The sequence below is a fragment of the Herbihabitans rhizosphaerae genome (assembly GCF_004216555.1).
Lineage (GTDB): Bacteria > Actinomycetota > Actinomycetes > Mycobacteriales > Pseudonocardiaceae > Herbihabitans > Herbihabitans rhizosphaerae.
In genome coordinates, this window is record NZ_SGWQ01000009.1 from 169,309 (window position 1) to 280,007 (window position 110,699).

General features: G+C 69.6%; 111 protein-coding genes, 4 tRNA genes and 2 pseudogenes (1 of these 117 running past the window's edge). 58 read left to right on the forward strand and 59 right to left on the reverse strand.

All coding sequences use genetic code 11. From position 1 onward, the window contains the following. Positions 1-339, reverse strand: the 5' portion of a protein-coding gene (locus tag EV193_RS24340; RefSeq protein WP_130346788.1) for a MarR family winged helix-turn-helix transcriptional regulator. Its footprint begins 150 nt before the window's first position; 339 of the gene's 489 nt are visible here — the first part of the coding sequence; its start codon is at positions 337-339; its stop codon lies off the left edge, out of view. Positions 340-433: 94 nt separating this feature from the next. Here EV193_RS24340 and EV193_RS24345 point away from each other — a divergent pair, with 94 nt between their 5' ends. Beyond that, positions 434-988: a YceI family protein gene (locus EV193_RS24345; protein WP_130346790.1), complete on the forward strand. Its 555-nt coding sequence runs from the start codon at positions 434-436 to the stop codon at positions 986-988. Between the two features lie 47 nt (positions 989-1,035). Here EV193_RS24345 and EV193_RS24350 read toward each other — a convergent pair whose 3' ends face one another. The 3 genes from EV193_RS24350 to EV193_RS24360 all read right to left on the reverse strand — a co-directional run bounded on the left by EV193_RS24350 (position 1,036) and on the right by EV193_RS24360 (position 4,570). After that, entirely contained in the window at positions 1,036-1,590 is a 555-nt protein-coding gene (locus EV193_RS24350) for an HIT family protein (RefSeq protein ID WP_130346792.1), read from the reverse strand. 153 nt (positions 1,591-1,743) lie between these two features. Continuing rightward, a complete protein-coding gene (gene thrS / locus EV193_RS24355) occupies positions 1,744-3,801 on the reverse strand; it encodes a threonine--tRNA ligase (RefSeq protein WP_130346794.1) in 2,058 nt (685 codons plus the stop codon). A gap of 100 nt (positions 3,802-3,901) precedes the next feature. Next, positions 3,902-4,570: a DUF305 domain-containing protein gene (locus EV193_RS24360; protein ID WP_130346796.1), complete on the reverse strand. Its 669-nt coding sequence runs from the start codon at positions 4,568-4,570 to the stop codon at positions 3,902-3,904. A 243-nt stretch (positions 4,571-4,813) separates the two neighbouring features. On the opposite strand from EV193_RS24360, the gene EV193_RS24365 reads away from it, so the two are divergent. Next, positions 4,814-6,151 carry an LVIVD repeat-containing protein gene (locus EV193_RS24365; RefSeq protein WP_242613646.1) on the forward strand — a complete coding sequence of 446 codons (1,338 nt, stop codon included), beginning with the start codon at positions 4,814-4,816 and terminating at the stop codon, positions 6,149-6,151. Between the two features lie 62 nt (positions 6,152-6,213). Here EV193_RS24365 and EV193_RS24370 read toward each other — a convergent pair whose 3' ends face one another. The 3 genes from EV193_RS24370 to EV193_RS24380 all read right to left on the reverse strand — a co-directional run bounded on the left by EV193_RS24370 (position 6,214) and on the right by EV193_RS24380 (position 7,992). Further along, on the reverse strand, positions 6,214-6,819 hold the full coding sequence (locus EV193_RS24370; RefSeq protein ID WP_130346800.1) for a malonic semialdehyde reductase: 606 nt from the start codon (positions 6,817-6,819) through the stop codon (positions 6,214-6,216). A 96-nt stretch (positions 6,820-6,915) separates the two neighbouring features. Continuing rightward, complete coding sequence (locus EV193_RS24375) at positions 6,916-7,662, reverse strand: ion transporter (protein WP_130346802.1); 747 nt, start codon at positions 7,660-7,662, stop codon at positions 6,916-6,918. Positions 7,663-7,920: 258 nt separating this feature from the next. Next, positions 7,921-7,992: transfer RNA gene (locus tag EV193_RS24380), tRNA-Val, on the reverse strand. A 390-nt stretch (positions 7,993-8,382) separates the two neighbouring features. Here EV193_RS24380 and EV193_RS24385 point away from each other — a divergent pair. From EV193_RS24385 to EV193_RS24425, 9 genes are all read left to right on the forward strand, one after another. Beyond that, a complete protein-coding gene (locus EV193_RS24385) occupies positions 8,383-8,808 on the forward strand; it encodes an SsgA family sporulation/cell division regulator (protein ID WP_130346804.1) in 426 nt (141 codons plus the stop codon). An 83-nt stretch (positions 8,809-8,891) separates the two neighbouring features. Beyond that, positions 8,892-8,964 (forward strand) — tRNA-Gly (locus EV193_RS24390). Between the two features lie 140 nt (positions 8,965-9,104). Next, a tRNA-Cys gene (locus EV193_RS24395) sits at positions 9,105-9,176 on the forward strand. Position 9,177: 1 nt separating this feature from the next. Beyond that, positions 9,178-9,249, forward strand: a tRNA-Val gene (locus EV193_RS24400). A gap of 132 nt (positions 9,250-9,381) precedes the next feature. After that, positions 9,382-11,037 (forward strand): serine/threonine-protein kinase, encoded by a 1,656-nt coding sequence (locus EV193_RS24405; RefSeq protein WP_130346806.1) that lies wholly within the window; start codon positions 9,382-9,384, stop codon positions 11,035-11,037. 44 nt (positions 11,038-11,081) lie between these two features. Beyond that, on the forward strand, positions 11,082-13,079 hold the full coding sequence (locus EV193_RS24410) for a fibronectin type III domain-containing protein (RefSeq protein ID WP_130346809.1): 1,998 nt from the start codon (positions 11,082-11,084) through the stop codon (positions 13,077-13,079). Then, positions 13,076-14,044, forward strand: coding sequence for an AAA family ATPase (locus EV193_RS24415; RefSeq protein WP_130346811.1), 969 nt, complete (start codon positions 13,076-13,078; stop codon positions 14,042-14,044). The genes EV193_RS24410 and EV193_RS24415 overlap by 4 nt, the downstream gene beginning before the upstream one ends. Position 14,045: 1 nt before the next feature. Then, complete coding sequence (locus EV193_RS24420) at positions 14,046-15,167, forward strand: DUF58 domain-containing protein (RefSeq protein WP_130346813.1); 1,122 nt, start codon at positions 14,046-14,048, stop codon at positions 15,165-15,167. Further along, positions 15,164-17,308, forward strand: coding sequence for a transglutaminase TgpA family protein (locus EV193_RS24425; RefSeq protein ID WP_130346814.1), 2,145 nt, complete (start codon positions 15,164-15,166; stop codon positions 17,306-17,308). Before EV193_RS24420 ends, EV193_RS24425 begins: the two co-directional genes overlap by 4 nt. Here the strand turns inward: EV193_RS24425 and EV193_RS24430 are convergent. Together EV193_RS24430 and EV193_RS24435 are read right to left on the reverse strand one after the other, a co-directional pair. Beyond that, a complete protein-coding gene (locus EV193_RS24430; RefSeq protein ID WP_165401490.1) occupies positions 17,218-18,978 on the reverse strand; it encodes a PstS family phosphate ABC transporter substrate-binding protein in 1,761 nt (586 codons plus the stop codon). The genes EV193_RS24425 and EV193_RS24430 overlap by 91 nt on opposite strands. Beyond that, on the reverse strand, positions 18,971-19,606 hold the full coding sequence (locus EV193_RS24435; RefSeq protein ID WP_130346817.1) for a DUF6313 family protein: 636 nt from the start codon (positions 19,604-19,606) through the stop codon (positions 18,971-18,973). The genes EV193_RS24430 and EV193_RS24435 overlap by 8 nt, the downstream gene beginning before the upstream one ends. A gap of 202 nt (positions 19,607-19,808) precedes the next feature. Between EV193_RS24435 and EV193_RS24440 the strand changes: the two genes are divergently transcribed. Both EV193_RS24440 and EV193_RS24445 read left to right on the forward strand, forming a co-directional pair. Beyond that, positions 19,809-20,126, forward strand: a complete 318-nt coding sequence (locus tag EV193_RS24440) for a TRADD-N-associated membrane domain-containing protein (protein ID WP_130346819.1) — start codon at positions 19,809-19,811, stop codon at positions 20,124-20,126. A gap of 77 nt (positions 20,127-20,203) precedes the next feature. Further along, a complete protein-coding gene (locus EV193_RS24445) occupies positions 20,204-20,986 on the forward strand; it encodes an NPP1 family protein (protein ID WP_130346821.1) in 783 nt (260 codons plus the stop codon). Between the two features lie 5 nt (positions 20,987-20,991). Here the strand turns inward: EV193_RS24445 and EV193_RS24450 are convergent, their stop codons facing one another. From EV193_RS24450 to EV193_RS24465, 4 genes are all read right to left on the reverse strand, one after another. Next, a complete protein-coding gene (locus tag EV193_RS24450) occupies positions 20,992-23,100 on the reverse strand; it encodes a putative bifunctional diguanylate cyclase/phosphodiesterase (protein ID WP_130346823.1) in 2,109 nt (702 codons plus the stop codon). Positions 23,101-23,264: 164 nt separating this feature from the next. Beyond that, the gene (locus EV193_RS24455) at positions 23,265-24,071 is read right to left on the reverse strand and encodes an SAM-dependent methyltransferase (RefSeq protein WP_130346825.1); all 807 of its coding nucleotides are present in this window, start codon (positions 24,069-24,071) and stop codon (positions 23,265-23,267) included. Positions 24,072-24,185: 114 nt separating this feature from the next. Further along, positions 24,186-26,357: a 3-hydroxyacyl-CoA dehydrogenase NAD-binding domain-containing protein gene (locus EV193_RS24460; protein WP_130346827.1), complete on the reverse strand. Its 2,172-nt coding sequence runs from the start codon at positions 26,355-26,357 to the stop codon at positions 24,186-24,188. Positions 26,358-26,575: 218 nt separating this feature from the next. After that, entirely contained in the window at positions 26,576-27,790 is a 1,215-nt protein-coding gene (locus EV193_RS24465; protein WP_130346829.1) for an acetyl-CoA C-acetyltransferase, read from the reverse strand. Between the two features lie 115 nt (positions 27,791-27,905). Between EV193_RS24465 and EV193_RS24470 the strand changes: the two genes are divergently transcribed. Then, positions 27,906-29,141, forward strand: a complete 1,236-nt coding sequence (locus EV193_RS24470; protein ID WP_130346831.1) for a TetR/AcrR family transcriptional regulator — start codon at positions 27,906-27,908, stop codon at positions 29,139-29,141. 11 nt (positions 29,142-29,152) lie between these two features. Then, positions 29,153-30,565 carry a cytochrome P450 gene (locus EV193_RS24475; protein WP_130346833.1) on the forward strand — a complete coding sequence of 471 codons (1,413 nt, stop codon included), beginning with the start codon at positions 29,153-29,155 and terminating at the stop codon, positions 30,563-30,565. Here EV193_RS24475 and EV193_RS24480 read toward each other — a convergent pair whose 3' ends face one another. Then, entirely contained in the window at positions 30,566-31,012 is a 447-nt protein-coding gene (locus EV193_RS24480) for a class I SAM-dependent methyltransferase (RefSeq protein ID WP_207222785.1), read from the reverse strand. A gap of 24 nt (positions 31,013-31,036) precedes the next feature. Here EV193_RS24480 and EV193_RS24485 point away from each other — a divergent pair, with 24 nt between their 5' ends. After that, entirely contained in the window at positions 31,037-31,345 is a 309-nt protein-coding gene (locus EV193_RS24485) for a hypothetical protein (RefSeq protein ID WP_130346835.1), read from the forward strand. Here EV193_RS24485 and EV193_RS24490 read toward each other — a convergent pair. Together EV193_RS24490 and EV193_RS24495 are read right to left on the reverse strand one after the other, a co-directional pair. Further along, positions 31,299-31,637 carry an ArsR/SmtB family transcription factor gene (locus tag EV193_RS24490; RefSeq protein WP_130346837.1) on the reverse strand — a complete coding sequence of 113 codons (339 nt, stop codon included), beginning with the start codon at positions 31,635-31,637 and terminating at the stop codon, positions 31,299-31,301. The two genes, EV193_RS24485 and EV193_RS24490, sit on opposite strands and share 47 nt — an antisense overlap. Then, positions 31,637-32,071 carry an SRPBCC domain-containing protein gene (locus EV193_RS24495; RefSeq protein ID WP_130346839.1) on the reverse strand — a complete coding sequence of 145 codons (435 nt, stop codon included), beginning with the start codon at positions 32,069-32,071 and terminating at the stop codon, positions 31,637-31,639. Before EV193_RS24495 ends, EV193_RS24490 begins: the two co-directional genes overlap by 1 nt. A gap of 103 nt (positions 32,072-32,174) precedes the next feature. On the opposite strand from EV193_RS24495, the gene EV193_RS24500 reads away from it, so the two are divergent. Beyond that, positions 32,175-32,603 (forward strand): hypothetical protein, encoded by a 429-nt coding sequence (locus EV193_RS24500; RefSeq protein ID WP_242613628.1) that lies wholly within the window; start codon positions 32,175-32,177, stop codon positions 32,601-32,603. Between the two features lie 3 nt (positions 32,604-32,606). Here the strand turns inward: EV193_RS24500 and EV193_RS24505 are convergent, their stop codons facing one another. Beyond that, complete coding sequence (locus EV193_RS24505; protein ID WP_165401491.1) at positions 32,607-33,773, reverse strand: MFS transporter; 1,167 nt, start codon at positions 33,771-33,773, stop codon at positions 32,607-32,609. Then, entirely contained in the window at positions 33,770-34,648 is an 879-nt protein-coding gene (locus EV193_RS24510) for an MBL fold metallo-hydrolase (RefSeq protein WP_242613629.1), read from the reverse strand. Before EV193_RS24510 ends, EV193_RS24505 begins: the two co-directional genes overlap by 4 nt. A 100-nt stretch (positions 34,649-34,748) precedes the next feature. Here EV193_RS24510 and EV193_RS24515 point away from each other — a divergent pair, with 100 nt between their 5' ends. Further along, positions 34,749-35,168, forward strand: coding sequence for a MarR family winged helix-turn-helix transcriptional regulator (locus EV193_RS24515; RefSeq protein ID WP_242613630.1), 420 nt, complete (start codon positions 34,749-34,751; stop codon positions 35,166-35,168). Here the strand turns inward: EV193_RS24515 and EV193_RS24520 are convergent. Both EV193_RS24520 and hemQ read right to left on the reverse strand, forming a co-directional pair. Next, the gene (locus EV193_RS24520; protein ID WP_130346847.1) at positions 35,165-35,752 is read right to left on the reverse strand and encodes a DUF7711 family protein; all 588 of its coding nucleotides are present in this window, start codon (positions 35,750-35,752) and stop codon (positions 35,165-35,167) included. The two genes, EV193_RS24515 and EV193_RS24520, sit on opposite strands and share 4 nt — an antisense overlap. Further along, a complete protein-coding gene (hemQ, locus tag EV193_RS24525) occupies positions 35,749-36,441 on the reverse strand; it encodes a hydrogen peroxide-dependent heme synthase (RefSeq protein WP_130346849.1) in 693 nt (230 codons plus the stop codon). Before hemQ ends, EV193_RS24520 begins: the two co-directional genes overlap by 4 nt. A gap of 62 nt (positions 36,442-36,503) precedes the next feature. On the opposite strand from hemQ, the gene EV193_RS34490 reads away from it, so the two are divergent. Further along, positions 36,504-36,632: a hypothetical protein gene (locus tag EV193_RS34490; protein ID WP_278044212.1), complete on the forward strand. Its 129-nt coding sequence runs from the start codon at positions 36,504-36,506 to the stop codon at positions 36,630-36,632. Here EV193_RS34490 and EV193_RS24530 read toward each other — a convergent pair whose 3' ends face one another. The 3 genes from EV193_RS24530 to hemE all read right to left on the reverse strand — a co-directional run bounded on the left by EV193_RS24530 (position 36,633) and on the right by hemE (position 39,686). Next, positions 36,633-37,025 carry a DnaJ family domain-containing protein gene (locus EV193_RS24530; RefSeq protein ID WP_130346851.1) on the reverse strand — a complete coding sequence of 131 codons (393 nt, stop codon included), beginning with the start codon at positions 37,023-37,025 and terminating at the stop codon, positions 36,633-36,635. A 175-nt stretch (positions 37,026-37,200) separates the two neighbouring features. After that, positions 37,201-38,604: a protoporphyrinogen oxidase gene (gene hemG / locus EV193_RS24535; RefSeq protein ID WP_130346853.1), complete on the reverse strand. Its 1,404-nt coding sequence runs from the start codon at positions 38,602-38,604 to the stop codon at positions 37,201-37,203. Positions 38,605-38,609: 5 nt separating this feature from the next. Continuing rightward, positions 38,610-39,686 carry a uroporphyrinogen decarboxylase gene (gene hemE / locus EV193_RS24540; RefSeq protein ID WP_130346855.1) on the reverse strand — a complete coding sequence of 359 codons (1,077 nt, stop codon included), beginning with the start codon at positions 39,684-39,686 and terminating at the stop codon, positions 38,610-38,612. Between the two features lie 133 nt (positions 39,687-39,819). Here hemE and EV193_RS24545 point away from each other — a divergent pair, with 133 nt between their 5' ends. The 3 genes from EV193_RS24545 to EV193_RS24555 all read left to right on the forward strand — a co-directional run bounded on the left by EV193_RS24545 (position 39,820) and on the right by EV193_RS24555 (position 42,717). Then, the gene (locus EV193_RS24545) at positions 39,820-40,380 is read left to right on the forward strand and encodes a DUF3000 domain-containing protein (RefSeq protein WP_165401492.1); all 561 of its coding nucleotides are present in this window, start codon (positions 39,820-39,822) and stop codon (positions 40,378-40,380) included. Between the two features lie 146 nt (positions 40,381-40,526). Further along, complete coding sequence (locus EV193_RS24550) at positions 40,527-41,819, forward strand: choice-of-anchor B family protein (RefSeq protein ID WP_130346859.1); 1,293 nt, start codon at positions 40,527-40,529, stop codon at positions 41,817-41,819. 10 nt (positions 41,820-41,829) lie between these two features. Further along, complete coding sequence (locus EV193_RS24555) at positions 41,830-42,717, forward strand: hypothetical protein (protein WP_242613631.1); 888 nt, start codon at positions 41,830-41,832, stop codon at positions 42,715-42,717. On the opposite strand, the gene EV193_RS24560 is transcribed toward EV193_RS24555, so the two are convergent. From EV193_RS24560 to EV193_RS34805, 8 genes and pseudogenes are all read right to left on the reverse strand, one after another. Further along, on the reverse strand, positions 42,714-44,162 hold the full coding sequence (locus tag EV193_RS24560; protein ID WP_130346861.1) for a phenylacetate--CoA ligase family protein: 1,449 nt from the start codon (positions 44,160-44,162) through the stop codon (positions 42,714-42,716). The two genes, EV193_RS24555 and EV193_RS24560, sit on opposite strands and share 4 nt — an antisense overlap. A gap of 19 nt (positions 44,163-44,181) precedes the next feature. Further along, complete coding sequence (gene lysA, locus EV193_RS24565) at positions 44,182-45,516, reverse strand: diaminopimelate decarboxylase (protein ID WP_130346863.1); 1,335 nt, start codon at positions 45,514-45,516, stop codon at positions 44,182-44,184. Positions 45,517-45,621: 105 nt separating this feature from the next. Continuing rightward, positions 45,622-45,876 (reverse strand): hypothetical protein, encoded by a 255-nt coding sequence (locus tag EV193_RS34235; protein ID WP_242613632.1) that lies wholly within the window; start codon positions 45,874-45,876, stop codon positions 45,622-45,624. A 28-nt stretch (positions 45,877-45,904) separates the two neighbouring features. Next, a pseudogene (locus tag EV193_RS34495) lies at positions 45,905-46,069 on the reverse strand (inositol monophosphatase family protein); the annotation flags it as partial. Positions 46,070-46,217: 148 nt separating this feature from the next. Next, positions 46,218-48,656, reverse strand: a complete 2,439-nt coding sequence (locus EV193_RS24575) for a M14 family zinc carboxypeptidase (RefSeq protein ID WP_130347037.1) — start codon at positions 48,654-48,656, stop codon at positions 46,218-46,220. A 227-nt stretch (positions 48,657-48,883) separates the two neighbouring features. Then, positions 48,884-49,201, reverse strand: a complete 318-nt coding sequence (locus EV193_RS24580) for a hypothetical protein (protein WP_130346865.1) — start codon at positions 49,199-49,201, stop codon at positions 48,884-48,886. Positions 49,202-49,487: 286 nt separating this feature from the next. Next, positions 49,488-50,138 (reverse strand): response regulator, encoded by a 651-nt coding sequence (locus EV193_RS24585; protein ID WP_130346867.1) that lies wholly within the window; start codon positions 50,136-50,138, stop codon positions 49,488-49,490. A 130-nt stretch (positions 50,139-50,268) separates the two neighbouring features. Next, the gene (locus tag EV193_RS34805) at positions 50,269-50,544 is read right to left on the reverse strand and encodes a DUF397 domain-containing protein (protein ID WP_130347039.1); all 276 of its coding nucleotides are present in this window, start codon (positions 50,542-50,544) and stop codon (positions 50,269-50,271) included. Between the two features lie 210 nt (positions 50,545-50,754). Between EV193_RS34805 and EV193_RS24595 the strand changes: the two genes are divergently transcribed. Further along, the gene (locus EV193_RS24595) at positions 50,755-51,681 is read left to right on the forward strand and encodes an alpha/beta fold hydrolase (protein ID WP_130346870.1); all 927 of its coding nucleotides are present in this window, start codon (positions 50,755-50,757) and stop codon (positions 51,679-51,681) included. Positions 51,682-51,725: 44 nt separating this feature from the next. Here EV193_RS24595 and EV193_RS24600 read toward each other — a convergent pair. Then, positions 51,726-52,678 (reverse strand): annotated as a pseudogene (locus EV193_RS24600) (helix-turn-helix transcriptional regulator). A gap of 61 nt (positions 52,679-52,739) precedes the next feature. Here EV193_RS24600 and EV193_RS24605 point away from each other — a divergent pair. Further along, complete coding sequence (locus EV193_RS24605; RefSeq protein ID WP_130346872.1) at positions 52,740-53,309, forward strand: DinB family protein; 570 nt, start codon at positions 52,740-52,742, stop codon at positions 53,307-53,309. Continuing rightward, on the forward strand, positions 53,306-53,767 hold the full coding sequence (locus EV193_RS24610; protein ID WP_130346874.1) for a VOC family protein: 462 nt from the start codon (positions 53,306-53,308) through the stop codon (positions 53,765-53,767). Before EV193_RS24605 ends, EV193_RS24610 begins: the two co-directional genes overlap by 4 nt. 3 nt (positions 53,768-53,770) lie before the next feature. Here the strand turns inward: EV193_RS24610 and EV193_RS24615 are convergent, their stop codons facing one another. Continuing rightward, the gene (locus EV193_RS24615; protein WP_130346876.1) at positions 53,771-54,928 is read right to left on the reverse strand and encodes a dipeptidase; all 1,158 of its coding nucleotides are present in this window, start codon (positions 54,926-54,928) and stop codon (positions 53,771-53,773) included. A 256-nt stretch (positions 54,929-55,184) separates the two neighbouring features. Between EV193_RS24615 and EV193_RS24620 the strand changes: the two genes are divergently transcribed. The 3 genes from EV193_RS24620 to EV193_RS24630 all read left to right on the forward strand — a co-directional run bounded on the left by EV193_RS24620 (position 55,185) and on the right by EV193_RS24630 (position 59,494). Continuing rightward, positions 55,185-55,901: a response regulator gene (locus EV193_RS24620; protein WP_130346878.1), complete on the forward strand. Its 717-nt coding sequence runs from the start codon at positions 55,185-55,187 to the stop codon at positions 55,899-55,901. Positions 55,902-56,161: 260 nt separating this feature from the next. Next, positions 56,162-57,418: a ribonuclease D gene (locus EV193_RS24625; protein ID WP_242613633.1), complete on the forward strand. Its 1,257-nt coding sequence runs from the start codon at positions 56,162-56,164 to the stop codon at positions 57,416-57,418. Between the two features lie 57 nt (positions 57,419-57,475). Beyond that, positions 57,476-59,494, forward strand: coding sequence for a protein kinase domain-containing protein (locus EV193_RS24630; RefSeq protein ID WP_130346880.1), 2,019 nt, complete (start codon positions 57,476-57,478; stop codon positions 59,492-59,494). Here the strand turns inward: EV193_RS24630 and EV193_RS24635 are convergent. Together EV193_RS24635 and EV193_RS24640 are read right to left on the reverse strand one after the other, a co-directional pair. Then, a complete protein-coding gene (locus EV193_RS24635; RefSeq protein WP_130346882.1) occupies positions 59,484-60,611 on the reverse strand; it encodes a sensor histidine kinase in 1,128 nt (375 codons plus the stop codon). The genes EV193_RS24630 and EV193_RS24635 overlap by 11 nt on opposite strands. 4 nt (positions 60,612-60,615) lie before the next feature. Beyond that, positions 60,616-61,290 carry a response regulator transcription factor gene (locus tag EV193_RS24640; RefSeq protein WP_130346884.1) on the reverse strand — a complete coding sequence of 225 codons (675 nt, stop codon included), beginning with the start codon at positions 61,288-61,290 and terminating at the stop codon, positions 60,616-60,618. Between the two features lie 83 nt (positions 61,291-61,373). Between EV193_RS24640 and EV193_RS24645 the strand changes: the two genes are divergently transcribed. Next, complete coding sequence (locus tag EV193_RS24645) at positions 61,374-62,828, forward strand: serine/threonine-protein kinase (protein WP_165401493.1); 1,455 nt, start codon at positions 61,374-61,376, stop codon at positions 62,826-62,828. A 160-nt stretch (positions 62,829-62,988) separates the two neighbouring features. On the opposite strand, the gene EV193_RS24650 is transcribed toward EV193_RS24645, so the two are convergent. Both EV193_RS24650 and EV193_RS24655 read right to left on the reverse strand, forming a co-directional pair. Next, positions 62,989-63,540, reverse strand: a complete 552-nt coding sequence (locus EV193_RS24650; RefSeq protein ID WP_207222786.1) for a hypothetical protein — start codon at positions 63,538-63,540, stop codon at positions 62,989-62,991. Between the two features lie 9 nt (positions 63,541-63,549). Then, positions 63,550-63,849, reverse strand: a complete 300-nt coding sequence (locus EV193_RS24655) for a hypothetical protein (RefSeq protein WP_130346889.1) — start codon at positions 63,847-63,849, stop codon at positions 63,550-63,552. A gap of 34 nt (positions 63,850-63,883) precedes the next feature. Here EV193_RS24655 and EV193_RS24660 point away from each other — a divergent pair, with 34 nt between their 5' ends. After that, positions 63,884-64,123 carry a hypothetical protein gene (locus EV193_RS24660; protein WP_130346891.1) on the forward strand — a complete coding sequence of 80 codons (240 nt, stop codon included), beginning with the start codon at positions 63,884-63,886 and terminating at the stop codon, positions 64,121-64,123. A 30-nt stretch (positions 64,124-64,153) separates the two neighbouring features. Here the strand turns inward: EV193_RS24660 and dxs are convergent, their stop codons facing one another. Beyond that, positions 64,154-66,088 (reverse strand): 1-deoxy-D-xylulose-5-phosphate synthase, encoded by a 1,935-nt coding sequence (gene dxs, locus EV193_RS24665; RefSeq protein WP_130346893.1) that lies wholly within the window; start codon positions 66,086-66,088, stop codon positions 64,154-64,156. A 91-nt stretch (positions 66,089-66,179) separates the two neighbouring features. Between dxs and EV193_RS33810 the strand changes: the two genes are divergently transcribed. Together EV193_RS33810 and EV193_RS24675 are read left to right on the forward strand one after the other, a co-directional pair. Continuing rightward, on the forward strand, positions 66,180-67,541 hold the full coding sequence (locus tag EV193_RS33810) for a hypothetical protein (protein ID WP_207222787.1): 1,362 nt from the start codon (positions 66,180-66,182) through the stop codon (positions 67,539-67,541). A gap of 41 nt (positions 67,542-67,582) precedes the next feature. Continuing rightward, positions 67,583-68,068: a hypothetical protein gene (locus tag EV193_RS24675; RefSeq protein WP_130346895.1), complete on the forward strand. Its 486-nt coding sequence runs from the start codon at positions 67,583-67,585 to the stop codon at positions 68,066-68,068. Between the two features lie 197 nt (positions 68,069-68,265). Here EV193_RS24675 and EV193_RS24680 read toward each other — a convergent pair whose 3' ends face one another. Beyond that, positions 68,266-69,405 (reverse strand): glycerophosphodiester phosphodiesterase, encoded by a 1,140-nt coding sequence (locus EV193_RS24680; protein ID WP_242613634.1) that lies wholly within the window; start codon positions 69,403-69,405, stop codon positions 68,266-68,268. A gap of 208 nt (positions 69,406-69,613) precedes the next feature. Here EV193_RS24680 and EV193_RS33815 point away from each other — a divergent pair, with 208 nt between their 5' ends. Then, entirely contained in the window at positions 69,614-70,708 is a 1,095-nt protein-coding gene (locus EV193_RS33815; RefSeq protein ID WP_242613635.1) for a trypsin-like serine protease, read from the forward strand. A 10-nt stretch (positions 70,709-70,718) separates the two neighbouring features. Here the strand turns inward: EV193_RS33815 and EV193_RS24690 are convergent, their stop codons facing one another. Continuing rightward, the gene (locus EV193_RS24690) at positions 70,719-71,900 is read right to left on the reverse strand and encodes a class I SAM-dependent RNA methyltransferase (protein WP_130346899.1); all 1,182 of its coding nucleotides are present in this window, start codon (positions 71,898-71,900) and stop codon (positions 70,719-70,721) included. After that, positions 71,897-73,915 carry an APC family permease gene (locus EV193_RS24695; protein WP_130346901.1) on the reverse strand — a complete coding sequence of 673 codons (2,019 nt, stop codon included), beginning with the start codon at positions 73,913-73,915 and terminating at the stop codon, positions 71,897-71,899. Before EV193_RS24695 ends, EV193_RS24690 begins: the two co-directional genes overlap by 4 nt. Before the next feature lie 105 nt (positions 73,916-74,020). On the opposite strand from EV193_RS24695, the gene EV193_RS24700 reads away from it, so the two are divergent. Both EV193_RS24700 and EV193_RS24705 read left to right on the forward strand, forming a co-directional pair. Next, positions 74,021-74,686 (forward strand): potassium channel family protein, encoded by a 666-nt coding sequence (locus EV193_RS24700; protein WP_130346903.1) that lies wholly within the window; start codon positions 74,021-74,023, stop codon positions 74,684-74,686. Next, positions 74,686-75,345, forward strand: a complete 660-nt coding sequence (locus EV193_RS24705; protein ID WP_130346905.1) for a potassium channel family protein — start codon at positions 74,686-74,688, stop codon at positions 75,343-75,345. Before EV193_RS24700 ends, EV193_RS24705 begins: the two co-directional genes overlap by 1 nt. A 55-nt stretch (positions 75,346-75,400) precedes the next feature. Here EV193_RS24705 and EV193_RS24710 read toward each other — a convergent pair whose 3' ends face one another. Continuing rightward, positions 75,401-75,685: a hypothetical protein gene (locus EV193_RS24710; protein ID WP_130346907.1), complete on the reverse strand. Its 285-nt coding sequence runs from the start codon at positions 75,683-75,685 to the stop codon at positions 75,401-75,403. 45 nt (positions 75,686-75,730) lie between these two features. On the opposite strand from EV193_RS24710, the gene EV193_RS24715 reads away from it, so the two are divergent. The 4 genes from EV193_RS24715 to EV193_RS24730 all read left to right on the forward strand — a co-directional run bounded on the left by EV193_RS24715 (position 75,731) and on the right by EV193_RS24730 (position 78,842). Then, positions 75,731-76,810 carry a WXG100 family type VII secretion target gene (locus EV193_RS24715; RefSeq protein ID WP_130346909.1) on the forward strand — a complete coding sequence of 360 codons (1,080 nt, stop codon included), beginning with the start codon at positions 75,731-75,733 and terminating at the stop codon, positions 76,808-76,810. Position 76,811: 1 nt separating this feature from the next. After that, positions 76,812-77,336, forward strand: coding sequence for a hypothetical protein (locus EV193_RS24720; RefSeq protein ID WP_130346911.1), 525 nt, complete (start codon positions 76,812-76,814; stop codon positions 77,334-77,336). Next, positions 77,330-77,923, forward strand: coding sequence for a hypothetical protein (locus EV193_RS24725; protein WP_130346913.1), 594 nt, complete (start codon positions 77,330-77,332; stop codon positions 77,921-77,923). The genes EV193_RS24720 and EV193_RS24725 overlap by 7 nt, the downstream gene beginning before the upstream one ends. A gap of 172 nt (positions 77,924-78,095) precedes the next feature. Then, positions 78,096-78,842, forward strand: coding sequence for a S1 family peptidase (locus tag EV193_RS24730; protein WP_423202219.1), 747 nt, complete (start codon positions 78,096-78,098; stop codon positions 78,840-78,842). A gap of 63 nt (positions 78,843-78,905) precedes the next feature. On the opposite strand, the gene EV193_RS24735 is transcribed toward EV193_RS24730, so the two are convergent. The 4 genes from EV193_RS24735 to EV193_RS24750 form a co-directional block, all read right to left on the reverse strand. Then, on the reverse strand, positions 78,906-79,853 hold the full coding sequence (locus tag EV193_RS24735; RefSeq protein ID WP_130346917.1) for an acyl-CoA desaturase: 948 nt from the start codon (positions 79,851-79,853) through the stop codon (positions 78,906-78,908). 227 nt (positions 79,854-80,080) lie between these two features. Continuing rightward, positions 80,081-80,452, reverse strand: coding sequence for a DoxX family protein (locus tag EV193_RS24740; protein WP_130346919.1), 372 nt, complete (start codon positions 80,450-80,452; stop codon positions 80,081-80,083). A gap of 19 nt (positions 80,453-80,471) precedes the next feature. After that, positions 80,472-81,200, reverse strand: a complete 729-nt coding sequence (locus EV193_RS24745) for a DUF3159 domain-containing protein (protein ID WP_130346921.1) — start codon at positions 81,198-81,200, stop codon at positions 80,472-80,474. Continuing rightward, positions 81,197-81,574, reverse strand: a complete 378-nt coding sequence (locus EV193_RS24750) for an OB-fold nucleic acid binding domain-containing protein (RefSeq protein ID WP_130346923.1) — start codon at positions 81,572-81,574, stop codon at positions 81,197-81,199. Before EV193_RS24750 ends, EV193_RS24745 begins: the two co-directional genes overlap by 4 nt. 108 nt (positions 81,575-81,682) lie before the next feature. On the opposite strand from EV193_RS24750, the gene EV193_RS24755 reads away from it, so the two are divergent. Further along, entirely contained in the window at positions 81,683-82,399 is a 717-nt protein-coding gene (locus tag EV193_RS24755) for an alpha/beta fold hydrolase (RefSeq protein ID WP_242613637.1), read from the forward strand. A gap of 4 nt (positions 82,400-82,403) precedes the next feature. Here the strand turns inward: EV193_RS24755 and EV193_RS24760 are convergent, their stop codons facing one another. Both EV193_RS24760 and dut read right to left on the reverse strand, forming a co-directional pair. Beyond that, positions 82,404-83,054 (reverse strand): DUF3710 domain-containing protein, encoded by a 651-nt coding sequence (locus EV193_RS24760; RefSeq protein WP_130346925.1) that lies wholly within the window; start codon positions 83,052-83,054, stop codon positions 82,404-82,406. Beyond that, on the reverse strand, positions 83,054-83,536 hold the full coding sequence (gene dut, locus EV193_RS24765; protein WP_130346927.1) for a dUTP diphosphatase: 483 nt from the start codon (positions 83,534-83,536) through the stop codon (positions 83,054-83,056). The genes EV193_RS24760 and dut overlap by 1 nt, the downstream gene beginning before the upstream one ends. Positions 83,537-83,561: 25 nt before the next feature. On the opposite strand from dut, the gene EV193_RS24770 reads away from it, so the two are divergent. Further along, positions 83,562-84,041, forward strand: a complete 480-nt coding sequence (locus EV193_RS24770; RefSeq protein ID WP_242613639.1) for a DUF3093 domain-containing protein — start codon at positions 83,562-83,564, stop codon at positions 84,039-84,041. Positions 84,042-84,059: 18 nt separating this feature from the next. Here EV193_RS24770 and EV193_RS24775 read toward each other — a convergent pair whose 3' ends face one another. Then, entirely contained in the window at positions 84,060-84,368 is a 309-nt protein-coding gene (locus tag EV193_RS24775) for a DUF4193 domain-containing protein (protein ID WP_130346931.1), read from the reverse strand. 469 nt (positions 84,369-84,837) lie between these two features. Here EV193_RS24775 and cei point away from each other — a divergent pair, with 469 nt between their 5' ends. Further along, positions 84,838-85,518 carry an envelope integrity protein Cei gene (gene cei / locus EV193_RS24780; RefSeq protein WP_130346933.1) on the forward strand — a complete coding sequence of 227 codons (681 nt, stop codon included), beginning with the start codon at positions 84,838-84,840 and terminating at the stop codon, positions 85,516-85,518. On the opposite strand, the gene EV193_RS24785 is transcribed toward cei, so the two are convergent. Continuing rightward, entirely contained in the window at positions 85,515-85,871 is a 357-nt protein-coding gene (locus EV193_RS24785; RefSeq protein ID WP_130346935.1) for a winged helix-turn-helix transcriptional regulator, read from the reverse strand. The genes cei and EV193_RS24785 overlap by 4 nt on opposite strands. A 121-nt stretch (positions 85,872-85,992) precedes the next feature. On the opposite strand from EV193_RS24785, the gene EV193_RS24790 reads away from it, so the two are divergent. Next, positions 85,993-86,865, forward strand: a complete 873-nt coding sequence (locus tag EV193_RS24790; RefSeq protein ID WP_130346937.1) for an NAD(P)-dependent oxidoreductase — start codon at positions 85,993-85,995, stop codon at positions 86,863-86,865. Between the two features lie 258 nt (positions 86,866-87,123). On the opposite strand, the gene EV193_RS24795 is transcribed toward EV193_RS24790, so the two are convergent. After that, a complete protein-coding gene (locus tag EV193_RS24795) occupies positions 87,124-87,936 on the reverse strand; it encodes an inositol monophosphatase family protein (RefSeq protein ID WP_278044213.1) in 813 nt (270 codons plus the stop codon). A 50-nt stretch (positions 87,937-87,986) separates the two neighbouring features. Between EV193_RS24795 and ppgK the strand changes: the two genes are divergently transcribed. Both ppgK and EV193_RS24805 read left to right on the forward strand, forming a co-directional pair. Further along, the gene (ppgK, locus tag EV193_RS24800) at positions 87,987-88,748 is read left to right on the forward strand and encodes a polyphosphate--glucose phosphotransferase (RefSeq protein WP_130346939.1); all 762 of its coding nucleotides are present in this window, start codon (positions 87,987-87,989) and stop codon (positions 88,746-88,748) included. 186 nt (positions 88,749-88,934) lie between these two features. After that, complete coding sequence (locus tag EV193_RS24805; protein ID WP_130346941.1) at positions 88,935-90,359, forward strand: RNA polymerase sigma factor; 1,425 nt, start codon at positions 88,935-88,937, stop codon at positions 90,357-90,359. 61 nt (positions 90,360-90,420) lie between these two features. Here the strand turns inward: EV193_RS24805 and EV193_RS24810 are convergent, their stop codons facing one another. Next, a complete protein-coding gene (locus EV193_RS24810; protein ID WP_130346943.1) occupies positions 90,421-90,963 on the reverse strand; it encodes a hypothetical protein in 543 nt (180 codons plus the stop codon). A 388-nt stretch (positions 90,964-91,351) separates the two neighbouring features. On the opposite strand from EV193_RS24810, the gene EV193_RS24815 reads away from it, so the two are divergent. Together EV193_RS24815 and EV193_RS24820 are read left to right on the forward strand one after the other, a co-directional pair. Beyond that, entirely contained in the window at positions 91,352-92,839 is a 1,488-nt protein-coding gene (locus EV193_RS24815) for an MFS transporter (RefSeq protein ID WP_130346945.1), read from the forward strand. A gap of 81 nt (positions 92,840-92,920) precedes the next feature. Continuing rightward, complete coding sequence (locus EV193_RS24820) at positions 92,921-93,562, forward strand: TetR/AcrR family transcriptional regulator (RefSeq protein ID WP_130346947.1); 642 nt, start codon at positions 92,921-92,923, stop codon at positions 93,560-93,562. A gap of 115 nt (positions 93,563-93,677) precedes the next feature. Here EV193_RS24820 and EV193_RS24825 read toward each other — a convergent pair whose 3' ends face one another. Beyond that, entirely contained in the window at positions 93,678-94,547 is an 870-nt protein-coding gene (locus tag EV193_RS24825) for an EamA family transporter (protein ID WP_242613640.1), read from the reverse strand. A 233-nt stretch (positions 94,548-94,780) separates the two neighbouring features. Here EV193_RS24825 and EV193_RS24830 point away from each other — a divergent pair, with 233 nt between their 5' ends. Then, a complete protein-coding gene (locus EV193_RS24830; RefSeq protein WP_130346949.1) occupies positions 94,781-94,978 on the forward strand; it encodes a DUF7455 domain-containing protein in 198 nt (65 codons plus the stop codon). Between the two features lie 64 nt (positions 94,979-95,042). Here the strand turns inward: EV193_RS24830 and EV193_RS24835 are convergent, their stop codons facing one another. Continuing rightward, the gene (locus EV193_RS24835; protein WP_130347051.1) at positions 95,043-96,755 is read right to left on the reverse strand and encodes a DEAD/DEAH box helicase; all 1,713 of its coding nucleotides are present in this window, start codon (positions 96,753-96,755) and stop codon (positions 95,043-95,045) included. Positions 96,756-96,987: 232 nt separating this feature from the next. Here EV193_RS24835 and EV193_RS24840 point away from each other — a divergent pair, with 232 nt between their 5' ends. After that, positions 96,988-98,133, forward strand: a complete 1,146-nt coding sequence (locus EV193_RS24840; RefSeq protein WP_242613641.1) for a YihY/virulence factor BrkB family protein — start codon at positions 96,988-96,990, stop codon at positions 98,131-98,133. Between the two features lie 90 nt (positions 98,134-98,223). Beyond that, positions 98,224-98,778, forward strand: coding sequence for a hypothetical protein (locus EV193_RS24845; RefSeq protein ID WP_130346953.1), 555 nt, complete (start codon positions 98,224-98,226; stop codon positions 98,776-98,778). A 145-nt stretch (positions 98,779-98,923) separates the two neighbouring features. Here EV193_RS24845 and EV193_RS24850 read toward each other — a convergent pair whose 3' ends face one another. Next, positions 98,924-99,976, reverse strand: coding sequence for a pentapeptide repeat-containing protein (locus tag EV193_RS24850; protein ID WP_130346955.1), 1,053 nt, complete (start codon positions 99,974-99,976; stop codon positions 98,924-98,926). A gap of 23 nt (positions 99,977-99,999) precedes the next feature. Continuing rightward, on the reverse strand, positions 100,000-100,248 hold the full coding sequence (locus EV193_RS24855; RefSeq protein ID WP_130346957.1) for a DUF3039 domain-containing protein: 249 nt from the start codon (positions 100,246-100,248) through the stop codon (positions 100,000-100,002). A gap of 59 nt (positions 100,249-100,307) precedes the next feature. On the opposite strand from EV193_RS24855, the gene EV193_RS24860 reads away from it, so the two are divergent. From EV193_RS24860 to EV193_RS24880, 5 genes are all read left to right on the forward strand, one after another. After that, positions 100,308-101,117 carry a sporulation protein gene (locus EV193_RS24860; RefSeq protein WP_130346959.1) on the forward strand — a complete coding sequence of 270 codons (810 nt, stop codon included), beginning with the start codon at positions 100,308-100,310 and terminating at the stop codon, positions 101,115-101,117. Between the two features lie 113 nt (positions 101,118-101,230). Further along, on the forward strand, positions 101,231-102,082 hold the full coding sequence (locus tag EV193_RS24865; protein WP_130346961.1) for a helix-turn-helix domain-containing protein: 852 nt from the start codon (positions 101,231-101,233) through the stop codon (positions 102,080-102,082). A gap of 10 nt (positions 102,083-102,092) precedes the next feature. Then, entirely contained in the window at positions 102,093-102,284 is a 192-nt protein-coding gene (locus EV193_RS24870; protein ID WP_130346963.1) for a DUF397 domain-containing protein, read from the forward strand. Then, a complete protein-coding gene (locus tag EV193_RS24875) occupies positions 102,281-102,466 on the forward strand; it encodes a DUF397 domain-containing protein (RefSeq protein ID WP_130346964.1) in 186 nt (61 codons plus the stop codon). The genes EV193_RS24870 and EV193_RS24875 overlap by 4 nt, the downstream gene beginning before the upstream one ends. After that, a complete protein-coding gene (locus EV193_RS24880; protein ID WP_130346966.1) occupies positions 102,463-103,377 on the forward strand; it encodes a pseudouridine-5'-phosphate glycosidase in 915 nt (304 codons plus the stop codon). The genes EV193_RS24875 and EV193_RS24880 overlap by 4 nt, the downstream gene beginning before the upstream one ends. 11 nt (positions 103,378-103,388) lie before the next feature. Here EV193_RS24880 and EV193_RS24885 read toward each other — a convergent pair whose 3' ends face one another. From EV193_RS24885 to EV193_RS24895, 3 genes are all read right to left on the reverse strand, one after another. Continuing rightward, entirely contained in the window at positions 103,389-105,029 is a 1,641-nt protein-coding gene (locus EV193_RS24885; RefSeq protein WP_130346968.1) for a tetratricopeptide repeat protein, read from the reverse strand. A gap of 207 nt (positions 105,030-105,236) precedes the next feature. Further along, on the reverse strand, positions 105,237-105,494 hold the full coding sequence (locus EV193_RS24890; RefSeq protein WP_130346970.1) for a hypothetical protein: 258 nt from the start codon (positions 105,492-105,494) through the stop codon (positions 105,237-105,239). A gap of 374 nt (positions 105,495-105,868) precedes the next feature. Beyond that, on the reverse strand, positions 105,869-106,198 hold the full coding sequence (locus tag EV193_RS24895) for a DUF3099 domain-containing protein (protein WP_242613642.1): 330 nt from the start codon (positions 106,196-106,198) through the stop codon (positions 105,869-105,871). Positions 106,199-106,412: 214 nt separating this feature from the next. Between EV193_RS24895 and EV193_RS24900 the strand changes: the two genes are divergently transcribed. The 3 genes from EV193_RS24900 to EV193_RS24910 all read left to right on the forward strand — a co-directional run bounded on the left by EV193_RS24900 (position 106,413) and on the right by EV193_RS24910 (position 110,220). After that, the gene (locus EV193_RS24900; RefSeq protein WP_207222789.1) at positions 106,413-108,593 is read left to right on the forward strand and encodes an MMPL family transporter; all 2,181 of its coding nucleotides are present in this window, start codon (positions 106,413-106,415) and stop codon (positions 108,591-108,593) included. Between the two features lie 48 nt (positions 108,594-108,641). Further along, entirely contained in the window at positions 108,642-109,067 is a 426-nt protein-coding gene (gene dtd, locus EV193_RS24905; RefSeq protein ID WP_130346976.1) for a D-aminoacyl-tRNA deacylase, read from the forward strand. Positions 109,068-109,230: 163 nt separating this feature from the next. Further along, positions 109,231-110,220: a sigma-70 family RNA polymerase sigma factor gene (locus EV193_RS24910; RefSeq protein WP_130346978.1), complete on the forward strand. Its 990-nt coding sequence runs from the start codon at positions 109,231-109,233 to the stop codon at positions 110,218-110,220. Positions 110,221-110,699 lie beyond the last annotated feature (479 nt).

Consider the following 110,699-nt stretch of genomic DNA (forward strand, 5'->3'; position numbering starts at 1 on the left):
CTGTTCGAGTACCCGGTATCCCTCGTCGGTGAGCTTGGCGAAGGTGCCTCGGCGATCGTCGGGGCACGCCCTTCGGTTCACCCAGCCGGCCTCCTCCAGCCGCGACACCGCGTGCGAGAGCCGGCTGCGGGACGCCGAACTCGAGCAGGCCAGCTCGCTCATCCGCAGTTCGCGGTTGGGCGCCTCGGACAGCGCGACCAGGATTCCGTAGTAGCCGTATGGCATCCCGGAGTCGCGCTGGAGCTGACGGTCGAGCTCCTCCTTGAGGACGCCGGACGCCGTGATGAACGAGCGCCACACGCGCTGCTCGTCATCGTCGAGCCACCGGGTCTGTTCCATACGCCCATTCTAGCGACGTTTGTTGAATGTTCAACTTATCAGGAGTAAGGTGTCCGGTTGAGAGTTCAACAATCAAGCACAGGGAGCGAACCCTATGACCACGACCATCGAGATCCCCGGCTACATCACCGGAACGTGGGACATCGACCCCACCCACTCGGACGTGTCCTTCACCGTGCGGCACCTCGGTGTGTCCAAGGTACGCGGGCACTTCGCCACCTTCTCCGGCACGATCGTGACCGCCGAGAACCCGCTGGACTCCAGCGTGACCGCGACGATCGAACCGGCCTCGGTGGACACGCGCAACGAGCAGCGTGACGGGCACCTGCGCAGCGAGGACTTCCTGGACGTCGAGAACCACAAGGAGCTGACGTTCCACTCCACGGGCGTGCGGGCCGACGGCGAGGCGTTCAAGGTGGACGGCGAACTCAGCCTCCGCGGCGTCACCAAGACCGTCACCCTCGACCTCGAGCTGAACGGCTTCGCCGACCACCCGGCCCTCGAGGGTGCCAAGGTCGCCGGCTTCTCCGCCGCGACCGAGATCAGCCGCAAGGACTTCGGCATCACCGGCGGCCAGGCCGGCGTGATGGTGGGCGACAAGATCACCATCCTGCTGGAGATCGAGGCCTCGCTGCGCACCGACGCGTGACACACCGTCCACTGTGGACGCATCGGGAGTGTCCACAGTGGACTCGATCACCAGGCTTCGGCGAGCAGCGCCCTGGTCTCGCCGAGTAGCTGCGGCAGCACCTTGGTGTGCCCCACCACCGGCATGAAGTTCGAGTCGCCGCCCCAGCGCGGGACCACGTGCTGGTGCAGGTGCGCGGCGATCCCCGCGCCCGCGATCACGCCCTGGTTCATGCCGATGTTGAACCCGTGCGGCGAGGACACCTGGCGCAGCACCCGCATGGCGCGCCTGGTCAGCTCGGCCACCTCGACGGTCTCGGGGACGGTCAGATCGGTGTAGTCGGCCACGTGCCGGTAGGGCACCAGCATCAGGTGGCCCGGGTTGTACGGGTACAGGTTCAGCACCGCGTACGCCAGCTCGCCCCTGGCCACGATCAGCGCGTCGGCGTCGTCCAGCTCGACCAGCCGGCAGAACGGGCACCCCTCCTCGGCGTCCCCCTCCGGCTTGCCCTGTCCCTTGATGTAGGCCATCCGGTGCGGGGTCCACAAGCGCTGCAGCGCATCGGGGACGCCGACGCCGTCCTGCTCGACGATCTCGGACTCCTCGGAGCGGGCGACGGACATGCTCTCGATCCTAGGGCTCGACGCCCCACGCCACTTTCGTCGGATTGGCGCTCGGCAAACGCGCGAGTCCCGCGCTGTGCACCGGTGAGTCCCGCGCCCTGCACGATGCAGGGCGCGGGACTCGGGGTGTCTGAGCGCGGGACTCGCGAAACGTCAGAAGGTGAACGCGTCCGCGGACGGCGAGGCGTTCTCCCGGCGAGTGATCCACTCGTCGATCGCGGCCACCGCGCGGTCCACCGGCACGCCGTTGACCTGAGTGCCGTCGCGGAACCGGAACGACACCGCGCCGGCCTCCACGTCCTTGCCGCCGGCCAGCAGCATGAACGGCACCTTCTGCGTGGTGTGGTTGCGGATCTTCTTCTGCATGCGATCGTCGCCGGTGTCCACCTCGACGCGGATTCCCTTGGCGCGCAACGACTTCGCCACACCCCGCAGGTGCTCCGCGTGCTCGTCGGCGATCGGGATGCCGACCACCTGCACCGGCGCGAGCCACGCCGGGAACGCGCCCGCGTAGTGCTCGGTCAGGATCCCGAAGAACCGCTCGATCGAGCCGAACAGCGCGCGGTGGATGATCCACGGCCGCTTGCGCTCGCCGTCGGAGTCCTGGAATTCGAGGTCGAACCGGTCGCCGAACTGCAGGTCCACCTGCAACGTGGAGAGCTGCCACGCACGGCCGATCGCGTCGGTCACGTGAATGTCGATCTTCGGCGCGTAGAAGGCGCCGGCGCCCGCGTCGATCTTGTACGGCAGCCCGGCGCTCTTCAAAGCCTGCTCCAGTGCCGCCTCCGCGACCGTCCACGACTCCGGCTCGCCGACGAACTTCTCCGGCCTGGTGGACAGGTCGGCGGTGAAGTCGGTCAGGCCGTAGTCGGTCAGCAGGCCGACCACGAACTGCAGCAGGTTGGTCAGCTCGTCGGCGAGCTGGTCCGGCGCGCAGAAGATGTGCGAGTCGTCCTGGGTGAAGCCGCGCGAGCGGGTCAGCCCGTGCACCACGCCGGACTTCTCGTACCGGTAGACCGTGCCGAACTCGAACAGCCGCAGCGGCAGCTCCCGGTAGGACCGCCCGCGCGACTTGAAGATCATCATGTGCATCGGGCAGTTCATCGGCTTGAGGTAGTAGTCCTGCCCCGGCTTGCGGACGTTGCCCTCCGCGTCGTGCTCGGCGTCCATGTGGATGCCCGGGTACATGCCGTCCTTGTACCACTGCAGGTGGCCGGAGGTCTCGAACAGCTGCCCCTTGGTGACGTGCGGGGTGTAGACGAACTCGTAGTCCGCCTCCTCGTGCCGCCGGCGCGAGTAGTCCTCCATGGCGCGGCGGATGATCCCGCCCTTCGGGTGCCACACGGCCAGCCCCGGCCCGATCTCGTCCGGGAAGCTGAACAGGTCCAGCTCCGCGCCGAGCTTGCGGTGATCGCGCCGCTCGGCCTCGGCGAGCAGCTCCAGGTGGCGGTCCAGCGCCTCGTTGGACTCCCACGCGGTGCCGTAGATCCGCTGCAACTGCGGGTTGTGCTCACTGCCGCGCCAGTACGCGGCGGCCACCCGGGTGAGCTTGAACGCCGGGATGTGCTTGGTGGTCGGCACATGCGGGCCGCGGCACAGATCGCCCCACACCTGCTCGCCGGAGCGCGGGTCGAGGTTGTCGTAGATGGTCAGCTCGCCGGCGCCGACCTCCATGACTTCGGAGGTGTCCACAGTGTTGTCGCTGGACTTGATGTCCACCAGTTCGAGCTTGTACGGCTCGGCGGCGAGTTCCTTCTTCGCGTCGTCCACGCTGGGTACCACCCGGCGGGAGAACCGCTGCGCGCCCTTGATGATCTGCTTCATGCGCTTCTCCAGCGCCTGCAGGTCCTCCGGGGTGAACGGCTTGTCGACGTCGAAGTCGTAGTAGAAGCCGTCCTTCACCGGCGGGCCGATGCCCAGCTTGGCGTCCGGGAACTGCTGCTGTACGGCCTGCGCGAGCACGTGCGCGCAGGAGTGCCGGATCACGCCGCGACCGTCGTCGGTGTCCGCGGCGACGGCCTCCACCTCGACGTCGGCCTCCGGCGACCAGGACAGGTCGCGCAGTTGCCCGTTCGGGTCGCGCACGACGACCACTGCGTCCGGGCCCTTGCCGGGGAGTCCGGCCTCGCGAACGGCGGCACCCGCGGTAGTGCCCGCCGTGACCACCACGCGCGGTGCGGGTGCGGCGGATGCGGGGCGCTGCTCGGACACGGTGACTCCTCGGTTGTTGTGTGTGAGCACACCGCAATGTTGTGTGCGCCCACACAACAGGCTATCGAGGCAGTTCCGAGGTTCGCGCGCCGGTTTCCGGTTACCCGGTGAGCATGCCGCGCATCGTGGCGATCTCCTTGGACTGGGTCGCCACGACGTCGTCGGCCATCTCCTGCACGCGCACCACGCTGCCGTTCTTCTGCACGTCGCGCGCCATGGTCAGGGCGCCCTCGTGGTGGGCGATCATCAGCCGCAGGAACAGCTTGTCGAACTCCGGCCCTCGGGTGGCCCGGAGCTGGTTCATCTGCTCGGGCGTGGCCATGCCGGGCATCTGACCGTGGTCGTGCCCGCCGTGGCCACCGTGCCCGCCGCCACCCGGCTCGACGGTCGGCTTGCCGTTCTGCCGCAGCCAGTTGTTCATCATGTTGATCTCGGGCGCCTGGGTGTCCGCTATCCGCGAGGACAGCGCCTTGACCTGCTGGTTCACCCCGTGCAGCTTGACGAGATCGGTCATCTCGATCGCCTGCTGGTGGTGCACGATCATGCCGGTCACGTAGTCGAGATCGGCCTTGTTGGGCTGCGCGTTCGGAGCCGCCTTGCCCGCCTCGGACGGCGAGAGCGTCTTGTTCGGCTCGCCGGGACGGCCCGGCTGGATCACCGGAGCGGCGTCGGCCGGCGGCTCCTGCGGCACCGGATCGTCGGTGCACGCCGATAGCGTGAACACGGCGCACACACCGAGCACTCCCCCGACGACTCCCCGCAACTTCATCTCGCCACCTTCTCCGAAAGACATCCGCCGCCGCGAACCTACTACGACAAGCATTCCCATTTACCACACAAAGCTGGGAAAAACGAGCGCGGAAAGGCGCTTCGCGCGACAGCCCCAGAGCGCAATACTGACGATCTCTGCAACTCTCGGGAGGAACAAACCGTGAGGTCTACCCCATCGGGCCGCTGGCGCCGTCGAGCCTCGCTCGCCGTGCTCGGCGCGGCCGCCCTGACGACGGTCGGCATGCCGGCCGCAGCGCAGTCCGACATCCCGCCGGTGGACGCGATCGTCAGCAGCCCCAACATGAAGCAGCTGTCGAACCTTCCGTTCCGCGCTCCAATGGAGGGCCAGGGCACGGTCGGCACGGACATCGCGTTCACCGACAACCACGCCATCCAGGGCAACTACCTGGGCTTCTCGATCTACGACGTGAAGAACCCGAAGAAGACCAAGCTGGTCAGCCAGGTGCTGTGCCCGGGTTCGCAGAACGACGTGTCGGTGTCCGGCAATCTGCTGTTCCTGTCCACCGACACCCGGCGCAGTGACGACTCCTGCGCGTCGGCCGCCCAGAACGACGGCAGCAAGCCGTACTGGGAGGGCATGAAGATCTTCGACATCAGCGACAAGTCGGCGCCGAAGTACGTCAAGTCGGTCGAGACCAAGTGCGGGTCGCACACCCACACGCTGCTGCCCGGCAAGGACGGCAAGAACGTCTACGTCTACGTGTCGTCCTACGGCCCGTCGGACGCCATCAGCAAGTGCAAGCCGCCGCACGACCTGATCTCGATCATCAAGGTGCCGACGGCCAACCCCGGCGCGGCCACCGTGATCGACACCCCGGTGCTGTTCCCGAACGGCGGCTTCCCCGGCGTCGGCGGCGACATCAACAACCCGGGCGGCGTGCCGACCAGCGGCTGCCACGACATCACCACCTACCCGGCCAAGGACCTCGCGGCCGGCGCGTGCATGGGTGACGGCGTGCTGTTCAACGTCGCCGACCCGGAGAAGCCGAAGGTGATCAACCAGGTCACCGACAGCAAGAACTTCGCGTTCTGGCACTCGGCCACGTTCAACAACGAGGGCACCAAGGTCGTGTTCACCGACGAGCTCGGCGGTGGCGGCGGCGCGACCTGCAACCCGCAGACCGGCCCGGAGCGCGGCGCGGACGGCATCTACGACATCACCGGCACCGGTGACGCGCGCAAGCTGGAGTTCCGCAGCTACTTCAAGATTCCGCGGCAGCAGGCGGACACGGAGAACTGCGTGGCGCACAACGGTTCGCTGATCCCGGTGAAGGGCAAGGACATCATGGTCCAGTCCTGGTACCAGGGCGGCACGTGGGTGTGGGACTTCACCGACTCGGCCAAGCCGCAGATCATCGGCTTCTGGGAGCGCGGCCCGCTGCCCAACGGTGGTGGCGGCGGCACCTGGTCGTCCTACTACTACAACGGCCACATCTACTCGTCCGACATGGTCAAGGGCTTCGACGTGCTCGAGATCAACGACCCGCGCACCAACAGCGCGAAGGGCGTGAAGATGAACGAGCTCAACGTGCAGACCCAGGGTCAGTACCGCGAGTAAACCGTTGCGGGACAACGGAAAGGGGCCGCACCGACTGGTGCGGCCCCTTTCCTGTTTGACGATCAGACGGTGCGGAACACGCGGTCGAAGTCGAGCCGCGGGCTGCGCGGGAACCAGGCGTTCTCGCCCGGCTTGCCGATGTTGACAACGACCAGGGTGCGGTGCCGGTCGTCGCCGAAGAACTCCTTGTCGATCCCCTCGGCGTCGAAGCCGGTCATCGGGCCGGCGGCCAGCCCGGCCGCGCGAACGCCCAGGATGAAGTACGCGACCTGCAGCGAGGCGTTGAGCTTGGCGTGGTGCTCGTGGCTGTCCGGCGGGAGCCAGGTGTTCGCGTCGGGCGCGTGCGGGAAGACCTCGGGAAGGTGCTCGTTGAAGCCGGTGTCCGCGGCCAGGATCGCGGTCAGCGGCGCGGTGGAGGTCTTGGCCTGGTTGCCCTCGCCGAGGTGCTGGACGAGCCGCTCGCGGGCTTCCGGCGAGCGGACCAGGACCGCGCGAAGCGGCTGCATGTTGAGCGAGGTCGGAGCCCATTTGACGAGGTCGTAGATCGCCTTGATCTGCTCGTCGGTGACGGGCTCGGCGGAGAACGTGTTCGCGGTGCGTGCCTCACGGAACAGCAGGTCTTGGCTATCCTCGGCGAGGGCGAGCACCTGCTCCTGGGTCACGGTCATGGTTGTTCGCTCCTGTGCTCGAACGGGTGTCGACGGCGACAACATCGTTGAACTCTCTACTATTTCCCGTACAACATATTGAGACAGTGGCGTGGATCACGTCTTGTGCAGGTTCTCGCCGACTGCCGAGCGGATCTGATCGATGTTCTCCCGGAGCGTGTCGGAGATCATCTCGTCGGTGCGCGGATCGGCGAGCATCTCGAGGATGACGCGGATGGCGGTATCCACGATCGCGCCGACGATCTCGTCGTGGAACGGCAGGATCCTGAGGCGGCCGATCTGCGGGTCGGCCCGCACCTTGTCCAGCACCATCTGACGCAACTCGGAGCGGTTCTCCTCCACCGCGTTGGCGATGTTGCGGGCATAGTGGCCGGTGCGCAGGACCAGCACCACCTCGTCCAGCACGGCCACGGTCACCGGCTTCTTGATCACGTCGACCACGGTGGCCAGGAAGCGGTTCATCAGCCGCTGGGTGATCGCGTCGCCGAGGGTCCGATCCACCGCACGCCCCAGCCGCGCGATCAAGACGATCACCCGCACCAGTCGGAAGGCCCGCAACGCCGGGTGCGACACCGGAATCATGCCCAAGATCTCGAACCAGTTCCTCCCGAGGAACCGCCACCCCCACCCGCCCTTGCGCCACCGCCAGAGAAACTCCACCAGAAAGATCGCGCAGATCCCCACGTCCACCCGGAACAGCAGGATCTCGGTCTCCCGTGGCGGCTGCGCGATCCAGACCCAGATCAGCAGCCCGACGGACACGACCGCCAAGCCGAGCATGATCCAGTCGAGCACGGCGGCCCGGTGGATCCGCCGCGGAATGTCCACGTCGCGGGACGTCATGCGGGCACCTCCGGCGGAACGATCAACGGCGACCATCCTCAACCAAGATCGCACGCCCCGCCGCCCGACAACACCCGCCAACCCGGCGATACCGCCCTGCCCCAACGCGCCATGAGGGCGCCCCGCGCCCGAATAGGCGCACAACGCTGGAAGGCGACCCGGTAGGAACGTGGGGGGTCCGGGGGGGCTCGGCCCCCCCGGGAGTAATGACGACCGACCCGGTCTGCGCATTCCGCAGACACACGTCTGCGGAGAGAGTGGGCGATACTGGGATCGAACCAGTGACCTCTCCGGTGTGAACGGAGTGCTCTCCCGCTGAGCTAATCGCCCCAGTCGCGGTCAGTGCCGCGATGACGGAGCTACCTTACAGCAGAGGATCGATGGCGAACGCGGGGGTCTGCGGGGCGGGCGGTGTCCCAGCGTGGCGATCACCGCACGTGAGGCGACGAGATTCGTCCTTACGGACGCGTCCGTAAGGAGATTCCTCACGTACTGCCAACTTTTTCGCCACATGGTTGCCACCATGGGCGGTTCACCCGCCAATATGGAGTGGCGAGAGTACGAGTGTAACGCACTGCAGCAGTCCGGTAGCGCTACGAATTTTCGCTGGCCCGGATGGGTGAAGTCCGTCCAGGAGGGGAGCCTTTCCGGCCTCAGATGCGTCACAAGGGATGTGCTCAGTCGTTGCACGACTGGGGAAGGGAGAAGAGGGGTAGCTCGATGCGCAACGATCACGTCACGCTCCGCTCGACAGCGGTGTTCGACTTGCTCGCACCGCGGACGCCCGCGGTGCCGGTGAAGGTCGAGCTGCGCTACGACACGCGGGATCCCTACGCGGTCGTTGCCGCCTTCCGTACCGGCCGGGCCGGCTGGGTCGAGTGGGTGTTCGCGCGTGACCTCCTCGCCGACGGCCTGATCGCCGACGCCGGTGACGGCGACGTCCGGATCCGCCCCGCCGTCGACGACCCCGAGGTCGTCGTGATCGAGCTGAGCTCCCCGTCCGGGCACGCCGTGTTCGAGTCCTCCGCTCAGGAGCTCGCCGACTTCCTGGACCGCACCTACGACGTCGTGGTGCCGGGCAACGAGCACCTCTGGGTCAACGTCGACGAGGCACTCACCCACCTCATCTCCACCGACCTGACCTGACCCGACCCCGGTTTGAACCGCGGATGGACGGTCGGATAAAGTTTCGCTCGCACTCAGCGGGCGGGAGACCGAACGCAGGGCATGCGGACGTAGCGCAGTTGGTAGCGCATCACCTTGCCAAGGTGAGGGTCGCGGGTTCGAGTCCCGTCGTCCGCTCGGGGTAGGGGTGGTGTGTCTGCGGAAAGCGCAGACCTAACCCCTCGCCATTATTTCTGGGGGCCCAGCCCCCAGACCCCCAGGAGTAGGCTGTCGGGCCGCTTAGGTCGGGCTCTTCGAGGGTTACCCTCGGGGGACACGGCGGAGTGGCCGAGTGGCTTAGGCAAGGGCCTGCAAAGCCCTGTACGCGGGTTCGATTCCCGCCTCCGCCTCGGACGATTAGCTCAGTGGGAGAGCACTACCTTGACACGGTAGGGGTCACTGGTTCAATCCCAGTATCGTCCACACGGACTCGGGCGACGTGTGCCTGCGGAAAGCGCAGGCCGCGTCGCCCGTCGTCATTTCAGGAGCCCGAGCCCCAGACCCCACGGTGCGGTAGGTCCAGACCCAGCGTGGTCGTGCCGGTACAGTGCGCGCGTGTCCGCGAGTGACGGAGACCTCGTCGCCAAGCGCTATCGGCTGTGTACCGAGCTGGGCAGCGGCGGCATGGGGAAGGTCTGGCACGCCTGGGACGAGTACCTGCGCCGAGACGTGGCGGTCAAGGAGTTCCACCTCCGCGTCGAGGGCAGCGCGGACGCGATCATCCGGCACACGCTGCGCGAGGCGCGCGCGGCCGGAAAGCTGAAGCACCAGGCGATCGTCACCGTCTACGACCTGGTCACCCACGACGAGCGGCCGTGGCTGGTCATGGAGATGCTCCCCGGCCGGTCGCTGACCGAGGTGCTGAGCACCAACGGCCGGGTGTCCGAGTGGGGAGCGGCGTGGATCGGCGTCGAGGTGCTCGGCGCGCTCGGTGCCGCGCACCGCGAGGGCGTTCTGCACCGCGACGTCAAGCCCGGCAACATCATGATCGACGAGAACCGGGTGGTGCTCACCGACTTCGGCATCGCGATGATCGACAAGGCCACGGCGCTGGAGGTCGACCAGCCCCGGGTCGGATCGGCGGACTACCTCGCGCCGGAACGGGTCAAAGATCAGAACGCCACCGCGGCGTCGGACCTGTGGGCGGTCGGCGTCACCCTGTACACCGCGCTGACCGGGCACTCCCCGTTCCTGCGCGAGTCCCTGATGGAGACCTGGGCGGCGATCTGCAACACCGAGCCACCGCCGCTGGAAGACCATCCGCTGGTCTGGCCGGTGATCGAGCGCCTGCTGCGCAAGGACCCGAGCGAGCGGCTCGACGTGGCGGAGGGCACCGAGCTGCTCACCGCCGCGATGGCCGAGCTGCCGCCGAGCCAGGACGAGTTCGTGGTCCCGGCCCAACCGTCACCGCCAGTGCCGGAGATACGACCCGTGCACTCGGAGGAGACGATCGATCCCCCGCCCGTCCGGCCCCCGCGCCCCGAGCCGCCGCCGCGGGTCAGCCCGGCGGCGGTGCCGGAACCGTGGCCGGACCTGCGGGCAGACGAGACCCCGGGCCGATCGCGCCGGGTGCTGGTGTCGATCCTCGTACTCGCCCTGCTCGCGATCGGCGTGACGATCACGGTCAGGAGCCTGACCGGCGAGCAGGCCGCGGCGACCGCACCGGAGACCTCGACGACCGAGCCGGCACCGGCGAACCGGCCGCCACCGCCGGCACCTGTTCCGCCGCCGCGACTCAAGGAGTACCGCGAAGCACTCGGGTTCAGCATCGGCGTGCCGGCCGAGTGGCTCAGGAGCGCCTCCGCCGTCGCGGCGCTCAGCGATGTGGTGTGGCGCGGTCAGGAGCGCGATCCGACCGTCGGCGGGCTGACCGTTCAGGTGCAGCGCGACACCCGGCCGTGGAACAGCGCCTACACCTACCTGGCCGAACGCGATCGCGGGGAGAGCACCGACCGCGACAACGCCGGCTACCGCAGGCTCGCGCTCACCGATCGGCCCGGTGGCGCGGCGGAACTCGAGTACACCCACGGCGCCGCGGTCGGCGGGCGACGGTTCCACGTCCGGTCGCACGCGGCGATCGGCCGATCGGGCAGCGTCTACGTCGTCACGTTCACGCTGCACGCCGTGGACGGATCGGCACTGGAGAAGCGGTGGCAGGAGCTGCACCCGACCATGACGGCGATCATGGACAGCTTCCGGATCACCGCGTGAGCAGGGCGGGACCGCTCCCGGGCCGGAGCGGTAGCTTGTCGCGCGTGAGCGAGCGGAGGAACCGGAAGGTCGTCCCACTCGGGCTGTTCGCGATCGTGTGCGCCGGCGCCCTGGTGGCCGCGCTGACCGGGGCGACCGCACCGCTGTCCGCCGCCCGGTTCGCGTTGAGCGGCCACTGGGTCTTCAACTCCGACCTCGGGCTGGCCTTCCACGTCAACGGCGCGACGACCGACATCGACGCCCAGGTCGCCGTCGCGGGCGAGCGCGGCAGCCAGGTGGTCCAGGGCGAGTCGAACGCGTACGTCGTCGGCCCCCGCTCGATCACCGAGTTCAACACGGCCACGCACGAGGCCGGTGCCGCGATCGCGCCGCCCGCTGACGAGATGCCGGTCGGCGTCGAGGCGGTTGGCGGCCCGTACCTGGTGTACCGCAACGCGGGCAAGGTCGTGCGACTCGGTGCGGCACCGGTGACGGTGTCCACCGGCGGTCCGGTCGGCGACCCGGTGGTGACCTCGAACGGGACCTTGTGGTTGCACCGCACCGGATCCGGCGCCATCTGCGCCCTCGCGCCCGGTGCCACCGAGCTGTCATCCTGCCCGGTGTCCGCGCCCAAGGACCACGCCGGCGCGCTGACCGTGATCGGCGACAAGCCGGTCTTCGTCGACCTGTTCACCGGCCTCGCCCACACGGCCGACGGCGACACGCTCGGCGCGGGTGCGCCGCTCGGCGTGCCGGTCTCCCCCAACTCCCGCGCCGCGCGGCACGACGTGGACGGCCGGGTCGCGATCTTCGATCCCGAGCGGCACAGCGTCGTGCTCGCCGACCTCTCGGCGACACCGGCCAAGCCGGTCACGATCGTGGTGCCCGGCGGGGAGTACGACGGACCGGTCTCGACCGGGTCCGCGGTCGTTCTCGTCGAGCGGCAGCACGGGACGGTGCTGAGCTTCGGCGCCGACGGCAGCCGCAAGGCCACCAGGTCGGTCAAGCGGACCGGCGGCCAGCCCCGGCTGACCCGAGGCGAGGACAAGCGGGTCTACGTCGAGGACGCGGCGGGCACCCAGATCGTGGTGGTCGGCACGGACGGCAGTCTGCGGGACGCGCCGGTGCGGCCGAGGAGCACGCCGCAGCCGACCACGGTCGCCGTGCCCGATCCGCGTGCCGAGACGCCACCCACCCAGACCTCCGAGGAGCCCGCGCGCCCGCCCGGTGCGCCGGCCGCGGTGTCGGCGGTGGCCGGCGACGGCGCGGCGACGGTCAGCTGGGGACCGCCGCCGGCGGACGATCGCGCGCCGATCTCGTCCTACCGCGTGTCCTGGCGGGGTGCGTCGGGCGCGGGCGGGTCGCTGGTGGTCAGCGGCGGCGCCCGGCAGACCGCGATCAACGGTCTGGTCAACGGCGTCCGCTACGTGATCACGGTCGCGGCGGTGAACCGCGCGGGTGCCGGGCCGGGCGTGGCCGCACCGGGCGTGACGCCGGTCAGCGCGGCGGCGGCGCCCGTGCCGAACGTGAAGTACTTCAACGGATCGGCCGTCCTGACCTGGGCCGGGACCGACCTGCGCGGCGGGACGCTGGTGCACTACCTGGTGACCGCGACCGGATTCCCGGACCGGACGGTGACCACCGACGGCACCGTCTACTCCGGACTGGCCTCGGGCCGGACCGTCACCTTCACCGTCCGGGCGGTGACCACCACGGCGGGCCGGACGCTCACCGGCGCGCCGGGCAGCACCTCGTTCACTGTTCCCGGACCGAGCATCGCGATCAGCCGCGGCCGGGCCACGACGAGCGACAGGTGCCACGCACCGGACTGCGCGTTCGTGAACGCCACCTTCACCGGCCTCGCGCCGAACACCCAATACGGCGCCCAGCTCAGCTCGACCAGCACCACCAACGTGGTGACCGAGGACTTCACCACCGACGCCAACGGATCGGCGACCTACAACAAGCTCAACTACGACGTCCCCGGCGAGACCGTGTGGGTGTCCGTGGCGACGCCGTCGGGCCGCGTCTCGTCCAACCGGATCTACTGGGAGCCTCGATGACTCAGGCGCGTTCCGTCCCCGCGGGCGAGGTGTACGAGCGGATCGCGGCGAACGTCACCCGCGTCGTGCACGGGAAACCGGAGGTGGTGCGGCTCGCGGTCGCCGCGATGCTGTCCGAGGGCCACCTGCTGATCGAGGACGTGCCCGGGGTGGGCAAGACGACGCTCGCGCGATGCCTGGCGCGCAGTATCAGCGGCAGTTGGAACCGCATCCAGTTCACCCCGGACCTGCTGCCCGGCGACATCACCGGCGTGCAGATCTACCACCAGAACGACAACGCGTTCGTGTTCCATCCGGGCGCGGTGTTCGCCAACGTCGTGCTCGCCGACGAGATCAACAGGGGCACGCCCAAGACGCAGTCGGCGCTGCTGGAGGTCATGGCCGAGCGCACGGTCACGGTCGACGCGGTGCGGCACGAGGTGCCGCAGCCGTTCCTGGTCGTCGCCACGCAGAACCCGATCGACATGGGCGGCACCTACCGGCTGCCGGAGGCACAGCTCGACCGCTTCCTGATGCGCCTGCCGATCGGGTATCCCGATCTTCGCGCGGAGATGAGCGTGATCATGGCCGACAGCTCGGGCATGGAGCCGGACGATCTCCCCGCGGTGGTGGACATTCCCACGATGATCGGCGCGGTGAGCCAGGTGCGGGCGGTGGAGGTGTCCACCGGCGTGATCGAGTACGCCGCCACGATCGCGGCCGCCACCCGCCAGCACCCGGAACTGCGGTACGGCGCCAGTCCGCGCGGCAGCATCGCGCTCGTCCGGGCGGCCAAGGGGCTGGCCGCGACGCACGGCCGCCCGTTCGTCACCCCGGACGACATCAAGGACGTTGCCCACCCGGTGCTCGAACACCGGCTGATCCTGACCACCGACGCCGAGCTGGCGCGCCGGACGGCCGGGCAGATCGTCGACACGGTCCTCGCCGAGGTCGCGCTGCCGGTGATGAGCGCGGCCAGGGTCTGACATGCGGCTGACCGGGCGTGGCGCGGCCACTCTCGTGCTGGCGGCCGTCCTGCTGGGCACCGGGTACGTCGCGGGCTATCCCGTGCTGGTGGCGTTGGGCGCCGGCGCGACAGGCGCGATCGTCGCCGCCCTGATCGTCGCGATTGCCCGGCCGCGCGTCGCCGTCGTGCGGGAGTTGCGTCCGGAACGGGTGCATCGCGGTGACCCGGCCACCGTCACCCTGTGCGTGCGCAATCCTGGCACCCGGCGGCAACCCGGCTTCACGGCGGTGGACCGAGTCGGGGGCGATTCGGTGGCGATCACCGTGGGCTCGCTCGCCGCCGACACCGACGGGGAGTACTCCTACGCCGTGCCTCCCCTGCGCCGGGGGCGGCACGAGGTCGGCCCGCTGACCCTGAACCGCGCCGACCCGCTCGGGCTCGCGCACAGCGTGCTGACCCTCGGTGCGACCTCGACGCTCTGGGTGTACCCGAAGATCCACCCGGTGCGGGTCACCGCGGGCGGTCACCCCCGCCATCACCACGACGGCGCCGCGTCCACCCTGCGCGGCTCGATCGACCTGCGCGACGTGCGCGAGTACGTGCCCGGGGACGAGGTGCGCCACCTGCACTGGAAGGCCACCGCCCGGACCGGCCGGCTGATGATCCGCGACTACGTCGATCCCGATCAGCCGCGGTTCACCGTGCTGCTGGACGACCGGCCCGGTGTCACCGATTTCGAGGAGCCGGTCGAGTTGGCCGCGTCGCTGGTGGTCTCCGCCGCGATCGCGGGCCACCGGTGCCGCCTGGTCACCCCGAGCGGCGTGGACGTCGTGGTGCCGCCGGGCGCCGCCTCGGTCCATCGCCTGCTCGACGAGCTGTGCCTGGTCCGGCAAGGCACGCGCGCCGAGTCGCCGCTGGTCCCCGAGACACTGGCCGGCGACGGCGGCGGCAGCCTGGTCGCCGTCTCCCCCGCCGTGTCGGCCGTGGACGTCCGGTCCCTCGCCGCCGTCGCACCCGGGCACACCGACCTGACCGTGATCACGCTCGGCGATGTCGCGCCCTCGATCCCCGGGGCGATCGCGCTCACCGCACCGACGGCGGCCGAGGCGGTGCGGGTGTGGCAGTCGGTGATCGACCGATGAGCGCGCGGATCGCGGTCGCCTGCGTGTCGCTCGCCGCCGGGATCGCGGGGACGATGTTCGGGCCGGTGTTCGGCTGGTGGCGGCTGGTGCCGTCGATCGCCGTGGGGGTGCTGGCGGTGATCCTGGTCGCCGAGATTTGCCGCCGGGTCCCGGCGCTGGCCGCGTGGCGGCCGGTGATCGCGACGGTCGCGGGCCTGCTCGGAGTGGTCGAGCTGGAGTTGTGGGACACCACGCTCGCCGGCCTGCCCACGGCGGCGACCGGGCAGGCACTGCTCACGGGTGTCACCGATTCCTGGCAGCTCGCGCTGGAGTCGACCTGGCCGACGCGGGCCGACGCCGGCTTGCTGCTGTTCGTCCCGCTCGTCGTGCTGGTGGCGGCCGTGCTGGGCGTCGAGCTGCTGCGCTGGCCCGTTCTCGCGGTGCTGCCGAGCCTGGCCGTGCTCGGGCTGAGCCAGATGTTCGCCGCGTTGACCGGGATCGCGGCGATCACGGCCGCGCTGGTGTACGCGGCGGTGGTCGCCGTGCTGTTCGCGGTGTCCCGGCCCGGCGCCCGACATTCGCGGACCGTCGCGCTAGCGGTGCCCACGGTGGTGCTCGGCCTGTGTGCGGCGATCGCCGTCCCGCTCCTCGCGCCGAGCGATCCCGCGTATTCGTTGCAGGACAACCGATCCGCGCGCACACCGTTGCCGCGAACGACCAACCCGCTCGCCGAGATCGCGGCGCGGTTGGAGCAGCCGGAGACACCCGTCTTCACCTACACCGGCGGCGCGCCGGTGGACCGGTGGCGGCTGGTCGTGCTGGAGGAGTTCACCGGCACGAGGTGGACCGCGCCCCAGCGATACCGCCACCTCGGCGAGCGAGTCGGTCCGGCGGCCGGCGCACCGGTCACGCCACGGTCCGCCCGAGTGACCATGCCGGACGGCGGACCGTGGCTGCCCAGCCAGGCGATGCCGGCCACGGTCACCGGCGTCGCCCCGCTGATCGACCCGGCGTCGGGCATGCTCCTGTTGCCGGAGACCACCGGACCGGTGGACTACGAGCTGAGCTGGTGGGAACCGGAGATCGACACCGCCGCGCTGGCCGACGCCAAGATCGACGCGTCGGTACCGCCAGGCGGACTCGGCGCCGTCCCACCCGCGGTGGCGGACCTGGCCCGCACCGCGACGGCTGGCGCGCCTCCGTCGTTCCGGGCCGCGCTGGTGCTCGAGCGCCATCTCCAGCAGAACTACCGCGCGGCCACCGGCACCGGGCTGCCGACCGGACACGGCTGGTCGCACCTGCGGGAGTTCTTGCTGGACACCAGGCAGGGCACCAGCGAGCAGTTCGCCGCCGCGTACGTGGCGCTGGCCAGGCTGGCCGGCATTCCCGCCCGGCTGGCCGTCGGCTTTCGCGCACCGCAGGGCGGTACCGGGCCGGTCGTGGTGCGCAACAAGGACGTGCTGGCCTGGCCGGAGGTGGCCGTCGCCGGACTCGGCTGGGTGCCACTCGACCCGATGGGCGCGGCGAGCGGACCCGGGCGCGTGCCGACTCCACTCGCGGCGGCGACCGCCAAGGTCCGGGCCGAACTTCCGCCACCGAGCGACCGGGACACCCCGCCTCCGGCTGACGGCCCGCACGCTGCCGCACCCGAACAACCCGACGACGGCCCCGCGACCCTGCTCGTGCTGCTCGGGCTTCTGCTGATCGGGATCGTCGGAGCGGTTCCGCTGGCGAAGGCGATCCGAACGGCGGTCCGCAGGCGGCGCGGCGGTGTGCACGGCGTGGTGTCCGCGTGGTGGGAGGCGCGCGACCTGCTGCGTACCCACGGCGAACCGGCGACTCCCGGCACGACCGTGCGAGATCTCGCCGGCACGGCCACCGGGGCGACCGTCGCCCACGAGTTGCTCGAGTTGGCCGCGGAGGTCGACCTGGCGCTGTGGTCGAGCACGGGTGCGACGGATCGCGGCCTCACCGCCGCGTGGGACGCCGTCCGCGGTGTTCGGCGCGGCCTCGCCCGACGGCCGTTGCCCGACCGGGTGCGGGCCGCGTTCAACCCGCGAAGCCTGCTGGGTCAGCGGTTCTCGCACAGCGTGCCGAGTTCGGCGCACGGGAAATACCCGAAGCGCCGCATCGTGCCCGCGGCCTCGTCACTGCGCAGATAGGTGCCGAACTTCGCGGCGAGCGAGTCCTCGGGCAGGGCGGCCGCGCTGTAGAGGTACTCGACCGCCCAGAACGGGTAGCCGGCACGGATCGCCTCCAGCGTCGGCTCGCGGTTGTCGATGCGGATCAGCCGCACCTCGTCGCCCACCTGCTGCGCGTCGTACGCGTCGGCGTATCCGATCGCGCCCTTCCGGTCGGCCACCGTGCGCAGCAACTCCTCGGTGGACGCGAAGCCGCAGCGGGTGTCGATGTAGTGCGTGTCGGCCTCGCACACGTTGGGGTTGTACGCGTCCGAGGCGAGCCCCAGCACGTCCTGGTTGAGCGTGCGCCGGGTACCCGAGCCCGGCGTGCGACCGGTCACCCGGATCTGCTGGGTGTCGGTCCGGTTGCCGGTGATGTCGCCCCAGGTCCTCGCCTGGCCGGTGAAGATCCGCCGCGCGTCGTTCACGGTCAACGACTCGACCGGGACATCGGTACTCGCCACCAGCGTGAACGGCACGATCGCCAACTTCGTCTCGGCCAACCCCGCGATACCGCGCGGGCCCGGGCCGTCGGACAGCGCCAGCCGTGTGCTCCGATCGTCCGCGGCGAGGAGTTGGTTCAGGCCTTCGGTGCTGCCCGGCGTGCGCACGGAGATCGACGACGAGTGACAGTAGGCGCGGTAGGCACCGGCGAGTTCGCCGGTGGCCCGGCCGAACGCGGTGGAGCCGGCGACGGTCAGCTCCCCCTCGCCGCAGGCCACTCCGGTGGGACGCGGGGTCACCACGGACGCGTTGGTGAACAGCAGCACGCCGGCCAGTGTCGCGGCGAAACCGGCGGTCAGCCCGGTCCACACGGGCGTGGTCGGTCCGGTGGGACGCTTGGTCTGCTCGGTGGTGATCCGGCCGCTGCGCACCGATCCGTCGATCTCCGGCTCACCCTTCGGGTGCCCGGACAGGAAGATCAGCAGCTTGTACGAGTCGCCTCGGGCCAGCGGGATCTTGGGCAGCGTGACCAGGTCGTCGTCCTTGGTGAAGTCCTCCGACTTCTCGACCACGCCGGCCAGCTTCTCCGGTTCGGACTCGGTGGCGTCCAGCGACACCACGGTGCGACCGGGAAAGCGCAGCGACAGCGGGGTCAGGTAGTCGCGCGGCTCGATGTCCTGCCCGCCGGCGTTCTTCACCCGCACCACGACCACACCGGGCAAGGAGACGGTCTTCCCCTTCTCGGTCACCAGGGGCGCCTCGCCGACGTCGGCGGCGACCGGTGCGTCGATGCGCACCCGGCAGGACAGCAGGTTCTCCCGCCGCGCCCGCACGTGCGTCACCACGGTCGCGACCAGGCTCAGCACCGCGAGCGCGCCGAGTCCGACCGGAACGATCACGCCGACCGCCGCCGTCACCATCGTCTCGGCCAGCACCACGGCGCCGGCGCACAGCACGACGGCGGCCGCCACGAGCAGCCACCGCGCCCCGCGTCGACCGCCGTTGATCGGCGCCGCCGCGTGGATCTCACTCGCGCTCGGCGGGGTGTTGTCGACCTGATCGGGATACTTGCCGCCCTGGGTGATCCGAACCAGCGCCGCGGCGGTCTGCTCACCGATCCAGTCCTCGTCCTGGTCTGGATACGTGGTTCTGAGCAGTTCCTCGCACAGCTCGCGGATCGACTGCTGCCCCGCCGTGGGCTCACTCATTCGGTCTCGCCACCTTCGCGCACTCCGGGCACTTGCCGGACAGGCCATGCAGGAAGTAGGCGACCGCCGACACCGCCTGGGCCATCACCACGCGCGCGCCGAGCCGGCGGTCGAACGCCTCGATGGTCAGGAAACGCTCGATCAGGATCTCCCAGTGGTCCTGCGCCAGCTTCCAGTCGCTGCCGTGGCGCTGGGCGAACCGGAGTGCGAAGTAGTCCGGGATGTCGTGATCGTGCCGGTAGTACTGCAGCCAGTTCAGCCGCGGGATCTCACCACTGCGGGCTCGTCCACCCGGACGGTCGGCCTGCCGGCCGCGCCGGTTGCTGGTGACCTCGACGACGACGATACCGGCGAGCGCGCCGGCGAATCCCGGCACGATCAGCCAGCCACCCATCGACAGCGGCACGGTGAGCCACTGGTAGCCCACCTCGCCCGGAGAGGCGATCTGCAGCATCACGTCGTAGGCGTTCCGCGCGCCGCAGACCGCCGCGGTGATCACGAACAACAGGGCGAACGGCACCAGGACGAGATAGCCCTGCACCATGAGCCAGTACGGGATTCCGCTGTGCCGGGCGCGCCCGCGTCGCCACCGGCGGAACCACCGCACGACGTCCCGCACGACGCTCATCGGGCGTGCCGCACCCGGACAGCGGCGGCACCTCGGGTCATGTCCGCAAGTTAACCGAGATGATCTCCCCCGCGTTCGACGCGCCGGCCGATGTTCACGCCGAGTTTCCCCAACGGCCGCCGTCCACCGCGACGGCTAATCGACCGGTCCGCCGACGCGATCCACCAGTAGTACGGATCGGCGCTGTGAAAGGGAAACGGCCATGGACAAGTCCAACGGATTCTGGGCGGTACTCGCGGGTCTCGGCGCGTTGGTGGTGATCGTCGCGATCGCGCTGCTGCAATTCGACGGGGCGGCGGACGTCGTGTCCGTCACGACCGCCGCCGGCACGGTGATCGGCACCGTGGTGGGTGCCTTCTTCGGCGTGGCCACCGGACAGGAGGGCCGCAAGCAAGCGGAAGAGGGCCGCAAGGAAGCCGAGATCGCCAAGGAGAAGGCTCAACTCGCCCTGGTGCAGGTCGCCGCCGCCGCACAGCCAGACAGCCCGGCGGCGAAGGCCGCGGTGGAGGCCATCGGCTGACGACGTCCGCAGGCTTGTTGTGTGCCACAACAAATGCTTCCATGGGTTTCCGACAGTCTCGGACGAAAGGGGCGGCAATGGCACACGGCAGGCACCGCACTCGCCGGCTGGCACTCGGGGCTCTCCCGTTCGCCGCGTTGGTGGGCCTATTGACACCGTCGAACGCGTGGGCCGAGCCGCCGGCCGCGTTGCCGGCGAGCGCGCCGGACGGTGACAACCAGTGGCAGCCGGCGCTCGATTTCGATACCGACGGGTGCTACAGCACGCCGGCGATCGGGCCGGACGGCACGCTGAATCCCGGGCTGAACCTGGGCGGCGATGTCAACGGCAACTGCCGCGACCGGTCCGACCTGGAGAACACGAACGTCTACTCCCGATCCAAGTGCAACAACGGGTGGTGCGCGTACATGTACGGGTACTACTTCGAGAAGGACCAGGCGGCGCACGGCCCGGGATCGGCGGGCCACAAGCACGACTGGGAGCACATCATCGTCTGGGTGCAAGATGGCCACACCCGGTACGTCTCGGCGTCGCAGCACTCCAGCTACGAGACCAAGCCCGAGGGTGAGCTGCAGTTCGACGGCGGCAGCCACGCCAAGATCGTCTACCACAAGGACGGCGTGAGCACGCACTGCTTCCGGTTCGCCAAGCCGAACGGCGGCGACGAGCCGCCGGAGAACCACGAAGGACGTTGGCAGGTCAAGGGTCTGGTCGGCTGGGACAACTACCCGGGCGGCATCCGCGACAAGCTTGTCGCGGCCGATTTCGGCGCGGCGACCTTGAAGCTGACCGACGAGCGGTTCGGCGACGAGCTGGCCAAGGCCAAGCCGTCCGACGTCCCGCTGGACCCACACGGCTGACGGGATCAGGTGGTGAGGAAGTCGGCGATCTCGGTGGGAGTGGTCGGGGCCTTCAACAGCGGGCCCTGGACGATGTCCGCGCCGGCTTCCCGCCACCACTCGAGCTGGGCCTCGGTCACGATGTCGGGCACGATCACCGAGGCGCCGCGGGCGCGCACCAGCTTGACCAGCGCGACCATCGCGTCCGCCACGAACGACGACTGACCCCGCTCCTGCCGGCTCGCGATGCGGGACACGATCCTCGGCGCGAGCTTGACGGCTCCGACGTCGAGGTCCTCGATACAGGCGAGGTCGCCGCCGGTCGTGCCGAACTCGGTCAGCACGGTCGCGACTCCCAACTCGCGCAACGTCTTCAGGTTCTCCTCGGCCTCGGTGTTCTCCTTGCACAGCGACTGCACCGGCAGGCCGAGTTGCACCTGCGGCGCCGACAACCCGGACTCGTGCAGCACACCGCGCAGCGTCTTCACCAGATCCGGATCACTGGCCAGGTGCTTGGACAAATCCATCACCAGCGGCGGTGACGCCTGGCCGACCTTGCCCTGCCACGATCGGGCCACGCCGGCCGCCTCGCCGAGCATCCACCGGCCGATCGGGATGCTCAGACCGGTATCCGCCACGACTTCGACGCAGCTGTCGTGGGAGATCGCGCCGCGCTCCGGGTGATCCCACCGCAGCAGCGCCTGCACGCCGATCGGCACCCGTGTCTGCGCGGTCACCATCGGCTGGTACTCGACGGCCAGCTCGCCCATCTCCCACGCGCCGGGCATGGTCGCGGCGAGCCGGAAGTTCACTCGGTCCTCGGCGTCCTTGTGCTTGTCGAACAGCGCCCACTGTCTTCGCCCGCTCGCCTTCACCCTTCGCAGCGTGATGTCGGTGCGCCGCAACACTTCCGACGCGTCGATCCCGACCGGACGCTGCACCACGCCGATGCTGGCCGACACGGCCACGCCGTTGCCGCCGATGTAGGTCGGCTCGGCGAGCTCGTCGTTGATCGTCGCGGCCACGGTCTGCACGTCCGGCGAGGTCGGCGTGTTCTCCATGATGATCGCGAACTCGTCACCGCCGAGCCTGGCGACCATCGGCACGCCCTCGTCCTCGTGCGGGAACGCCTGCGACAGCCGGTCGGCCACGACCCTGAGCAGCTTGTCGCCCGCGTCGTGTCCGAGGCTGTCGTTGACGACGGTGAACGCGTCCAGGTCCATCTGGAACACGGTGAAGTCGATCGAGCCGGCCGGCGCGCCGAGCAGCCGCTCCAGCCTCGACATCAGCGCATGCCGGTTCGGCAGCCTGGTCAGCGAGTCGTGCAGAGCTTGCTGGTTGAGCTGGATCTGCAGCAGATGGGTGTCGGAGACGTCCTCCACCATGGTCACGTGCAAGCCGGGCGAGTCGTCGGCGTCGCGCAACATCGACGCGGACAGGATCACCCAGGAAGGCTCGCCGTCCCGCCGGCGCAGCGTTCTCGGACCGCGGAAGTTCGGCATCTCGCCGTTGGCCAGTGCCCCGTAGGCGCGGCGCATGGAATCGATGTCGGACTCGTCGAACAGGTCGAGCAGCGACATGCCGCCCAGTTCGCGGTGGCGGTACGCGAGGATCCGCGCCAGCGCCGCGTTGGTCTGCACCAGCCGCCCGTCGAGGTCGCTGATCGCGATGCCGATCGCCGAGGAGGTGAACACCTCGCGGAACCGGGCCTCGCTGCGTTTCAGGTCTCGCTCGACGTTGCGCTTGGCCCGGACCAGCGCCTGCTTCACGTCCTCCTGCTGGTCGAAGATCCGCATCCGCATGGACTCGGTGTAGCCGGACGCGATACCGCCGATCAGTGCCACCACGCGGCCGGTGACGTCCTCGACGGCGGACAGCTCCGGCAGCGCGGGCAGGGCGCCGCCGAGGAACTCCGCTGAGCTGCGCAGGGCCGCCGGCTTGGTGAAGTGCGCCTTGATGAGCCGCTCGCCGATGGTCTCGCCGGCCTGACCCGGCGACTGATCGGAGACAAGCGAAACCACCGCGAGGTCAAGGAGCTCGAGCAGGTCGCGCTCGATCTCGTCCCTCGCGGTCGGGACGTACATTATCTGCGACAGCGTCCCCGCCCACCGTCGGACCAGGTCAGCCCGGTCCACGGGCTGAGTCCTCGGCGCAGCTCATCGTGTCGTCCTCGTCGCGGTCACGAATGGACTTTCCCAATTGCCACCGTTCGGCCTACCACTGTGCCTCGATCGGCCCTCTCGCGCCAGCCCCCGATACCCACCAGCGGTCGGCGCGAGAGGTACCCGAACGTGTAGTTCTACCGCTTTTGGGCGACACCCGCGTACAGATTCGACTTCTTAGCGTCATCGCCGACCTCGTCGGCACGCTCCGGACGCCACTCCGGGGTGTACACCAGCCCAGGCTCGACGAGTTCAAAGTCGCCGAACATCCGCTGGATCTCCTCATGCGTGCGCGGGAAAATCGGGTCCTGGCTCTTGGCGAACACCTCGACGGCCTTCTTCATACCCTCCGGTGCGTTGTCACTGGTGAACGCGGACAGCGCGAAGTAGCTGCCGTCCGGGAGCACCTCGCGGTAGCGGTCCGCGACGGCCCACGGGTCGGCCTCGTCCGGCACGAACTGGACCACACCGACCATCAGCAGGCCGACCGGCTCATCGAAGTTGATCAGCCGCTTGGTCTTGGGATCGTTCATGACCGCGTCCGGCTGGGTCATGTCCGCCTGGATGATCGTGGCGTTGTCGTTGCCCTCGAGGATCAGCTCACTGTGTGCGACGGCGACCGGCTCGTAGTCGACGTAGACGACCTTGCACGAGGGATCGGCCTGCTGCGCGATCTCGTGCACGTTGCCCACGGTCGGAATGCCGGAGCCGAGGTCGATGAACTGCTTGACGCCGGATTCGACCAGAAACACCACGGCTCGTCGGAGGAAAGCCCTGTTCAGGCGGGCCATGTCGCGCGCGGGGACGACCTTGACCAGATTGTCGGCCAGGGCACGGTCACCGGCGAAGTTGTGCCCCCCGCCGAGTAGGTAGTCGTACACCCGCGCCGCGCTCGGCTGCTCGGTGTTTACGCCATCTGGAACCCAGCTTGGGGTGTCTGTCACGGTTCACCTCGTAGTCTCGGACGGTGACGAGCAGACTACCGGCGCGTCGTCATCCCCCGGTAGAGGGAGGGCCCCGGGTGTGGGACACCCGGGGCCCACCACGGGTAGCGCGAACTACTCGAAAACCTCGCCCTTTTCCGCCTTCGTGACGAGCGACTCGGGCGGCAGGAAGTGGTCGCCGTAGCGCTGCGCCAGCTCGCGCGCACGGGCCACGAAACCGGCCAGGCCGCCCTCGTACTGGTTGATGTACTGGATCACGCCGCCGGTCCACGGCGGGAACCCGATGCCGAAGATCGACCCGATGTTGGCGTCCTCGATCGTGTTCAGCACACCCTCGTCGAAGCAGCGCACCGTCTCCACCGCCTGGACGAACAGCATCCGCTCCTGCAGGTCCTCGAACGGCACGTCACCGCTGCCCGCGTCGAACGCCTCGCGCAGACCGGACCAGAGGCCGGCCCGCTTGCCGTCCTCGCCGTACTCGTAGAACCCGCTGCCGGTCGAGCGGCCCTTGCGCTCGAACTCGTCGACCATCTTGTCCACGACGGCCTCGGACCCGTGCGTCACCCAGGAGCCGCCGGCCGCCTCGACGCCGGCCTTGGTCTCCTTGCGGATCTTCTGCATCAGCGTGAGCGTGAGCTCGTCGGACAGCTGCAGCGGCGGCGCGGGGAAACCGGCCTGCGAACCCGCCTGCTCGATGCTGGCCGGCTCGACGCCCTCACCGACGGCGGCGAGCGCCTCGTTGATGAAGGTGCCGATCACCCGGCTGGTGAAGAAGCCGCGGCTGTCGTTGACCACGATCGGCGTCTTCTTGATCGCGAGCGTGTAGTCGAACACCCGGGCCAGCGCCTCGTCGGAGGTGTTCTTGCCGCGGATGATCTCCACGAGCGGCATCTTGTCCACCGGCGAGAAGAAGTGGATGCCGATGAAGTCCTCCTGCCGCTTCACGCCCTCGGCGAGGATCGTGATCGGAATCGTGGAGGTGTTCGAGCCCAGCAGCGCGTCGGGATTGACGACATCCTCGATCTCCTGGAACACCTTGTGCTTCAACTCGGTGTTCTCGAAGACCGCCTCGACCACGAAGTCGACGCCGTCCAGGTCCTTGGCGTCGGCCGTCGGGGTGATCCGGGCCAGCAGCGCGTCGGATTTCTCCTGGGTGGTCTTGCCGCGATCGAGCGCCTTCTTCTCGATCTTGACCGAGTAGTCCTTGCCCTTGTTCGCGGACTCGATCGACACGTCCTTGAGCACGACGTCGATGCCGGCCTTCGCGGTCACGTAGGCGATCCCGGCGCCCATCATGCCGGCGCCGAGCACGCCGACCTTGGTGGGCAGCTTCTTCTCGATGCCGTCCGGCCGCGAGCCGCCGTTGTTGATGTGGTTCAGGTCGAAGAAGAACGCCTTGATCATGTTCGTGGACACCTGACCGGTGGCCAGCGAGATGAAGTACTGCGTCTCGATCTTGAGCGCGTTCTCGAAGTCGACCTGGGTGCCCTCGACCGCGGCGGCCAGGATCGCGCGCGGCGCCGGCATCGGCGCGCCCTTGAGCTGCTTGCGCAGGTTGGCCGGGAAGGCCGGCAGGTTCGCGGCGAACTTCGGGCTGGACGGGGTGCCGCCGGGGATCTTGTAGCCGTCGGCGTCCCAGGGCTGCACGCCGCCCTCGGGGTTGGCCTTGATCCACTCCTTGGCCTTCGGCAGCAACTCGTCGACGCTGCCGACCAGCTCGTGCACCAGGCCCAGCTCGACGGCCTTCGCCGGACGGTGCCGCTGGCCCTGCAGCAGCCAGTTCAGCAGCGCGTTCTGGATGCCGAGCAGCCGCACCGAGCGGGCCACGCCGCCGCCACCGGGCAGCAGGCCGAGGGTGACCTCGGGGAAGCCGATCTGGCTGCCCTTCACGTCCGCCGCGATGCGGTGGTGCGTGGCCAGGGCCAGCTCGAGGCCGCCGCCGAGCGCGGCACCGTTGATCGCCGAGACCACGGGCTTGCCGAGGGTCTCCAGCTTGCGCATGTCGGCACGCATGGAGCCGACCATCTCGGCCATCGACTCGGCGGTGTCCGGGCTGGCCTGGATCAGCTCCTTGAGCTCGCCGCCGGCGAAGAAGGTCTTCTTCGCGGAGGTGAGCACCACGCCGGTGATCGAGTCCTTTTCCGCCTCCAGCCGCTCGACGGTGGCCTTCAGCGACTCGCGGAAGTCGTTGTTCATCGTGTTCGCGGACTGGTTCGGGTCGTCCAGCGTGAGCACCACGATGCCGTCGGAGTCCTGCTCCCAACGGATGGTTTTCGCTTCTGCCATAACGGTTTTCGCCTCTTCTAAGTGAGGTTGGCTTGTGTTGTTCGGTTTTCACCACGCTGTCCGGGTGACCACCCGGGCGCGCTCAGGTGGATGAGATGCAAGGCGCAGGTTCGCGACTCGTATTGGGCATACTCGAGCGGGCCTGCAACGCCGCAGATCGCCGCCTGAGCGTGCCCTAGGCGACCATCAACGCAGCTCATCAGCACCATTGGAGTGGACTAGACCCGCTCGATGATGGTGGCGACACCCATGCCGCCGCCGATGCACAGGGTGACGAGCGCCCGGCGCAGGTTCTGCCGCTCGAGCTCGTCGACCATGGTGCCGAGGATCATCGCGCCGGTCGCGCCGAGCGGGTGGCCCATGGCGATGGCGCCGCCGTTCACGTTCAGCTTCTCGTGCGGGATCTTGAGGTCCTTCATGAACTTGAGGACCACGGAGGCGAACGCCTCGTTCAGCTCCCACAGGTCGATGTCGTCCGGGGTGAGGCCGGCCGACTTGAGCGCCTTCTGCGCGGCCGGCGTCGGGCCGGTCAGCATGATCGTCGGCTCGGCGCCGGTGGTCGCGGTGGAGACGATCCGCGCCCTCGGGGTCAGCCCGGCGGCCTGACCCGCCTGTTCGCTGCCGACCAGCACCAGCGCCGCGCCGTCCACGATGCCCGAGGAGTTGGCGGCCGTGTGCACGTGGTTGATCTTCTCGACGTAGTGGTACTTCTGCAGCGCCACCGCGTCGAAGCCGCCCATCTCGCCGATGCCGGCGAAGGACGGCTTGAGCTTGCCGAGCCCGTCCACGGTGGACTCGGGCCGCATGTGCTCGTCGTGGTCGAGCAGCGTGATCCCGTTGCGGTCCTTCACCGGCACGACGGACTTGGCGAAGTAGCCGCCGTCCCATGCCGCCTTGGCCCGCTTCTGCGACTCGACCGCGTACCCGTCGACGTCCTCACGGGAGAATCCCTCGATCGTGGCGATCAGGTCCGCGGAGATGCCCTGCGGCACGAAGTAGCTGTCGTAGTTGGTCTCCGGGTCGTTGAACCACGCGCCGCCGTCGGACCCCATCGGCACCCGGGACATCGACTCGACGCCGCCGGTGATCACCAGCTGGTCCCAGCCGGAGCGCACCTTCTGCGCGCCGGTGTTGACCGCCTCAAGGCCGGACGCGCAGAACCGGTCGAGCTGCAGACCGGCCACGGTGTGCGGCAGTCCGGCGGCGACCGCGGCGGTGCGCGCGATGACCGAGCCCTGGTCGCCGACCGGCGAGACGACGCCGAGTACGACGTCGTCGATCAGTGCGGGATCGGCGTCCGGGTGGCGCCGCCTGAGCTCCTCGATCAGGCCGACGATCAGGGAGATCGGCTTGACGCCGTGCAGGGAGCCGTTGCTCTTTCCTCGACCGCGAGGCGTGCGGATCGCCTCGTAGATGAACGCTTCGCTTGTCACGCCGTGGTCCTCTCTCGGGCTAACTGTGATTAACATAGTGCGCCGAATCCGCAGGTTGTCAACGTATTCGCGGTGACATAGCTTGTAAGATACGCCTCACACCAGGAGCCAATCGTTGACCACCGCACGCCGACCACGCAACCGCAAGGAGCTGCTCGCCCGCGCCGCGGCCGAGCTGTTCCGGCAGCGCGGGTACCACGCGGTCGGCGTGAAGGACATCGCCGCGGCGGCCGGCGTCACCGGCCCGGCCGTGTACCGGCACTTCGAGAACAAGCAGGACGTGCTCGCGCACGTGGTGCTGGCCGGTGTGGACACGATCGGCGCGGTGGTCGACGAGGCCACCTCCACGTTCGCCGACAAGCCGGAGAAGGCCAGTCGAGCGGTGCTGGAGCGGCTGGCCGAGCTGTCCGTGGCGAACCGGGAGATCACCGCGCTGTGGCGGTGGCAGGGTCACCATCTGGACGAGGCCAACCGGGCCGAGCTGCGCAGGCGGGTCGGCTCCGCCCGCCGCGCGTGGACCCGGCTGATCATCCGGTGCCGCCCGGACATCACCGACGCGGAGGCCGAGCTGCTGTGCTGGGCGTCGCTGAGCGTGTTCGGCAGTGTGGCCGACCATCGTGTCTCACTCCCCCGCCGGCGGTTCGAACAGCTTCTGGTCGAACTGGCCGGCGCGGTGCTCGCGGCCACCGTGCCGTCCGGCGTGTCGAGCCCGACCGCCGACGAGGAATGGCGGCGCGGCTCACCCGGCGCGACGTCCCGCCGCGAGGAGTTGCTCACGATCGCCACCACGCTGTTCCGCGAGCGCGGCTTCCACGACGTCAGTATGGAGGAAATCGGCGCGGCCGCAGGAATAGCCGGCCCCAGTGTGTACCGCTATTTCCCCTCGAAGGCGGACATCATGTTGGCCGCCGCGTACCGAATGGGTGACCGTCTGATGGTGGGCGCGCGACGGGCCGTGGCCACCGCGTCCGATCCGACCGACGCGCTGCACCGCATCGTCGAGTCCTATGTGGACATCACGCTGCACCCGGACGGCGTGCCCATGCGCTACGCCGACGAGCTGATCAACGTGCCGGACCGGGACCGCAAGGAGCTGGTCGCCGTGCAGCGCGGCTACGTCGCCGAGTGGGTGCGGCTGCTGCGCACGGTCGCTCCCTGGCTGGACGAACCGGCGGCGCGGATCACCGTGCAGGCGGCACTCACGATCGTCAACGACCTGCCCCGCACGCGCCGGGTCAACGCCCGGCCAGGGCTCACCGCCGAGCTGACCGCACTCGCTTTCACCGTGCTCGCGACCGACGTGTCTTCCGGGACACGACCGCCCGACGAGGAGCAACCCGGCACGAACTGAGGAGGTCGACGATGACCGCCGTCCACAGTGGACTGGACATGACCGACGCCACCCGGATCGACAGGTGGCTGGCGGACAGGCGCTATCGACCTCGGGTGCTGGCCGATCCGCCACCGGGCAGCGGGCTGCGGCCGGTGGTCGGCGACGTCGGGCTCCCGTTCCTCGGCCACTCGCTGGAGATGCTCCGGATCGGGCTGCCCTACGTGCACTCGCGACACCAGGAGTACGGCGAGGTCACCTGGTCGCGCGGGTTCGGCGCCAACACGGTGTCGGCGATCGGCGGCGACGCGGTGCAGGAGGTGCTCGCCAACAAGGACAAGGCGTTCTCGCAGCGCGGCTGGGAGTACTTCATCGGGCCGTTCTTCCGGCGCGGGCTGATGCTGCTGGACTTCGGCGAGCACCTGCACCACCGCCGGATCATGCAGCAGGCGTTCACCAGGCCGCGACTGTCCGGCTATCTCGGCGGCATCGCTTCCCTTGCGCGGCAACGGATCGCGGACTGGCCGGCGGGCGAGGCGTTCGAGGTGTTCCCCGCCGTGAAGACGCTCTCGCTGGACATCGCGACCGAGGTGTTCATGGGTCACGAGGGTGAGGACACCGTCCGGCTGACCGACGCGTTCGTGGACACCGTGCGCGCCGGCACCGCGATCCTGCGCGCTCCCGTGCCCGGTGGCCGGTGGTGGTCGGGCCTGCGCGGGCGTGAGGTGCTGGAGCGGTACTTCCGCGCGGAGATCCCGGGCAAGCGGGCCGGCGCGGGCGAGGACCTGTTCTCGGCGCTGTGCCACTCCGAGTCCGAGGACGGTCACACGTTCACCGACGACGACGTGGTCAACCACATGATCTTCCTGATGATGGCCGCGCACGACACGTCGACGATCACGACCACGGCGGCGATGTACTACTTGGCGCTGCACCCGGAGTGGCAGGACGCGGTGCGCGAGGAGTCGCTGGCCGCCGGCGACGAGCCGCTGGACGTGGACGGCGTGGAATCGTTGCGCGCGTTGGACTTGGTCGTGCGCGAGGCGCTGCGGTTGGTCGCGCCGGTGCCGTGGCTGCTGCGCAAGACCGTGGCGGACACGCAGCTGTGCGGCTACTACGTCCCGGCTGACACCCTCGTCACGATCTACCCGGGCATCAACCACCTGCTGCCCGAGTACTGGACGCACCCGGAGTGGTTCGACCCGGAACGGTTCTCCGAGGAGCGCCGCGAGGACAAGTCGCACCGGTACGCGTGGATGCCGTTCGGCGGCGGCGTGCACAAGTGCATCGGCATGATGTTCGGCACGCTGGAGGTGAAGACGCTGCTGCACGAGCTGGTGCGCCGGTACACCTGGAGCGTGCCGCCGGGCTACCGGGTCCGCTGGGATCCGATGGCACTGCCCCGCCCGGTGGACGGCCTCCCGGTGCGCCTGCGCCGCCGGTGATCACCCGTCCAGGCGGGCGATCACGGCTAACGGGATCGAGCCCGCTGAATCCGGGTTCCCGAAGCGGGATTTAGCCTGCTGAATCCCTTTTCGCGGTTTGTCAAGCACCCATGTGGGTAACTCGCGGGTGGGCCTGCCGCGCGCGAGCTGTCCGATGTGGACGGCGAGCACCTTGTCGAACCGCCGCGCGCCGAAGTCCGCGTCCTCCAGGGACATCAGCTCGAACTCGGCGGCACCCGCCGCGACGTGCTCGGCGTTGCGGCGGGTGGCCACGTCGATCATCTTGGCCGACCGGTCGATGGCGAGCACGCCGCCGCCGCCGAGCCGCTGACAGATCAGCGTGACCGCCACGCCGTGGCCGCAGCCGATCTCCAGCACCCGGTCGTGCGCGGCGACGTCCATGACGTCCACCGCCCAGGTCCGCCGTTCGGACGCGGTCGCGGCCACGAGTCGAACAGTAGCCTGGGCGGCGTGACCAAGCGGATCGTTCCGGACGGCTTCACCGCCCCCCGGCACGCGCGCGACTTCGCCGAGGGCACCGGCTTCACCTTCACGGTGCTCGACGTACACACCGCCGAGGTGATCGGCTGTGTGTACGTCTACCCACCACGAGACGACGCCAACGTCGACGTGACCGTGCGATCGTGGGTGCGCGCCGACCGAGCCGGCCTGGATTCCTTGCTGCACAAGGAAGTCCGCGCGTGGCTGGCCCGCGACTGGCCACAGTGGACAGTCAGCTCTCCCGGTCGGGAGCCACGGGGGCCTCGGCCGCCCGCTTGATCGCCAGCAGCCTGCGGTCCCAGGTGGCGGCGAGGTCCGCGAGCCACCGCGCCGACTCCTGCACCGAATCGGTCCGCACCTGGTAGAGCACCTCACGGCCGGCCCGCGCACCGGCGACCAGCCCGGCCGACTCCAGCACGTTGAGGTGCTTCACCACGGCCTGCCGCGACACCGGCAACCGCGTGGCCAACGCGGTCGCGCTGGCGCGGCCCTGCTCGGCGAGCACGCCGAGCAGTTGCCGCCGCGTCGGATCGGCGAGCGCCACCAGGACGTCACCGACATCGATGGCCATCAGCCGACGGCGAGCGCCGCGATCACCTTCAGCTGCTGTGCCCAACCGTCGGTGTTCCCTTCGATCGCCTTCGCGCGCGCGTCCTCGGCCACCCCGAGCGACGCGAACCCGCTCTCCACCACGCGCAGCACGGTACCGCCGTCGCGCTCGGTGAGAGTGAACTCGATCAGTGTGGAGTTGCCCTCGACGGGTTCCTTGCCGGCGAACTCGCTGGCCCACCGGAACGCCGCGTATCGCGGCGGCTCGCTCTTCTCCAGCCGGACCGGGTACTTGCCGTACTTGGGGTGCTCGACGACGTCGAAATCGCCGTCACGCTGGCGGGTGATGACCGACGGATCGCCGTCGTTGATCCACCAGCCCGGCACCGTGACCAGGTCCCACACCCGCGCCACGGGTGCCTCGATCAGTACCTCACGCTCGATCTTGTCCTGCATCGCCGTTCCTCTCGTCGTCTTGAAGTGCTACCCCAGGGTTGCACAATTTCTCCGCTCCTGCAACCCACGGGTAGCACGTCGCGACCCGAGATAGATTGGCCCGGTGCCCAACCAGATCCGGTTCGAGGTCCTGACGTTCGAGACCACACCCGAGGTCGTGCCGCACGTCGACAGCCGCCCACTGACCGAGTTGATCGACGCCTACGAGGTTGGCGCGAAGATGGACGTCGCCGGCGACGCCTACGCCGGCCTGGTCCCCGCGCACTTCGACTTCGGTCCGATGGAGGAGCACTACCTCGGCGCCGGGATGGGCCCGCGCGTTCCGCTGCTCGGCTGCACCTGCGGCGAGTGGGGCTGCTGGCCGCTGATGGCCACGGTCACCGCCGTCGGCGACACGGTCACCTGGGACGAGTTCGAGCAGCCGCACCGCACCGACCGCGACTACACCGGGTTCGGGCCGTTCACCTTCTCCCGCACGGACTACGACGAGGCGCTGGCCGTTCTGATGATCGACCTGGCGGACTGGGCGTAACGGTCAGCCTCGTCCCGCCAGCCGGGCACCGGCGGCGAGCAGGGCCGCGGCCACGACACCCGCGACCGCACCGGCCAGCGCGGCCGCGCCGAATCCGTACGCCGAGGACAGCGCGCCGAACGAGAACGGCGCCACGGCGGCACCGGTATACAGTCCACTTTGGACAGTGTGTCCCGCGTTCTCGGTGCGCCCGGGCAGCAGGCGGATCGTGGCGGCCAGCAGCAGGCCGGTCCACCCCCACCCCGCGGTGAACGCCAGCACCGCACCGGCGAGGAATCCCACCGACGTGCCGGTCGCGATCAACGCCAGCCCGACCGCGCCGCACGCCATCATCGCGGTGATCACCGCGGGCAGCCGCGCGGGCGCCCGGTCGGTCAGCACTCCGGCGCCCAGCCGCACGGCGATCGCGAGGAAAGCACTGAGCGACAACAGGTTCCCGCTCAACGACGTGCTCATCCCGGCGTGCGTGCCGAGCTGGACGAAGTACGTGGCGACCGCGTTGTTGCCCACCGCGGACAGCGCGGCCGCCGCACCCCAGAGCACCAGCACGCCGCCCACCCGGCCCGTCTTGGGCTGGCCCGGGACCGCGGCGCCGACCCCGCGCACGTGCCGCAGCAGCGTCAGCGGCAGCAGTGCCACCACGGCCCCGGCGATCATCGCGGCCCGCCAGCCGTGCGGCACGGCGACCAATGCCACCAACAGACCCGCGATCAGCGGCCCGGCACCCAGCGCGGCACCGACCAGCCCGGCCGCGAGCGAGCGCCGCCCGCCGTGCACCTTCACCGCGATCAGCCGGCCGGCCACCGGCTGCACCAGCCCGTTGGCGAACCCGCCGACCGCGAGCACCGCGATCAGCAGCCCCTCACCGTCCACTTGGGACACCGCGAGCATGGTCGCGGACGCGGTGAGCGCGGCAGCGGCGAGAACCCAAGCCGCCGGCAGTCGTGCCGCGATCCGTTTGGCCACAGGGGATCCGAGTGCCGTGGCGGCGTAGAACACGCTCATCGCCAGGCCCAGCGCCGGCCGTGACACGCGCAGGTCCGGCTCCACGAACGCGGCCAGCGCGCCGACCGCGAACCCGGGCAGCACGCCGACCGTCGCGGTGAGCGCCACCGCGCCGACGGCGAGCCAGGTCCGGTGCCCGAGCCGGGGCGGCGCGCCGACGGTCACGGCAGCGGCTGCCAGACCGGCCCGGCCTCGCCGTCCACGACCCGCCCGAACACCACGTCCGCGAAGTGCACGCCGAACCCGAGCGTGTTCGGCTCGCGCAGCGACTCGATCAGCTCACGCCGGGACCGGACCGCCTCGGTGGGATCGCTGTCCGGCGCGGCCGACCACTCCGGCCTGCCGATCTGCAGCGGCGAGTGCATCGCGTCCCCGATCACGATCAACGTGTGCCCGCCGGACGTGATCCGGTACGACAGGTGGCCAGGCGTGTGGCCGACGCTCGCGACCGCCTCGACTCCGGGGAACACCTCCTCCCCCGGCACGACCGTGCGCACCCTGGGCTCCAGCGCGTCGAACTGCTCCTGGAACGGGCCGTACGGCTCGTTGGGGGCGCGCTCGGTCCACTCCTGCTCGCCGAGCACCACCGGGCAGTCGAACACCGGCCGGCCGTCGTCGTCCACCTTGGCGGCCCAGCCGATGTGATCGGGGTGCAGGTGGGTCACCGCGATCGCCTCGATGTCCGACGGTGAGCGGCCCACCTCGGCCAGGCTGTCCAGCAGCGCGCCACCGCGCAGCGGCCCGAACACCGGGTCGCCGGGCGGGCCCGGCGCCTCCAGCGGCCCGAGGCCGGCGTCCACCAGAAGCGCGCGATTCCCTTGTGCCACAAGGAGAGCACCGAAGCTGGCGACCAGCATCCCGTCGGCGTCGAGGTGGTGCGGGTTGGCCGCCCAGTCCTCGGCGGTGCTGTCGGCGAACCAGCCGCGCGGCTTGAGCCCGCCGGCGCCGTCGGGTAGGTAGGTGATCTCCAGGTCGCCGAGCGCGATCGTGCGGATGCCCGACGGCCTGGCGAGCCGGCTGGTGTCGATGGTGTTCGTCAAGTCCCCTCCTCGATGATCGTCCACACGAGAAAGGTTATAGCTCGAATAGTTCTAACTGCAAACATCCAGGTCTGAACGGCCGGCAGGTAGCATGGACGGCGTGACGACCTCCCGCTCCGCCCGCGCCGACGGCGAGACCTGTGGCCTGGTGACCCGCCTGTCGCATCAGCTCGCCGACCACATCCGCAAGCGCGCGGCGACGCTGGATCTCACCTCGCCGCAGGCGATCGCGCTGCGCGAGCTGACCGAGCCGATGCCCATGCGCGCGCTCGCCGTGCGGATGTCCTGCGAGCCGTCCAACGTCACGTTCGTGATCGACAAGCTCGAGCAGCAGGGGTACGTCGAGCGCACCCCTGACCCCGACGACCGGCGTGCCAAGCTGCTGGTGCTCACGCCGTCCGGCACGAAACTGCGCACCAAGCTGGTGGCCGTGCTGACCGAGGAGTCACCGCTCGGCACGCTCAGCGACAACGAGCGCACCACCCTGCACAAGCTCCTCCAGCGCGCCCTGGAGAGTTAGAGCCGGCCCTGCGCGTCGAGCAGATCGAGATAGCCGTTGCCGGCCTGCCACAACGGATCCGCGATCGCCGTGACCTTGCCCGGTGCCCAGCGCCGCTCCTGGTAATCGCGACTCCTGGCGCGCAACGCCCCCAGGCTCACCGCCAGCTCCTCGTCCACCCGCGCCCGCAGGCTCTCCCGAGTGGGCGCGGGCGAACGGAACTCCTCGGCCCGCTGCTCGCGAAGCGCGGACAGTGCCGGCTCGACCAGTCCATCCCGCGCGTCCCACAACAGGATCGGCCGTTCGATCTCGTGGTTCCACACGGGGGCGTGGGAGGACCGCCACAGCGCGGTGATCGGGTTCTTGGCGAGTCTGGTGGCGTTCGCCCACTGCTCGGCACCGCGCGGCTGGGTCAGCCACGGGACGCCGTCGACGGGCAGATCGACGGCGAGCGCGACCCGCACCCACTCGACCTCGTCCGGCACGTCCTCGACGGCCCAGAGCTGGACGACCCGCAACGGGACGATCGACGCCGGCTTGGCCGCCATGTCGGCACACGACGTGGCCAACCCTTCGAGGTGCTGTACCGCCCGTGCCCGCTTCACGGCAGGTTGGTGACCAGCTCCGCGGCCGGGACCCGGGTGCCGGTGTAGAACGGGATCTCCTCGCGCACGTGCCGGCGGGCCGTGCTGCCGCGCAGGTGGCGCATGAGGTCCACGATCCGGTGCAGTTCGTCCGCCTCGAACGCGAGGATCCACTCGTAGTCGCCGAGCGCGAACGACGCGACCGTGTTGGCACGCACGTCCGGGTAGTCGCGGGCCATCTTGCCGTGCTCGGCGAGCATGCCGCGGCGCTCGTCGTCCGGCAGCAGGTACCACTCGTAGGACCGCACGAACGGGTACACGCAGATGTACTTGCGCGGCTCCTCGCCGGCCAGGAACGCCGGGATGTGGCTCTTGTTGAACTCGGCCGGCCGGTGCAGCGCGACCTGGCTCCACACCGGCGCGGACGCCCGGCCGAGCGCGGTGCGACGGAAGCCCGAGTACGCGGTCTGCAGCTGCTCGATCTCCTCGGCGTGCCACCAGATCAGGTAGTCGGCGTCGGCCCGCAGGCCCGCAAGGTCGTACACGCCGCGAACGACGGTTCCCTTGTCCGCCAAGGCATCCAGGTACTCCTGCGCCTCCGTGGCGGCCGGGCCGCGGTCGTCGGGCAGACGGGTGGGTTCCACCCGGAACACCGACCACATGGTGTACCGGATCGTGTCGTTCAGTTCGGCGTAATCGAGGCGAGCCATGCCTCAATACTGGCACGCCGCCCTGCGGCAGCCGATGTGCGCTGCTACACACCGGGCCGGGTTTGTCGGTCTTCAAGACCGACAAACCCCGGGCGGGAGCGTCCACAAGTGCCGCAAACGCGGTGCCGACCGAGTTCCTGGTGCGCGGCAAGATCACCAAGGTCGTGGCACAGGCCGGGTTCGCCGACTGATTAGCCGCGCCAGGCTTGGACGATCTCGTCCACGTCCACCGGCGCCACCCGCATCGGCGGGCCCACCTGCGGCTCGCGGTAGGCCTGCCGAATGCGGTCGTTGAGGTCCTCGGCGAGCTCGCGCACCCGCTTCTCGGAGCGCTCGCGGCGCACGCGCGCCGGCAGGTCCTCGATCTCCTTGGCGAGCGCGAGGGACGGCGGGAGGAAGGTCGTCGGGTCGGCCTGCTCCTCGCGCATCTTCTTGGCGACCCAGTCCATGCCGTCCTTCGCCCCCGCGGGGATCGGCTTGCCGGTACCAGGCAGGTCGTCGAAGTCGCCGCGATCCTGCGCGGTGCGGATCTGCCCCTCGATCCAGTCGCCGAACGACACGTGTGCCGGCTTCCTCCTGGTCACGGCCGCCTCCCCTCGGTCACCTCCAGGTCGTGTCTGATAAACCTCGGTCGATGGGCTTCGTGATCGAGGTGGTTCCTGACAAGGCGGAGGGCAAGGCTCGTACTGGCTCGTACTTGCCTTGTCCGACAACGCAGTCAGGGGCCGCCTCGGCGCGAAGACCGCGACCATGGGTTTGTCAGACGCGGCCTATATTATCGAAATACGCGCGCACTTTGGCCGCTGCGGATTCGCCGGTAGCGATGCACGCCGGGATGCCCACACCGTGCAGCGCCGCCCCCGCGACCTCCAGCCCCGGCACGTCGACCACCGCGCGCTCGATCGCGTCCACGGTGTCCACGTGCCCGACGCCGTACTGCGGCAGCCCGCCGCCCCACCGGGTCACCAGCGCGTCCAGCGGCGCCGCCGTGACACCGGCCAACTCGGCCAGGTCGGCGCGCACCCGGGTGATCAACTCCGCGTCGTCGACCTGGAGCGTGCCGGGGTCGCCGAACCGCCCGACCGACCCGCGCAGCAACACCGGCCCGCCGGACAGGTGCGCCCACTTGGTCGACGAGTACGTGAAGGCCTTGGCGGTGAAAGGTTTCCCGTCCGCGCGCCGCTCCTCCGCACCGATCAGCAGGCCGGACGCGGCGGGCAGCGGTGTACCGGCCGGCAGGGCCAGCGTGACCACGGCGACCGAGGCCATCTCGATCGTGCCGTACGCGCGGGACGCGGCCGGCACCTCGTCGGCGAGCAGGCGTCGCGCGGCGGGCGGCGGGACGGCGAGCACCACGGCGTCCACGTCCAGCACCGGATCGGCGGGCGCGTGCGCGGAGGCCGCCGCGCCGAGCACCAGCCGCCAACCGTGCTCGCGCCGCCGCAGCTCGCGTACCGGCGTACCCAGCCGAACGTCCACTGTGGACTCCAGCTGCTCGGCCAGTGTGAAGAGTCCACTGTGGACTGTGCTGAACACCGGGTCCGGCTTGTCCTTCGGCGGCCCGAGCAGACTCGCGGCCGCCGAGGTCAGCGAGCCGGCGCCGGAGTCCAGCGCGGCGGCGAGCGCCGGCATGGTGGCGCGCAGCCCGAGCGAGTCGACCCGCCCGGCGTACACACCGCCGAGCAGCGGGTCGACCAGCCGGTCGGTCAGCTCGTCGCCGAACCGCTCGCGCAGCAGTGTCCCCAGTGGACGGTCACCACCGCCCAGCTCCACCGGCGGCAGGCCGACCTCGGCCCGCACGCGCTGAAACCCTTGCGGTGACAGGACTTCGCGCACGCTGTCCGGCTCGGTGGGCAACCCGAGAAAGGTGCGCGCGGGCAGCCCGACGGTCCGCTCACCGGCGCGGACGGTGGGCCGCGCGGCGGTCGGATGGGTCAGCTCGGCGGCCAGCCCCAGTTCCTCGGCGAGCACGCGAGCCGAGGGCACCCGGGTCACGAACGCCTCGGCGCCGACGTCCGCGCGCACCCCGGCGATCGTGCCGGCGCGCAGCTTGCCGCCCACCCGGTCGGTCTGCTCGATCAGCGTCACCGTCGCACCGGCGCGGGACAGCCGGTAGGCCGCCGTCAGACCGGCGATCCCACCACCGACGACCGCGACCCGCACGGCGCTCACTCCCCGACGGGCAGCTCGTGCACCAGCTCGACGACGCGAGTGATCATCTCGGGGTCGGTGTCCGGCAGCACGCCGTGCCCCAGGTTGAAGATGTGTCCGGCGGCGGCGTGGCCCTCGTCCACGATCCGGCGCACCTCGCGCTCGATCGCCGGCCATCCGGCGAACAGCACGGCCGGGTCCAGGTTGCCCTGCACCACCGGCGGCGGCGCGTCGGGCGCGGCGTCGCGCAGCCGGCGCACGGCGGAGTCCAGCGGCACCCGCCAGTCCACGCCGACCACGTCCGCGCCGGTCTCGCGCATGGCGGGGAGCAGCTCGCCGGTGCCCACCCCGAAGTGGATCTTCGGCAGCGCGTCACCGACCCCGCGCAGCACCTTGGCCGAGTGCGGCTGCACCAGTTCGCGGTAGTCCCGCGCGGACAGCGCGCCGGCCCACGAGTCGAAGAGCTGGATCGCCGACACACCGGCCTCGATCTGGGTGCGCAGGAAGGTCAGCGTGATGTCGGCGAGCGTGTCGAGCAGCGCGTGCCAGGTGTCCGGGTCGGAGTGCATGAGCGCCTTGGTGCGCTCGTGGTTGCGGCTGGGCCCGCCCTCCACCAGGTAGGAGGCGAGCGTGAACGGCGCGCCGGCGAACCCGATCAGCGGCGTCTCGCCGAGCGACTCCAGCAGCAGACCGACCGCCTCGCCGACCGGACGCAGCGCGTCCGGGTCGAGCCTGGGCAGGGCGAAGACGTCGGCGGTGGAGCGCACGGTGGAGGCCACCACCGGCCCGGTGCCCGGCACGATGTCCAGGTCGACGCCGGCTGCCTTGAGCGGCACCATGATGTCGCTGAACAGGATCGCCGCGTCCACGCCGTGCCGGCGAACCGGCTGCATGGTGATCTCGCGGACCATCTCGGGGTCGAAGCACGAGGCGAGCATCGGCACGCCCTCGCGCAGCGCCCGGTACTCGGGCAGCGAACGGCCCGCCTGGCGCATGAACCACACCGGAATCCGGCTCGGCCGGCCACCTCGGGCCGCCACCAGGAAGGGCGCGTCCACCGGCACCCGGATACGCGCGTCAGTCAGCTCAGCCATCGTCCACAATCGTCCCACGTCGCGGAACCACGCCGGCCGGGGCGTCCGATACACACTCCGTGGGCACGAAGTCCGACAGTCGCACGGCGCGCCGCACCCGTCACCGGGTCGGGTGGTCCTACAGTCACCAGTCGTGACGACAACGTCGACAGCGCCCGAGCTGTTCCAGGAGGCGGTCGCCGCACTGAGAACGTTGCGGCCCCGGCCGGAGATCAAGCTCGAGCGCGTCCGCCCGCCACAACGGCTCGCTCCCTGGGCGTTCGCGCTCTCCGCGGAGGCGACCGGGCCGGCGGACGTGCTGGCCACCGGGCGGCTGATCCTGCTGCACGACCCCGAGGCACCCGAGGGATGGAACGGGGTGCTGCGAGTGGTCACCTTCGTGCGTGCCGAACTGGACGCCGAACTCGCCGACGACCCGCTGCTGCCGACCGTCGGATGGTCATGGCTGACCGACGCGCTGGAGGCCAGCGGGGCGGAGTACACCGCGCTCGGCGGCACGGTCACGGACACCACGTCGGCGCGGTTCGGCGACATCGCCGGGCCCGCCCGCACCGATGACCTGGAGTTGCGCGCTTCCTGGACGGCGGAGGACTCCGACCTCGCGCCGCACGGTGCCGCGTTCTGCCAGTTGCTGGCCAGCGTGGTCGGCCTGCCGCCCGAGGGCGTCTCGGTCATCGAGCCCCGCCGGGGCTGACCGCACCACGGCTGATCCGCGCGGGTCAGCGGTAAATGGGAAAGGTCTCCGGCCCGACTTTCGTCGGTCTCGCCGTCGCACCCGATCAGTGATGCTGAGTCTGGGTGCGAACGTCCGACCGCGACAGTTCGGCTTGGGAGACCACCATGAAGGCTCTCGTCCGCGCCGCCACCCTCGGCGCGATTCTGGTCGCCACGGCGGCGCTGTTCACACAACAGGCGTCGGCCCACGACCCGGAGACGCCCGAGGGGCAGGCCGAGATCGCGCGGTGGATGACCGCCCGCGCGCCGACCGACTTCTCGCCCGCCGTCCGGGGCGCGGCCGTGCCGTGCGCCAACGGCATGGCCGACAAGTACCCGTGCAAGAACATCGATCTGCTCAGCACGATGCCGCTCGGCCAGATCGGCGGCGGGAACGGCAACGACATCTGGGGCTGGGTCGACCCGTCGACGAAGAGGGAGTACGCGATCGTCGGGCGCACCAACGGCACCGCGTTCGTCGACGTCACCGACGCGGTCGCGCCGAAGTACCTCGGCAACCTCCCGTCCCACGGCGGCACCAGCACCTGGCGGGACATGAAGGTGTACAAGGATCACGCGTTCATCGTGGCCGACCAGATCAGGGGCCACGGGATGCAGGTGTTCGACCTGACCCGGCTGCGTGAGGTCACCAACCCGCAGACCTTTACCGAGGACGTGCACTACGACGGCTTCGGCCCGGCGCACAACATCGCGATCAACGAGGAGAGCGGCTACGCCTACGCCGTGGGCTCCAACACCTGCAGCGCGGGCCCGCACATGGTCGACATCCGGAACCCGAAGCAGCCCGTCAACGCCGGCTGCGTCAGCCAGGACGGCTACACCCACGACACCCAGTGCGTGAACTACAAGGGCCCGGACGGCTCGGCCAAGGACCGCGAACTCTGCTTCAACTCCAACGAGGACACGCTGACCATCGTCGACGTGACCGACAAGACCAACCCGACGCAGTTGGCCCGCAAGCCCTACGACGGTTCCGCGTACACCCACCAGGGCTGGCTCACCGCCGACCACCGGTACTTCCTGCTCGACGACGAGCTGGACGAGCAGTCCGGCGGCGACGGCCACACCAAGACCTACATCTTCGACGTGGCGAGCGTGGCCGACCCAAAGCCGATCGGCACCTACACCGCGCCGGTCACCGCCAGCGACCACAACCAGTACGTCATGGGCGGCCACAGCTACCAGGCCAACTACCAGTCCGGGCTGCGCGTGCTGGACATCGGTCAGGTCGCCTCCGGCAAGCTCACCGAGGCCGGGTTCTTCGACATCTACCCGCAGAGCGACCGCCCCGGCTTCAACGGCGCGTGGAGCGTGTACCCGTACTTCCCGAGCGGCAACGTCGTGGTGAACGGGATCGAGCAGGGCCTGATCGTGGTCAAGCCGAATGTCACGCGCTGACATACCCCGCATGGGTCGGGTCCGGTGGGCCGTCGAAGCCGGCATCGTGATCGTCGGACTGGCGATTGTCGCCGCGATCGCCGTGGTGGTCTCGTTCGGCCCGTCCAGTTCCGCCCCCGGCGGCCACGCCGGGATGATCATGCCGCCGGCCGGCGCGCCGACGAGCACCACACCGCACAGTGACGGGCTGACCGACTCCGACGGCGGTTTCCGGCTCAAGACGCTGGCCGTGCCGAAGGCGCGCGGCCAGGAGCAGCCGGTGGCGTTCCAGATCATCGGCCCCGGTGGCACACCGGAACGGCGGTTCACCGAGAACGCCACCAAGCAGATCCACTTCTTCGTCGTGCGCGACGACATGACCGGCTACCAGCATCGCCATCCCGTACTGGACGGCGACATATGGCACACCACGGTGGCGATCACCGACGGCGGCAGCTACCGGATGTACGCCGAGTTCGTGCCGCTCGGCAGCACGGATCTCACCCACCCAACCGTGCTCGGCGCGCCGTTCGTGGTGGCGGGAAGCACGGCCGTGGCACCGCTGCCGCCGCCGGCCGCCACCGCGACGGCCGGCCCGTTCACGGTCACCAGGCCGGACGGCCCGACGCAGCCGCAGGTCAAGCAGATCAACCAGCTCCGGTTCGCCATAACCGACGCGTTGGGCGAGCCCGCCGCGCTCGGCGCGCACCTCGGGGCGTACGCACACCTGTCGGCCTTCAATACGATCAGCATGTCGGTCACGCACCTGCATCCGCTGCAGCCACTGGGTGACGGTGGCCCGCCGCGCGAGCTGACCTTCCACGCCCAGTTCGCCGAGCGGGGCGAGCACCGGCTGTTCCTGGAGTTCGCCGTGGCCGGTGTAGTCCGGCTCGCCGAGTTCACCCTGTTCGTCACCTAACGCGTATAGCGGTGCTTGACGCCGACCGGGAAGTACTCCGGGTCACCGGCGTCGCGCAGTTCCACGTCGGGCAACTGACGCCGCGCCGGCACGTAGTTCGCGTACTCGCTGTTGAGCAGCACCAGCGCGTCCCGGATGGCCGACGCGACGGCCGCACGGTCGGCGGTGACACCCGGCGCCTGTTCGACGGTCACCCTCAGCCGCGCGTCCGCGTCGCCGTCCTCGGTCACCTCGATCACGAACTTGCCGGTGACCCGGGCGCTGACCTCCGGCTGCTCCAGTCCGACGGTCACGTTCTCCGGATACACGTTCGCGCCGAAAAATGACACCGCGAACAACGAGCGTCCGAATACGTAGACGAACGGCAGCGCGGGCTCGTCGAAACCGGGCCGGAAACCGTTCCGCACGCAGAAGTCGAGCAATTCCCGGTGCCCGATCACGCCGCCCTCGTCGGCGATGTGATAGCGGATCAGCGGTATTCCGTTGTCGCCGGAGAACAGCAGCGTGCCGTCCCGCTCCTCGCAGTACCGCGAACCCGGGTCGTACTGGACCAGCGTCGGCAGCCGCTGTTGGCCGAACAGCTCGGCCGCTAGTTTCGGTTGTGCGGCAAGGAATCGGCGCACGCTCACGGACAGCGGCGTCTCGTTGCCGAGCACGCCGGCGTCGGCCGTGCCGTACAGCGAGGCGGTGTCCCTGACCGGATCGGCCATTCCGGCGCGCTCACCGACGAGATCGCGCCACTGCTCGCTGAACACCTCGCCGGCGAGCACCATTTTGACCGAGTACGCGGCCCAGTCCAGATCGGTTCTGCCGGTGTCCACCACGTCCTTGAGGAATGGCGGATACCCGAACAGCACGGTCTGCTCGAAATGCGGCGCCAGCTCCGGAATCACCCGCAGGATCTCCGCCTTGTTGTTTCCCGGTGCGACGACGGTGAGCGGAAATCCCTTCGCCGCGAGGTGCCGCAGGCACGAGGTGGTGTACAGCCCGCCGACCCAGGTGCCCAGCGGGAAGCACACCACGGCCAGCGTCGACCGTTCGTGCGCGCGGAACCCGTGCCGAAGCACCTGGTCGAACCGGGCGGCCACGGACAGCTCGTCGGTGACGAACCGGGGCCACACGGTGGGCTGCCCCGACGAGCCGGAGGACACCGCGATCATGTCGCAACCGGCCAGCCGCCCACCCCGGCACAGCTCCGGCAGTGGGTACCGCCGGTGGTAGTTCTCCTTGGTGCACAAGGGAAGTTTGCGAAAGTCGTCCATTGTGGACACCGCGCCTGGGTCCACCCCGTGCTCGCCGAGGAATGCGCGGTAGGCCGGCACGGTGGCCGCGACGTCCTGGAACAGGTCCAGCACGCGGCGCTCCGGATCGGCGGCGCCCACGGCGTCACCGGTCAGGAAATCCCGCCACGCGGACAACACGACATCGGGGCGCTCGAGGTCCACGGGAACGACGCTACACGGCTTACGCACCGACGTCTCTGGCCAGCAGATCGTCCTCGGTTTCCCCGCGTACCAACAGGTTCGCGTGCCCGCCGCCGACCGCGACCAACGGCGGGCGGCCGACCAGGTTGTAGCTCGACGCCATCGAATGGTGGTATGCGCCGGTGCACGCGACGGCCAGCAGATCGCCGGGGTGCACGTCGCCGGGTAGCGGCACGTCGCCGGCCAGCACGTCACCCGCCTCGCAGTGCCGGCCGACCACGGCGACCCGGCGATCCGGCGTGCGACTGCGGCGGCCGACCAGCCGCACGGTGTACGGCGCTCCGTAGAGCGCCGGCCGCGGGTTGTCGCTCATCCCGCCGTCCACCGCGACGAACGTGCGCACGCCGTGCTTCACCGACACCACCCGGTACAGCGTCGTGCCGGCCCGCGCGACGATCGACCGCCCGGGCTCGATTCCCAGGTGGGGCAATGGAAAACGTAGCCGGTCGCACTCGTAGGCGATCGCGACGGTGACCCGCCGCGCGTACCCGGCGAGGTCGAATTCCGGGTCATCGGTGACATATCGCACGGCCTGCCCGCCACCCAGGTTGAGCTGGCCGAGCGTCATCCCGCACTCGTCGCGCACGGCGGCCAGCAGCGCCACCATCCGCCGTGCGGCCGTCTCGTAGTCGGACGGCCGGCGCACCTGCGAGCCGATGTGGCAGTGCAGGCCGGCCAGCGCCAGGTTCGGCCGGGCGGCGACCGCCCGCACCACGTCCGCGAGCATCGACGGCAGCACGCCGAACTTCTGGTCCGCCACGCCGGTGGTGATCGAGGTGTGAGTGTGCGCGTCCACCTCCGGCGTCACCCTGATCAGCACCTGCTGCCGGCCCGGCACGAGTGCGGCGAGCTGCTCGATCTCGCCGGCCGAGTCGATCACGATCCGGCCGACGCCGGCACGCAGGGCGGCCTTGAGATCGTCCGGCGTCTTCGCGTTGCCGTGCAGGGTGATCCGCTCGCCAGGTACCCCGGCGCGGACCGCCACCGCGACCTCGCCCGCGGAGCACACGTCGAGCGCGCAGCCCTCCTCGGTGACCCAGCGGGCCACCGCCCTGGTGAGCAGCGCCTTGCTCGCGTAGGAGATCTCGGCGCCGGGCAGCGCGTCGCGGTAGGCCCGGCACGCGGCGCGCACCTGCGCCTCGTCCAGCACGTCAACCGGGGTGCCGAAGCGCGCGGCGAGTTCGGTCGCCCGCACGCCGCCGAGCACGAGGTCACCGTGTGCGTCGATGGTCGTGCCGGTCGGCCAGAGTCCAGGATCGTCGAGTCGGCCCCGCAACGCGGGGCGCAGAGTCGGAACGATGTCGGCGAGAGTCATGTCGCCAGCGCAACGCCGGATTCGTTGCGGTGACAGGGTTCCGGACGTCGTCTTGACGCGCCCGCCGGGTACGTGAACGCCGTACTGACACCCGCGTGGCGCCGGTCACCCGATCTTGGCGAACTCCAGCAGCTCGGCGTGCGTCGCCGCGTCCGCGGCGAGCAGCACGCCGGCCGCGCTGTGCAGGGCGGACACCGCGAACACCACGTACGCCGAGATCCGCCCGGCCGCCACGTACGGCAGCGCCACCGTGCTGCCGAGCGAGCGGAAGTCCCACCGGTCGGCCCTGATCACCTCGGCGATGAACCGCGCGGCGTGGTCCCGTGCGGCGCCGGTGGACTTGCCGTCCTCGATCACCACGGTCTGGCTGTCCGCCGTCGTGCACCGCGGCGGCGGTCACCTCTCCATGTTCCACGAGCGCGATATTGGTGCTGTACAAGGGAATTCCGGACGCATAATTGCGCGTGCCGCAGATCGGGTCGACCAGCCAGTAGGCGTCGCCGGCCGGTTCAGCCCTGCCTCGTCCGACCGACGAACCGCACCTTAGGGGCACCGTGACGTAACTCAGCCACGGTGACGTACCAACGGCACCGTGCGCTGGAAGGCACCTGTACTGGGGAATTTCGGGGAAGCGGGCGAGCCACCTTCGCTCCGGGATCGGTGGAGCGAAGGTGGCCCTCGATACGCGCGCGGCTACTCGATCACCGTGGCCCCCGTGCCGCGAGCTTGCGGTCGCGCCGCTGCGAGTTGGAGCACACGTCGCCGACGTCGACCGTCTGTCCCCGGTCCACGTACACGTCGGTCACGCCGACCAGCTTGCCCTGACGGTTCTTGCAGGTCAGCTGGTACGCCTCCTTCGGCCCGTACACCGCCGGCGTCGGCGACTGGAAGTCCACCCGCAGGCCGAACCAGTCGTCCGGGTTCGCCGGGTCCACCTGGTCGTAGTTGACCAGCACGGCGGTGTAGTCACCCGGCGGCGGGTCGAACATGACCGCCCGCTCCGAGTTCGTGCCGCCCGACGCCGACCCGGCGACCTGCCGCCCCTCCGAGTCCAGGATGTACAGGTCCCAGTCGGTGTCGGTGGACGTCCAGTTCACCGAGATGTTCATCCGGCCGTTGTCCACCGCCGGCATGCCGTCCACGTGGAACGGGATCCGCTCCACGTTCTGGTCGGCCGGCCAGGTGGTGTTCTCCGGCGGCACGCCCGGCGGATTCGCCAGGCCCTCGATCGGCGCCTGCGGCGGGCCCTGTGGATCACGCCCGTACTGACCGGCCACGTACGGCCGGGTCGACGGGTTCACCGCCCAGCCGAACCGCCCGCCCGTGCCGACCAGCTTCGAGTCCAGCGTGTCGGTCACGTACTGCGGCGGGGTCACCGAACCGTCCGGCTGGATCACCGGCGAGGTCGGCGTCTGGAACGTCTTGTGCAGGTTCAGCTCGAACCCGCGCGGCGCCGAGCCGACCAGCGTGGAGTGCGTGCCGGGGTCCGCCGCGTTGGTCAGCATGTCGACGAACGCCTGCCGGTTGCCGCCCTTGCCGGCACCGGCCGCCGGCGCGACTCCGGTGTACTCGGCCACCACCGCCTCGGCGAACGGCGGGTGGAAGTCGTTCGGCCCGACCTCGAAGGTGAAGCCCCACCCGCCGGTGGCCCAGTACGACCAGTCCTCGGTGGAACCGGTGGTGTCGTACAGCGCCCACGACGGCTGGCTGATGTACCCGTTGCGCGAGGCCATCTTGTCGCCGAGTGCCTTGTACGCCGGCTCGTCCAGCGGCCGAGGCACGTCCGCCCGACCCGGCACGCGCAGCACCAGGTTGGAGAACGTGTGCAACGTGATCAGGTTGGTGACCTGGCGAGTGGACACGATGTGCCGCACGTTGCGCGTCTCCAGCTCGGAGAACGGCGATCCGCCTCGGAAGGTGTCACTGCTCCACGTCGGCGAGGCGCCCGGCCCGCCCCAGAAGCCCGCGTAGTTGCGGTTCGGGTCGATGCCGCGCAGCCGGCCGGCCGGGTTCGCCATGCACACGCCGGTGCGGAACTGTGCCGGCGAGTCGGCCGCGTTGCAGTTCTTGCGCTTCATCTCGTAGTCGAACGTGGTGAAGTCGCCCTTGGGCTCGGCCTCCCGGGAGATCGAGAACCCGTCCGGGTTGACGATCGGCACCACGATGTTGCGTGTCTTGCCGACCAGCGACCGGATCTCCGGGTTGTTCCGGTAGCCGTTGATCAGCTCGTAGGCCCACTCGATGGCGTGCTCGCCGGCCGGCCACTCCCGCGCGTGGTGCACGCCCATCAGGAAGTTGACCGCCTTGCCGTCGGCGATGTCGGCCACGTCCGTGGCGATCTCCACACCGACAACGTCCCGACCCTCCACTGTGGACAGTGGCATGGTGAACGCCTGCACGAGCTTCGGATTCTTGCGCGCGAGTTCCTTCAACTCGTAGTCGTACTCGTAGAGGTGGCGGTAGCTGGTGCGCCCGGACGGCAGCGTGGAGGCCGCCTCGCCGGACGCGTACCGGCGGTCCGCCTCCGCGTTGGCGCGCGAGGTGGCGGACAGGTCAGGGTTCAGCACCCGATAGGCGAACCCGCTGTCCCGCAACACTTTCCGGTCGTCGTCGTTGGCCAGCACGACCTCGACACCGGTGGCGTCGGCCTTCTCGGTCAGATCCAGGTCGAGCGTCTGCAGCCGCTGCTTGCCCTTCTGGTCACCGGTCTCCACCCGCACCAGTTCGGCGCGCTGCGGCGGGGTGCCCTGCGGGGTGAGCGCCAGGAAGTCGACGCCGAGGGTGACCGTGCCCGCGCGGCCGTCGTACCGGCAGCCCTGCACGATCAGCTCCTGGCCCTTGGTCACGAAGCTCTCGGCGAGCTCCTTGCTCCGCAGCGCGGACGAGCCGGCGACGATCTTGCCGGTCTTCCTGTCGAACACGGCGAGGTCCCAGTCGCCCTCACCGTCGCGGGGTGTGAGCCTGGCCTGCACCAGACCGTCCACTGTGGACGTGACCGCACGGCGGTCCACTCCTGCCGCGTTCGGCGGGAGCACCTTCTCGTAGCACGCGCGCGCGACCGACCGGTCGGCACGCAACACGTTGTCCGCCGCGGCGGCGGTCGACGAGTTCACGCCGACCACGACGGCGCCGGCGAGCACGACCACGGCGAACACCCGGCCGGCCGGTAAGCGTCCTGACGATCTCGGTACTGGCTCCACTTCGGACGACTCCTCCCGAGCTGGCTCCCGCCACACCACGGGAGCAACCACGTGACGCTAACCACATAGCGCCCGGACCGGAATCGTTACCAGTTGTCAGTCAGCTTGCCTCGAGCGTCGCGACGGGCCGCCCGTCTCCGGCGGCCCGTCCGCCCCCTGTCGCCAGATCAACTTTCGGCGCACGCCACCCAATTGTTCTCCTGGGGACCATCGCCCTTCGTGTAGGCGTCGACAATCAGATTCGTGTCGTTCCTGTAATACGACACCGCGAACTTTCCAGGAGCGTATTCCCACTGGTGCTGGGTCGTGTTCGGCACTGGGCCCGGGGCGGCTGGTCCACCATAGGCGAACGCGACACACCACGCGAACATGTCCTGGGTTTCGGCCGAAATCGGATGGCGTTCGTGGATGTACCGTGTCCCGTACTGACCTGGCACGCCACAGTGCAGCTCGAGTATCTTGTCGCCGACTTGCAACGGGATCATCGATATCTCGCCCTCTGGAATCGCTGGATTCTCAATGCATTGGACCGGGGGCACGTCCCGAGGGTGGTCGCTGGTGTGAGCCGACGCAGTCGACCCACTCAAAAGGAGTGTTCCGAGCGTGCCCAAGACAAGGGTCGCGACAGTCGGCAATGAGCCGTTCTTCATTTCGTCTCCTGCTCCGGTTACGAACCCCGCCCCATGTGGTGAGGCTATGGCTGGAAGCGTGCGGGTGCGTCGCCCTGCGGGCGGATTCGGCAGTCAACCTTGGATGATCGCGACCGAGCGGTCAGCGCAGTCCCGCAAGTCCCGCACGGTGGGCGATGAGGACGGCGTGCACCCGGTCGCGGGCGCCGATGGCGCTGAGCAAACGGGAGACGTAGGTCTTCACGGTTGACGCGGTGAGATTGAGTTCGGTGGCGATCTCGGCGTTGCGGTAACCGCGAGCGATCAAACGGAGCAGCCGTGTGTCGCGTTCGGCCAGTCCGCGTATTCGGCTGCTGTCCTCCGGACGCGGCAACGTTGCGGAAACGTGGTCCAGCAGCTTGCGGGCGACCGTCGGGGAGAAATGGGCGTTGCCAGCGGCCACCGTTCGAACTGCCTGGACAACCTGCTCGGAAGGGGAGTCCTTGATGACGAAACCTCTGGCACCGGCACGCAGTGCTTCATACACATTGTCCTCGGTGTCGTCCGTGGTGAGCACCAGAACCCGAACGTCGGGCCAGCGGGCCAGCAGGTGGCCCATAGTTGTCAGACCGTCCATTCCCGATATCCGGACGTCCATCAACACGACATCCGGGTTGTGCCGCCCGGCCTCCTCGAGCGCGTCCGCACCGGAGGACGCCTCGGCGACGACGTCGAGATCGGCCTCGGCTTCGAGGATCATTCGCAGCCCCATCCGCACGACCGGGGAGTCGTCGACCACGAGCACGGTGGTCATCGCTCGCCTCCGCCGACAACCGCAGCCATGCGCGCACCCCCCAGCAGGCGTTCCATTGGCCCCAATGTAATGAGATCCGGCCGGTCGGACCGCCCCGGTGATCTTGGAGCCGTGTGATCTTGGGCAAGATCTACAGTGGACCGCTCCCGATCTTGCGACCAGCGGTAAAAGATCGTTGTTTCGCGGCGCACCCCGGCGAGAAAGCAGAAGAAGTCCCGATCGGAGAACGCCAGATCGGGCCACCGGAGTTCTTTGAGTCCCGCACCGCGATTGTCCCCGGGACAACGGCCAGCTCGACGCACTCGCTTTCACAGGTTCCGCCACTGAAGCTCCCGGCGAGATCCCAGTCGCCCTCACCGTCGCGGGGCGTGAGCCTGGCCTGTACCAGACCGTCCACTGTGGACATGACCGCACAGCGATCGGCACCCGGCACGCCCGGTGGCAGCACCTTCTCGTAGCACGCGCGCGCGACCGACCGGTCGGCACGCGACACAGTCGGAGGGCGCTGGAAAAGATCTTGGAATTTCTTGTCGAGGGTTGTCGATCAGGCGTCGTGCCGTTCGACGCGTTCGTGACACCACCCCAGAAGCGAGACCAGAGACAAGGGATCAACGACATGAACAAGCTCCTCATCGGCACCGTCGCCGCGGCGGCCGCCGTCACCGCACTCGTCGTCGGCACCGGCCAGGCCAGCAGCGAGGTCGCCAACGAGGCCACCGCCACGCCGGCCGGCAAGGGCCACGGGCACTACGCCGACGTCAACGGTCTGCGGATGTACTACGAGGTGCACGGCCCCAGCAACGGAAGGGACAACGGCCAGCCGCCGCTGGTTCTGCTGCACGGCGCGCTGTCCGCGACCGGCACGTCGTTCGGCGAGGTGCTGCCGAAGCTGGCCAAGACCCGCAGGGTGATCTCGGTCGAGCAGCAGGCGCACGGCCACACCGCCGACATCGACCGGCCGCTGCGGATCGCCACCATGGCCGAGGACACCGCCGCGCTGCTGCGCAAGATCGGCGTCGGAAAGGCCGACATCTTCGGGTACAGCATGGGCGCCGGCATCGCGCTGGACCTTGGCATCAAGCACCCGGATCTGGTGCGCAAGCTGGTGCTCGCCGCCGTCTCGTTCAACAAGAACGGCCTGCACCCCGGCGTGCTGGACGGCATCGACCAGCTCAAGCCCGAGCACCTGTACGGCTCGCCGTTCCACGAGGAGTACCTCAAGATCGCGCCGCGCCCGCAGGACTTCGACCGGTTCGTGGAGAAGGTCAAGGACCTGAACAAGAACATCCCGGACCTGCCGGCGAGCGCCGTCGCGTCGGTGAAGGCGCCGGTCCTGACGATCGCCGGCGACTCGGACATCGTGCGGCCCGAGCACGCGGTGGAGCTGTTCCGTCTGTTCGGCGGCGGCGTGCCGGGTGACAACGTCGGCCTGCCGAACTCGCAGCTGGCGATCCTGCCCGGCACCACGCACGTGACGCTCGTCCAGCGGGCCGACCTGCTGCTGCCGATCGTGCCGGCGTTCCTGGACGCGCCGGTCAAGTAGTCGCGAGTCGCACTGATGGCGCCCACCGGTGATGGTGGGCGCCGTCAGTGTTTTCGCGCGGCGGCCGACCGCAGTCGCGTGGCCAGCGCACGGCAGCGCCGGCCGAGTTCCGGCGGGTCGAGTACCTCGAAGTCGTGGCCGAGCAGGAGCACGTACATGAGCACGGCGTCGAGGTTGCCGGCGCCGCTGAGCACTTCGCAGCGCTCGTCGTCGCGCGGCCGCACGACCGCCGCCGATCCGGAGATCTGCGTGCGCACCGTGCCGGCCGGCGCGTGCACGAGGAAGCGCGCCTGGTGCGGGTAGACGCGACTGGCCACGCCTTCCTGCACGTGGGCCGCCGCGTCGGGCGCCTCGCGGCGGCGGAAACGCCAGGTCCGGGCGGACACCTCGGTCATCCGGTCGACGCGAAAGCTGCGCCAGTCCTCGCGATCGAGGTCGTAGGCGAACAGGTACCAGCGCCGGTCGGAGGCGACCAGAGACGGTACGGCTCGACGCGGCGCTGTCGCACCTCGCCTCCGGACGGGTAGGCGAATCCGGCCTCGACCTCGTCGCGGCACGCTCGCGCCAGCGTCATGAGCGCCTCGGGGTCGACCGGCGTGCGGCCGCCGCCGAAGGATTCCACCGAGTCGGACAGCGCCCGCACCTCGTGCCGCAACCGGATGGGCAGCACCCGGTCGAGCTTGGTCAACGCCCGCAGTGCCGCGTCGTCCGCGCCGGCGACCGCGCCACCCGCGCCGGCCAGCAGCGAGGCCGCGGTGGCGATCGCCTCCTGGTCGTCGAGCAGCAGCGGCGGCAGGTCCTGCCCCGCGCCCAGCTGGTAGCCACCACCGACGCCCTGACTGGCCCGCACCGAATAGCCGAGCGCCCGCAGCCGCTCGACATCGCGCCGGACCGTGCGCGGCGTGACACCGAGCCGGTCGGCCAGTTCCGGGCCGGTCCACACCTGGCGCTGCTCCAGCAACCCGAGCAGCGTGAGCACGCGCTCCGTCCCGTCCATGGAGACACCGTGCCAGAAATAGCGGACCTGATCTGTCCGCTATTGGTGTCAGGGTGACCGCATGGACGAACTCGACTGGAACAGGACACTGCGCTACCAGTGGGAATTCCACTGGGACCATCAGCTCCGGGACCGGCTCGCCGGCCTCACCGACGACGAGTACTTCTGGTCGCCGGTGCCGGACGCCTGGAGCGTGCGGCCGCGCGGCACCTCGACCGCGCCCATGCCGGTCGGCGGCGGGGACTTCACGATCGACTACGCCGCCCCCGAGCCGGACCCGCCGGCCTTCACCACGATCGCCTGGCGTCTCGGACACGTGATCGTCGGCGTGCTCGCCGCGCGCAACGCGGGGCACTTCGGCGCACCGGCGGCGTGGTACGACACCTGGGAGTACGCCGGCGACGCGGCCACCGCGCTCGATCAGCTCGACACGCAGCTCGACGTCTGGCTCGCCGGGGTGCGCGGCCTCGACCAGGCTGGGCTCACGGTCCCGGTCGGCGACAAGGAGCCCTACCCCGAGTTGCCGATGGCCGATCTGGTGCTGCACATCCACCGCGAGCTGATCCACCATCTGTCCGAGGTCTGCCTGCTGCGCGACCTGTACCCGCACACGAACGGAGCCACCCGATGAGCCGCCACATCCAGGTCACCTTCGACGCGCACGATCCGGCAGTGTTGTCGTCCTTCTGGCGCGACGTGCTGGGCTACGTCCACCCCGGCCCGCCCGGAGTCGATCTTCCCGAGGGCGCCGACCCGCTGGCCGCGTGGGACGACTTCCTCGCGCGGATCGGCGTGCCGAAGGAACAGCGCAACACGAGATCGGCCATCGAGGACCCGGACGGTGACGGACCTCGGATCTTCTTCCAGCAGGTGCCGGAGGACAAGATCGCGAAAAACCGCGTCCACCTCGACGTGCGTGCGGCTCCCGGGCTGCAGGGCGACGAGCGGATGGCCGTGCTGGAGGCCGAGTGCGAGCGGCTCGTCACCCTGGGCGCGACGCGAGTGCGGCGCTACGAGCCCGAACCGCCGCTGGCCTTCGGCACCATCGTGATGACCGACCCCGAGGGCAACGAGTTCTGCCTGGACTGACGGTCACCCGGACACGCGCTCGGCGTCACTCCAGGCGCGCAGCACGTTGCCGCCGGCGAGCTTGGCGAGATCTTCCTCGCTCCAGCCACGCTCCAGCAGCGCGCCGAACAGCTCCGGATAGCCACTCACGTCGGTCAGCCCGTCCGGCAGGCGCGGGCAGCCGTCGTAGTCGCCGCCGATGCCGATGTGATCGACACCGGCCACCTCGCGGGCGTGCTCGACGTGCTTGACCACGTCCTCGACGGTCGCGGGCGGCGGCGAGTCGTGCCGGCCGTCCCAGTTGTCGAAGAACCGTTCGCGCGTGGTGAGGTCGAGGTAGTTCTCCCCCGCCTCGGCCATCGCCTCACGCAGCCGCCAGCCCCACTCCACGTGGGCGGGCGACACGAAGGCCGGCACGAAGGTCACCATGCACACGCCACCGTTGCCGGCCAGGCGCGCCAGCACCTCGTCCGGCACGTTGCGCGGATGATCGGCGACCGCACGGCAGGACGAGTGGCTGAAGATCACCGGTGCGGTGGAGGTGTCCAGCGCGTCGTTCATCGTGGTGGCGGCGACGTGCGACAGGTCGACGAGCATGCCGAGCCGGTTCATCTCGCGCACCACGTCGCGGCCGAAGTCGGTGAGCCCGCCGTGCACCGGCTCGTCCGTGGCGGAGTCGGCCCACGCGGTGTTCTCGTTGTGGGTCAGCGTCATGTAGCGCACGCCGAGCCGGTGCAGCGCGCGGAGCACGCCGAGCGAGTCGGCGATGCAGTGCCCGCCCTCGGCACCGAGCATGGAGCCGATCTTCCCGGTGTCGAAGGCGGCGCGCGCCTCGTCGGCCGTCCGGGCGATCGTCAGGTCCTCCGAATAGCGGTTGGCGAGTTCGTACACCAACTCGATCTGTTCGAGCACGGCCACGGTCGCATCGGCACCCGAAAGGCGGCACGGCACATAGACCGACCAGAACTGCGCCCCGACACCCCCTCGGCGCAGCCGCACCAGGTCCGTATGCAACTGTTGTTGCTCTACGGTGAGGTCGAGGACGCCGCCGACCTCCGCGGTCCGCCCGGAAACCTTCTCGCCGGCGATCTCACGCAGTGCCCACGGCAGGTCGTTGTGCCCGTCGATGAGGGGAACGCGGCGAAGAATTTCGACCGCCGCGTCGGTTTTTGTGCTCGCCACTAAACGCGACCTACTTTCATCGTGTTGTCGACTCCCTACGTTACGTCACCAGTCGGGTAGTCACCCAATCGTGTGACGACGAACCTCCTGAGTGACAACCCGATCGGATAGATACCCAATTGATCACCCCGTTACCCCGCTCGGGCGGCTAGGCTGCCTCTGTCGACACCACTTTCGGTCCAATGGCGGCGCGGCTGTTTGGCCGAAAGTCCCGGTGCCGGTCGGGGGGCACGACCGACTCCAGGGAGGTAGTGACGTGGCTGCCGTCGGCTTAGGTCAGGCCGTTCGAACCACGCCAGCCGGCTCATTGCCGGCGAACATGGTCCCGCACCCGCGGGAAGAGTTGTTCTCGGTGCTGGTGGTCGATGACCATCCGTTGTTGAGGGAGGCGATAGCTGCCCGGTTGACCCAGATGGGCGCCGGCACAGTGCACGAGGCCGCCACGGTGGCCGAAGCGAGAGCGCGTTCGATGGCCACTGGGCCGTGCGATCTCGCGATATTGGATCTCGGGCTGCCGGACGGCAGCGGCATCGAACTGGTCACGGAACTCCGTGCCCACGGGTGGCCGCGCATTGTCGTACTGGCGTCGTCCGACGATCCATACGCCGTCCGATCGGCCTTCCAGGCGGGCGCACAGGCCTACCTGCTGAAGTCCGCATCGCCGGTGGTGGTCACCGACGGCGTCCGGCGGGTACTCGACGGCGGCGTTTACGCCGACCCGAGTGTCGCCCCCGTTCTGGCGACGGGCACCAGGGTTCCTGGCACCGACAACACGCCTCGCGAGCTTTCCGCGCGTGAGGTCGAGGTGCTCCAGCTGGTGGCCGACGGCCAGTCCAACAAGGAAATCGGCGAGGCGCTCAACCTCTCCGCGCTGACCGTGAAGAGTCATCTCTCGCGGATCGGCCGGAAGTTGGGCACCGGAGACAGGGCCCAGATGGTGGCGCTGGCCATGCGTGCCGGCGTCATCCGCTGAGCTGCTGACAGACAGGGCGGCGTGCGTCCGCGGGATTCCGCGGGCCACGTCGCTCGGTCGCGCCGTCGATCAGGTGCCACGCTGTGTCACTCCACGAGGACCCGCGTGACCCGATCGCGCCCGCGAACCCGGGATTCAGCGGGCTAAATCCCCTTGGGTGAGGTCAGAGGCACCTTCACGTCGAGCCAGGTCACCCGATCGACACCCGAAGTCGACCATTGACACTCTTCTGACGCCCGCGTCCCGTAGGGTCATCCGCCGTGAGCACGCACGGCACCCCCACTACCGAGCCGGCGTCGTCCGAGCCGGTGCCGTTGACGGTGCCGAGGGACGGGACGCCGCCCGTGATCACCGACGCGGCCGCACTGCGCCGCGCGGCCGACGCGATCGCCGCCGGCACCGGCCCGGTCGCGGTCGACACCGAACGCGCGTCCGGCTACCGGTACTCCCAGCGCGCCTACCTCGTCCAACTCCGCAGGCAGGGCGCCGGCAGCATGCTGGTCGACCCGGTCGCGCTCGGCGGCCGGATCGATCCTCTGATCACCGCGCTCGAGAACACCGAGTGGGTACTGCACGCCGCGTCCCAGGACCTGCCGTGCCTCGCCGAGCTGAACCTGCGCCCGGCGGTGCTGTTCGACACCGAACTGGCCGGGCGGCTCGCCGGCTTCGAGCGGGTCGCACTCGGCACGCTGGTCGAGCGGCTGCTCGGATACCGGCTGGAGAAGGGCCACGGCGCGGCCGACTGGTCGATGCGCCCACTGCCCGACGACTGGCTGGCCTACGCCGCGCTGGACGTCGAACTGCTCGTGGAGCTGCGCGACGAGTTGGAGTCGCAGCTGCGCGAGCAGGGCAAGCTGGAGTGGGCGCTGGAGGAGTTCGAGGCGCTGCGCACCGCGCCGCCGCCACCGCCGCGCAAGGAGCCGTGGCGGCGCACGTCCGGCATCCACCGCGCCCGCAGCGCCCGTGCGCTCGCGGTCGTGCGGGGGCTCTGGGAGAGCCGCGACGAGCTGGCCAGGCAGCGCGATGTCGCACCCGGCCGGGTCCTGCCGGACAGCGCGATCATCAGCGTGGCGGCCGAACCGCCGGCCGACGAGCGGGCACTGCTGGCCCTGCCGGTCTACCGCGGACGGGCGCAGCGCAAGCTCGCGTCCCGCTGGATGCGGGCGATCCGGGACGCGACCGCGCTGTCGAGGGCTGAGCTGCCCGACCCGTCGCCGCCACCGGACGGTCCCCCGCCGCCGAGCCGCTGGGCCGACAAGGACCCGGACGCGGCCGCGCGCCTGTCCGCCGCGCGCACCGAACTGACCGCCACCGCCGAGCGGCTCAAGCTCCCGGTGGAGAACCTGCTGCAGCCCGATCTCGTCCGGCGCACCTGCTGGGAGCCGCCCGAGGAGACCGACGTGGACACCGTGCGCGAGACCCTGCGCGCCGGCGGAGCACGCGAGTGGCAGATCGGGCTCACCGCGGAAACCCTCAGCACCGCGTTACGCGCCTCGGCGGACGGCGACGCCGGGTAAGGTATCCGCGGGTAGCGGTGGATCCCTTGCCAGGCAAGGAGAACGGGGGCGTCTCGGGTGCTGCGGGTCGATCCACTGCGTGACGACGATCCACGCTCGGTCGGGCCGTACGAGCTGCGCGGCCGTCTCGGCGCCGGTGCGATGGGCCGGGTCTATCTCGGGCACACCTCCGACGGGCGCGCCGCCGCGGTCAAACTCGTGCGCTCCGAGTACGCCGACGATCCCGAGTTTCGCCGCCGGTTCCGCCAGGAGGTCGCCGCGGCCAGCAGCGTCCGGGGCGCGCACACCGCCCGGCTGCTCGGCGCGGACACCGAATCCGACCGCCCGTGGCTGGCCAGCGAGTACCTCCCCGGACCGTCGCTGCGCGATCTGGTGGAGGACGCCGGTCCGCTGCCGCCGTCGCGGGTGGCCGAGCTGTCCGCCGGTGTGGCCCGCGCGCTGGAGGAGATCCACCGGGCGGGCGTCGTGCACCGGGATCTCAAGCCCGCCAACGTGATGCTGGACGAGCACGGCGCGCCCAAGCTGATCGACTTCGGCATCGCCCGCGCCGCCGACGTGACCAGCGTGACCGCGACCGGCATGCTGGTCGGCACGCCGTCCTACGTCGCGCCGGAACTGGTGCACGGCTCGGACGCCACGCCGGCGTCGGACGTGTTCGCGCTCGGCGTGATCATGGCGTTCCTGTCCACCGGCCGAACCCCGTTCGGCGACGGGCCGTCCACCACGATCCTGTACCGGATCGCGCACAACGAGCCGGATCTGGACGGTGTCGACCCGAGCCTGCGCGACCTGGTGGCGCGCTGCCTGGACAAGCGCCCGCTGGCCCGTCCGTCGGGGTACGCGGTGACCGCCGAGCTGACCTCGCTCGCCGGGGCCGACGCCACCGTGCCGCACACACCGCGATTACCACTGCCAACCGTCCACAGTGGACACCGCCGCACCGGACTGGCGGTCGGGCTCGGCGCGGCGGCGCTGGCCGTCGCGGCCGTGGTGGCGGTGATCCTCTGGCCGAAGGCGACACCGGCGACCGGCACGGCGTCCGACGACCCGTCCACACCCCCGCCGCCCACCACCACGAGCACGCCCCGGCCGATCCAGCCGGCGTGCACGGGAAAGCCCAGCGTCACCGGCTCCGGATCGACGATGGTGAACAACGCGATGGACGCCGTGGTGAACGCGTACGCCGCGGCGTGCTCCAGCCGCACCGCGCGGTACACCGGGAACGGGCACGGCGCCGGTGAAGTGGACTTCACCCAAGGCAAGACCGACTTCGCCATCCTGGACCGCCCGCTGCCGGCCGGCAGTGGCGTGCTGCAGGCGGCACAGGGTCGATGCAAGGAAGGGGCCGTGCACCAGCTTCCGCTGTTCGTGCACCCGCTGGTGATCGCGACCCGGCTGCCCGGCGTCGACTCGCTGGCCCTCGACGCGCCGACGGTCGCCAAGATCTTCATGGGGCGGGTCACCACATGGAACGACCCGGCGATCCGCGAGCGCAACGCCGGCGTGGCGCTGCCCGACCGGCCGATCGGGGTGTTCTACCGCTCCGACCAGACCGTGACCAACACGGCGTTCCAGCGATACCTCGCCGACGCGGGACAGGGAAACTGGCCGGGTGCCCCCGGTGTCAGGTTCACCGGCGTCGGCGGAACCGGCGTCGGCTCCGAGAGCGACATGAGCACCACGATGAACTCGACCCCCGGTTCGATCGGCTACATGTCATGGCAGAGCGCCACCGTGACCAGGCTGAACACGGTGGCGCTCGACGTGGCCGGGACACCTGCGGCCGTCAGCCAGGAGAGCGTGGCCCGCGCGGTGGCCCGGGCGGCCGAGAGCACGGATCTGGGCACCGATCCGTACGCACTGGGCAGGGTGGCCGAGCCGGGCGCCTACCCGCTGGCGATGATCGGGATCGCGGTCGTCTGCGGCAGCTATGCCGACCCGGCGACGGCCACGGCGGTCCGCGATCTGCTCACCGTCATGCTGCGCGCGCCGGAGGCCTCGGAGATCGGGTACGTGCCGCTGCCGGACAAGCTCCGCGCCGGTGTCGCCGAGAAGATCGCCACCATCACGGGCTGACCGGAAGCTGGACCGTCACGGCCAGCCCGCCGCCCGGAACCGCTTGTGCCACAACGGTTCCCCGGTGCGCCATCACGATCGCGCGCACGATCGACAGGCCCAGCCCGGTGCCCGACTGCGCGGTCCGGTCCACCCCGCCGCGACGGAACGGCTCGAACAGCTCGGCCACCCGCTCGGGCGCGATCTCCGCCCCTGACGAACTCACCCGCAGCACTGTCCACTGTGGACCGTTCTCGGTGCGGACGTCGATCCAGCCGCCGTCCACGTTGTGCCGCACGGCGTTCTCCAGCAGATTGCCGGCCACCCGCTCCAATAACGCCGGATCGCCGATCGTGTGCGCCGGCGCGTCGTGGAAGGTGGTGGACAGCGATCGGCGCTCGGCGTCGGCCCGTACCGACCGCCACGCGCCGGCCACCACCGCGGCGAGGTCCATCGACTCGGCCACCCCCACCCCGGCGCCGTCGGTGCGCGCCAACAACAGCAGCGCCTCGACGAGCTGACCGGCGCGCAGCGTGGCCGCCCGCACCACCTCGGCCATCCGGCGCAGCTCGGCCTCGTCGGCGTTCGGGTCGGCGAGCGTCACGTCCAGCTCGGTGCGGATCACCGACAGTGGGGTGCGCAGCTCGTGGCTGGCGTTGGCGACGAAGTGCCGCTGCGACTCGAACGCCGCCTGCAACCGGGCCAGCATCGCGTCGAACGTGTCGGCCAGCTCGGCCACCTCGTCGCGCGGCCCCCGGTGTTCGATCCGCTCGCCGAGCGACTCCACCGACAGCCGGTGCGCGGTGGCGGTCACCTCGCGCAGCGGGTGCAGCACCCGCCCGGTGAGCATCCAGGCCAGCAACGCGGTCGCGCCGACCACGCACACGAACGCGATCGAGCCGGCGATCAGCACCGACCGGCGCGCGTCGTCGGCGAGCACCTCGGCGAGCTTCGCGGAGTCGACGTCCACACCGCGCACCCGGACCGGGGTGCCCGGCGGCAGCGCGGGCACACCGGCGGCGACCCGGCCGGCCAGCACCCAGGCCAGCCACAGCAGCAGCAGGCTCACCGCCGCCACCAGCGCCGTGGCGAGCAGCGTGATCCTGGTGCGCAGCCCCGGGCCGCGTCGAACGGCCATAGCCCTATTCAGCAACCGAGGCGGTCGGAACCCGATAACCGGAACCCACGACGGTGTCGATGATGCCCGGCTCGCCGAGCTTCTTGCGCAGCGTCATCACGGTCACTCGCACGGTCGTGGTGAACGGGTCCGCGTTCTCGTCCCAGACCCGCTCCAGCAGCTCCTCGCTGCTCACCACCGCACCACCGGCGGCCAGCAGCACCTCGAGCACGCCGAACTCCTTGCGGGTCAGGTCGATCTCCGCACTGGCCCGCGTCACCACCCGCCGGGCCGGGTCGAGCCGCACGTCGCCCGCCGTCAGCACCGGCGGGGTGACCGGCGTGGCCCGCCGCGCCAGTGCCCGCACGCGCGCCACCAGCTCGGGGAACGCGAACGGCTTGGCCAGGTAGTCGTCCGCGCCGAGGGACAGGCCCTCCACCCGGTCGGCCACCGCGGCACTGGCGGTGAGCATGATCACGCGGGTGAGGGCACCGGATGAGACGATCTCGGCGCACAGTTGATCGCCGGACATGCCGGGCAGGTCGCGATCGAGCACCACCACGTCGTACCGGGTGATGCTGGCCTTCTCATGGCCGGAGTCACCGTCCAGGGCCACGTCGACGGCCATGCCCTCGCGCCGCAGGCCGCGGGCGATCGCCTCGGCGAGCGGCTCCTCGTCCTCGACTACCAGAATGCGCACGCCACAACGGTGCCACAGGTCCGTCGACTGTGGACGGATGGGCCGGGTACACGCGTGTTCGGGAAGAACGGCATCATACGAACGTGTCCAACCCGGAGTCGATCGGTCGTTACGCGCTGGTTGGGCTGCTCGGCTCCGGCGGATTCGCGGTGGTGTGGCTCGGCCGCGACGAGCAGCTCAACGACCAGGTGGCCATCAAGGTGCTGGCCGACAACTGGGCGCACAAGTCCGACGTGCGCGACCGGTTCGTCAAGGAGGCCCAGGTCCTACGACAGGCGCGGTCGGACCGGATCGTGCACGTGCACGACATCGGCGAGACCGACGACGGCAAGCCGTACTTCGTGATGAGCTACGCCGACCAGGGCACGCTGGACGATCGGCTGCGCGAGGGTGCGCTGCCGGTCGAGACGGCGTTCGCGCACGGCGTGGACATCTGCCGCGCGGTGGCCGACCTGCACCGCGCCGGCTACATGCACCGCGACGTGAAGCCGTCCAACGTGCTGTTCCGGTCCACGGTCGGCGGTGGCGAGCGGCTGCTGATCGGCGACCTCGGGCTGACCAAGGAGCTGGCGCACACCTCGGGGTACACGATCGCGGCCGGCTCTCCCGGCTACATGGCGCCCGAGCAGGCCGCCGGCAAGGGCGTCGACCAGCGGGTGGACGTGTACGGCGCCGCCGCCGTGGTGTACCGGGCGGTCACCGGGCACAAACCCAAGCCGGAGGATCTGCGGCCGCCGAGCGAGCTGCGCCCCGGTCTGCCGGAGGGCACCGACGCGGTGCTGCTGCGCGCGATGTCGCCCGATCCGACGCAGCGCTGGCAGACCGCCGACGAGCTGGCCGCGGAGTTCGAGCGGCTGCGCTACGCGGCGCACGGCGCCGAGGCGATCACCGTCCAGGTCCCCGTGCCGGCGGAACCCGACGACACCACCGGACCGGTCTCCGCCCCGACGCCGTCCGCCGGCACCCGGCGAATGACCCGGGGCCGAATCCTGGCCGCCGCGATCGCCGTCGTCGTGGTGGTCGCCGCCGTGGTGGCCACGCTCCTGGTCACCACGAAGGACGACCCGCCGCCGGTCAGCGTCCAGGTCGCCGACAACACCGGCCGGATCACGCTGACCGTGCCGACCGAGTGGGCCGCGCAGAAGCAGGGCGCGCAGTGGTCGCCGAAGAGCATCGGGCTGTCCGAGGAGACCGGCGAACCCGCGCTCGCCGTGGCGCCGAACCTCGCCGGCTGGCACGACGAGAACAGCACCACGCCGGGCGTGTTCGTCGGCACCAGCCGCGATCCGGGCGCCCGCGCGAAGATCGCCGCCACCTCGCACCCGGGTTGCCGGCGCGACGGCGGCAGCGAACGCGGCGGCGCGCTGCCCGGTGAGGTGGTCCGGTTCAGCTGTGCCGGCGGGGTGACCCTCACCAGCGCCGCACTGTCCACTTCGGACGGTGTGGTGGCGTACGTGCAGATCCGGCAGCCGGCCGGGCCGGATCGCGCGTCGGCCGTGTTGGACAGTCTGCGAATCGGGCCGGCAAGCGTCCCGTGAATGGTGCCCTCGGATGCTCGCCGGGGATCCATCTCGCGGGGGTGGTTCTCGCGCAAGGCGGAGGGCAAGGCTCGTACTGGACCGTACTTGCCTTGTCCGACAACGCAGCGAGGCGCCGCGCGGGCCCCGGCGAGCGCCGAGAGGTCTCGTTCACGGGGCGCTAGGACCTGATGTGGTTGGACTCGAACTCGCCGGTCGTCGCCCACATGTCGAACGTCGTCGCACCGACCACCACGCAGCCGAGTTCGCCGCGGTACCCGCCGTTGGCGTCGGTGGTGAGGTCCATGGACTCCGAGATCGGTGCGTGGACCGTCACGTGACAGGTCACCGTGTGGCGGGTGTTCGGCAGGAAGTCCCGCATGACCACCTGCGCGCTGACGCACCCCTGGAAGCACGCCGGGTCGCCCATCGGCGCGCGCTTGGTCACCACGAGCGAGATGTTGGGCTGCGGCTTCGGCGCGGGAGGCGGCGGTGTGATGGTGCTCGGTGTCGCGGTGACGGTCTTGGTCGACGGCCGGGTGGTGGTCGGCGGCGGCTGTGTCAGCGGCACCGCCGGGGGTGGCACCAGCGTGGGCGGCGGCGCCGCCATGGTGGAGACGGCACCTGCGACCGGCCGGGGTGCTCCCCCGACATCGCTGACCTGCGCACCCGCGTCCGCCGAGCACCCGGCCAGCACGCCGAGCGCCGCCACGGAGAAGAGCAGCCTTCGCAACATCGCCCCTTAGATGGTGATCCGGTTGGACTCGACGCCGCCGACGGTGACCCACACCTGGGCGCCCGCGACGAACAGGAACGGGTAGGTGCCGCACACCAGCTGCGCGGCGCCACCCGTGGAGCCGATCGCCAGCTCCTGCTTCTGCTGTTGGACCATGCCGCCGCTGAGCACGTGGCAGACGCCCTGCTGGCTGCTGTTCGCCTGGAAACCGCGCAGGTCCGCCAGCACGCTGGGGCAGCCGGAGGTGCCGCACTCTGGCCCGGTGCGCTTGCGCAGTTCGATCGTGATGCTGGCGGCGATCTTCACCACCGGAGGCGGTGCCGCCGGTGGAGGCGCCGGCGTGAGAACGATCGTGGTGGTCCTCACCGGCAACCGCACCGGCGGCTGTGTCGTCACGGGCGGCGGGGGCGGCACGGACGTGCTCACCGGCGGCGCGGGAACCGAGGTCGGCGCCGAGGTCGGGACGGCGGCCACCGGGCGCGGCGGGCCGGGGACGTCGGCGATCACGGCGGCGGGCCGCTCCGAGCACGCGACCAGCGACGCGGCCACGCACACGAACAACGCGGCCCGCCCCACTTGATGTCCACGAGTGTTCACCACTCGTGTGAGACTACCGGTGATCACGCTCCGGCGAGGACTCCCGGTCCACATCGTCGACCTGGACGCCGTTCAGCCCGGCCACCCACTCGGTGACCCGGCGCGCCACGTCCTGCGCGGTGAGGCCGAGCCGGGTGAGCACCTCGCCGCGTGATCCGTGCTCGTGGAACCGTTGCGGCACACCGAGATAGTGGATCGGCACGGCCACGTTCCCGTCCCGCAGCGCGGCGGCCAGCGACCAGCCGAAGCCACCGTGCAGACCGCCGTCCTCGACGGTCACCACGAGCCGGTGCTGCCCGGCGAGGTCGACCAGCTCGCCCGGCACCGGGGTCACCCACCTCGGGTCCACCACGGTCACGCCGATGCCCTGATCGGCCAGGCGTTCCGCGGCGGCCAGCCCCAGCTCGCCGAACGCGCCGACGGTCACCAGCAGCACGTCGTGATCGGTGCCGGCGACCGGCTCGCGGATCACGTCGGTCACGCCCTCGCGGCGCACCGCGGGGATCTCCACACCCACGGCGGCCTTCGGGAACCGCAGCACGGTCGGCCCGTCGTCCACCGCGACCGCCTCGGCCAACTCCTCGGCGAGGCTGGTGGCGTCGCGCGGCGCGGCGATCCGGATGCCCGGCACCGCGCCCAGGATCGACAGGTCCCACATGCCGTGGTGACTGGCGCCGTCCGGACCGGTGATGCCGGCCCGGTCCAGCACCATGGTCACCGGCAGCTTGTGCAGCGCGACGTCCATCAGCACCTGGTCGAACGCGCGGTTGAGGAACGTGGCGTACACCGCGACCACCGGGTGCAGCCCGCCCATGGCGAGGCCGGCGGCCGAGGTGAGCGCGTGCTGCTCGGCGATGCCCACATCGAAACACCGGTCGGGGTGGACGCGGGCGAACGGTTCGAGGCCGGTCGAGCGGAGCATCGCCGCGGTGATCGCCACGACGTCCGGCCGCTCGTCGCCGATCCGCACCATCTCCTCGGCGAATACCGAGGTCCACGTCTTTCCCTTGCGCTTCACCGGTTTTCCGGTGATCGGGTCGATCGGGTCGGTCTGGTGCATCTGGTCGACTTCGTCGTTCTCGGCCAGCGCGTACCCGTTGCCCTTGCGGGTCACCGCGTGCACGATCACCGGCCCGCCGAAGTCCTTCGCCCGGCGCAGCGCCGCCTCCATCGCGACCGTGTCGTGCCCGTCCACCGGCCCGAGGTACTTCAACCCGAGGTCCTCGAACATCATCTGCGGGCTGAGCGCGTCCTTGAGCCCCCGCTTGGCCGCGTGCAGCGCCGAGTACAGCGGCCGCCCGACGACCGGTGTGCTGCGCAGCATCCGCTTGCCGCCGGCCAGCGCGCGCTCGTAGCCGGGGCGCAGCCGCAGCGAGGCGAGGTGGTCGGCCAGCCCGCCGATGGTCGGCGAGTACGAGCGGCCGTTGTCGTTGACCACGATCACCACCGGCCGGTCGGTGCCGGCCGCGATGTTGTTCAGCGCCTCCCAGCACATGCCGCCGGTCAGCGCGCCGTCACCGACCACCGCGACGACGTGCCGGTCCTCGCGGCGCAACTGGTAGGCCTTGGCGAGCCCGTCGGCGTAGGACAGTGCGGCCGACGCGTGGCTGTTCTCCACCAGGTCGTGCTCGCTCTCGGCGCGGCACGGGTAGCCGGAGATCCCGCCCTGCTGGCGCAGGTCGTCGAACTCGTCGCGGCGCCCGGTGACCACCTTGTGCACGTACGCCTGGTGGCCGACGTCATAGATCAGCGTGTCCCTCGGCGACTCGAAGACCCGGTGCATCGCCAGGGTGAGCTCGACGACGCCGAGGTTCGGGCCGAGGTGCCCTCCGGTCTTCGTCACCTTCTCCACCAGGAAGGACCGAATCTCGGCCGCGAGTTCGGCCAGCTCTTCGTGGGTCAACCGTCGCAGGTCAGCGGGTCCGTCCACGGACTCCAGCAGCGCCACCGAACCACTCCGTCCTTGCTCGTCGTGTTCCGCTCAGTCTACGAGCGCTGTCCTGAGAGGGCCGATGAACTCAACCCCATAGGGTGGCGCCGTGCCCATCTCATTCGACACCCGTGGACTCGACCGAGTTGACGAGACCACGTGGGTGGATCCCCGGACCGGGGACGGCGTCACGCGCTTCTACTTCGACCTGGTGCCCGATCTGCCACAGCTCCTCTACGACGTGCCGGCGCTGCGCCGCGCGCTGGCGATCGAATGCGCCGACACCGGTGTCGGCCTGATCGAGGCCGACGTGGTGTGGCTGGACACCGTGCCGGCCGTGTACCAACTGTTGAAGCTGCCGCTGCCGAACCGCCCGAGCGGCCTCGCCTTCCTGGCGACGTTCACCGTACCGAGGGCCGAGTGCAGTGCGGTGCTCAAGTTCCAGGCGTTCGAGGGCGAGGTCTCCGGAACCCGGGAGAGCATGGTCGTCGCCGAGGTGGGGATGGAGGGCGCGTTCCGGCCGCACCCGTACGCGCCGGACGTGGAGAAACTGCGCTGGGTCAGCTCCGACGACCAGCAGTGGGACGCCCGGTTCCCCGACCACCCGCTGACCCGCGCGCGGGCGTGGGCGCGACACGCGCAAGCCACCGCGATGATCGACCCTCGGTTCGCCGGGCTGGCGCCGTTCCAGGGATTCGAGCCGCCCGCCGAGCCGGAACCCGAACCGGAACTCACCCCCGAGCCGGCGACCGCGCCCGAGCCGCCGCCCGAGCCGCCCGTCCAGGTCGGCGAGACGATGAAGACCGCACTGCCCGGACTGCCGGTGGGCGACGTGCTCGCGCTGAGCCACGACGACGACCGGGTCACCTTCTGGCGGATGGCCGACCCGGACCTGGTGTACGAGCGGCTGGGCGTCGGCGGGCTGGCGCGCTCCCCCGTGGCGGGCAACAGGTTCCGTGACGCGGCGCTGCTGACCGTGGAGTCCGGCGGCCTGTTCCTCAGCGACCGGTACACCACCGACGGCAAGCAGACCGGGACGTTCACCCGGCTCGAGCCGATCAGCGAGCAGGACGCCTACGCGCGGGTGGACGACGCGGCGCTGAGCCGCACGTTCGAGTGGCTCGGTGATCGCGTGCTGGCCGCCACCCGCCGGGAGGAGTTCGTCGCGGTGGAGTCGGCCGGCTGGAACGCGCCGGCCGAGCCGTACGTGCTGATCATGCTGCGGCCGCACGAGGGCGGCTGGCACTCAGTGCTGGAGACCGCACCGGTCCCCGTCGGCGCGCCGATCTGGCGGGACGCCCAGCCGTTGCCGGAAGGGCAGACCGGGCAGACCCTCGGTTCGCCGGCGTCCGAGACGACGATCAAGGTCGCCGGCCACCTGACCAGATTCGCCGTGGAGACCTGGCCGGTACACCCGCTGCGGCTGGCACTGTCCTTCGCCCCCAACCCGTACGCCCAGCAAGGTACCTAGGTATGGTTCCCGCGAACCGTGGGGACGGAGGACAACGGGGGATGAACGCACCGAATCCGGCGACCGAGCCGGTCGATCCGGCGAAGCTGACGCGCCAGGTCGGTCGCGCGTTGCTCGCCGTCGTGCCGCCGGAGTGGAAACAGTTGCGCGCCGAGTACCGCGCCGCCGGCCGGCACGTGGAGGCCGACCTGCTGGTGATCACCGGCGACGGCCGCGAGATCCCGCTGGCGCCGCCGCGCGAGGTCGTGGACATGCTCGGCAAGCTGCGCGCGGCGATGTACCAGCCGGGCCGGGGCACCTGGCTGTCGGCGGTGTACCAGCTCGCCTACCCCAGCAGGTTCAGCGCCGACTTCGAGCCGGACGTGGAGCCGTCCTGGCGGCGGGTGCCACCGCCGGTCGGATTCGTCGACGAGCTGCGCTTCTTCCCCCGGCAGGACGAGCACATTCCGGACTGGCTGCGCGAGCGCGTCGCACCGCCGGCCCAGACCCCGCCGTCCGGCATCCCGGTGAGCCGGCCCGCCGACTAACCCGTGAGTGTGATCTCGCCGTCGCACACAATCCCAAGTGTCACATTTGCGACGAACTATCACGTTTCAGCAACCCTCTGACCTGCACTTTTGCGCTGGTCGACGGACTTTAGCGGGCTAAAGTACGCGAAACATGAACGGATCGATCGCTAAGTTTCGGACACCCGCGGCGTTGTGGAGCGGTGTCCTGGGCCGAGCTATCGAACGCCGATGGCTGTCTCCGAGCGGGCAGCGACGGCGGTGTCGGGGTTGTCGGCGAACACGCCGTCCAGGCCGGTGCGCAGGAACACGTCGTACTCGCCGAACGCCCTGCCGTACGCGGCTGGCACGGTCGACGAGCGGAAGTCGGCCGGCAGGAACGAGTTCTCGTTGCGGAACGTCCAGGCGTGCACGACGAGCCTCGCCGCGTGCGCGTCCGCGATCACCGTGGTCGGCTTGAGCAGGAACCCGTTCGCGTCCCTCGGGATGATCAGGTCCTTGTTCGCGCCGAGGCCGCGCGCGTACCCGGCGATCTCCCGCAGGCCCTCGGGCTTGACCAGATCGGCGTAGGTGCGCGGATCGCCGGACACCACGAAGTCGTACGGCTTGCCGGTCGAGTTGACCAGCTGCACCAACGGAACCCGCAGTTCGCGGCTCAACTCCTTGAGGTTGGCCACCTCGAAGGACTGCACGAACACCTTGGCGTGCGGGCGATTCAGGCCGTTGCGGTCCAGCGTGCGCACCAGCGCCGGCTCCAGCGGCAGGCCGATCGTGCGGAAGTAGGTCGGGTGCTTGGTCTCCGGGTAGATGCCGACCTCCCGGCGCAGCTCACGGGACAGCCGCCGGCTCAGGTCGATCACCTCCTGCAGCGTCGGCACCTCGAAGCGGCCGTCGTACAGGGTGTTGTGCTGGCGGATCTCGGGGATCCTTTCCTTGGCGCGCAACGTTTTCAGCTCGGCGAGGGTGAAGTCCTCGGTGAACCAGCCGGTCACGTCGGCGCCGTCGATCTTCTTGGTGACCTTGCGCGCCGTGAACTCCGGACGGGCGCCGACGTCGGTGGTACCGCTGATCTCGTTCTCGTGCCGCGCGACCAGTACACCGTCCTTTGTGGACACCAGGTCCGGCTCGACGTAGTCGGCGCCCATCCGCGCGGCCAACTCGTAGGCGGCCAGCGTGTGCTCCGGCCGGTAGCCGGACGCACCGCGGTGGCCGATCACCACCGGCCCGCGCGGCTCGTGGCCGGCGACCTCGACGCCGGGCGGTTCGGCCGCCGAGGACGGCAGCGTCGCGATTCCGGCGGCGACGAGCGCGGCGATGGCCAACCCGGCGATCCGGATGGTTCGGGCCCTACGCATCATGGAGTTCCTCCTCGTGTGCACCACAACGCGGGCACTCTCGCACATCACAGTTAACTGTTGGTGGCCGAAATGCGGGAATACCGGTAACGGTGAAACCGCGATGGCCTCTTGGCGCAGGTCAGGCACGAGAGTTGACTGCCTTTCGTCCGCGCCGGTTATTCGGTCCTGCCGCGGTGTCCCTGTTATTAACCGAAAGGTATCCCCTGCCATGAAATGGCATTTGTTACGCCGCGCAGCCGTCGCGGCGATCGCGATAACAGCCTGTGGCGTGGTCGGCGTGCCGGCCGCGTCGGCGGCTCCGCCACCTCCCGGCGACGGGCAGGTGCAACCACAGATCATCGGCGGCGTCAACGCCACCGAGACGTACACGTTCATGGTCGCACTGAACAACGGCTGCGGCGGCAGCCTGGTCGCGCCACAGTGGATCGTCACCGCGACACACTGCGGCAGTGCGTCCTCCGGCCGGATCGGCTCGATCTCGAAGAGCTCCGGCGGCGAGGTTCGCTCGATCGACCGGCGGATCGGCAAGCCCGGCACCGACCTGACGCTGATGCACCTGTCCACCGCGTCCACCAAGACGCCGATCGCGATGGCCACCGCCAATCCGTCGCCCGGCGTCACCGCTCGGCTGCTCGGGTGGGGCTGCACCTCGTGGCCGAACTGCACCACCCCGGACACGCTGAAACAGATCGACCTGCGGGTGCTGCCCAGCAGCGACTGCTATCCGGGCGGCGGCACCTCGATCGACGTGTGCATCGACGGCGACCGCTACCACTCGGCCTGCCACGGTGACTCGGGCGGCCCGGCGATCACCGGCACTTCGGGCAACTGGACGCTGGTCGGCGAGACGCACGGTCCCGGCGACAACGGCGGCGAATGCGCGACCACCACGCTGTACACCGGCATCGCCGCGCACCGGGACTGGATCGATCAGCAGATCGGCACCGTCACGCCGGGGAAGAAGTTCGAGAACACCGACAACGTCACCATTCCGGACAATGCCGCCGCCGTGTTCAGCTCGGTGGGCGTCACCGAGATGGCCGGCAACGCGCCCGCGACGTTGAAGGTCAACGTGGACATCAAGCACACCTTCCGCGGTGACCTGGTGATCGACCTGGTCGCACCGGACGGCTCGCTGTACCGGCTGAAGAACTTCTCCTCCAACGACAGCGCGGACAACGTGCTCACGACCTACACCGTGAACGCGTCCAGTGAGATCGCGAACGGCACCTGGCAGCTCAAGGTGCAGGACGCCTACTCGGCGGACACCGGGTACATCGACGCCTGGAGCGTGCAGTTCTGAGTGTCGCGCCTTACCGCGTGGGGTGTGTCAGCAACGCGACACACTCCACGTGGTGCGTCATCGGGAACGTGTCGAACGCGCGCAGGTTCTCCAGCCGGTAGCCGCGCCCGGCGAAGATCGCCACATCGCGCCCCAGGGCCGCCGGGTCACAGGCCACGTAGACCACCCGCTCCGGCGCGCGGGCCGCGATCGCGTCCACCACCGCCTTGCCGGCGCCCTTGCGCGGCGGGTCCAGCACCACGGTCTTCGGCGCCGGCAGGTCCTCCTCCATCACCCGCTCCACCCGACCCTGCCGCACGAGCACCTGCGGCAGATCGGCGAGTTCGCGCTCGGCGTCGGCCACCGCACTCGGCGACGACTCCACGGCCACCACCGTCCCGAGTGGACCGACCTGCTCGGCGAGCACGGCGGCGAACAGCCCGACCCCGCCGTACAGATCCCAGCCGCACTCCCCCTGGCCGAGCCCCGACCAGTCGGACACCACCTCGGCGAGCAGGTCCGCCGCGTCCGGGTGCACCTGCCAGAAGCCGTCCGCGGCGATCCGCCAGTCCCGGCGGGCGGCCCGCTCGACCACCGTGTCACCGCCGCGCGCGGTGCGCCTGCGCCGGCCGCGGATCTCGGTGACGTGCGTGTGCGCGGTCGCGTCGACGGCGATCTCCAGCTCCGCGCCCGGCGCCCAGGTGTCGCCCACGACCGCGTCCACGGTGCCCGGCGCGGCGATCGGACAGCCGTCAACGGGCACCACGCGGTGACTGCGGTGTGCCCGGAAACCCAAGCGCCCCTTGCCATCCGCGGTCATCCGCACCCGGGTGCGCCAGTCCAGCAGACCGCCGGCCAGCTCCTCCACCTCGACCGTCCACTCCAGACCCGCGAGCCGCCGCAACTGCTCGGCGACCACGGCCGCCTTGAGCGCCCGCTGCGCCTTGGCCGTCGCGTGCTGCCAGTCGCAGCCTCCGCAGCCGCCCGGCACCGCGACCGGGCACGGCGGCACGACCCGGTCCGGCGAGGCGTCCAGGATCTCCACCGCGTCGCCCCGGCAGAACGCGGCGTGCCGGTCCTCGGTGATCTCCACGACCACCCGCTCGCCGGGCAGCGCGTGCCGGACGAAGATCACCCGTCCCTCGGCGCGCGCCACGCAGTGCCCGCCGTGCGCGACCGCGCCGACATCGACGGTGATCCGCCGTCCGGTCATCTGCCGTCCTTCTTCTGGTTGTCGCCGTTCTTGGTGAACAGACCGCGCCGCACCGCGCCGGGCGCCATCACCGCGCGCTCGTGCACCTTCTCCGAGGACAACAGCTGCCACGGCACGCTGGTCACCATCACCCCCGGCTGGAACAGCAGCCTTCCCTTGAGCCGCAACGCACTCTGGTTGTGCAACAACTGCTCCCACCATCGCCCGACCACGTACTCCGGGATGAACACGGTCACCACGTCGCGCGGGTTGTTCGTGCGGATCCGCTTGACGTAGTCCAGCACCGGCTTGGTGATCTCCCGGTACGGCGACTCGACCACCTTGAGCGGCACCGAGAAGTCCTGCTTCTCCCACTCGGCGACCAGCGCCCTGGTGTCCGCCTCGTCCACGTTGACCGTCACCGCCTCCAGCACGTCCGGGCGGGTGGCGCGCGCGTAGGCCAGCGCGCGCTTGGTCGGCAGGTGCAGCTTGGACACCAGCACCACCGCGTGGTTGCGCGACGGGAGCACGGTCGGCCGGTCCGTCTCCAACTCGGCCAACTCGCGGGCCACCCGGTCGTAGTGCTTCCGGATGCCGGTCATCAACGCGAAGATCGCGGCCATCGCGGCGATCGCGATCCACGCCCCGGCGAGGAACTTGGTGATCAGCACGATCACCAGCACCGTCGCCGTCATGAACAGGCCGAACGAGTTGATCCCCTGCGAGCGTCGCATCCTGCGCCGCGCCACCGGATCGGTTTCCGTTGCCAGCAAACGGTTCCAGTGCCTGATCATGCCGCTCTGGCTGAGCACGAACGACACGAACACACCCACGATGTAGAGCTGGATCAGCTTGGTGACCTCGGCCTCGAACGCGACGACGAGCACGATCGCGAAGGCAGCCAGGAAGATGATCCCGTTGGAGAAGGCCAGCCGGTCGCCGCGGGTGTGCAGCTGGCGCGGCAAGTAGCGGTCCTGCGCCAGGATCGAGCCGAGTACCGGGAAACCGTTGAACGCCGTGTTCGCCGCGAGTACCAGGATCAGGCCGGTGAAGAAGATCACGTACCAGATCGCCGGCGGGAAACCGGAGAACACCGCGTTGGCCAACTGCGCCACGAGCGTCTTCTGCTGGTAGCCCTCCGGCGCGCCGATCAACTGGTGCACGTCCTCGGCCACCTTGGCGTCGGTGATGTTGGCCAGCGTGATCAGGCCCATGAACATCACCACCGCGAACAGGCCCATCAGCAGCAGCGTGGTGGCCGCGTTCTTGGACTTGGGCTTGCGGAACGCCGGCACGCCGTTGCTGATCGCCTCCACGCCGGTCAGCGCCGCGCTGCCGGAGGAGAACGCGCGCAGCACCAGGAAGACCAGCCCGATGCCGGCCAGGTGCCCGTGCTCCTCCACGAGGTCGAACCCGGCGGTCTCCGCGTGCACCTCGTGGCCGAGCACGAAAGTGCGGTACAGCCCCCAGACGACCATGCCGAGGATGCCCACGATGAACGCGTAGGTCGGGATGGCGAACGCCGTGCCGGACTCCCGCACGCCGCGCAGGTTCACCGCGGTCAGGATCACGATCGCGGACACCGCGAAGATCACCTTGTGCGAGTCCACGTACGGGATCACCGCGCCGATGTTGGCCGCGGCCGAGGAGATCGACACCGCGACGGTCAGCACGTAGTCGACGAGCAGCGCGCTGGCCACCACCAGGCCCCAGCGCTGCCCGTGGTTGACCGTGGCGACCTCGTAGTCGCCGCCGCCGGACGGGTAGGCGTGCACGTTCTGCCGGTAGGACGCGACGACGGCGAGCATCACCACGACGACGATCAGGCCGATCCACGGCGTGAACGCGTAGGCGGACAGCCCCGCGACCGACAGCGTCAGCAGGATCTCCTCGGGCGCGTACGCCACGCTGGACATCGGGTCGGAGGCGAACACCGGCAGCGCGATGCGCTTGGGCAGCAGCGTGTGCGCGAGACGGTCGCTGCGCTGTGGCCGACCGACCAGCAGCCGCTTCACCGCGGTTGCGAACTTGGACACGGTGGCACAGCGTATGCCGTCACCTCGTCACATCGCGCCGCGCGGCTGTAGGTTCGTGTCAGTTACTGAGTTACGGTCCCGCGCACACTCTCGAGGAGGCAGGTCGTGCACGTGGTGATCATGGGCTGCGGACGCGTCGGCGCGTCGCTCGCCGCGGCCCTGGAGCGCCTCGACCACACCGTGGCGGTGATCGACAAGAACGCGCAGTCGTTCCGCAGGCTGGGCAGCGATTTCCACGGTCAGCAGGTGGTCGGCACCGGGTTCGACCGCACGGTGCTCACCGAGGCGGGCATCGAGCGGGCCGGCGCGTTCGCCGCGGTGTCCAACGGCGACAACTCCAACATCATCTCCGCGCGGGTGGCGCGCGAGACGTTCGGCGTGGAGCACGTGGTCGCGCGGATCTACGACCCCAAGCGGGCCGAGGTCTACGAGCGGCTCGGCATCCCGACCGTGCCCACCGTGCCGTGGACCACCGACCGTCTCATGCGGACACTCCTGCCGGACGGCGTCGCGGCCGCCTGGCGCGACCCCACGGGCAAGGTGGCGGTGCTGCCGCTGCCGTACCACGAGGGCTGGGTCGGCCAGAGCATCGCCGCGCTCGAAGAAGCGACCGGCAGCCGGGTGGCGTTCGTCATGCGGTTCGGCACCGGTGTGCTGCCCGATCGCAAAACCCTGATCCAGGCCGACGACCAGGTGTACGTCGCCGCGCTGTCCGGGACGGTCAGCGACACGACGGCCGCGGCGGCGGCGCCGCCCGAGGAGGGACACTGATGCGGGTAGCGATCGCGGGAGCCGGCGCGGTTGGGAGGTCGATCGCGGCCGAGCTGGTCGGCTCCGAGCACCAGGTCATGCTGATCGAGCGGGAGGCGGCGAACTTCGAGCCGCACACCGTCGAGCAGGCAGAATGGGTGCTGGCCGACGCGTGCGAGCTGTCCTCGCTGGAGGAGGCCGGCATCCAGCTGTGCGACGTGGTGATCGCCGCGACCGGTGACGACAAGGTCAACCTGGTGGTGTCGCTGCTCGCCAAGACGGAGTTCGCGGTCAAGCGCGTGGTGGCGCGGGTGAACAACCCGTCCAACGAGTGGCTGTTCAACGAGGCGTGGGGCGTGGACGTCGCGGTGTCCACTCCCCGGGTGCTGGCCGCCATGGTCGAGGAGGCGGTGAGCGTCGGCGGGCTGGTGCAGTTGCTGACGCTGCGGCAGGGCCAGGCCAACCTGGTGGAGATGACGCTGCCGGAGGACACGCCGTGGGCCGGAAAGCCGGTGCGTGACATCGACCTGCCGCGCGACGCCGCTCTGGTCACCGTGCTGCGCGGCGGACGGGTGATCGTGCCCCAACCCGACGATGCACTGGAAGCCGGCGACGAGTTGTTGTTCGTCGCGTCGGCCAATGTCGAAGGAGACATCCGCAAGGCGCTGGGCTCTGGCTGACTTCTACTGCACAACGTAACGGTCCTGCTACCGTGCCTGTCTATGTGTTGGGGATTCAGGAACGAAGCTGGCCGAATATGTACATCAACGCGCCAGCGCACAGAAGCAATCCGGCGGCGACGCTCGTACGCACTATCGACTGCCGCTTCGTCTGCGCGAACCTCGCCGAGACAGCGACTAGCAGTGCGGGCAACCCGCATGCCGCGATCGCGAAGAACCTCGGTTCCGGTGCGATGATCGGCGCAAGAACGCCAAGGCAGAACCCGCCGATCTCAACACCGAGGATGACCTGTTTGCGAAACCGCAAGAATTCGTCCGGCCCGGCGTGTTTGTACCCCACGGGTACAGAGTATCAGATCGGAGACAAGCGCCAATGAGTTTCTCGGTGGAGCCCGACGGCGTCGACACGTTCGGAAAGCTGATAACAACCGCTTCCACCAGCGTCAAGGTGATCCAGCAGTATTTTGACCACTTCATGCAGTTCGAAGGCTCCGGAGGATGGCTCCAGGCGGTCCGCGGCAATCACACGGTGGTAGTAACCGCGGTTTCCCAGACCCTCGGTCGCGCCGGCCAAGCGTTGGAGATGTCTGCCATTGAACTTCGCGGTGCCGCCGAGTTCTATCGACGGACCGATGCACAGGCGGCCGGCCGGCTCGATCGCACATATCCTCCAGGAAGTATGGATGGAAGGCCGCCATTGGATCGAATACCCGCTGGTCCAGTGAATCTGGACTCGATAGGAACCATCGACAACATGCGACGGCATTTGCCAGCACCACCACCGAAACCAGAAGAGTTCACCGACCCACTCAAGTACTTCAACATCGTCGACGATTTCATGAGCCCCACCTGGTGGATGAACCAGGTGCTCAACGACACGGTGAGAGTCAACCCGCTGGAAGAGACGACCAAGTGGATCGCCGGCGAGTGGGAATCCTACGCACGCTGCGCCATGACGTGGAAGTACACGAGTCAGGCGATTCAAGAGGTGCACGACAAGATCAAATTCGGCATGAGCTACGTCGGCTCACTGTGGCATGGCAACGCAGCCGACGCCGCCCTCCAGTACTTCGACTACATACTGAAGGCATTGCGCAGCCTCAGAACTGTGACCAACAGTATCCATGAGAAGTACATGGAGATCGCGCGTGGAGTTTGGCAAGCAGCAAAGAGCCTGGCCGACGTACTCAAGGGTCTCCTTGACAATCTGGTCGTCGCCGGCATCGCACTCATTGCTTCACGCTTCCTCATATGGACCGGCGTCGGTACCGCCATCAGCTGGGGCGTCGCCGCTCTCCAATGCGTGCGAATAGTCGACCTGTGGCAGGACGCCACTCGCATCCTCACAACGACTCAGAAGGCGATCCACGGGGTCATGGGATTCGTTCAGTCGATGGAGCCGGAAATCCAGAGCCGACCCATTCCCATGCCGGCGACGGACTACAACCACCCGGCGGTGAGGTGACATGGCGTACGACCCATTGCAGGGCATGAGCCTCGGTCTCGACGACAAGGCATTTCTCCGCAAGACGCTCCGCGAACTCGCCGAGGACCGCAAACATCCTGTCGGACAACTTGCACGCGATGTCCTGTCCGGCAAGACCAGCCTGAAAGCGGCGCTGTCCTCGCCCGAATCCGAGGCTGTGTTCCGGGAGGCGCACCGCGAGTTCAGCGAGTGGAATCGCGACCTGTCCGACGAGGAACGCGAGCGACAGCTCGAGCGGGCGAAGACGCACCTCCAAGAGATCCGCATCGAAGAGGACGCGCGCGAAGCGGGTGTGCGGTTGCCCAGGCCGGTCGACGACACCGACGACGAGCCGCCGGCGAACGTACTCAGGCGCGGCTCGACGACCCAGCGGGGCGGCGAGCAGCAAGCTCAGGCCCGGCGCAGCAGGCCGGCGCCGGCTGCTGGCGACGAGGATGAAGACGTGCAACGCAGCTTCGTCAAGCGCGGCATCCCCGGGTTGGAGGGGCGGCCCAAGAAATGGTGAGCCGAGTCCACATTGCCGCCACCGTAGCCGGCCTGATCAGTGTGCTCGCGGCCTGCGGCCAGACCGACGGCGTGCGGCCCTCGGATACGCGGAAGGCGCCAACGCCGGCGACCGGCACACCCGCCGAACCATTGCCGACCGGCCCGTTCGCTCCCCCGGTGACGGAATGGGCGGTCGCCTTCTGTACAGCGGTCGGGCACATCAACGGGGCGACCGGCGGGCAACCGGACAACGATCCTCGCGCCTGGGCCATCGCGGAGCTGACTCAGCTCGGCGACGGTGTCGGCACCGCGATCACAGGGCTCAGCCAACTCCAGCCTTCACCGGTCCTCGGCGGCGACGACGCGGTCCGACGGCTGATCGGGAAGTTCACCACCGAGCGCGCCTGGCTGACCGAGTCACGCGACCGGTTGAGCCGAACGAGCGGGGGCGATCAAGCCGGCATGGGGCGCACGCTTGGCGAGGTCATGCCGAGACGTGCCGCGTTCACGGCTCGACCACTCGACGGCGTGGCCATCCCCGGTGAGATTCGTGGTGCCGCGGCACGCTCCGGCCAATGCCCGTACATCGGCGGATTTCCCCGCTAAAGCCCTCGGCCAGCTCTTGCAATTCCCCAGTTAAACGTTAAACGTTCACGACTTTAGCATCTTTCTGCGGCCTGACCTGCGACTTTACCGTGCGACTCGAACGGGTAAACCCCGGACGAAATCGCAAGGAGTCGGCATGTCCCCGAAAAGATTGTCAAGCAAATTCGTTAGAGTGGGTATACGCATTGCGTGTGTTTCCGCCGGATTGTCGCTACTACTCACCGGAAGTCAGGTAGCCCACGCATCGACGGGCTCGCTGGGCGACGGACCGGGCGGTCAGGCGCAGCCGAGGATCATAGGCGGGCACGACGCGACCGAGACGTACTCGTTCATGGTCGCGCTGAACAACGGCTGCGGCGGCAGCCTCGTCGCTCCGCAGTGGATCGTGACGGCCACCCACTGCGGTGGGGCGAGCAGCGGCCGGGTCGGCTCCACACAGCACAGCTCCGGTGGCGAGACGGTGCGGATCGACCGTCGCGTCGGCAAGCCGGGAACCGACCTCACCATGATGCACCTGTCGGCGCCCGCGCAGTCCACACCGGTCAAGATGGCGGAGAGCAACCCGTCCCCCGGCACGACGGCCCGGCTGATCGGCTGGGGCTGCACCAGTTGGCCCAACTGCAACACCCCGGAGACGCTGCAGGAGATCGACCTCGCGGTGCTGCCGAGCAGCGACTGCTTCGCCGGTGGCGGCGCCAGGGACGACGTGTGCATCGACGGCGACCGCGGCCACTCGGCGTGCCACGGTGACTCAGGCGGGCCGGCGCTGGTCGGCTCCTCCGGCAACTGGACGCTCGTCGGCGAGACGCACGGCCCGGGCGACAACAACGGCGAGTGCGCCACGACGACGCTCTACACGGGCATCGCCCCGCACCTGTCGTGGATCAAGCAGCAGATCGGCTCCACGGACCGAAGTTAGCTCCATGTCGTTCGGGAACCGGCGTCAGCGACTCGGTTCCCGAACGGCCGGCCACAGAGAGCGTCAGTCGGTGCGGAGCTTGGCCAGACGCTGCGGCGTGGGCCAGCGGACATCGGTCGCCCAGCCGAACTTCTCGAAGATCCAGATCAGCCGCGCGGAGATGTCCAACTGGCCGCGCAGCACGCCGTGCCGGGCGCAGGTCGGGTCGGCGTGGTGGGAGTTGTGCCACGACTCGCCGAAGGACAGGATCGCCAGCGGCCAGAAGTTCGCGGCCTTGTCGCGGCTCTTGAACGGGCGCTCGCCCATCATGTGGCAGATCGAGTTCACCGACCAGGTCACGTGGTGCAGCAGCGCGATGCGCACCAGACCGGCCCAGAAGAACCCGGTCAGCGCGCCCCACCAGGACCAGGTGATCAGTCCGCCGAGCACACCGGGAGCGAGCACCGTGGTGGCCGTCCACAGCACGAAGTGCTTGTCCACGGCCTGGATGTCCTTGTCGGCCAGCAGGTCCGGCGCGAACCGCTCGACGTTGGTCTTGCTGCGGTCGAACAGCCAGCCCATGTGCGCGTGCCCGAACCCCTTGGCCAGCGCCCAGGGTGAGGTGCCGAACAGCCAGGGTGAGTGCGGGTCACCCTCACGGTCGGAGAACGCGTGGTGGCGGCGGTGGTCGGCGACCCAGTCGGTCACGGTGCCCTGCACGGCGAGGTTGCCGCTGAGCGCGAGCACGATCTTCAGCCAGCGCTTGGGTTTGAACGAGCCGTGCGTGAACAGGCGGTGGTACCCCACGGTCACGCCGAGGCCGCTCATGACGAAGAAGCCCGCGCCGAGTGCGATGTCGGTCCAGCCAAGGCCCCAGCCCCAGGCGAACGGCACAGCGGTGATCAGGGCGAGCAGCGGGATGATCACGAAGGCTTTGACGGCGATGTACTGCCCGATCGAGCGCTGGCCGTCGGTGATCGGCTTCTTGTCCTTGGCAGGCGGAGGCGGTGACGCCTCGAGGACGGTTGTCATGAAGTTCAACCTCGACTCTTCGGCGTACCGAGTGATCTTCCTACGCTTACGTAACCGTAAGTCTAACGCGGTGTCGGCGACTAGCTCCTCCGCGTGAACGTCCAGCGACGATCTCACTACACTCTGACGGCTCACGAGCGGAGCAGTCAGGAGAGCTACCACCACCATCCGAATCGTCGTGGCCGACGTGATGATGGAGAGGTGACACAGGCACCGAGAACGGTGCGCTACAGCGAATAGGGGCCGAATCGCGCCCAGGCGATAACGCCGGCGAGCACCAGGAGACCGACGTTCGCGCCGAGGTTCGACCATTCCTTGCGGCGCGCGTGCGTCATTCCGGCGCCGATCATCAGCAGGCCGATCCCCACCGCGGCGAGCGGCGTGAGCACCGGCGCGATCTTCGTGGCAGCCGGCAACACCAACCCGAGCGCGGCCAGCACCTCGAGGCCGCCGATCGCCTTCACGGAGCCGTCGCCGAAATCGTCCACCCACGGCATCGGGCCGGCCAGCTTGGCCCGAGGCGTGATCACCTTCGCCAGACCGGCCCCGAGGAACGCCACCGCCAGCAGGATCTGCAGCACCCACACGAACGTGTTCACCGCTCAGCCCTCCAGCAGGTCAGTGCTCTGCCGCGGCCGGGTCGCCGTACTTGGACCGCAGCCGCGCCTCCGCCTCGTCGTCCGACTCCTCCGGCTCCTTGTCGGACTCCAGCAGGTGCCGCCGCTTGTCCGCCCTGCGCACCGCCCACACGGTGACCAGCAGCGCGACGATCATCAGCGGGTAGCCCATCGCGAGCTTGGCGATCCCGAGCAGCGTGGTCTGGTCGGTGTCGTACAGCCAGCGCTGCACGATGAACCGCGCGCCGAACACCGCCGCCCAGGTGAGCGTGGCGATGTCGTACCCGATCACCGACTTGCGGTCGGCGCGCCAGCCCTTGCCGTGGCTGTTCAGCGACGACCAGATCACGCCGACCAGCGGCCAGCGCACCAGCGTCGAAGCGAGGAACAGGCTGCCGTAGATCAGACTCGCCCAGATGCCGAACAGGAAGAAGCCCTTCGCCGACCCGGTCCGGTAGGCGATGAACGCGGCGATGGCCACGCCGAAGAACCCGGAGATCGCCGGCTGCAGCGGCTCCTTGCGCACCATGCGGACCACGGTGATCAGCACCGCGGTGCCGAGCGCGCACCAGATCGCCGGCATCAGCCCCCACAGCGTGTTCGCCAGCACGAACACCACGATCGGCACCGACGAGTAGATCAGGCCGCCGATCCCGCCCATCTGCTCCAGCAGTGTGCCGGGCTCGCGGTCGTCGCCTTGGTCGTCGGCGCTGTCGTGTTTGTCGCTCATGTAGCCGTCTGCAACTCGTAGTAGGGGTTGTAGAGAACCTTGTGCCCGTCACGCACCGCGATCCGGCCCTTGGCCTTGACCGTGCGGCCCGGCTCGATTCCCGGGATCCGCCGCCGTCCGAGCCAGACTAGTGTGACGCCTTCGGTGCCGTCGAACAGCTCCGCCTCGAGCGTGGCCGTCGCGTCCTTCGGCGACAGTTCCACGGTGCGCAGGCGGCCTAAGACGGTCACTTCCTCGCCGGACCGGCAGTCGCACGCGCGCTGGGCACCGCTGGCCTCCGCCTTTTGGGAGAGGTCGTCGGCGTCGAGCTCCTCGACATCGCTGGTCAGCTTCCGCACGAGGCGACGCCAGCGGCTGTCCCCCTTGGTCGCCATCAAAGCTCCTGACAGTCAACGGGCCGGCCCCGACTCCGGCCCTCGCATTCGCAAGGGTAGCCGCGTGCGAGCATCATTCACCCCTCCGTTCGTAGAGGAGATTGACACGTGACCACCGGCACAGGGACGCCCGTCCCGCGCACGGCCGTGGTGCTGCCCGGCACCGGGTCCGACGAGGTGTTCGTGCGTGCCGCGTTCGAGGTGCCGCTGGCCGCGATCGGGGTGCGCCTGGTCGCGCCGGAGCCGGTCGCCGGCCCCCGGCTCGCCGAGGAATTCCTCGCCGCGCTCGAGGCTGCCGAGCCGCCCGTGCTGGTCGGCGGAGTGTCACTGGGCGCGCACCTCGCCGCCCAGTGGGCGGTGGCCAACCCGAACCGCTGTCTCGGCCTGCTCGCGGCACTCCCCGCCTGGAACGGACCGCCGAACGGCGCGCCGGCCGCGACCGCGGCACAGCTGTCCGCCGACGCCGTACGCGATCAGGGACTCGACGGCGCCCTGGCGATCGCCGTGGACGGCGTGGCCCCCTGGCTCGCCGACGAGCTGACCAGGGCGTGGCACCGCTACGGCGACGCCCTGGCCGAGTCACTCGACGTGGCCGCCACACACACCGCGCCGACCCTCGCCGAACTCGCCACCCTCGACATGCCGACCGGCATCGCCACCTGCGCCGACGACCCGGTGCACCCCGCGGCTGTCGCGCACACCTGGGCCAAGGCCCTCCCCCGCGCGGCCGTGTCCACCACCCGCCTGGACATCGTCGGCCACGACCGGGAAGCCCTCGGCCGCGCGACGGTGCTGGCCTGGCTGCGCGCCGGCGGGCGAGTCTGAGCTACTACTCCTCCTGCGCTTGCGCGATGTGCGACGCGATCGCCTCGGGGAGATCGATCGGCAGCGGGGTGCGCACCGGCATCGGCTGGGTACCGCGCACCACGACCGTGCCGCGCACGAGGTCGACCAGCGCCGCACCGGCCGCGTCGGCGGACTCCGGCGGACCGGCGACCACACCACGCAGCATCCAGCGCGGTCCGTCCACGCCGATGAACCTCAGTGACACGTCGCCGAGTGCGGCCAGCAGCTCGGTGCCCCACTCGCCGCGGGCGGTGCGCACGCTCGCGCCGTCGGTGCGCAACTGCTCGGACAGCTCCGCGCTGACCTCGTCCCACAGTCCACCCGTCCGAGGGGCGGCGTACGCGTTGATGGTGAGCTGGCCGTGCGGGGTGAGCACGTGCACCGCGCGCACCGCGCCCTCCTGCTCCATCTCGACCTGGAGCTGCGCGCCGTCCGGCACGGGAAGCAGGATCGAGCCGAGGTCCAGCCGGCCGAGGTCGTCGTCGGGCGCCTCCGACTCGTCGTAGGGACCGTCGGCGGCCCAGGCCCCGGACTCGCCAGGGCCGGCCTCGTCGTTCTCCCCGCGATCGAGGTCGTCCTCGAACGGCTCGTCCACGTTGTCACGCTCGCGCCGTCCACGCCCGAAAAGTCCCACTAGTCCTCCGTCTCGTACGCCGGCGCACCGGTCAGCGCCGCGTGGCCTCCGGTGGAGCCGTACCCACCGTCACCACGGTGCGAACCCCCGAGGTCGGTCACCTCGCGGAAGATCGCGTGTTCCACCCGCTGCACCACGAGTTGGGCGATCCGGTCGCCCCGGTGCAGCTCGATCGCGTCCCTCAGGTCGTGGTTCACCAGGCAGATCTTGATCTCGCCCCGGTATCCCGAGTCGATCGTGCCCGGCGTGTTGACCACGCTGAGGCCGACGCGGGCGGCGAGGCCCGATCTTGGGTGCACGAATCCTGCGTACCCGTCGGGAAGGGCGATCGCCAGTCCGGTTCCGACGGTGGCGCGCTCGCCGGGCGGGATGCGCACGTCGGTCGTGGTGACCAGGTCCGCGCCCGCGTCGCCGGGCTTGGCGTAGGACGGGACCGGAATGCCGGGATCAAGACGGCGGAGCAGAACCTCGACGGTGGGCACGGGCGGCGAGACTACCCTTATCCCCGTGACGAAAACGGGTGCGGGCGTGAGTACCGCGTACTCCGAGCGGTTGTACGTGTCGTGGTGGGGCTGGCCGCTGCCACTGCTGGCCGCGGCGCTGCTCGCGCTCGAGGTCCACATGGGTTACCCGGGCGTGCGCGCCTGGCTGCCGTACGCGGTGCTGGTGTCCGCCACGGTGCTCGTGCTGCTGCTCGCCGGGCGCGCCAAGGTCGAGGTGCGCGACGAGGAGCTGTGGGTCGGTAAGGCGCACCTGCCGCTGCGGTTCGTCGGCGAGGTCGAGGTGATCGACGGCGGACGAAACGGGGTCGCCAAACGCCGGGCCCTCGGACCCGAACTGGACCCGGCCGCGTACGTGCTGCATCGCGGGTGGGTCCGTCCACTCGTTCGGGTGCACCTGACCGACCCGGACGACCCCACGCCGTACTGGTTGTTCAGTACTCGGTCGCCGAAACGCCTCGCCGAGCTGCTCACCGCGGATCGCTGAGCAGCTCGGCTAAACGTGTCATGCGCAATCGCGGCAGATGTACTCGCCGTTGCGCTCTTCGGAGAGCCTGCTGCGGTGGTGCACCAGGAAACACTTGGAGCAGGTGAACTCGTCCGCCTGCTTGGGCACCACCTTGACGGTCAGGTCTTCTCCGGACAGCCCGGACAGGTCCGCACCGGGCAGCTCGAAGTTCTCCGCCGTCTCCGACTCGTCAACATCGACGACCCCGGATTGTGTCTCGTTACGCCGCGCCTTCAACTCCTCGAGGGAGTCTTCGGCGAGGTCGTCGGCCTCGCTCCGGCGCGGAGCGTCGTAGTCGGTAGCCATGTTTGTTCACCCCTGCAACTTCGCCGACTTCGTCTTGTGCCGCTGGTCAACGTCCCAGCAAGCCAGTTTGTGCCCGCCGTCTCACGTGACGGTCGTCTCGTGCGACCTGACCGTTTCGGAATCGATTCGCGAGGGATCTTCCCCGACGGGAGCCCGCAGAGGGTAGCTCATGCCGCGGCCGTTCCCGCGCCGGCTCACCCGACTGGGTGTGTTTCGGTCTGAACGGCGGACATCGTGACGATAACGAAGCATGTCGATCACAACTTGGAACTCTTGCCGGAGTGTCAGCTACGTGGTGCGATGCGATCAGGTATCACTGTCCGCGTCCACGTGGTCGCAGGTGCGAGCGGCCATGACACGGACGGTGTATCAACTCCGCGTGACGCGGCTGCAACGCCTAAGCTGATCAGGGAAGATTGTCTTGGGTGTAGGGCTCGCTGTCGGGTGGCGACTCAGGGAGGACGGGTCAGTGGCGGCCGGAGGCGTGACGTGGGGCGGGAAGTCCCAGCGGTATCGGAAGCGGAAGCCGCTTCCGGCGCTGCTGCTGCTCGTCCTTCTGGGGGTGGGCGCCACCATCGTGTGGATCAAGGTCGTGGATACCGACCAGCCGGTCGCGTCCCGGAAGTGCCCGGTGCCCACGAGCACCGCGCCGGGCCAGCCGCCGGTGCCGGCCGGGCAGTCGCTGGCCGATGACGCGCTCGACCGCACGACGCCGGCGGTGCCGAGTCAGACGGTCGTGCGTGTGGTCAACGGCAGCGGGCAGCGCGGCCAGGCGGCAGCGGTGTCCGAGGCGTTGAAGGCGCTCGGCTTCGACAAGACCGCAAAGCCGCTCAACGGCGACATGGAGATGGACTGCCGGGGGCAGATCCGGTTCGGGCACCAGGGCACGTCCGCCGCCCGCACGCTGAGCCTGATCGAGCCGTGCGCCGAGTTGGTGCGCGACGACCGGCAGGACGCGACCGTGGATCTGGCCGTCGGCGGCAAGTTCGACGAGCTGCGCCCCAAGCCGGAGGCGCGCCAGGTGCTCCAGCAGCTCACCGAGTGGGGGCAGAAGCACCCGGCTCAGCGCGGTGGCCTGCAGGAGCAGGCCGGCGCCGCGCCGACCATCGACGGCGCGCTGCTGGCCGGAGCCCGCCAGGCTCGCTGCTAGGACACCAGCTCGTGCTCCGCGGCGAGCCGCTGGCTGCGCTTCGTTCCCCACGCCCCGAGCGGGCGGAGCGCGTCGTTCAACGTCGTGCCGTGCTCGGTGAGTGAGTACTCCACACGCGGCGGGACCTCTCGGTACACCTCGCGGTGGACAAGGCCGTCCTGCTCCATCTCGCGGAGATGCTGGATGAGCATCTTCTCGCTGACGCCGGGCAGGCCGCGCTTGAGCTCGCCGAACCGCCGCGTGCCGTGGTTGTCCAGCTCCCACAGGATCAGCGACTTCCACTTGCCGGTCACGACGTCCATCGCGGCGTCGATGCCGCAGATGTACGGGCCGCGCCTGGGGTTCGAGGTCATCGATCTCTCCCGTGTCGTCCAATACTTACCAAGTAGTAAGTATTGAACTAATTAGTGGGTACTTGTCAAGGCGAATGTGCTCCCGGACGATGAAAATCGACACCGATCGAAGGAGCACTTCTTGAGCACCACTCCCGTCACGGTCATCGGCCTCGGCCCGATGGGCAGGGCCATGGCGGCCGCCCTGATCCGCGCCGGCCACCCGGTCACCGTGTGGAACCGCACCGCGAGCCGCGCCGACGAACTCGTCGCCCAGGGCGCCACCCTGGCGGCCACGCCGGCGGACGCCGTCGCGGCCGGCGAGCTGATCATCCTCAGCCTCACCGACTATCCGGCGATGTACGACATCCTCGGGCCGGCCACCGACGGGCTGGCCGGCAAGACGCTGGCCAACCTCAGCTCGGACACCCCGGACGCGTCCAGGGAGGCGGCCGCGTGGACCGAGAAGCACGGCGGAGCCTTCCTGACCGGCGGTGCGATGGTGCCTCCGCCCATGATCGGCACGCCGGACGCGTACGTGTTCTACAGCGGTCCGCGAGAGCTGCTCGACGAGCACGAGCCGGTCCTCAAGGTGATCGGCGAGCCGAGGTACGTCGGCGCCGACCACGGGCTGGCCCAGCTCTTCTACCAGGCCCACCTCGACGTGTTCCTGACCAGCCTGTCCAGCCTGCTGCACGCCACCGCGCTGATCACCTCGGCAGGCGTGCCCGCGGCCGACTTCCTGCCCGGCGCGCTCAAGACGCTCACCGCCATCCCGGCGATGATCGGCACCGGGCACGAGCTGGCCGAGAGCCTCGAGAAGGGCGAGCACCCCGGCGATCTCAACACGGCGATCATGATGGGCGCCACGGCCGAGCACATCGTGCGCACCAGCGAGGCCGTCGGCGTGGACGTCGGGCTGCCGGAGGCGGTCAAGTCGCAGTACGACCGGGCCATCGCGGCCGGTCGCGGCACCGAGAACTGGACCGCCCTGTACGAAGTGATCAAAGCCTGAGCGAGTGTCACACTCGCCGAGCTACGCCACTCGGCCCGCTTGACCGCGCCGATCGAAAGCCACGCCGAGGTCGCACGCTTCTGCGAGGGCGGTCGCCCTTACGGTGACGGAGAGACAGAGGGCGAGGAACGAGCCCACTGTCTCGGAGGAGGCGTGGCTGAACCACCCACGAAACCCAGCCACCACCTCGCGGCCGCAACCACCCACTCAACGTCACCACCGGCCGTCGGCGGAGCCGACTCGGCGACCTTGCCCGAGCTAGACAACACCGAAGCCCACCTCGCGCAGAGCGGTGTGGAACTCGTCGGCGACGCCCGGCGCGGACGCGATGATCGCCTCCGCGCCGAGGCCGTCGGACCCGTCGCCGGGCACGCGCACGATCGCGCCGGCCTCCTCGGCGACCAGCGCGCCGGCCGCCCAGTCCCACCGGGACAGCCCGTGCTCGGCGTACGCGTCGACCCACCCGGCGGCCACCGCGCACAGGTCCAGCGACGCCGCCCCGGCCCGGCGGATGTCGCGCACCCTGCCGAGCAGTCCGGCGATCGCCGCGGCCTGCCGGCGCCGCCGCTCGGGACGGTAGGCGAACCCGGTCGACACCAGTGACAGATCCAGCCGGTCGGCGCCGGACACGCGCAGCGGCCGGTCGTCCAGCCACGCGCCCTCGCCGCGGGCGGCCGTCCACACCCGGCCGCTCGCCGGCTCGACGACCGCACCCGCGACCGACACGCCGTCCACCTGAGCGGCGACCGACACGGCGTACCAGGGGTACCCGTACAGGTAGTTCACCGTGCCGTCGATCGGATCGACGACCCAGCACACTCCCCCGGCCGGCGCGCCGGCGCTGCTCTCGCCCTCCTCCTCACCGAGTACCGGCTCGCCCGGCCGCAGCTCGGCCAGCCGGTCGCGCACGAGGCGCTCGGCGGCCTTGTCCGCGGCCGTCACGACATCGGTCTCGCTCGACTTGGTGTCCACGTCCGTGATGGCCGACGACCTCGACGACTCGACTAGCGAGGAGGCCTCGCGCGCCACCGTCACCGCCACCCGCAGCAGATCAAGCTCCTGTGCTCCCACCCCGCTATTCTCCGTGCAACGTTCAACTCAATGCAGAAGGGGACCACCGGATGAGCTCCAGCCGTGGGTTCGGTGTGGACATCGGCGGATCGGGCATCAAAGGCGGAGTGGTCGACCTCGACAAGGGGCAGCTGATCGACGAGCGGCACCGGATCCCCACGCCTCAGCCGTCCAAGCCGGACGCCGTGGCCGACGTGGTGGCCGAGGTCGTCGAGCACTTCGAGTGGACAGGGCCGGTCGGCGTCACCATGCCGGGTGTGGTGCGCGACGGCACGATGCACACCACCGCGAACATCGACCCCTCGTGGAAGGGCACCGACGCCGCGTCGCTGTTCGCCGAGCGCCTCGGCCGCGACCCCGGCGAGGTGTACGTGCTCAACGACGCGGACGCGGCCGGCATCGCCGAGATCAACTACGGCTGGCCGGGCGATCAGAAGGGCGTCGTGGTGCTGCTGACGTTCGGCACCGGCATCGGCAGCGCGCTGTTCGTCGACGGGACGCTGGTGCCCAACACCGAGTTCGGCCACCTCGAGGTCGACGGGCACGACGCGGAGACCCGCGCGGCCGCCTCGGTGAAGGAGGAGAAGGAACTCTCCTGGGAGCACTGGGCCAAGCGCGTGTCGCGGTACATCAACGCGCTGGAGACGGTGCTCTGGCCGGACCTGATCATCGCGGGCGGCGGGGTCAGCAAGAAGGCCGACAAGTGGCTGCCGCTGCTGACCGTGCGCACCAAGGTCGTGGCCGCCGAGCTGCGCAACGACGCGGGCATCGTGGGTGCCGCCGTGGCGGCCGGCGCGCGCAAGTCGGACTGACCGGAAACACCCTCCGTCACCAGGGCTAACAGGGCCGAATGCGAGTCGATCACCGCTATCGGTCCAAAGCCGCCGCTCGACGTCGTTACAATGGAACAGTGCCCACGGTTCCAGGACCGTCGGGCTTCCCCGAACTCCCGGCAAACCAGACGCTGTAACCCCCAACGGCGATAGGTCTGGGTGGCCGTGATTGACCGTTGTGAAAGGGCGTACGTGGCAGCCGCAGCACGAACCGCGACCCGGGGCTCCACGGCTTCGGCGAGCGCCGCCAAGACCAAGGCCGCTTCGGCCAAGAAGGCACCCGCGAAGTCGGATCCCGACGCCGAGACCTCCGCCAAGGCGAGGACCGCGACCAAGACGGCCGATAAGGGCACGGCCGCCAAGTCGGGCGCGCGGAAGACGACGACCGCGAAGAAGACGACCACTCGCAAGTCGTCGGCGAAGGACAAGGCGGATCCGACCAAGAAGGTCGACGCCGCCGGCGCCGCCGAGGGCGAGGAGCCCGAGGACGCCGAGGCCGCGCCGAACGTCGAGGATCTCGAGGACATCGAGGTCGACGTCGTCGACGAGGCGGTGACCGAGGAGGTCGTCGAGCCGAAGGACACCAAGGAGACCAAGGACGGCGACTTCGTCTGGGACGAGGAGGAGTCCGAGGCGCTGCGGCAGGCCCGCAAGGACGCCGAGCTGACCGCCTCCGCCGACTCGGTCCGCGCGTACCTCAAGCAGATCGGCAAGGTCGCCCTGCTCAACGCCGAGGAGGAGGTCGAGCTCGCCAAGCGGATCGAGGCCGGCCTCTACGCGGCCGAGCGGGTGCGCAAGGCCGAGGACGAGAGCGAGAAGCTCCAGCCGCAGATGCGCCGCGACCTGCGGTGGATCGTCCGTGACGGCGAGCGCGCCAAGAACCACCTGCTGGAGGCGAACCTCCGGCTCGTGGTGTCGCTGGCCAAGCGCTACACCGGCCGCGGCATGGCGTTCCTCGACCTGATCCAGGAGGGCAACCTGGGTCTGATCCGCGCGGTGGAGAAGTTCGACTACACCAAGGGCTACAAGTTCTCCACGTACGCCACCTGGTGGATCCGGCAGGCGATCACCCGCGCGATGGCCGACCAGGCACGCACCATCCGCATCCCGGTGCACATGGTCGAGGTGATCAACAAACTCGGCCGCATCCAGCGTGAGCTGCTCCAGGACCTCGGTCGCGAGCCCACCCCCGAGGAACTCGCGAAGGAAATGGACATCACGCCGGAGAAGGTGCTGGAGATCCAGCAGTACGCGCGTGAGCCGATCTCGCTGGACCAGACGATCGGCGACGAGGGCGACAGCCAGCTCGGCGACTTCATCGAGGACTCCGAGGCCGTGGTGGCCGTGGACGCGGTGTCGTTCACGCTGCTGCAGGACCAGCTCCAGTCGGTGCTCGCCACGCTGTCCGAGCGCGAGGCGGGCGTGGTTCGGCTGCGCTTCGGCCTCACCGACGGCCAGCCGCGCACCCTGGACGAGATCGGCCAGGTGTACGGCGTGACGCGTGAGCGCATTCGGCAGATCGAGTCGAAGACGATGTCGAAGCTGCGTCACCCGTCCCGTTCCCAGGTGCTGCGCGACTACCTGGAATGATCCTCAGCTGACACGGAAAGGCCACCCGCACGGCTGCGGGTGGCCTTTCTTGTGCGTGGGATCAGCAGCCGCCGCAGTTGTAGTAGGTCACGTCCCAGTGATTGCTCTCGAGGAAGTAGATGTTGCCCGATCCGGACTTCCATTTGTTGCCACCGATATAGCTGAAGTTGTTCCGAATGTAATTGCCGACGCAGGTGTACAGGCTGTAGTCGAGCTTGTAGCCGTTCCAGTGGCTGTAGGTGCCGCTGGCGTGCCCGGTCTCGGTGCCACCGGTGATGTTCAGCGCGCAGCCGCTCGCCTTCTTGAGCGTCTCGGCTCCCTGGATCGTGGCCAGGTTGACCTGGCTGAACGACGTGCAGGTGGGGTTGTTCCGGTCGCTGCAGTTGCCGCTGGAGGACCAGGTGATCCCGGCCGCGCGTAACCGCGAGGTGGCCTGTGCGTGGGTCAGCTTGGTGACCAGCGCCTGCACCGATCCCGGTGCCGCCACGGTCTCGACCGGGTCGTTCTCCTTCGGCTTCACGTCGGCCTGCGCGGTCGCGGGAAGTGCCAGTGCGAGAGCGGTTCCGGTGACGGCGACAACGGTGGCGGCGAGCTTTCTGCGCATGGGAACGGTCCTTTCTCGGACAGAATCAACATCCGGATCGCGCCGCAGCGTAGCTGTTGGAAGCCGTCGACAAAAGATTACTTCTCGACAATTCCCGGCAATGTCACCCGAGCGCCGATCAATTTCGCGCGAGCCCGAAAAGGCTTGCGTTTCCCCGAAGGTGCCACCAGGCGACCGCCCGCGAGTCCCGCGCTCAGACACCCCGAGTCCCGCGCTCACGCAGCTCCAACGCGGGACTCGCCGGCGCAGGGCGCGGAACTCGCGACGTGGCGCTGCCAGGTGGCCGAGGCCGGATCGCCTCAAAGATCTTGAAGTCAGTTTTGGAATGAAGCGTTCCGTTCTGCTAGAGTCGGAATCGAACATTCCGTTCCGCTTCATGGAGGACCCGATGACCGCCACACTCGACGCACCGGCCGCCTCGCCGGTGATCACGCCGGACGCCGCGCCCGAGCAGGTCCAGCCGGCACCCCACCCCCGCCGGTGGCTCGGCCTGTTCGCGATCCTGTCCGCCGATCTGCTGAACCTGCTCGACTCGACGGTCGGCACGATCGCGGCGCCGGCCATCCGCGCCGACCTCGGCGGCTCGACCTCCACGCTGCAGTGGATCGCCGCCGGCTACACCCTCGCGATGGCCGTCGGCCTGCTGGTCGGCGGCCGGCTCGGAGACATGTACGGCCGCAAGCGGATGATGGTCGTCGGCGTGATCGGCTTCCTCGCCTCCTCGCTGCTGTGCGGGCTGAGCGCGTCGCCGGAGATGCTGCTGGTGTCCCGGGTGCTCCAGGGCGGGTTCGGCGCGGTGATGGTGCCGCAGTCGTTCGGGCTGATCCGGGAGCTGTTCGGGCGCGAGGTCGGCAAGGCGTTCGCCGCGCTCGGACCGGTGATCGGCCTGGCCACGGTGCTCGGGCCCGTGGTGGCCGGCCTGCTGGTGGACGCCGACCTGTTCGGCGCCGGCTGGCGGATGATCTTCCTGATCAACCTGCCGCTCGGTGCGTTCGCGCTGTACGTCGGCGGCCGGGTGCTGCCGTCGAGCGAGCCGGTGGCGCGCGGCGAGCGGCTGGACGTCAAGGGCGCGCTGCTGGCCGCGGCCGGGATGTTCCTGCTGGTCTACCCGCTGACCCAGGGCCACGAGCTGGGCTGGCCGGCCTGGTCGTTCGTGATGCTGGCCGGCTCGGTCGCGGTGCTCGGCGGCTTCGTGGTGAACCAGGCGCGGCGCAACCGCGGCGGGCGGCCGGCGCTGGTGCGGCTGTCGGTGTTCGCCAAGCGATCCTTCTCCTCCGGTGTCGCGTTCGTGGTCGCGTTCTTCGGCGTGATCACCGGCTTCTCCCTGGCCGTGGGCCTCTTCCTGCAGCTCGGCCTCGGCTACTCGCCGCTGCAGGCCAGCCTGACCATGGCGCCGTGGGCGGTCGGCGCGTTCATCGGCTCCGCGCTGAGCGCCACCGCGCTGGCCGGCCTCGGACGGCGGATCCTGCACCTCGGGCTCGCGCTGATGGGCGTCGGGCTCGGCGGCCTGCTGCTGGTGTTCTCGCTGGCGTCGGACGCGGTCGGCACCGGGCACCTGATCGCGCCGCTGGCGGTGTTCGGCTTCGGGATGGGCATGATCTTCGTGCCGCTGTTCGACATCATCGTCGGCGACCTGGACGACGCCGAGGTCGGTTCCGCCTCGGGCCTGCTGACCTCGGTCGAGCAGCTCGGCGCGTCGCTGGGCATCGCGGTGCTCGGCACGGTGTTCTTCACCGTCGTCGGCGTGCCGGGCGTGTCCGGCGTGGCCCGGTTCGTGGACGCCGCCGAGGTGATCACGGTGATCGCGATCGGACTGACCGCGGTGACCTTCGCGCTCGGCTTCCTGCTCCCCCGCACGGCACGCCAGGCGCACTGATCAAGCGGGTGTGGGGCGTGCGCGAGTCGCACGCCCTACACTCGCATCCAGAACAGAACGCTATGTTCCCGGAGGTGTGCGATGACCGAATCGCCCCCGCTCAGCGGCCGCAAGGCCCAGGCCGCCCGCAACGACGAGCTGATCGTCGCGGCGGCGCGCGACGTGTTCGTGGCCGACCCGTCCGCGCCGATCGCCAAGGTCGCCGAGCAGGCCGGCGTCGGCATCTCCGCGCTGTACCGCCGCTACCCGAGCAAGGAGGCGTTGCTGCACAAGCTGTGTAGCGACGGCCTGGCCACCTACATCGCGATCGTCGAGGACGCGGTCGCCGACCAGGGCGATCCGTGGCAGGCGTTCGAGACGTTCATGCGCCGCGTCGTCGAGGCGGACACGCATTCGATCACGATCGCGCTGGCCGGCACGTTCACCCCGTCCAAGGAGCTGTACGAGCTGGCCGTCGGGTCCGGCAAGCTCAACGCCGAGCTGATGCGCCGCACCCTCCAGGCCGGAGTGATCAGGCCGGACGTGAGCGACGCCGACCTCGGCGTGATCTTCGAGCAGATCGCGTCGATCCACACTCCCGACGCCGCACGCACCGGCGAGCTGCGCCAGCGATACCTGACGCTGCTGCTGGACGGGCTGCGCCTGCCGCCCACCACCACCCCGCTACCCGGCCACGCGCCGACGCTCGACGAGCGCGCCGGCCGATGGATCGCGCGCACCTGAGACCTCTCGACCGCCTCCACGGGGCTCTGCTCGCGGACTTTAGCGGGCTAAAGTACGCGAAACATGAATGGATCGATCGCTAAGTTTCGGCCAGGAGCACGGCGAGTTTGACGTTCTAGGGCGGATCCGGGTGCGGCTCGGGTCCGCGCGAGCGCAGGGTGAGGCCGACCACGACGGCCAGGATGCCGAGCGCCTCGATCAGGCTCGGCACCTGGGCCAGCATCAGGAAGCCGATCACCGAGGCGGTCACCGGCAGCAGCGCCAGCAGCAGGGCGAACCTGGTGTGCCCGAGCCGCCGCAGCACGACCTGATCCAGCGAGTACGGCACGACGGTGGACAGCACGCCGACCCCGATGCCGAGCAAGAGCAACGTCGGCGAGGTCCACACCGCGCCGGTGCCGGCCGCGAGCGGCGACAGCACGACGGTGGCCACCGCGAAGCCGACCGCCAGACTGTCGATTCCGCTGCCGGCATCGGCCACCCGCTTGCCGAGGACGATGTAACCGGCCCAACACGCCGCTGCGCTGAGAGCGAACACGACGCCGAGCGGCGCTCCCGCCCAATGGACGTCCGCCACAAGAATGACACCCAGAGTAACCATGATCACCGCCGCGATGTCACGCCGCGTGCGCGACCCGGCGGCCGCCACCGCGATCGGCCCGGCGAATTCCAGCGCCACTCCCGTCCCAAGGGGTAGACGCGCGATGGCTTCGTAGATTGCGATGTTCATCACAGCGGTGACCAAGCCGAACCCTGCAGCGATCCAGAAAGCCCTGCCCCGCCAGGCTTCTCGGCCCGGCCGCCGCCACGCCAACAGCACGATCGCGGCGCCGAGACAGCGCAGCCACGCCACCGAAGCGGGGTTGACCTCGGCGAACAGCAGCACCGCGACGGCCGCGCCGACGTACATCGACGCGCCGCCGATCACGAAGAGTAGCGGTGCGGGGATGCCGCTTCCGGTTACCGAGCGTCGAAATGACCACATACTGCGATCCTGCATTCCGGGAATAGCGCTAGGGCATTTGGGTTAAACAGCTGTAACGAGGCACGCCAAGACGGCTTGGAACACTCAAGATGTCTCGTGCGTCTGTAAGAGTGGAGGATGCGAGCACCGCGAAGAGTCTGATCGCTGTGGTCGCAGTGCAAGGCCTCCCGTGCCGACGGGCACGCGGAGACACGGGCACCGGGAGACCGGTGCCGGGACGGAGGGAGATCCCCATGACCACAACGCTCACCCGCCCCGAGCTGACCGCTGCTGACCGTTGCGACCGCTGCGGTGCCGCCGCGAAGGTTCGCGCCATCCTTCCATCGGGTGGCGAGCTGCTGTTCTGCAACCACCACGCGCGTGCGCACGAAGCGCGCCTGCGTGAGCTGGCGGCGGACATCCAGCAGGGCGCGGAGACGCCCCCGGCCTGACGGCACCACTGACACCACGCGAGCGGGCGGACCCAGCGGTTCCGCCCGCTCGTGTTATCTACGGCTACCAGGACCGCAAGGTGGCGATGCGCTCCTCGAGTTGATCAAGGCTGGCCATCGCGGTCGGCGGGCCGCCGCAGGAGCGGCGCAGCTCGCCGTGGATCACGCCGTGCGGCTTGCCGGTGCGGTGGTGGTGCATGGCGACCAGCGCGTTGAGCTCCTTGCGCAGGCCGGCGATCCGCTCCGACACGCTCTGCGGCTTGGGCTCGGCCGGCTCCGGTGCGGCGGGCCGCGCCGACCGGTCGGAGAGCTGCTTGTCCTGCCGCTGCCGCAACAGCGCGCGCACCTGATCCGGCTCCAGCAGCCCCGGCAGCCCGAGGTACTCCTGCTCCTCGTCGGTGCCGGCCATCGCCGCCGTGCCGAACGACGAGCCGTCGTAGATCACCTGGTCCAGCTCGGCCGAGGCGTGCAGCGTCTCGAACGCCCGCTCCTCCTCGCCCAGCTCGTCCTTCGTGCGGTTGGCGTCGGCGAGCAGCTCGTCGTCCCAGCCGTCCTTCTCCCGGTGCGGCTTGCCGAGCACGTGGTCCCGCTCGGCCTCCAGCTCGCTGGCCAGCTCCAGCAGCACCGGCACGCTCGGCAGGAACACGCTGGCCGTCTCGCCCGGCCTGCGCGAGCGCACGAACCGCCCGACCGCCTGGGCGAAGAACAACGGGGTGGACGCGCTCGTGGCGTACACGCCGACCGCCAGCCGCGGCACGTCCACGCCCTCGGACACCATCCGCACGGCGACCATCCACCGGTCGTCGGACTCGCCGAACTCGGCGATCCGGCCGGACGCCTTCGGATCGTCGGACAGCACCACCACCGGCTCGGTCCCGGTCAGCCGGTGCAGGATCTTGGCGTAGGCGCGCGCGGTCGTCTGGTCGGAGGCGATCACCAGCCCGCCGGCGTCCGGCACACCGGCCGCGCGCAACTGGTTGAGCCGCACGTCGGCCGCCGACAGCACCGACGGGATCCACTCGCCGTTCGGGTCCAGCGCGGTGCGCCACGCCCTGGCGTTCTGCTCGGCCGTGAGCGGCTCGCCGAGGCGCGCGGTGAACTCCTCCCCCGCGCTGGTCCGCCAGCTCGCCTCGCCCGAGTACGCCAGGAAGATCACCGGCCGCACCACGCCGTCGCGCAGCGCGTCGGAGTACCCGTAGGAGTGGTCGGACTTGCTGCGCTGGAACCCGGCGCCGTCCGGCTCGTAGGTGACGAACGGGATCGCCGAGTCGTCGCTGCGGAACGGCGTCCCGGTCAACGCCAGGCGGCGCACGGCCGGCGTGAACGCCTCGCGCACCGCGTCGCCCCAGGACTTCGCGTCGCCGCCGTGGTGGACCTCGTCCAGGATCACCAGCGTCTTGCGGTTCTCGGTGCGCACCCGGTGCAGGGTCGGGTGCGCGGCCACCTGCGCGTAGGTGACCGCGACACCGCGGAAGTCGCGCGAGGTCTGGCCGGCCGAGTTGGAGAAGTTGGAATCGACCGGGATGCCGACCGCGTTCGCCGCCTTGGCCCACTGGTGCTTGAGGTGCTCGGTGGGCGCCACGATCGTGACCGCCTCGACCGTCCGGTCGGCGATCAGCTCGGCGGCCACCCGCAGCCCGAACACCGTCTTGCCGGCGCCCGGTGTCGCCACCGCGAGGAAGTCCTTCGGCTTCGCGGCGAGATACTTGGTGAGCGCCCGACGCTGCCAGGCGCGCAGTGGCCGTTGAACGGAAACGTGGGCGGAAGTGGAGACCAGTGAGTCCGGCGCAGAGGTGTTCGGCGAGGTCTTCTGGGCAGACACGAACTCGCCGCTCCTTCCTCGTCGATGATCATGTGCAAAGGGCGGCGATGAGCCCCCGTACGACCCCCAGGGCCCCGGCGAGCCTACCGGCCGGGTGCGACAAGATCGGTGTGCGACGCGACACGATCGACGGATCACCGGGTGGCTTCGGCGAAACGACCCGGGATAGACCATGCTTGGCGGTGCGATGAGTCCTCAGCCACAGCAGACGACCCGCACGGCCGTCCCCACCGAAGCGGCGCATCTGCGCAAGGGGCCCATGCGGCTGATCAAGCGCACGCTGCAGAAGGCCTGGGACGGCAACCTGTTCTCCGAGTCCGCCGAGGCGGCCTTCTGGCAAGTGCTGTCGCTGCCGCCGCTGCTGCTCGGGTTACTCGGCAGCCTCGGCTACGTCGCCGAGTGGTTCGGCCAGCAGGTCACCCAGTCCGTGCACGACAAGATCATCGAGGCGTCCCGCACCACGTTCAGCGAGAACGTGGTGAACCAGATCATCGACCCGACCGTGAACGACATCCTGTCCAAGGGCCGGGGCGAGATCCTCACCGTCGGGTTCCTGATCTCCCTGTGGGCCGGCTCGTCGGCCATGTCGTCGTTCGTGGACGCGATCACGGTCGCGCACGACCAGTACGGCGTGCGCAACGAGGTGTGGCAGCGGATCTTCGCGCTGCTGCTGTACGTGGCGAGCCTGGTGATCCTGATCGTCGGGCTGCCGGTGCTGGCGCTCGGGCCGGACATGCTGCCGAGAGTGTTCCCGGTGGACTGGCGGCCCACCGTCACCAACTGGGTCGACCTGTTGTACTACCCGATCATCGGCGTGCTGATCGTGCTGTCGCTGGCCACGCTGTACAAGCTGGCGCTGCCACGCAAGCTGCCGTGGCACCGCGGCCTGCCCGGCGCGATCCTCGCCATGGGCGTGTTCCTGCTGTCCAGCATCGGGCTGCGGCTGTACATCACGTGGATCACCACCACCGGCTACACCTACGGCGCGCTGGCCACGCCGATCGCCTTCCTGCTGTTCTGCTTCTTCATCGGGCTGGCCGTGGTGATCGGCGCGTACTTCAACGCGGCGATCCAGGAGATGTACCCGGCGAAGATGACCCGGCGGCAGCGCAGGCGGTGGCGACGGCTGGAGATGGAGCGGCACGCGGAGAAGATCCGGGCCGACAAGAGCGAAGAGGCGCTACAGCAGCAGGACACCGACGCACTGCCCAGACCGGGGCGCACGCCGGAGCCCACCGAGTTCACCGCGCCCTCCCCCGCCGACGCCTCGACCACGCAGCGGCTGCCGGTGCCGCACGAACGCCGGCCACCTCCCCCGCCAGCGGGAGCATGATCAACCCGGAGCGGGAGGAGCGGGCGTTCCCCGGACGCGAGGCTGATCGCGTCGGGAGGAAACACCTCCCCCGTTCTGAGGGGATCAACGATGGCGATCTCGAAACGCGCTCGCACGCTGGGCGCCGGCGTGCTGGCACTGATCACGGCGGCGACGATCAGCGGCTCCACCGCTGCGGCTGAGGAAACGGCGCCCGCCCGGCCGGACAAGCCGACCGAGCCGAGCCTGGTCGGTGCGGTCAAGACCTATCGCGCGGACGGCGAGGCCGTGCGCTTCCGGTTCGACGCGCACGGCCTCGGTGAGACGGCGCGCGGCACGTTCCACGTCAGCCACTACAGCGCGGACCACACGGAGGGCGGCGAGTTCTCCGGGACGATCGACTGTCTGATCGTGGGCGGCCCGGTGGCCATCGCGACCGGCATGGTGACCAAGAGCGACCAGTACCCGGGGCTGGTCGGCGTGCGGCGCGGTTTCTCGGTCTACGACGGCGGGCGCAAGGACCGGATCGGCTACAGCTGGGTGTTCGATCCGGGCAGCTTGGAGTCGGTGCCGAAGTGCCTGAGCGCCGCGCCGTTCGAGTGGGTCGAGGAGGGCAACTTCACGACCGTGGAATGGCTCCCCATCGAGGGCCCGAAGCACAAGTGATCAGGTCCCCCTTGATCAAAGTGCACCTCCACTCACCTTGATCATGCCGCGTACCTCGATCAGGTGGCTGTGGCGTACTTTAGCCCGCTAAAGTACGCCACGGAGCGCTATACACGCAGGTCACCGTGGTGGTGGTGAACAGGCGTTAACCTTCGGCACCGCTAGGAAGCCGCCGGACGTAAGCCCAATCGCCGGGGCGCCCGTCCAGCTGATCTTCGTCGACGGTCACAGATTCGGCCACGTCATAGCCGGTCGGCCACCTGCGACTTTTGGCGAAAGTGGTGTCCATCCGTGCTTGGGACTGATCGAAAATGGGTCGCTCCGCGAACTCGGCACCGTCGAAATCGACCGCGCCCGCAAATGTCACTCGATCGAATCCGGCGGCGCCGCCGAATGTCACTCCTGCAAAACCCACGTGGTCCACGAATTCGGCGTGGTGGAACGGCGCCACCACGCGGAAGCGGGCGCGGTCGAAGGACACGGGATCCTCGAATCGTACGAACCGGAACACCGCCGTCTTGGTGAAGGTCGTCTTGTCGAATCTCGTGTCGCCACTGAACACGCACTTCTCGAAGTTGGCCGAGCGGACTCGGCCGCCGGTCAGCTTCCAGTCGACCAGACGTGCCTTCGACAGGCGCAGATCGATGTCCGGCCAGAATGATGCCAGCGGCTCGTCCTGATCGACGTCGTGGTACTGATAGCGCAGATGCCGCGTGAGAATGCCTTGGGCGGTCTGTCGAACTTGCATTTCCTGCTCGTCGTCATCGAACGGCATTCGCAGATAGGCGCACAGCACATTCACGATGGTTTGCCGATGCGCCGGGTAGTTCTGCGCCAGCCGTTCCAACGCGTGCAGCCCACCGTGGCGCACGGGAGCCTTGTCGCTGCCGAGCTGATCGACCGCGTGCGTGTACAGATCGGTGACCCGGCGCTCCTCGGCGTCCCGCTCGTTGGCCTCGGCGACCCGCTCGCGCTGCACCAGGTCCAGCTCGGTCGAACGCTGCCGACGCGCCGCGAGCACCAGAGCCGCCGCACCACCGGTACCGAGCACGATGCTGGCGGCAGTGCGGATGACATCGAGGCGGGTCGCGTCGCCCGGTGTCCCGGAGCCGAGCTGCCAGAGCAGCACGACCACCGACAGCACCGCGATGGCCGCCAGCAGGACGCCGGTCAACACCATCGCGCGCACGCTGAGCACGCGATGGTGGGTCCGTTCGCCGGTCAGTCGTCGCCGCCGGGGCGCATGCGCTCGTAGATCTTCTTGCAGTCCGGGCAGACCGGCGAGCCGGGCTTGGCCGACTTGGTCACCGGGAAGACCTCGCCGCACAGCGCCACCACGTGCGAGCCCATGACCGCGCTCTCCGCGATCTTTTCCTTGCGCACGTAGTGGAACATCTTCGGCGAGTCGTCACCGGTGGCGTCGGTGCCCTCCGGCCGGGTGTCGACATCGGGCAGAGTCTGAGTACTCACGAGGACCATGATGCCTGAACGCTCACCTGATCGCGTCGGGACCTGGCAGGATGCGGCCCATGTTCCAGAAGGTACTGGCCAGTTTCGGCTCTGGGGGCGCGAAAGTCGACGCCCAACTACGTGATCGCAACGTGCGCCCCGGCGGGGTGCTGCGGGGCGAGGTGTTCCTCATCGGTGGGCAGGTCGACCAGGAGGTCGAGTCGCTCGGCGTGACACTGCTCGCGCGCATCGACACCAGCGACGACCGCGGCCGCGTGTCGACCGAGGACATTCCGTTCCAGAACGTGCACCTCGCCGGGCGCGAGCTGGTGCGCGCGGGGTCGCAGATCAAGGTCCCGTTCGAGGTGCAGCTCCCGTGGGAGACACCGATCACCACGGTGCTCGGCAAGCATCTCACCGGGATGGCGATCGGCCTGCAGACCAACCTCGACCTCGCCAGCACGATGGTGGACCCGATGGACGTGGACGCGGTGTCGATCGAGCCGCTCGGGCCGCAGCACCGAATCCTGGACGCGTTGTCGCACATGGGTTTCCAGTTCCGCGGCGCGAACCTGAACAAGCAGCGGCTGGACGGCGTGGAGCAGCAGTTGCCGTTCTTCCAGGAGATCGGGTTCACCCCGTCGCGCGAGTTCGCCGGCGCGTTCACCGAGTTGAAGGTGACCTTCCTGGCCCGCCAGCACGACATGAAGGTCGTACTCGACGCGCACAAGAAGGTCCGGGTCACCAAGGGCGGCGGCCTCGGCAACCGCACCCAGTCCTTCCTCGGCGCGTTCCCGGTGGAGTTCCCGAAGTTGCAGCAGACCAACTGGGAGCAGCAGATCGGCCGCTGGCTGCACGACGTGGCCAAGCCGCGCGGCATCTTCGACTAGCGCCCGAATTACCCAGGGGCACGCGGCAACCGATCAGGCGAATTGTCCGCGTGCCCGCTGGGCTACGCCCGTGGACCGCCCTACGTTCGAGTCCAACGAACGAGGGGAATGTCATGGGAGACAGGGAATCCACGGTCCGCATGCGTGAGCTGGGGCTGGCGCTGCGGCGTGCGTTGGAGCGAGCGGGCTTGGAGAGCAAGGCCGTGGCGCGCGAACTCGGTTGGTCGCCGAGCAAGGTCAGCCACGTTCTGCGCGCCACGCGCGGGGTGAGCGAGCGCGACGTCGCCTCGATTCTCGCGATGGCTCGTATTCGCGGCGACGAGCGGGAGCGGCTGTTGGAGCTGGCGCGGCGGGCGCACGAGCCGGGCTGGCTGCAGGAGTTCGGCGGGCGGCTGCCGCCTAACCTGCGCACGCTGATCGATCACGAGGACGCAGCCGTCGCGATCAACTCATACCAGGGGTTGCTCGTCCCTGGCCTGCTCCAGGTGGCCAGCTACACCCGGGCGCTCATGTCGACGTCGGCCACCATTCCGCCCGACGAGATCGAGGAACGGGTGGACGCCCGGATCAAGCGTCAAGAGATCCTGGACCGCCGCCGGCCCGCGATCTTCCGGTTCTTCGTGGACGAATACGTGCTGACGCGGACCGGCCCGGGACCGGAGATCATGTCCGAGCAACTGCACCACCTGCTCCGGATGTCGGTCCGGCCGCGGATCCAGTTCCGCGTCATCCCGGACGCGGTGGGCTTTCACGCCGCGGTCGTCAGCTCGTTCGTGCTGATGGAGTTCACCGAGATCAACCCAGTGCTGCATCTGGAGCCCGAGAACACCAGCGTGTACCCCGAAGGGAGGAAGACCATCGCCGGCTACCAGGACATTCTGGCTTCGCTCGACACCGTCGCGCTGAACCCGGGACAATCGCGGGAGTGGATAGCCCGCCTGGCACACAAGCTGGGCGCCCCGTGAGAGGAGCACGATGGACACCCCTGACCTGGGTGCGCTGAGCTGGCGCAAGAGCACCCGCAGCGGCAATCAGACCAACTGTGTCGAGCTGGCCTGGCCCACCGGCGCCACCGCGCTGCGCGACTCCAAGAACCCCGGCCCCGCCATGGTCGTCCAGCGGCCGAACTTCGGCGCGTTCCTCGCCGCCGTGAAGGACGCCCGATGAACCTCGGCGTGCTCACCTGGCGCAAGAGCACTCGCAGCGGCCACGAGACCGACTGTGTCGAGCTGGCCTGGCCCACCGATGCCACCGCGCTGCGCGACTCGAAGAACCCCGGCCCCGCCGTGGTCGTCACGCGTTCGGGTTTCGCGGGCCTGCTCACCACCGTGCGAGGCGCCACGCCGTGATCGTCGCGGAGGAGGTCACCGGGGCGCTGGCGGACGGCGGCGCCGTCGTCGCGCTGGAGAGCACGTTGCTGGCGCACGGGCTGCCGGCGCCGCGCAACCGTGAAGTGGCCGGCGCCCTGGAGGACGCGGTGCGCGCGGCCGGAGCGGTGCCGGCCACCATCGCGATGATGGACGGCGTGCCGGTGGTCGGGCTGAACGCCGATCAACTCGACCGGGTGTGCGAGGCCGGCGCGGACATCGTGAAGCTGTCCCGCCGTGACCTCGGCCCGGCCGCCGCACTCGGCCGCGACGGCGCGACCACGGTGGCCGCCACGGCAGCGCTCGCGCACGCGGCGGGAATCGGCGTGTTCGCCACCGGCGGGCTCGGCGGGGTGCACCGGCCGGTGCACCCCGAGCACGTCACCTGGGACGTGTCGGCCGACCTCGGCGTGCTCGCCGAGACGCCGGTACTCGTGGTGTGCTCTGGCGTGAAGTCCATTGTGGACATCGGCGCCACGCTCGAGGTGCTGGAGACGCACTCGGTGCCGGTGATCGGCTTCGGCACGGACGTGTTCCCCGCGTTCTACCTTCGCGACTCGGGCTTCGGTGTGCCCTGGCGGGTGGACAGCCCCGTGGAGGCAGCCGACGTGGTGCTCGCCCACCGCGCCGCGCCCGGCACGGCCGGCGCCGTGCTCGCCAACCCGGTGCCCGCCGAGCACGAACTCGACCGGGAGCTGCACGACCGTCTGCTCGCCGAGGGCCAGGAGTTGTTGCGGCGCAAGGGAATCCAGGGCAAGGACGTGACACCGGCGCTGCTGGAGCATTTCCACGAGGCCAGCGGCGGCGCCAGTCTCGACACCAACGCCGAACTCGTGCTCGCCAACACGCGCTTGGCCGCTGAGATCGCCGTCGCGCTGGCCACACGCGGGTGAGTCACAGGTGGTCACTGTGCGGCTGACACCTCGGGGAGCGTGCCAAGGGCCCGTACGAGGCCGTTGAGCGCGACCTGGCGACCGCGGCGGTATCTGCTGGTCCGCGCCGCTGCCAGCGCTCGGCGATGACACGCGGCGGATTCGGTGAACCCGCCGCGACGGAAATGCGCCGCGCCCGTGACGTTCCACGCGTCGGTCAGCGTGACAGCGTTCCCGGAATCCGCGGCGATCCTGGCCGCGTGTCCGGCCAAGTCGAGGGCCTTGCCGAAATGTTCCCGGCGAAGACACACCATTGCGCGCCCGAACAGCGCAACCGCTTGACGTGAGCCGAAATCGAGCGACTCGGACAGCGCGAGTTGGCGTTCGAAACAAGCGTCGGCCTTGTCGTGTTCGCCCCTGTGGAGCAGGATGCGGCCTCGGCTGCCCAGCGCGCCGGCCACTCCCGCCGAGTAGTTCAGCCGCGAGGCGTGCGTGACAGCCAACTCGGCGTAACCTTCGGCGACCTCCAGTCGCCCCAGGTCGGAGCAAATGTCCGCGAGGAACACCAGGGTGCTTGCCTGCCCTCGACGTTCGGACAGTTGCCGTCGAATGCGCAGTGCCTGCTCACAGTGCTCATAGGCACCGCGGTGGTTGCTGGTCGCGTACTGAGCGGCGCCCAGCGCCTGCAACGCGGCGCACAACTCGCGGGGTCTGTTCAGCTCCCGCCAGACCGCCGCGGCCTCGGTGAACAGGCTCGTGGCGGCGTCGAGGCCACCGACACCCCAGTCGGCCATACCGGCGGCCATCTGTAGGCCTGCGCGTATCTCCGGGTCATCGGCGGTGAACAACGCCGTCTCGGCGATCGGGGTCCAGTCCAAGCTGTGTGGGCGCACTTGCTGGATCGCGCGCAGGGCGTCGGCGAGCGACCAGGTCAGTTCGCGGTCGTATTCGAGGACGGTGATCGCGATGTCGACGACGTTTCCGTGCTCGGCGGCGAGCCACCGTGCCGCGGCCCGGTCGGTCCCGAACCCGACCGTGGGCCCGGACACCGGCGGCGGCACGAGTTCCAGCAGGTCCGGGTAGAGCTGTCGGGCGGCGGCCATCGCGGTGCGGACGTAGAACTCCGCGAGCCGTAATCGAGCCGCGCGACGCGTGGGTTCGTCGCAGCGATCCCGTACCTGCCGCCGTCTGAACTCCCGCACGGCGTCGGGCACCCGGTGTCTCTCGTATTCGCCGGTTGACACAAGACCCGCCCGGTGCAGCCGGGCGAGCGTCCCCCGAATCGAGTCGACCGGACGGTCCACCATCGCCGCGATCGCGCCGACGGTCAGCTCACGGCATGGACATTCACACAGTGACCGCAGCGCGGCCCGGTCACCGTCAGACAGGTGGTGGTCAGCGTCGCTCGGCGACGAGGACCCGGCGGCCACGGCGGTCGAACAGGCCGCCGGCACCGACCGGTTGGCATGGACCACTTGTCGCCAGCCGGTCTTGGCGAGCTCGAACACGACCCGCGCGTCCGACTCGGATACCGCGACTTCCCGCAGGAAGGCCGCGAACGGCGGATTGTCCTCGGGAACGCGAGGAAGGTGTACCCCGGTGCGCCAGCTCCGCAGGGTGGAGTAGCCGATGCCATGCCGCCGCGCCGCGTCATTGATTCCGTGAACCGACAACGCCGATCGCCGTAACGCACTGTCTAATGCTTCCGCGAAAGTCGTTCTCGCCGCCTCTGTACCGGACACAGCTCCCCCAGGCTCCGTGCCGAATGCCTATGCCGGTAAAGGTTACGGCTCCGTTCGTCTCCGCGAAAGGTCCGGAGGGCTCTCAGACATGGCGATGGGCGGGCGATAATCCGCCCGCCCATCGTGTTTCGGATTTCGTTACCACCAAGCGCCACATCCGTTGCTGTTGCACACCCGGAGCCGGACGTTGTCCGCGTGTCGGTAGACGCCGACCCCGTCGGGCCGGGCCAGATGGGCGATGGCTCCATCGACGTACACCTGTGCGAACGACGCGCCGAATACCGTGGCGGCGAACCACCCGTGGTAGCCGTTGCCGTCGCCCTCGCGATACCACGCCCGGCAGACGTCGGCCTTCGCACCACCCGGCGTGGTCAGCGGCGTACAGATCGGGGCCATGACCCCCGCTCTGTCGCCGCTGGGCACGCGTGCGTGAACCACATTTCCAGCATTCGCCGCGGACGCGCCCAATTCGGCTCGAGTCTGCGCGGTCGCCGGCCCGCCCGCGAACAGTGTCGCAATTCCGATGGTGAGAGCAGCAAGGGCTGCTCGTACCTTTCTGGACATCCGTAACTCCCCACTTTTGTCGCCGATCACCCGACACGGTTTCGAAACCGCGTTGACGATTTCGATCGGTCATCTGCCGGGTTGCCTTTGATCATGTCGCGACACGAACGCGGCGCGCGAACACTCCGGAGCTGGTCTGGAGCCGTTCTGGAGCAGTGCTCGCACGACCGAGACGAGACCGCCGGCCAGGCGATCCCCGTCGTGAACTAATCAGAGTCGATGACCCGGCGGCTGGCGGCCTCGATCGCCGTGCGGTCCTTGGCGTACTTGCTGACCTTCTCGACCTTGCGCGCCGGGCGGTCGTTCGCGATCAGCACGGCGATCCACGGCAGCGGAATCGAGAGCACCACGAACAGCAGGGCGAGCCACCAGGTCTCGTAGAAGACGCCGGCCAGGATCAGGCAGGGAAAGCGCATCCCCATCATCAGCATGTACTTGCGCTTGCGCGCGGCGTACTGCTCCTCGTAGGACGGCTCGGCCTCGGTGATCAGAACCGGGGTGTCGTCCCGCTCCTTGCCCTCGTTGCGGCTCTTCACGACACCACCTCCACCACCATCGTCCCACTCGCGGCCCCGGAAAGCCCGCATGGGTTCGGGCCATCCCTGAGTGACCACTGCGGGTAACCCCAGGGTCGACTCGGGGGCCTTCCCGATGGATCTCGAACGCCGCTGACGGAAGCCTTCTCAGCGAGCGCGCCGCACCCGGCAGGCCGCCGAAAACTCTTGAGGGGTAAGGACGATGTCCCGTCCGATGTTAACCGTTCGAATCGCGAGATGGAGCGCGGAGAACCCGTGGCGCGCCATCGGCGCATGGTTACTTTTCGTAGCGATCACCATCGGTGCCGGTAGCGCGATCGGCACCAAGACCGGCACGTTCAGCGACAGCGCCAAGGGCGAGCTCGCCACGTACCAGCGGATCGTGGACGACGCCAAGATCACCCGTCCGGCCAGCGAGAACGTGTTGATCTCGGCCAAGGACGGCGCGTTCGACCAGGCTCGTGGCCGGGCGGCCGCCGAGGACCTGCGCGCGGGTATGAAAGGGCTCGGCGAGGTCGCCTCGGTCAGCGAGCCGGTCCTGTCGCCGAGGGGCTCCGCGCTCCTGGTCAACGTCGACATGAACGGTGAGGCCAAGACCGCCGACGAGCGGGTGAAACCGCTGCTGGACAAGACCTCGGAGATGCAGCAGCGCTACGGCGACCTGCGGCTGGAACAGGTCGGCGGCGCGTCGATGGAGCGCGCGATGTCCGAGGCGTCCGGCGACGACTTCGCCAAAGCGGAGCTGATCAGCATCCCGCTGACGCTGTTGATCATGCTGATCGCGTTCGGAGCGATCATCGCCGCCGGAGTACCGGTGCTGCTGGCGATGTCCGCGGTCGGCTCGGCCATCGGACTCGCCGCGCTGGTGTCGCAGTTCGTCCCGGCGACGCAGAACACCAACAGCATGATCCTGCTGATCGGCATGGCCGTCGGCGTGGACTACTCGCTGTTCTACATCCGTCGCGAACGCGAGGAACGCGCGAAGGGCAAGGGACACCTGGACGCGGTGGAGATCGCCGCGGCCACCTCGGGGCACGCGATCGTGGTGTCCGGCATCGCCGTCGTGGTCGCGATGGCCGGCCTGTTCGTGGCGAACGACGTCACCTTCACCTCGATGGCGATCGGCGCGATCCTGGTCGTGCTGGTGGCGATGATCGGCTCGATCACCGTGCTGCCGGCCGCGCTGGCCAAGCTCGGCCGGTGGGTCGACAAGCCGCGCATCCCGGTGCTGTGGCGGCTGTCCCGCACCGACCGCGAGCCGCGATTCTGGAACAAGCTGCTGCGGCCGACGCTGCGCAGGCCCGCCGTGGCGCTGGCGATCTCGCTCGGCGCGCTGCTCGCCCTCGCCGTGCCCGCGCTCGGCATGAAGCTGTCCATGCCGGACGACCCGCTGCCGGACGACCTGCCGATCTCACAAAGTGAGAAGCGGATGGCCGAGGAGTTCCCGAGCACGGGCGCGACGCACGCGGTCGTCGTCAAGGTGCCGGCGGACAAGGTCGCCGAGGGCCGGGCCGCCGTGACCGCGTTCGTCGCGAAGGTCCAGCAGACGCCGGGATTCGCGCACGACCGCGCGCCGAAGGTGATGACCGCGGCGGGTGAGACGGTCGCGATGCTGCAGGTGCCGATTCCGGACAAGGCGGACACCCCGGCGGCGGACGCCTCACTGGCCGCGCTGCGCACGCAGGTGTTGCCGACCACGATCGGCACGGTCGCCGGTGCGGAGTACGCGGTCAGCGGTCAGACCGCCGGCGAGAACGACTTCCTGGACAACATGAACGACTCACTGCCGTTGGTGATCGCGTTCGTGCTGGTGCTCACGTTCATCATGATGCTGGCGACGTTCCGGGCTCCGGTGATCGCGCTCACCTCGATCGTGCTGAACCTGCTGTCCGCCGCCGCCGCCTACGGCGTGCTCACCCTGGTGTTCCAGGGCACCTGGGCGGAGAGCCTGCTCGGCTTCGACAGCATCGGATCGATCGTCGGCTGGCTGCCGCTGATGCTGTTCGTGATCTTGTTCGGGCTGTCCATGGACTACCACATCTTCGTGGTGTCCCGAATCCGCGAGGCCCACCAGAGTGGACTGTCCACACGGGACGCGGTGGCGCGCGGGATCACGTCCTCGGCCGGGTCGATCACCAGCGCCGCGGCGGTCATGATCGGCGTGTTCTCGATCTTCGCCACACTGTCCACAATAGACATGAAGCAGATGGGCGTCGGGCTCGCGACCGCGATCCTGATCGACGCGACGCTGATCCGCGCCGTGGTGCTGCCGTCACTGATGATCGTGCTCGGCAAGGCCAACTGGTGGACGCCGAAGTGGTTGCGGCGCAAGGAGAACGACCCGCCGACGGCACCGATGGACCGGGTGCCCGAGCTGGCCGGAGCGCCTCGGTGACCAGTCCCCAGGGGACCCCGCATGGGGCCGGGCTCTACGCTCGGCCCCATGCGGGCTGTGGTGGCGCGGGTGACCGAGGCGAGTGTCACCGTGGACGGCGAGACCGTCGGCGCGATCGACGAACCCGGCCTGCTGGTTCTGCTCGGAGTACACAAAGACGACACAGCGGACGCCGCGACTGTGATGGCCCGCAAGCTGCACGAGCTGCGGGTGCTCCGGGACGAGCAGTCCTGCGCCACCGCGGGCGCGCCTTTGCTTGTAGTGAGCCAGTTCACGCTCTACGGCGACACCCGCAAGGGCCGCCGTCCGTCGTGGATCTCGGCCGCCCGGCCGGAGACGGCCGAGCCGTTGGTGGACGCCGTGGTGGCCGCCCTGCGCGCCCGAGGCGCCCACGTGGAGACCGGCAGGTTCGGCGCCATGATGTCGGTGCACAGCGTGAACGACGGCCCCTTCACCGTGCTCGTCGAGGTCTGAGGTCTAGACCAACCGCCGGCTCCACCCGTTCTCAGGTAAAGCTCAGGTTTCCTGGAGCAACGTCCCTGCTGAGAACTACGTCTTCTCTTGTGAGAGCCGGGAACGAATCCATGAGACCGGACGTTTGCACAAGTGTCCGACCTACACAGGGGGAGGGAGCAGCATGACGGTCCCGCAGACGTTGATCCGCGAGGTTCCGCGGGAAGTACCTGAGCCGCAAGAGATCGATCTGGACGCCCAGGGTCCCGCAGCCGACTTGGTCCGTGTCTACCTCAACGGTATCGGCCGCACCGCGCTGCTGACGGCGGCCCAGGAGGTCGACCTGGCCAAGCGCATCGAGGCCGGCGTGTTCGCCCAGCACATGCTCGACACCGCGCCTCGGCTGTCGTCGGCGCGGCGGGCCGAGCTGCGCGCGCTGGTCACCGATGGCCGGGTGGCCAAGGACCACCTGCTGGAGGCGAACCTCCGGCTCGTGGTGTCGCTGGCCAAGCGCTACACCGGCCGCGGCATGCCGCTGCTGGACCTGATCCAGGAGGGCAACCTGGGTCTGATCCGCGCGGTGGAGAAGTTCGACTACACCAAGGGCTTCAAGTTCTCCACGTACGCCACGTGGTGGATTCGACAGGCGATCACACGCGGTATGGCCGACCAGGGCCGCACCATCCGGCTGCCCGTCCACCTGGTGGAACAGGTCAACAAGATCGCGCGACTCAAGCGGGACCTGCACCAGCAGCTCGGCCGCGAGGCCACCAACGAGGAGCTGGCCAACGAGGCCGGGCTCACCGCGCAGAAGGTGTCCGACCTGCTCGACCACGCTCGCGATCCGGTGAGCCTGGACATGCCGGTCGGCTCCGAGGAGGACGCGCCGCTCGGCGACTTCATCGAGGACGGCGAGGCGACCTCCGCGGAGAGCGCGGTCATATCCGGGCTGCTGCAGGACGATCTGCGTCGCGTTCTGTCCACTTTGGACGATCGGGAGCACGCGGTGATCCGGCTGCGGTACGGGCTGGACGACGGCCAGCCGCGCACCCTCGACCAGATCGGCAAGCGGTTCGGGCTCTCCCGCGAACGGGTGCGGCAGATCGAGCGCGAGGTCATGGGCAAGCTGCGGCACGGGGAGCGAGCGGAACGGCTTCGCGCCTACGCCAGCTGACCACGATGTGGGAACGCGCAATCACCCGTTCGGCGGCGTTGACTTGTGACGTGGACCACGAGAGAGTCTAGAGATCAGACTACGCGGCGCGGACAGTTAGCAACTGTCGGTAGTCGCACACCCCGGGAGGTCGGGACGGCCGGGGGCCGCCCCGGCCTTCCGACTAGGCGCACCCTGCTCGCGGAAAGCGCTCGCCGGGGTCGGAAGGCATTATTTTGCGGGGTCGAACCCCGCAGACCCCACGGTGCCTCGTGTCACCTTCCAGCGTTGTGCGCCCTATTCGGGCGCGGGGCGCCCTCATGGGCGCGTTGGGTTTGGGCGCCCCTACTCACGCGCTGCGCGGCCCTCGTGAGGCGTTGGAGCGCGAGTCCCGCGCCACGCACCCGCGAGTCCCGCGCCACGCACCCGCGAGTCCCGCGCCACGCACCCGCGAGTCCCGCGCCACGCACCCGCGAGTCCCGCGCCACGCACCCGCGAGT

Coding starts and splice junctions, on each gene's coding strand:
- EV193_RS24345 (WP_130346790.1), top strand. CDS start 434: ATGACCACGACCATCGAGATCCCCGGCTACATCACCGGAACGTGGGAC.
- EV193_RS24350 (WP_130346792.1), bottom strand. CDS start 1,590: ATGTCCGTCGCCCGCTCCGAGGAGTCCGAGATCGTCGAGCAGGACGGC.
- EV193_RS24360 (WP_130346796.1), bottom strand. CDS start 4,570: ATGAAGTTGCGGGGAGTCGTCGGGGGAGTGCTCGGTGTGTGCGCCGTG.
- EV193_RS24365 (WP_242613646.1), top strand. CDS start 4,814: ATGCCGGCCGCAGCGCAGTCCGACATCCCGCCGGTGGACGCGATCGTC.
- EV193_RS24370 (WP_130346800.1), bottom strand. CDS start 6,819: ATGACCGTGACCCAGGAGCAGGTGCTCGCCCTCGCCGAGGATAGCCAA.
- EV193_RS24375 (WP_130346802.1), bottom strand. CDS start 7,662: ATGACGTCCCGCGACGTGGACATTCCGCGGCGGATCCACCGGGCCGCC.
- EV193_RS24385 (WP_130346804.1), top strand. CDS start 8,383: ATGCGCAACGATCACGTCACGCTCCGCTCGACAGCGGTGTTCGACTTG.
- EV193_RS24415 (WP_130346811.1), top strand. CDS start 13,076: ATGACTCAGGCGCGTTCCGTCCCCGCGGGCGAGGTGTACGAGCGGATC.
- EV193_RS24420 (WP_130346813.1), top strand. CDS start 14,046: ATGCGGCTGACCGGGCGTGGCGCGGCCACTCTCGTGCTGGCGGCCGTC.
- EV193_RS24425 (WP_130346814.1), top strand. CDS start 15,164: ATGAGCGCGCGGATCGCGGTCGCCTGCGTGTCGCTCGCCGCCGGGATC.
- EV193_RS24430 (WP_165401490.1), bottom strand. CDS start 18,978: ATGAGTGAGCCCACGGCGGGGCAGCAGTCGATCCGCGAGCTGTGCGAG.
- EV193_RS24435 (WP_130346817.1), bottom strand. CDS start 19,606: ATGAGCGTCGTGCGGGACGTCGTGCGGTGGTTCCGCCGGTGGCGACGC.
- EV193_RS24440 (WP_130346819.1), top strand. CDS start 19,809: ATGGACAAGTCCAACGGATTCTGGGCGGTACTCGCGGGTCTCGGCGCG.
- EV193_RS24445 (WP_130346821.1), top strand. CDS start 20,204: ATGGCACACGGCAGGCACCGCACTCGCCGGCTGGCACTCGGGGCTCTC.
- EV193_RS24460 (WP_130346827.1), bottom strand. CDS start 26,357: ATGGCAGAAGCGAAAACCATCCGTTGGGAGCAGGACTCCGACGGCATC.
- EV193_RS24475 (WP_130346833.1), top strand. CDS start 29,153: ATGACCGCCGTCCACAGTGGACTGGACATGACCGACGCCACCCGGATC.
- EV193_RS24490 (WP_130346837.1), bottom strand. CDS start 31,637: ATGGCCATCGATGTCGGTGACGTCCTGGTGGCGCTCGCCGATCCGACG.
- EV193_RS24495 (WP_130346839.1), bottom strand. CDS start 32,071: ATGCAGGACAAGATCGAGCGTGAGGTACTGATCGAGGCACCCGTGGCG.
- hemQ (WP_130346849.1), bottom strand. CDS start 36,441: ATGGCTCGCCTCGATTACGCCGAACTGAACGACACGATCCGGTACACC.
- hemE (WP_130346855.1), bottom strand. CDS start 39,686: ATGGCTGAGCTGACTGACGCGCGTATCCGGGTGCCGGTGGACGCGCCC.
- EV193_RS24550 (WP_130346859.1), top strand. CDS start 40,527: ATGAAGGCTCTCGTCCGCGCCGCCACCCTCGGCGCGATTCTGGTCGCC.
- EV193_RS24555 (WP_242613631.1), top strand. CDS start 41,830: ATGGGTCGGGTCCGGTGGGCCGTCGAAGCCGGCATCGTGATCGTCGGA.
- lysA (WP_130346863.1), bottom strand. CDS start 45,516: ATGACTCTCGCCGACATCGTTCCGACTCTGCGCCCCGCGTTGCGGGGC.
- EV193_RS24580 (WP_130346865.1), bottom strand. CDS start 49,201: ATGATCCCGTTGCAAGTCGGCGACAAGATACTCGAGCTGCACTGTGGC.
- EV193_RS24585 (WP_130346867.1), bottom strand. CDS start 50,138: ATGACCACCGTGCTCGTGGTCGACGACTCCCCGGTCGTGCGGATGGGG.
- EV193_RS34805 (WP_130347039.1), bottom strand. CDS start 50,544: ATGTCCACAGTGGACGGTCTGGTACAGGCCAGGCTCACGCCCCGCGAC.
- EV193_RS24595 (WP_130346870.1), top strand. CDS start 50,755: ATGAACAAGCTCCTCATCGGCACCGTCGCCGCGGCGGCCGCCGTCACC.
- EV193_RS24605 (WP_130346872.1), top strand. CDS start 52,740: ATGGACGAACTCGACTGGAACAGGACACTGCGCTACCAGTGGGAATTC.
- EV193_RS24610 (WP_130346874.1), top strand. CDS start 53,306: ATGAGCCGCCACATCCAGGTCACCTTCGACGCGCACGATCCGGCAGTG.
- EV193_RS24635 (WP_130346882.1), bottom strand. CDS start 60,611: ATGGCCGTTCGACGCGGCCCGGGGCTGCGCACCAGGATCACGCTGCTC.
- EV193_RS24675 (WP_130346895.1), top strand. CDS start 67,583: ATGAACGCACCGAATCCGGCGACCGAGCCGGTCGATCCGGCGAAGCTG.
- EV193_RS24680 (WP_242613634.1), bottom strand. CDS start 69,405: ATGATGCGTAGGGCCCGAACCATCCGGATCGCCGGGTTGGCCATCGCC.
- EV193_RS33815 (WP_242613635.1), top strand. CDS start 69,614: ATGAAATGGCATTTGTTACGCCGCGCAGCCGTCGCGGCGATCGCGATA.
- EV193_RS24690 (WP_130346899.1), bottom strand. CDS start 71,900: ATGACCGGACGGCGGATCACCGTCGATGTCGGCGCGGTCGCGCACGGC.
- EV193_RS24705 (WP_130346905.1), top strand. CDS start 74,686: ATGCGGGTAGCGATCGCGGGAGCCGGCGCGGTTGGGAGGTCGATCGCG.
- EV193_RS24720 (WP_130346911.1), top strand. CDS start 76,812: ATGGCGTACGACCCATTGCAGGGCATGAGCCTCGGTCTCGACGACAAG.
- EV193_RS24725 (WP_130346913.1), top strand. CDS start 77,330: ATGGTGAGCCGAGTCCACATTGCCGCCACCGTAGCCGGCCTGATCAGT.
- EV193_RS24735 (WP_130346917.1), bottom strand. CDS start 79,853: ATGACAACCGTCCTCGAGGCGTCACCGCCTCCGCCTGCCAAGGACAAG.
- EV193_RS24745 (WP_130346921.1), bottom strand. CDS start 81,200: ATGAGCGACAAACACGACAGCGCCGACGACCAAGGCGACGACCGCGAG.
- EV193_RS24750 (WP_130346923.1), bottom strand. CDS start 81,574: ATGGCGACCAAGGGGGACAGCCGCTGGCGTCGCCTCGTGCGGAAGCTG.
- EV193_RS24775 (WP_130346931.1), bottom strand. CDS start 84,368: ATGGCTACCGACTACGACGCTCCGCGCCGGAGCGAGGCCGACGACCTC.
- EV193_RS24785 (WP_130346935.1), bottom strand. CDS start 85,871: ATGACCTCGAACCCCAGGCGCGGCCCGTACATCTGCGGCATCGACGCC.
- ppgK (WP_130346939.1), top strand. CDS start 87,987: ATGAGCTCCAGCCGTGGGTTCGGTGTGGACATCGGCGGATCGGGCATC.
- EV193_RS24810 (WP_130346943.1), bottom strand. CDS start 90,963: ATGCGCAGAAAGCTCGCCGCCACCGTTGTCGCCGTCACCGGAACCGCT.
- EV193_RS24815 (WP_130346945.1), top strand. CDS start 91,352: ATGACCGCCACACTCGACGCACCGGCCGCCTCGCCGGTGATCACGCCG.
- EV193_RS24820 (WP_130346947.1), top strand. CDS start 92,921: ATGACCGAATCGCCCCCGCTCAGCGGCCGCAAGGCCCAGGCCGCCCGC.
- EV193_RS24825 (WP_242613640.1), bottom strand. CDS start 94,547: ATGTGGTCATTTCGACGCTCGGTAACCGGAAGCGGCATCCCCGCACCG.
- EV193_RS24830 (WP_130346949.1), top strand. CDS start 94,781: ATGACCACAACGCTCACCCGCCCCGAGCTGACCGCTGCTGACCGTTGC.
- EV193_RS24840 (WP_242613641.1), top strand. CDS start 96,988: ATGAGTCCTCAGCCACAGCAGACGACCCGCACGGCCGTCCCCACCGAA.
- EV193_RS24845 (WP_130346953.1), top strand. CDS start 98,224: ATGGCGATCTCGAAACGCGCTCGCACGCTGGGCGCCGGCGTGCTGGCA.
- EV193_RS24860 (WP_130346959.1), top strand. CDS start 100,308: ATGTTCCAGAAGGTACTGGCCAGTTTCGGCTCTGGGGGCGCGAAAGTC.
- EV193_RS24865 (WP_130346961.1), top strand. CDS start 101,231: ATGGGAGACAGGGAATCCACGGTCCGCATGCGTGAGCTGGGGCTGGCG.
- EV193_RS24870 (WP_130346963.1), top strand. CDS start 102,093: ATGGACACCCCTGACCTGGGTGCGCTGAGCTGGCGCAAGAGCACCCGC.
- EV193_RS24875 (WP_130346964.1), top strand. CDS start 102,281: ATGAACCTCGGCGTGCTCACCTGGCGCAAGAGCACTCGCAGCGGCCAC.
- EV193_RS24890 (WP_130346970.1), bottom strand. CDS start 105,494: ATGGCCCCGATCTGTACGCCGCTGACCACGCCGGGTGGTGCGAAGGCC.
- EV193_RS24900 (WP_207222789.1), top strand. CDS start 106,413: ATGTTAACCGTTCGAATCGCGAGATGGAGCGCGGAGAACCCGTGGCGC.
- dtd (WP_130346976.1), top strand. CDS start 108,642: ATGCGGGCTGTGGTGGCGCGGGTGACCGAGGCGAGTGTCACCGTGGAC.
- EV193_RS24910 (WP_130346978.1), top strand. CDS start 109,231: ATGACGGTCCCGCAGACGTTGATCCGCGAGGTTCCGCGGGAAGTACCT.